Here is an 86,927-nt window from a genome sequence, read left to right as displayed (position 1 = left end):
GCACGGTGCGCGGCATTCTCGAGCAGTTCGGCTGGGAGACCGAAGACATGGGGAAGGCCGAAGCGGCGCGCGCCATCGAGCCGCTCTGCATCCTCTGGTGCATCCCCGGCTTCCTGAGGAACGACTGGACGCACGCCTTCAAGCTATTGCATCAGCGGTAGGAGTCTTCTTGAGGGCTCTCGAAAATCATCGAGCCGTCGTCAGGGACGTCGAGTAGAATACCAGCAGCAATCACCGTCACCAAACGCCAAAAGGACGCGGACGTTCGTCGTGAGAAACCCGAAAATGCCCCTGCCTGCGCGGGTCTCGCCCGCGCGCGACAGTTTGTCGAATGAATTCCCCCGCCCGAAGGACAAACTCCTCGAGGTCATCCAGAACGAGGCCCGCCTCGAGGCGTTGCGGCGCACCTCGCTCCTCGATTCTCCGCCCGAGGAGGCTTTCGACCGCCTGACGCGCCTGGCAACCGCCGTGCTCCGAGTGCCGGTGGCGATCGTTTCGCTGGTGGACAGCGATCGGCAGTTCTTCAAGAGTCAGTGCGGCATGTCCGAGCCTCTCGCGTCTTTACGACAAACTCCCTTGACGCACTCATTCTGCAAGCACGCCGTGGCGTTGCGCGAACCCCTCATCGTGCCGGACGCCCGGCTGGATCCAAATTTCGTTCATAACCCCGCCATCTCCGAGCTCGGGCTGATTGCCTACGCGGGGATCCCGCTGATCAGCCCTGAAGGGCATGCCCTTGGGTCGTTTTGCGTCCTGGACGGACAGCCTCACGACTGGACGGAGGAGGACATCGGAATTCTCCGGGTCCTCGCGACTTCCACGATTTCCGAGATCGAGCTGAGGCGCCAGTCCGGGGAGCTTCGATCCCTGACCGCGAATCTACAGGGGCTCGTTGAATCCCGAACTCGTGAGCTGCGAGACTCCGAGGAGCGCCTGCGTGTGCTGCTCGAAGTCAACAACGCCATCGTCACTTGTCTCGACAGAGAATCCCTGTTCTCCGCGACTGCGACGTCGCTCAGGAGGGCGATCCCGTTCGACCGCGCTGCGCTCGTCCTCCACGATCCCCTCAAGGACGTCTTCAAGGTGCTGGGCGTGGTGGGCCCCGAGCCCTCGCCTCCCATCATTCCGGTTGGGACCGAGTGGCCCCGGCAGCAGAGCCGCGCGGGCTGGATCCTCGATCATCGCGAGCCCATCGTCACGACGGACCTGCAGGATGCGCCCCCATTCGTCGAGCACGGTCCGCTGCTTAAGGAGGGGATCCGCTCCGCGGTCTCGGTCCCCCTGGCGAGCAAGAGGAGGATTCTCGGAACGCTCAACGTGGGGAGCCGCGTGCCCGGTCGGTACGGCCAGCCGGAGGCCTCGCTGCTCGCAGCGATTGGCGAGCAGGTGGCGCTCGCCATCGAAAACTTGCTGGCTTACGAGGAGATCGCCGCCCTCAAGGCGCGCCTCGAGGAGGAGAATCTTTACCTCCAGGAGGAGGTTCGGGCGGAGGCCGCGTTCGGCGATGTGGTCGGCGAGTCTCCGGCCATCCTCGGGGCGCTCGCGAAGGTACGCAAGGTGGCCCGGACCGATTCCACGGTTCTGGTCACCGGCGAGACGGGCACTGGAAAGGAGCTGATCGTCCGCGCCATTCATGCTCTGAGCCGGCGAAAGGACAAGATCCTGGTGAAGGTGAATTGCGCCGCCCTCCCGGGCGGGGTGATCGAAAGCGAGATCTTCGGCCACGAGAAGGGAGCGTTCACCGGCGCGCTCACGCGCAAGATAGGCCGATTCGAGCTTGCCAACGGGGGCACGCTTTTCCTCGATGAGATCGGCGATCTTCCGCTGGAGCTGCAGGCGAAGCTCCTGCGCGTATTGCAAGAGGGCGAGTTCGAGCGGGTCGGCGGGGCGCAGACGCTGAAGGTCGATGTGCGGCTGATCGCGGCCACGAATCGCGACCTCCAGCAGGCCGTGAGCGACGAGCGCTTCCGGGCGGACCTCTACTATCGCCTCAACGTATTTCCGATCGTCATCCCGCCCCTGAGGGAACGGCCGAAGGACATTCCTCACCTGGCCCGGCATTTCGCCATGCTCTGCGCTTCGAAGATGGGGAAGCGCGTTGGGAGACTGAGCGCGGACGTGTTGGACCGGATGAGCGCCTACGCCTGGCCCGGGAATGTGCGCGAGCTTCAAAACGTCATCGAGCGGGCGGTCATCCTCTCGCCCAAGGGCCGTTTCGAGCTCGGGGACATCGCGGCGGCGCCGCCCGGCCGGAACCCAGAGCAGAAGCTGCGGAGCCTCGAGGATGTCGAGCGTCAGCACATCGTCGCAGTTCTCGAGGAGACCCGTTGGCGGATCAGCGGTGAGCGCGGCGCCGCCAAGATCCTCGGCCTCAAGCGAACGACCCTCGAAGCCCGCATGAAGAAGCTCGGCATTCTCCGCCGTCCCTGATCGAGGCCACGCCTCAGGGAGCGGCTCGCAAACCGCCGCCCCGCGCACCTCGAGCGTTGCCATCCCTTCGGCATTCTCCCAACAGGTCGACATTCAATCCCGGCCCCGCTTCACCAGGATCGCAGGCCGTCCGGGCTCCCAAATCGATTCCACGCAGCGTCTTGCGTTCCCCGCGGGAGCAGTGTGGAGAGCCTGGCACGGGGCGTGCGATAGGAGGTGTCGCTGTCGAGGAGAGAAGGAGGTCGCCGTGGTATTGCGAATCAGCCAGATCGAGGGATCGGACTCCGGGACGATTTTGCGTCTCGAGGGGCGCGTCGTCGCGGAAGTGGCCACCGTGCTGGAGCAGGAATGCTCCGAACTTCTCGGAGGCTGGGACGAGGTGATGCTTGATCTGGCCGGCGTCACCTTCGTCGACCTCGCGGGTGTCGAAGTGTTCCGGCGACTCAGCCGAGCAGGGGCCGAGATCCTCTGTCCTTCTGGGGCCGTCGCGAGCGTGCTCGAGGGAGCAGGCGTCCCCGTCACGCTGGAGGCGGACAGGGTGGACGATGGCCGCCTTTAGAGTCACCGACCTGCCGGACGGAGACGACCGGTTCGTGGTTCCGTCCGCGACCCATCGCTCATGGGTGTACGTCCGGGGAGTCGACGACGCCACCGAGCTGACTGGCGCGTCGATGGATAGGGCTCCCGGCGCGCCCATGAGCGATCTTCACCTCACTGGTCAGGAAGCCGCCCTGTTGTGTCTCGGTAGTCATGCCCAGGCGCCCTACCCCCCAACGTTCTTAAGGAGGACACAATGAAGAAACTTGCCCTGTTCGCACTGACCACGCTCATTCTGTCGTGGCCGGCCGTCAGTTCGGCCGCTCCGGTCGTCTTCGAGTCATCCGGGGCGACGCCCGCCGATATCCAGGTCGTGGTGGATGACTTCCGGGCCTTTCTGGGCCCCCTTAACCCCAACGTGGCCGGCTCCTTCCCCAGTGGCCGCCGGGAAATCAACTGGGATGGCGTGCCGGACGCTTTCTCGGCCCCGAACAATCTCCCCGCCAACTTTTTCAATGCCAATTCCCCGCGGGGCGCCGTGTTCTTCACTCCCGGCGCGGGCTTTCAGGTGAGCGCCGACAGCGCCAACCCGACCAACACGCCGATTCTCTTTGGCAATCTCCACCCCGCCTTCCCGCTGCTGTTCAGTACCTTCAGCCCGCAGCGGCTCTTCACCGCCTTGGACAGCAATACGACGGAGACGCTCTTCTTCGTGCCCGGCAGCGCCACCGGCGCGACCGTCGCCGGGTTTGGCTCGGTATTCACCGACGTCAATCGCCGCGATGGAACGAAGATCGAATTCTTCGACGCCAATGGCGTACTGCTCTTCAGCCGAAATGTTCTGCCAGGACCCGCGAGTCGCCGGAGCCTTTCGTTTCTGGGAGTAGGATTTGACGCCGGCGAGCGTGTCTTTCTGGTACGGATTACCAGCGGGAATCGTATTCCGAAAACGCCCGCTCGAGACGTGGCCGTGATGGATGACTTCATTTACGCCGAACCCCAGGCATTGCCCTAGACCCGGGACCATCCGTCGTATAGAAGGATCCAAGGGAGGCCCGCCATGCGGCTCACTGGATCCAGTAAGACCCTTGCCGCCGCGGTCGGGTGCGCGTTCGCCCTGGCCGCGGCGGCCACATGCATCGACGCCTCCTACTGGGCCGGGACGTCGGTCGGCAAGACTCCTCCGAACGACCTCGGGGCGCGAACGTATCAGGGACGGCAGGAGGGGCCTCTGGAGGCGGGCACCCCAGCCTGTCCCTGAGTCTCATCCGGCCGGCGCCCCGTCCTTCCCATTTTCAGACGCGGCTGTTCGACTTCGGACACTTTCCCGCGCGATCCGACCTCTGTCTCGATGAGATCCTCGGCACAAACTCTCTGATCGGTGCGCCGGAGCCGTTGGCACGATTCGTGAACGGTGTGTCGACCGTGGAAGCGATCCAGAACGCATACCCCGGCCGGATCGGGTCAGACAAGGAGGGCCACCGCATGAGACTGACAGACGAAGTCGCAAGGGAAGTCCAGGTGGAGCGCGATCCGGCGGGCTCTTCCGTTGAGCTGAAGATTGCCGCGACGGCGGGGCACGACCCTCATATCATCTATCTGAGTCGCGAGGAGGCGCGTCGACTCGCCGCGCTCATCCTGTTCCAGGCGGAGCGGCTGGACCGGTCCCGGGACGATCGGCGCCTGATTCACGCCGCCCTTGAACGTCGGACCGCCTAGGACATCGCGAGGGCGACCTCAGACCTTGCGCGCTTCGGGAAAGCGCGGCAGGCCGTCGTCCGGAACCGGCTCCCAGGGCGCGGCGTAGGCGACGTACTGACGGTACGACGGCCGGATGCCCGGATCGGCGTCGAACGTCCCCAGGCGAACGCTGATCACCTCCGGGTCCTTCTGGCTCTGGCTCCAGACGGCGCCACCGCAATTCGAGCAGAAAACCTTCGCGAAGCCGTCCGGCGGGCGCCAGGCCTTGATCAGCTCCTGCCCCGAGAGTATCCGCAGCGATCCGGGGGCGATGCGCGCCGAGGCTGCTGCCGCAGTGCCTGTGCGCCGCTGGCAGCGGGTGCAGTGGCAGTAGCCGGCCATCACGAGCGGCTGGGCGATCTCGTAGCGGACGCTGCCGCACAGGCAGCCCCCGGTCAGCGGAAGCTTGGGCATGGTCCTGGTCTCCTCTCGAGCGTTTGACCTGAACGCGGCTTACAGTTGGATCATTCCTCCGTCGACCACCAGCTCCGTCCCTACCACGAACGAGGACTCGCTGGAAGCCAGGTAGAGGACCGCGGCGGCGATCTCGTCCGGCTGGCCGAAGCGCTTCAGAGGAACCCGCTCACTGATTTGATGCTTGAGCTGCCGGGTCTGGTCCTCCGGCAATCCCATGCGTTCGAAGATCGGAGTCGTCACCGGTCCCGGGCTGACGACGTTGACGCGCACGCCGCGCGGCAGCAGGTCGGCCGAGAGCGTCTTCGCCAGGTTGACCACCGCCGCCTTGGATGCCCCGTAGACGGTAGAGCCCGGCATCCCCAGGTGCGCGTTGATCGAGGCGTTCAGGACGACCGCGGAGCCGCGCGTCATCAAGGGGACCGCCTTCTGGACGGTGAAGAACGCCCCCTTGAGGTTGGTCGCCATCGTCTCGTCGAAGAACGCTTCGGTCACCTCCTCGAACGGGACGAACTTTCCGATGCCGGCGTTGACGAACAGGGCGTCGATCCGGCCGAATCGCTCCTTGATCCGGTCCATTGCGGTGGCGATCTCCGGGATGCGAAAGGCATCGGCCTTGATCACCAGGACGTCCGCCCCGAGCTCCTCCTGGGCCGTCTTCAATGTGGCGTCGTTTCGTCCCGTGATCGCCACCCTGGCCCCCTCGTGGAGGAACGCTCGCGCCGTGGCGAGCCCGATGCCACTGTTCCCGCCTGTGACCACCGCGACCCTGTCCTTGAATCTCTCGCTCATCGAAGTCTCCTTATGGTTGTGGCCTTAGCGGCCGCGGAGGCTGACAGTTTCAAGCCGCGTGCCAGTCCTGTGGCAGGAGTCGATTCATCGCGGAACACGCTGAGCGTGCTTTGTTTCCCGCGCGCCGCGCCGGGACGCACGGCCATGGCGCTGCTGCATGAAATCGAACACCTGCGCAATAGCAATCAACGTCGTCCGGGCAGCAAGTCTATCTCCTCGTGACGGTGAGGACCGTGGTGGCCGTGCTCGTGGCGATGCCGTCGGTGGCCGTCAGGCGGAACGTGTAGGTCCCGGCTTTACCCACCGTCGCCGTGAAGGTCTTCTCGTTGCCGGCGGTGAACATGAGCCCGGGATTGGTCGGGCCGCTCACCAGGTTCCACTGCAGGATCAGCCCGTCGCCATCGGGGTCGGCGGGCGGCGTCTGGGTCCCCGGGAAGCAGTCGGCCGAGCCGCAGTCCAGCGTGAACTGCTGGTTCTGCACCACCGGAGCGTGCGGCGTGATCGTGCGTCCCGGCGCGCTGCGCCGCCAGCGCGAAGTAGGACAGGTGCGTGAAATGGTCCCACGGGACCATGGCGGCCGCATCGGTCCATCCCCGCCAGCTCACGGGGTATGCGAGTATTTTTTTCGCGAATCCCTTCCACTCGATCGCGCCCGCGGGCGCGGCGCACAGCAGAGCCAGCGTGATCGAAGCCAGCCGAGCCCCGTGTCGCTTCATGAGGTCTCCTTTCCTGCGGGAGGGCCTGTCGCCTCCGGTTGCCTGGAGGATGCCGGGTTCTGCGGCAGGAAGGTGGCGGCCAGCCCGTGGACCATGGTGCAGCGTCGCGCGGCATCGGTTCTCGGAAGGATCGGTGTCGGCTTCGGGACTATGGAACAGGGCGGCGTGAAGGACAACTCCGTCAGGGGCGCGCGTCCACGGCGTCCTCGGGGGCGAACCGGTAGCCGACCCCTTCCAGCGCCTCCACGGCCGAGCGGTAGCGTCCGAACTGCGGCATCAGGTAGGCCCCCACGACGTCGTCTTTCACCCCCTCGATCATCTCGCGGGCGATGAGGACTCCCTCGCGCCGTCCCGCCTCGGGCGTCGAGGTCCTGGCCATTCGCGTGCGGATTGGCGCGGGGATCTGCATTCCGGGGACTTCGTTGTGCAGGAACTCGGCGTTGCGCGCGCTGGCCAGCGGGCAGATGCCGACGAGGATCGGCAGGCCGAGCGTGCGCGTGTCGGCCAGGAACCGCCGCAGGACCTCGGGGTCGTACACCGGCTGGGTCATGACGAACTCGGCGCCGGCGCGCTTCTTCTCCTCCAGGCGCCGCAGCTCGCGGTCGTAGTCGTGCGCGGCCGGCTCGGCGCCGCAGGCGAGAAGAAAAGACGTCCGCCCCTGCATCGGCTTGCCGGACGGGTCGATGCCGTAGTTGAGCAGGTCGGCCAGCCGCAGGAGGCCTACCGAGTCCAGGTCGAACACGGCGGTGGCGGTCGGGAAGTCTCCCATCTTCGGCGGATCGCCGGTGATGATGACCAGGTTGCGGATGCCGAGCACCCAGGTCCCGATGAGATCGGAGTGCAGCCCGAGCAGGTTCCGGTCGCGGCAGCAGACGTGCAGGATGACGTCGATCCCGGCCTTCTCCTGGATCTGGACTCCCAGCGCCAGGTTGCTCATCCGGGCCACGGCGCGCGGCCCGTCGGCGGTGTTGACGACGTCGGCGCCGGCCCGCTTGAGCATCGCCGCGGCCGCGAGCGCCCGGGCGGGATCGAGCCCCGGATCGGGATTGACCTCGACCGAGACGACGAACGACTCGGGCCCCGAGACCGGGAGGCGCGGCCCGGCGGGGTCGATGCGCTCGCGGAAGACGCGCCCCAGCTTCGCCCCGAGAGGGGACTTCATGTCCATGGGCACCGGCGGCTGCCGGCTCACCTCCGGCATCCTGACGGCCGCCTTCGCCTCCTCGATCTTCACCCGGCCACCCGACAGCATGGCGGCGGCGTCGACCACCCGGCGGATGTGTTCCGGGCCCGTCCCGCAGCAGCCGCCGACGAGCGCCAGGCCGCTCTGGAAGAGCCGCCGCGCGTAGACGCCGAAGTACTCGGGCGTCGTCATGTAGATGGTCCTCTCGTCGAGCCGCCGGGGGCGGCCGGCGTTCGGCTGGGCGCTGACGGGGCGGCCGTGCCCGAGCATCTCGCGGGCCACCTCGAACACGAAGGCGGGGCCCTCGGCGCAGTTGACCCCCAGGACGTCCGCGCCGCGGTCGTTCAGGAAGTCGGCGATGAGGGCCGGCGAGAGGCCGTCGATCGCCGGCCGGTCCTCGCTGAACGACATCTGCGCCACGATCGGCCCCTGGTACAGCGCGCGCGCCGCCTGGAGCGCGGACTCCATCTCGGCGGCGCTGATGAACGTCTCCAGGACGAGGAGGTCGATCCCCTCCTCGAGAAGCGCTTCGATCTGCTCCTTGAAGATCGAGGCGAGGGCCTCGCGCCTCTCGTCGTTGAGCCCGCCGGTCATCCGCCCGGTTGGGCCCACCGACCCGGCGACGTACGCCCGCCCCTCCGCCGCCTGCCGGGCGAGGCGCACGCCCGCCCTGTTGATGTCGCGCAGGCGATCCTGGGCGCCGTAGCGGCTGAGGAGCTCGCGGTTGGCGCCGAAGGTGTTCGCCTCGACGATCTGCGCCCCCGCCGCCACGTAGTCCCGATGGATGTCGAGCACCAGGTCGGGGCGCGCCAGGTTGGCCTCGTCGAACGACCGCGTGATGAAGTAGCCGCGCTCGTACAGCTGCGTCCCCATCGCGCCGTCGAACACCAAAGGACCTCGCTTCAGCGCTTCGAGGAAGGGCGTGTCTGGAAGAGGCATCTCGACCCCGCGCCGCGGCAGGGAGCGCTCCGTGGAGGGAACTGGAGCCGACGGCCGGGGTTGAACCGGCGACCTACTGATTACGAATCAGTTGCTCTACCACTGAGCTACGTCGGCGCCCGATGGACGTTCCGGCGAAGAGCGGGTAGTTTAAGCGGGCCCCGTCCGTGATGCAAGTCACGACTTGACACCGAGCGGCACGGACGGGGGGCCCCCGCCATCCATTGTCACCCTCCAATCCCGGCGCGCGCTTGCGCTTTGCGGCTTCTTCCCTAAGTTATGCAGGGGGTTAAGGACCCGGAGGGGGAGGGGGCGCGGTCCTGGCATCCGCTTTGCCCTCCTTTCCTGGTGTCGGAGGACGATCCCATGCAAGGCGGACGAGGGGTTCCGGGAGACGGGCGGGGCGGGTTCACGCTCATCGAGCTGCTGGTGGTGGTCGCGGTGATCGGGATCATCTCGGCGATCGCCCTGCCGAACCTGCTGAACTCTCTCGACAAGGCCAAGCAGAAAAAGACCATGTCCGATGTCCGATCGATCGGAGTCGCCATCGAAGCCTACGCCACGGACACGGCCAAGTACCCCATGGCCACCGGAAGCTGGGCGGTCCTCAAACCGCACATCGATCCCTACTTCATCAAGGCCCCGCCGGACAAGGACGGCTGGGACAACACCTGGGACGCCGGCACGACCGCGACCGGGGACAACTACACCGTGGCGAGCAACGGGAAAGACGGCGTCGCCGGTGTGCGTCCGGGGGGCATGACCCAGAACTTCAACTGCGACATCGTGTTCTCCCAGGGCCTGTTCTACCAGTGGCCCGAAGGGACCCAGTCCTAGACTCCTGATAGACTCCGGTCTCAGCCGGCTCGCGCCGGGGGAGGCCACCTGCCCGCCGCATCGCGCACTCTGACAGCGAGGCATCGTGTGGAGACGCGGGTGGAGGGGTCGCGTTTCATCGCCACCGCCTTCCCCGCGAGCGACGAGGCCTCGGCCCGCGCCGGGATCGAGGCGGTCCGCGAGGAGCTCCCGGACGCGACGCACCACTGCTGGGCCTTCGTCCTCCAGGGGACGGGAGCGGAGCCGCTGGCGCGTTCTCACGACGCCGGCGAGCCGGCCGGCACGGGGTGGGCCGCCGATCGGGCAGGCGATCCGACGCGCCGGGCTCATGGACACCGTGGTCGTCGTCACGCGCTATTTCGGAGGCACACTGCTCGGCAAGGGAGGGCTGGCGCGCGCCTACCGCGGCGCCGCGTCCCTGGCGCTGGCCTCGGCGCCGTCGGGAACGGCGGTGCGGCTCCGTCGTGTGCGGCTGAGCGTGCCCCACGCCCTCGACGGCCAGGCGCGCCACCTGGTGGCGCGCCGCGGAGGCCGGGTCGAGGCGGCCGCCTACGACGATCCGCTCCGGGCCGTTCTCGAGGTGGCCGTGCCCGCGGACGCTCTCGACCGCCTGCGGGAGGATCTGTCGGCTTTGGCGAAAGGGGACCTCGAGGTGGCCGCCCTCGTTTGATCCGGCCCCTGCCGACTGTTATCATCGCGGCCACCTGGAGGATCTCCGTGCCCAGCTTCAAGGACCAGCGGCCGACGGCGGGACACGGCGACGACGCCGAGGACACGACCCTGATCGACAGGGACGTCACGCTGATCGGCGAAATCGTCTCGGACGAGAACATCAGGCTGCGCGGGCGCGTCGAGGGGAACGTCCTGACGTCCGGCTCGGTCGTCATCGAGCCGCAGGGCTCGGTGCGCGGCGACATCACCGCCGAGAACCTCATCGTCGAGGGCTCGATCGAGGGAAAGGTCGTGGTGGCGCGCAAGTTCGAGCTCCGCCCGACCGGTCGCATGCGCGGCGACATCCGCGCCTCGATCGTGGCGATCGCCGAGGAGTCGTTCCTGCAGGGGAAGGTCCTCGCCACCGAGAAGATTTCCACCAACGTCAAGAAGCGCCGGCTCGAGAGGCCGTGACCGGCAGGCAGGCCGGCAACGCCCGGCTGATCGTTTTTCTGATCCTGGCCGGCGGGCTGTCCGTCCTGCTGGTCCTCTACACCCTCGGCCATCGCAAGCCCGGGATCCCCGCCGACGCCGATCATCTCCGCAGCCTGGATCCGCCGGCCTGCCTGGAGTGCCACGGGCCGGCCGGAAAAAACCCGCGCGGCAAGAACCACCCTCTCAACGATCGGTGCTTCGACTGCCACGAGCGAGTCTAGGGGAGCGCGGCGAGAGCGCCCGCGCCACCAGGTCCACTCCGATGATCGGGGCCGCCAGGAGGAGGCGCCGCTTCAGCGACCGGTAGGGTTGCCGGCCGGCGATCACGTCCGAAAGGACCCGCGCCATCGCGCGGCTGCTCCCGCCGAGGAACACCAGGGTCTCGAGGAACCGGGCGTCGAAGAAGCGCCCGGCATGCCGCGCGGCGAGGGCGAGCTCGGGAGCGAAGCGTCGCGACCAGGTCGAGGCGTAGCGCTCCGGTCGTCGTTCGATGAGCGCATCCGCGAGGAGGTCCCCCGACACCATGGCGTAGTAGATCCCCTCGCGCGTCAGGGGGTCCACGAACCGCCCCGCGTCCCCCACGACCGCCCAGCCGTCGCCGCACGCGGGCGCGCCGTCGCCGCGTCCGGGAGCGCCCGGGATGAGGGCGGAGTAGCGCTCCGAACGCTGCAGGATCCCTGCCGGGTAGCGCGATGCCAGGAAGCCATCCATCAGGCTCCTGAGCTCCGCGGCGGGGAGCGAGCCCAGCGGAGCGCAGATGCCCGCCGACGCATGGCCGGGACGCGGAAACACCCAGAGATACCCCTCGAGGCCGGCGTAGAACTTGAGGGTGATGAATTCCTCGGAGATCTGCGGCAGGTAATACCCGATCCCCTGGGCCACGTTGTCCTGGTGCGCACCGGGCGAGAGTTTCCGGCGCGCGCTGCCCGCCGCTCCGTCGGCCGCCACCAGAAAGTCGAACGGGCCGTGGGCGTCGGCCGGCCGGTCCCCGGCCCGGGTCGCTTCAGCGCCCCGCGCCAGGGCGCGCACCGTCCACGTGTCTCCCTCCCGGTCGAACGACAGGGCGCGCGCCCGAATCCAGCGCGCCCCCGCGGCGACCGCCCGATCCAGCATGAACGCATGCAGGTCGGCACGGCTGAACATGTACAGGGGATCGAGCAGGGGAAAGCGCGCCTCCCGTCCCGAAGGAGCCACGATGAGGCATTCATGGACTTCCTTCCCGGGAAGGCGGGCATCGAGCAGGTAGGGATAGCGCTCGATGCCGCGCGCGGGGATTCCCCCGCCGCAGGCCTTCTCGAAATGAGAGCGCGGCTCGAACAGGCTCGTCGCGCACCCGGCCTCCGCCAGCCGCTGCGCGCAGCGGGCCCCGCCCGGGCCGCCGCCGATCACCGCAACCCGAAGATCGCCCGTGCCTCTCATCCCCGCGGCCCTCTCCTCGCGCGTGATGATAGCGGACCTGGTCCCGCGCGGGGTCGTCCGACCCGCGTTGTGGGGCCCAGGCCCTTCCGTTTATAGTGACGCCGTGGCCTACGTCCTGGGACGCATCCTCGAGGTCGCCGCGATGCTGACGCTGGGCGTCGCGCTTCTGGTGTACGGGTTCGGGGAACAGAACATGAACGCCGAGCTCGGCTGGCTTCTCGCCGGCAGCGTGCTGTTCCTGATCGGCTATGCCCTCGAGCGCCGTTCCGGAAAGGGGGCGTGAATGGCGCGCCCGGCGCCCCCGCGCGGAGCGCCGCAGGCGGCCGGCGAAGACCGGACCGTCCGCATCCTCCTGGTGGACGACGTCCTGCCGTTCATCGAGCTGCAGAAAAACTACCTCAAGAGGACCACCTGCCGCATCCTGACGGCGCGCACCGGCGCCCAGGCCCTCAAGGTCTGCCGCCTGGATCGGCCGGACCTGATCTTCCTCGACGAGGCGATGCCCGGCATGGACGGCATCGAGGCCTGCCGCCACCTCAAGGCCGACCCCCTGGTCGGCGGCGTTCCGGTCGTCATCGTGTCCGGCGAGGGACGGCGGGAAGAATGCCGGCAGGCCGGGTGCGACGGGGTGCTGATCAAGCCGTTCGACGCGCCGGCCTTCCTCGAGATGGTGCGGCGCTTCGTGCCGCTCCTGGAGCGGAACGAGGGGCGCATCCCGGTCAGCTGCCGGGTCGAGTTCTCGGCGCCGTCGGGCAGCTATACGGCCTACACGAGGGACGTGAGCCTGCACGGGCTGTTCCTCAAGAGCCCGCGTCCCTTCGCGATCGGGGTCCGCCTGCATCTGACCCTGCACCTGCCGATGCGGCCGGCATCCGGCGGGCCGCGGATCACGACGAGCCTGAACCTCGAGGGGGAGGTGCGGCGGGTGGTCCGAGCGGTCCCGGGCGAGCGCCTGCTCCCCGGGGTGGGCGTGCGCTTCCTGGACATGCGTCCCGAGGCCCTCGACTGCATCGAGAGATTTATCGCCTCGCGGCGGTAAACCCCGGGAGGGTCCCGGCCGTTGGATCCGATGTGGAGGGGGGGTGTGGAGCAGGATGACTTCGCCCTCATGGACGACGTCAAGAACGATCGGGAGGGCGCATTCGAGACGCTCGTCCGGCGCTATCAGAGGCGGCTCTACCGCCTGGCGTACGGATATCTCAGGAACCATGAAGACTCGCTCGACGCTGTGCAGGAGGCGCTGGTGAAGATTTACGTCGCCCGGGCCGCCTTTCGGCCGACCGCCCACCCCTTCACGTGGGCGGCCCGCATCCTGGCGAACCACTGCATCGATCTGTTGAGGCACAGGCGAAGCCGCCCGACGGAGTCCCTCGATGCGGCGCCGGGGGACGCGGACGATCGCGCGCCCCGGGATCTCGTCTCCAGGGACGAGCCGCAGGAGGCCCGCCAGGAGAGGCGCGAGCTGGGGCGGGCGCTGAAACGGGCGATTTTCAGCCTTCCGACGAACCAGAGGGAGATCTTCATGCTGAGGCACTTCGGGGAGATGCGGCTGGAGGAGATCGCCACGGCGCGAGGCTGCGCGCTCGGAACGGTGAAATCGTCCCTGCACCGCGCCGCGGCGGCCATCCGCGACTATCTCGGGACGTGCGATCCCCCCATCAAGTACCCGGCCCGGGAAGGGGAGGTCCGGTGATGGCGCCGTTCGGTTGCGGATGGGCCCGGCGGGCGATGCCTCTCAGGTACTACGCGGCCCTGACGGCCGAGGACGGGGAGGCTCTCCTGAGGCACCTGTCCTCCTGCGCGCCGTGCGCCTCGCAGTGGGAGACCCTGCGGCGGGCCCTCAACGCGGCCGACCCGGAGACGGTCTTCCCGATGGAGGCGGAGGTCGACTGGGATCGTCTCGCCCGCGCGACCGTGGCGCGGGCCCGGGCCGCGGCGGCGGCCGGAATCGAAGGACCGTCCGCCGCCCCCCTGCCCGGTGCCCCCCGAAGGCCCATCGCCACCCTGGTGCCGGCCGCGGCGCGCTGGGCGGTCCTGGCGGCCGCCGCCATGGTCGCAGCCCTCCTGGTCTACGGCTGGCCGGGCCGTCGCGAGCCGGGCTCGGCGCGCGTTCCGTCCCCCTCGGAGACCGGCGGCTCGCCCTCGGCCGAGTCGGTGCGCGAATCGGCCGCGATGATCGAGACCCGCCTGGCTCGGCGGGGAGCGACCCGCTACCTGACCGACAGCCGGGTGCTCCTGCTCAACCTCGTGCAGGCCCCGGCGCGCTGCCGCAGGGCGGACGGGGAATTCGACATCAGCTTCGAGAAGGAGAAATCGCGCGAGCTCCTGAGACGCAAGAACCTGCACGAGGGGAACCTCGATTCCCTGCGTGACCGCCGGCTGGCGGACCTCGTCGGGCAGCTCGAGTCGCTCCTCATCCAGGTGGCGTCCCTCCAGGACTGCGCCTCGGCGCGGCAGCTCCACGACCTGCGGGAGCAGATCGAGAAGCGCCAGATCCTGCTGCGGATCGACCTCCTCACACGCGAGATCCAGGAGAAGACCCATGTGGTCTGAACCCCGGCCCGCCCGCTCCGGCGGCCGCCTCTCCGCCTGCGCCCGGATGGCCGCCTCGGCCGTGCTGTGCGCCCTGGCGTCCGCCCCGATCGGGACCGCCACGACGGAGGAGGATCTGTTCCGCCAGGTCAAGGTGGACGTCTTCGATCAGGACTGGCCGGCCGTCCTGCGCGGGTGCGACGCGATCCTGAAGCAGCATCCCTCAGGACCCCAGGCCTCCCGGGCGTCCTTCTACCGCGCGCGCGCGCTGACCCGCATCCCGGGGCGCGAAGCGGAGGGACTCGAGGCGTTTCGCAGGTTCGTGGCCGGCTTCCCCCAGGACAAGGTGATGGTGGAAGAGGCGTGGGGGTCGATCTTCTCGACAGCCTGCCACCCGCGCGCGGGCACCCGGTCCGTCTGCAGCGCCGCCCTGCGGGAGGGGCTCGCCGATCCCTCGACCTACGTGTCGACGCTGGCTGCCATCAGGGCCGCCGACACCGGCGACGAGGCGCTGCGTCCCCGGGCGCTGGCCTGCCTGAAAAAGGCCTACGCCAGCCAGACCGAGCCGGAGATCCGGAACGAGATCCTGATCGCCATCCTGAAGATCGACCCGAAGCAGGTGCCCCAGGTCGCACCGCCCGGTCCCGCGGCGTCGCCGGCGCCGATCCGGAGCAAGTCGTCGGTCGCCAAGGAGCCCTCGCTCGTCCGGATGACCGTCTACAACAAGATCGAGAAGCGATACGACCTCAAGGTCAACCTGCCGGTGGCCTTCGCCCGCATGCTGGTCGAGGCCCTGGACGAAGGGGACCTGGAGGACGTCAGCCGGGAGGCCCGGCAGAAAGGGATCGATCTCGATGACATTTTCCAGGCCATCGAGAAGGCCGGGGCGGGGAAGCTCCTGGAAGTGGACAGCGAGGAGAGCCACATCGAGATCTGGATCGAGTAGGGGGCCCGCGGCTACTTCGTCCCGGACGGCTTTCGGGACTGCTTGCGACAGTCCGATTCCACCTTCTTGATCAGCTCCAGGATCGTGCCGCGCCGGGTGGCGTCGGTCTCCAGATCCCGGGCCGCCTCGAGGGGCTCCCGCGCTTCGCAGGGCCGCCCGAGGGCGTGCAGGGTGTTGGCGATTCGCAGGCGCACCTCGACGCTCTTGTCATCGATGCCGGCGGCGGCCTGGTAGTATCGCAGGGCTTCCTCATGCAGCCCGTTCAGGAAGAAGCTGTCACCCAGCCTGATGTGCATCCCGGGGTATTTCGGGTTCTTCATGCCGCAGACGCGGAAGGCTTCGATCGCCGAGTCCAGCTGCTTGCGACGCAGGAAAATCTCTCCCATCCGGAAGTAGGTCTCCGCCGCCCCGGGATCGACCTGGATCACCTCGCGGTAGTTGTCCAGCGCGTCGTCCAGCCGGCCCCGGGAGGTGTTCAGCCTCGCCGAGGCCAGGAGGATCTCGGGGTTGCGAGGCCAGATCCGGAGGGCGGCGCGGTAGTCGGCGTCGGCCTGGTCCCAGAGCCCCTGCGTCTCGCGCGCCGCGCCGCGTCCCAGGAAGGCCGAGACGAAGTACGGTGATCGCTTCAGGGTCTCATCGAACTCGCGGACCGCGGAGTCGTAAAACCTGAGTCGAAGATAGGCGCTGGCGGCGAGGGCACGCGGCAGGTGTTCGGGGGAGCGGCGGCAGGCACTCTGACCGAACGCATGGAGCGCGGCCTCGTACTGTCCCGAGTAGTACGCGCCCTGCCCGGTGAGGGCCTGGGCGGACGCGCGGCTCCGATCCACCACAAGCCAGCCGAGCCCGAGGGCGAAGATCCCCCAGACGATCGCGATGGCGCTTGCGACGGGACGGCCGAGGGGGCCGACGAGACGAGGGGGACGTCCCCGCGGCATGAGACGCGCTTCCCCGCCCGGCGCGACGGCCATCTGAAGACCCGCGACCTGCGTCAGGCCGGCCGCAATCCAGAAGATCAGGGACGGCGCCGGCTCCTGGAACGGCGCGCCGAAAAATGCCATCACGGCCATGGAGCCGATGAGCGCGAACGATGCGGAGGCGATGCCGTCCCACGGCGGCTCGGCCCGCAGTCCCGCGCGCAGCGACTGCAGAAGGAGCAGCGCGACCAGAAGCGCGAAGGCGAGCCCTCCCAGGAGGCCGGTCTCGGACGCGATTTCCAGGAACGAATTCCCCGCATGGACCGCCTGATGGCTGAGAGTGAAGGGGGAGTGGGCGACGGCCGTCCAGGCGACCTCCAGGAAGGCATGGCGCCAGTTTCCCGCCCCGACCCCGAGCGGATGCTTCTGGATGAGGGCCAGGGTGCCGGAAACGGACGCGGGCCGGTCGGCGAACGGATCACCGGTCGTCGGCGTGAGCAGCGATACGCCATCGAGAGGCTCGATCGGCTTTCCGGACGGCTGCAGGATGGTGAGGCGCGACAGGGCGATCCCGAGCAGGACCACGATGATCGCGATCAGGAAGGATCGCAGGCTTTCCCCCGCCGGGTCCGGGGCCAGATCGGACCAGCGGCCGCCGCGCCCTGCGGCCCGCGCGATCCGCGCCAGGACCACGAGACCCAGAGCCGCCCCTCCCACAATCCAGCCTTCCGGCCGGCCTACGAACACCAGGGCCGTCGCGACCACGCCGAGCAGCGCGCCGCACGCGAGCCGCCACGCGCCCGACGACAGCGCCGCGGCCCCCACCCCCACCGGCAGAGCCAGGATCAGGAACTGGGCGGTCAGTCCGGGATCGCCGAGCGTGGCGCCGCCGCGATTGGGCGGCAGGAGGACGGACAGCCAGCCGCTCCCGGCTCCGGCGACGGCGATCTGCGTCAGAGAGGCGAGGCCGACCAGCGCCCCGGACGCCAGGAACGCGCTGAAGATGAGGCGAGCGCTCTCCGGCTGGCGCACGAACCGGACGGTTGCCGCGAAGAGACCAGCGCCGACCAGGATGTCGAGGAAGCCCCAGAGCGCCAGGCCACGATTCAGGGCGGTCGCGCAGGTGAACAGGGCACAGCCGGTGAACAGGAGCGTGAGCAGGATCGCGGGGGACGATACGCGGGCGTGTTCCGGCCCCGGCCGACCGACCAGGGCGAGGCCCGAAAGGAGGACCGCCGCCGCCACCATGACGGCGCGCTTGGGAAACGCGAAGGGATCCGCCAGGCTGGACCCGAAGGCGAGCGGCACCAGGAACGACACCGCGGCCAGGATTCCTACGGCCGTCCGGTCTGCCGTGATGGTGATGGGGCCCTGCGCCATGCGGGAGATCCACCGGGGGTCGAAACGAAAGCCGCGCCGGACGCGGACATCCCGGGACAGGCGCGCGCAAAACGCGGCATCCTAGCACACGCCAGGACGATCATCAACCGCGCGCGGTTGACCCTGGTCGCGGGGCGCGGCTATGATCATCATTCCAGCGAAAGGACGGCCGTGATCTCCGCCATCATCTACCGAACCTGGAGCGATCTCGAAGCGCAGCTGATCAAGGGAATCCTCGAAGAATACGGGATTCCCGTCAGCCTGGCGACCGACATCAGCCATACGCTCTACCCGTTCACCGTGAACGGCCTGGGTGAGACGCGCATCCTGGTCCCGCGGGAGGCCGAGGACGAGGCGCAGGACATCCTGGCGGGCCATCGCTCGCGCACCGGTCGCATCGATGCCTGAGAACGTGGAGGCCCTCGCCCCGACCCGCATCGACCTGGCGGGCGGCACCATCGACCTGTGGCCGCTGTACCTTCTCCACGACGATCCCGTCACGGTCAATGCCGCGATCGATCAATTCGCCCGCGCCCGCGTCGAGACGACACGCGGCCCCGGGATCGACCTGGTCTCGGTGGATCGCGGCCGCCAGACGCGATTCGATTCCGTGGCGCGCCTGCTGGACTCCGTGCGCCAGGCCCCCGCGGAGCTGGAGTTTCCGATGCGCCTTGCGGCCCACTTCCTGCGCGGGGCGGCCGGGGGCGACGGGATCTCCTGCCGGATCACCACCGACTGCCAGGCGCCCGCAGGCTCCGGTCTGGGGGGCTCCTCCACTCTCGGCATCGCGCTCTCCACGGCGCTCGATCGGTACACCCGCCGCGGTCTCGATCCGGCCGGCCGGCTGGCCCTCACGCGGATGATCGAGACGCAGGTCCTGCGCATCCCGACGGGAGAGCAGGACTACCACCCGGCATTGCACGGCGGAGTTCTCGCCCTGCACTACACGGTCGAGGGGACACGGGTGGAGGCGCTCGGGGTCGACCTCGAGGAGTTGCGGCAGAGGACCGTCCTGGTGTTCACCGGCGTGTCCCGCTCCTCCGGCCTGTCGAACTGGGACATGCTGAAGCGGCACCTCGACGGCGACTCCCGGGTGCACCGGGCGCTGGAGCGGATCCTGGAGGCGACCCGCCACATGCGGCGAGCCCTGCTCGCCCGGGACTGGGATGCCGCGGCGGAGGCGCTCGGCGAGGAATGGACGGCGCGCCGGGAGATGTCCCCCCTGGTGACCACCGACGCCATCGACCGGATGATCCGGGTGGCGGTAGGGGAAGGGGCGATCGCCGGCAAGGTGTGCGGGGCCGGCGGGGGCGGCTGTGTCGTCCTGTGGGTCAAGCGGGGACGGCGCGAAGCGGTGATCCAGAGGGTGGCCCGGGACGGAGCGCGGGTGATCGACTTCCATTACTCCCGGGAAGGGGTCCGGGTCACGGAATCGTAAAACAGCATTTCTCCTTGCCACGGTGCCGAAGTCGTCGTAGACTTCTGATGCACTTGGAGTTGCCCACAAAAGGGGTCCGACTCGATGCGTACGGTCCGGATCAATCCCATTCTTCTCGCAGCGGCCTTGGCGTTCAGCCTTGCGTCGCCCCTGTGCGCCGACCAGGTCGTCTATTTCATCAATGGCAAGGCGATCATGGTCAAGAGCGTCGAGAAGGGGGACAAGTTCACCGTTCTCGAGATGGACGGCGGGGGGAAGATGGGAGTGCCCACCGACCAAATCGCGCGGATCGAGGAGTACGTCCTCTCGACGCCGGCCGCGCCACCGGTCGTGCCGCAGGCCGCGCCGCCGGTGGCGCTGCAGGCTTCGCCGGCCCCGGCGCCGGCGGCTGTCCCGGCACCCGCCGCAGCGCAGCCCTTCATCACGAGCGATGGGCGTATCAACGGCATGCCCGCCAACCAGCCCCTCGCGGCGCCCACGGTGCCCGGGCCCGGGATGGGGGGTCGGCCGACCGAGGCGCCAGGCAAGGGAATGGCCGGCCTCCAACCCCTCAATCTCCCGGGAGGGGCGGTACCACCTCCGGGCTTCCAGCGCCCGGTTCCGCCCGCGAACGCCGGACCGGCAATGGGGGGTACCGCCGCGTTCAGGGGGAACAACGCGGCACGGCCGAACCTCAATCCAGCGGGTCGCCGGTTCGCCGGCCGTCCCGGCATGCAGGGGCGGGGGACAGGACGACCGCCCGACGTGAACCGCTACATGCCACCGACTACAGCAGCGCCGGCCCAGAATCAGCCACCGGGGCAGGGGCAGCAGCCGGCCCATCCCCAGGCTCCGCCTCCGAATCCCTCTCCGCCTGCGGAGGAGGATCCACCGGCCGCTACGGAGCCGGAGACCGAGTCGCCACCGCCGGCCGACCCCGAGAATGAAACGTCAGAGCCGGAAACGCCCCCGCCGGCCCAGGGCGAAACACCGGAAGACTCCGGCGGCGGCGCGAGCTAGAACCTCCACAAGCAGGGCCACTCCTCCCCTCCTGGTCATCGGCCTGACAGGTCCCAACGCTTCGGGCAAGGGGGAGGTGGCGAAGTTCCTCGCCGCCCGCGGATTCGCGGTGCAGTCCCTCTCCGATGTGGTGCGCGACGAGGCCACCCGCCGCGGCCTCGATCACAGCCGCGACTCGCTCATCCGGGTCGGCGTCGAGCTCCGGATCGAGGGGGGCCCGGGGGCGCTGGCGCGTCGGATCCTGCCCCGCCTGCGGCGGCGGGCCGCGGTCGATTCGATTCGCAACCCGGGGGAAGTGGAGGTCCTTCGGACGCTGCCGCGATTCGTGCTCCTCGGCATCGATGCCCCCCAAGCCCTCAGGTTCCAGCGTTCCATCCTGCGCGGGCGCCTCGGCGACGGCGCCACCCTCGAGGAGTTCGCCCGAAAGGAGAGCCGCGAGAATTCGACGACCGAGGCGGGCCAGCAGCTCCTGGCGACGCTCGCCCTGGCCGACCGGGTGATCAACAACGACGGGACGATCGAGGACCTGCACGAGAGGACGCGCCGGGCTCTCGCGGGCGTCCTCGATGCGGATCCCCGCTCGGGACGGAAGCATCGCCGGTGACCGGGGCAGGGGTGGTCCGTCAGATCGTCCCGAACGTCCTGTGGCGCTCCGGCCTCACCGCGGGCCCGGGTCTCTAGAAGAGGCTCTCCCGCGGCCGGCGGCGCCGGAAGGCGGCGATGAGCAGGGCGCCCGACACGAACCCGCCGATGTGCGCCAGGACCGCCACGCCGCCGGATGACAGCGGCCCGATGTCCAGGACCTGGAGCAGGAACCAGAAGCCGAGCAAGATGACCGCGGGAAGGGGCACGACGCGGATGAAGAACACCAGGAAGACCAGGGTCATCACGCGTGCGGACGGGAACAGGACCAGGTAGGCCCCCAGGATTCCCGAGACGGCGCCGCTCGCCCCGATCATCGGCACCTCCGAGAGAGGGGAGGCCGCGACCTGCGTGAACGAGGCGATGAGGCCGCACGCCAGATAGAAGAGGATGAAGCGGCCGTGTCCCATCACGTCCTCCACGTTGTTCCCGAAAATCCACAGGTAGAGCATGTTGAAGGCCGCATGAGCAATGCTGCCGTGCAGGAACATGGCGGTGAACAGCGACCGGCCGCCTTGCAGGAGCGGCTCCGCTTCCAGGGGCAGGTGGGTCAGCGAGTACGGCGTGACTCCCATCGTCCGGACGAGAGACTTGTACCCCTCGGGGGGCAGCGTCATCTCCCAGATGAAGACGGCCACGTTCAGCAGGATCAGGGAGACCGTCACGAACGGGGTGATGCGGGTGGGATTGTCGTCCTTGAGCGGGATCACCGCGGCGCTCCGTCGGGGGCGGCACTATAGCACGGCATCCGGACGGCGTTCTTGACCCCCTCGCCGCCGGGGTCTATGATGAGCGCCCATGTTGCTGAGCAGCCAGCGACTTCCCTGGATTCCCTAACGACCTTCCCGGAGCGGAGAGCGCCATGGCCGAGGCGTTGAGCGACAAGATGCAGGTTCCGGCGATCCACGGAGGGCCGGTCGAGGACTCCCGTGCAGGGGTCGAGCCCCGGCCCGGCACCTCGGCGATCCTGAGTCTCATCAAGTCGCCGGAGGATCTGAAGCGCCTCTCGGGCCGCGAGCTCGAGCAGCTGGCTTCGGAGCTGCGGCAGTATGTCGTCGACGTGGTGTCCAAGACCGGGGGGCACCTCGCTCCCAGTCTCGGGGCGGTCGAGCTGACGGTGGCGCTGCACTACTGCTTCGACGCGCCGCGCGACAAGATCGTCTGGGACGTCGGGCACCAGGCGTACGGGCACAAGGTGCTCACCGGCCGGCGGGACCGGCTGCCCACCATCCGGCAATACCAGGGGCTCTCGGGATTCGTCAGCCCGGCGGAATCGGCCTACGACGCCTTCGGCGTGGCGCATGCCAGCACGTCGATCGCCGCCGCCATGGGGATGGCCGTCGCCCGCGACCAGGTGGGAGAGGACTACCAGGTGATCACCGTGACCGGGGACGGCGCGATGACCGGAGGGCTGGCGTACGAGGGGCTCAACAACGCCGGCCATTCGGGGCGCGACATCCTGGTGATCCTGAACGACAACGAAATGTCGATCTCCCCGAACGTCGGGGCGATCTCCAAGTACCTGACGAGCATCACCTCGAGCAAGTACTACAACCGCCTCAAGGAGGAGGTGCGGGACATCCTGAAGAAGGTGCCCCTCGGCGTGCCGGCCGGGGAGCTGGCCAGGAGGATGGAGCGATCCCTCAAGGAGGTGGTCGTCCCGGGCGGGCTGTTCCAGGCGCTGGGCTTCCAGTACTACGGGCCGATCGACGGGCACAATCTCCCGGAGCTGATCGCGGTTCTGACCAACCTCAAGGCGGTCAAGGGTCCCCGCCTCCTGCACGTGATCACCAAGAAGGGGAAGGGGCTGCCGTACGCCGAGGCCAACTCGTGCGTCTATCACGGTGTCACGGCGTTCGACCCGGCCTCGGGGGCCCTGGCGGCCGCGGGCAAGGCGGCGGCGCCGGACTATTGCAAGGTGTTCGGGGAGGCGATGTCCCGACTGGCTTCGGAGAACGACAAGATCGTGGCCATCACGGCGGCGATGGCCGACGGAACCGGGCTGGTGAAGTTCATGGAGAAGCACCCGTCGAAGTTCTTCGACGTCGGCATCGCCGAGGCCTACGGAGTGACCTTCTCCGCCGGCCTGGCGATCTCCGGGCTGCGCCCGGTGGCGGCGATCTACTCGACCTTTCTGCAGCGGGCCTACGACCAGATCATCCACGACGTGGGTGTGCAATGCCTCCCCGTGACCTTCTGCCTGGACCGGGCCGGCCTGGTGGGGGCGGACGGTCCGACGCACCATGGCGTGTTCGATCTGTCGTACCTGCGCGCCGTGCCGAACTTCGTCATCGCGGCGCCCCGGCACGGGGACGAGCTGTGCGACCTCCTGAAAACGGCGGTCGACCAGGAGGTCTACCCGTTCGCCATCCGCTATCCCAAGCGCAGCAGCCGCACGTTCACGCCGGACCGGCCGTTCCGCACGATTCCGATCGGCACCTGGGAGATGCTGCACGAGGGCCGGGACGCCAGCCTCCTGGCCGTCGGCTCGATGGTCGAGGCCGCGGAACAGGCGCGCGCCCTCCTGCTGCCGGAGGGGCTCGATGTGGCGGTCGTCAACTGCCGGTTCGTGAAGCCTCTCGACGGCGACATGCTGCGCGAGCTCGCCGGCCGCTGCCCGGTCCTGATCACCATCGAGGAGAACACCCTGCGCGGAGGGTTCGGGGACGCCGTGCACGAGTTCTTCTCCGAGAGCGGCCTGGCCGTGGGCGCCCTGCACCACATCGGTCTCCCGGACCGGTTCGTGACCCACGGCTCCATGGCGCAGCTGCTCGACGAGGTGGGCCTGTCGCCCGCGGCGCTCGCCGCCCGGGTGCGTGCCTTCGTGAAGGGACGGGCGTGAGCGCCGCCATCCGGATCGAGGCGAAGAAGGGAGATCTCGCGGGCCTGGCGGCCGACGTCGCCATCGTCTGCAAGTTCAAGGGAGACCCGGAGCTGCCGGGGCCGGTCGACCGGACCCTGGCCCAGCGGCTGGTGGAAATCGCCAAGGGAGACCGGTTCGAGGGGCGCGCCGGCCGGCATCTCCTGTGGCACGCCTCCCCGGCGGACGGCCTCAAGAGCAGGCGGTACCTCCTGCTCGGCCTCGGTGATCGCGGCGAGCTGACTCTCGAGCGATTGCGCCGCTACCTGGGAGATGCCCTGGTCGAGTGCGACCGGCTGGGTGCGACGAGCGTGGCCCTGCCGTTTCTGCAGGCGGGCGCCTCGCAGTTCCCGGTCCGGGAGGCGGCCGTGGCCCTCGCCGAGGCCGTGCTTCTCGGCACCTATCGCTTCGATCGCCATCGTTCCGAGCCGCGTGCCGGCCGCAAGCATCTGCGGGAGGTCGTGGTGGCCGTCGGGGACGCGTCCCCGCGGGACGTCGCCGACGGGATCAGCCTGGGCGAGACCACCGCCGGCGCCACCAACTTCGCGCGCGACCTGGTCAACGAGCCGGCCGGGGAGCTGCCGCCGGAGCGCATGGTCGAGATCGCCCGGCAGGTGGCCGAGGAGGAGAAGATCGGCATCAAGGTGTTCGAGCCGGACGAGCTCCGCCGCATGGGCATGGGGGGGATCCTCGGTGTCGGCCAGGGGTCGAGGCATCCGCCCCGCCTGATCCAGCTCGAGTACCACCCGGAGGAGCGCCCGGTGCGCAAGGTCGCTCTGATCGGCAAGGGGCTCACCTTCGACTCGGGCGGGCTGTCGCTCAAGACGTCGGAGGGGATGGAGACGATGAAGTGCGACATGGCCGGCTCCGCCGCCGTCCTGGCGACACTGAAGACCCTTCCCGGCCTGGCGCCGCGAACCGAGGTCGTCGGACTCATGGGGATGGCGGAGAACATGCCGGGCGGCGGCGCCATCCGTCCCGGCGACATCCTGCGCATCATGAACGGCAAGACGGTGGAGGTGCGCAACACCGACGCCGAGGGCCGGCTGGTCCTGGCCGATGCGCTGTCGTACGCCTCGACCCTCAAGGATCTGGACCAAGCGATCGACCTGGCGACCCTGACCGGGGCCTGCGTGGTGGCGCTGGGGCCGATGGCGGCAGGCGTGTTCGGCAACGATCGCGAGATGGTGGACGACATCCTGGCCGCCGCGGGCAGGGCCGGCGAGGCGATGTGGCCGCTTCCCCTGTATCGAGAGTACGCCGAGCACATCCGGAGCGACATCGCCGACATCAAGAACACGGGGATCCGCTACGGCGGCGCCATCACGGCGGCCCTCTTCCTGAGCGAGTTCGTGCGCAGCGGTTTGCGCTGGGCGCACCTGGACATCGCGGGACCGGCCTTCGGCGACAAGGACTACTCGTACATGAAGAAGGGCGGGTCGGGCGCGGGCGTGCGCACTCTCATCCGCTACCTCATGGACCTCGCGGCCTGAGGCCGCTCGCCGCCGGGTCGATGGGGGGAGAATGGGGCACAGGGAGCATCGCCGCGCGGGTCCCGTGTCGGTCGCCTGCGCGGTGGTCACGGTCAGCGATACGCGGGACGAGACGACGGATCGGAGCGGGGCCTTCATCCTCCGGGCGCTGCGCAGGGCGGGCCATCCGGTCCTCGACTACCGCATCCTCAAGGACGATCCACCGCGCATCGTGAGGCACCTCCGGGCGCTGGCGGCCCGCCGGAGAGCGCGCGCCGTCCTGCTGAGCGGCGGGACCGGCATCGCCCCCCGCGATCGCACCTACGAAGCGGTGTCCGGGCTCCTGGAGAAGCGCCTCGACGGCTTCGGCGAGATCTTCCGTAGCTTGAGCTTCCGGGAGATGGGGCCGGCGGCGATGCTCAGCCGGGCGGTGGCGGGGACCTACCGCGGCATGGTGATCTTCTCCATGCCCGGATCCGAGAGCGCCGTGCGCCTGGCGATGGCGCGGATGATCCTGCCGGAGCTGGGACACGCGGCGGGGCTCGTCGCGCCCCGGAGGCGCGGGAAGGTGAAGAATGGATCGCGAAGGGCCCGCGCACGCTGAGGAGGGTCCGCAGGACGCCCCGCCCGGCCCCGACCCGGCGGCCGTCGGGGACGACCTGCGGCGGCGCGTCGAGGGCGAAGTCCTGTTCGATTCGCTGCATCGCACCCTGTACAGCACGGCCGCCTGCATCTACCAGGTGATGCCTCTCGGCGCCGTCGTGCCGCGCCACGAGGGGGACGTTCTGGCGGTCCTGGAGTACGCGCGGCGCCATCGCATCCCGATCACCGCGCGCGGCGGCGGATCGGGACTGGCCGGCCAGACGCTCGGGCGCGGCATCGTCCTCGATTTCTCGAAGCACTTCCAGAGAGTGACCGATATCGACGCCGCCCTCGGCACCGCGCGGGTGCAGCCCGGGGTGATCCAGGCCCAGCTCAACCGTGTCCTTCGCCGCCACGGCATGCAGTTCGCCCCCGATCCCTCGTCGGCGCCGTGGTGCACCATCGGGGGCATGCTGGCGAACAACGCCGGCGGGTCGCACACCATCAAGCACGGCGCGACGCGCGACAACGTCGCGTCGCTGCGCCTGGCCCTGGCCGACGGCACCGTGCTCGACACGGAGCCGCTGCCGCGCCCCGGGCAGGGGACCTGGAAGCCGGGGCCCCAGGCCCGCCTGGCCTCGGGCCTCGACGAGATCGTCACGCGCCATCGCGACGTGATCGAAACGCGCAGTCCGAAGACGCGCCGCAACGCGTCCGGGTACGCCCTGCGCGAGGCAGTCAATGGCCGCATCGATCTGGGGCAGGTCCTGGTCGGGTCGGAAGGGACGCTCGGGCTGATCCTCGACGCCACCCTGCGCATCGTCCCCCTGCCCAGGGCCAAGGCGACCGCCCTCGTCCTGTTCGACGATCTCGAGAAGTCGGGCGCCGCGGTGGTGGAGATCCTGAAGTTCGCTCCGTCGGCGGTCGAGCTCCTCGACGGCACGTTCGTGCAGGTGATCCGGGAGGCCGATCCGAAGACCGGCGCCACGCTCCCCGGCGGGACCGAGGCGATCCTGATCGTGGAGCTCGACGGCGAGGACCCGAAGGAGGTTCAGGATCGCCTGCTCCGGCTCGCGGACCTCCTGGCCGGACGGATGGGCCTGGCGACCGAGGTGCGGCGCAGCGCCCGCCCCGAGGACACGGCACGCATCTGGGCGGTGCGCAAGGCGGCCTCGCCCATCCTCTCACGTCGCGAGGGGACCCGCCGCAACACGCGCTTCATCGAGGACGCCGCCGTCCATCCGGGGCAGATGGCGGAGTTCGTGAGGCGGATGCGCGCCCTGCTGAGCAAGTACGACCTGCAGGCGGCGATCTTCGGGCACGCGGGAGACTGCAACCTGCACTGCAATCCCATGCTGAACCAGAAGGACCCGCGCGACGTGGCGCTGATGGAGACGATCGCCCTGGAGTTCACCGACCTGGTGATGGAGATGGGGGGCTCGCTGTCCGGGGAGCACGGTGACGGGCGGCTGCGGACCCCGTACCTGCGCCGGGCCTACGGGCCGCTGGTGGACGTGTACGCGGAGGTGAAGCGCCTGTTCGATCCGCAGGGGATCCTGAACCCGGGAATCATCGTGCACGATGGGACGTACGGACTGACGGACGACCTGAGGTACGGGGAGGCCTACCGGCGCGTCCCGACCGCCTCCATCATCGACGACCCCGCCTGGGGCCGGGAGATCGAGAAGTGCCACGGCTGCGGCGCCTGCCGGCATTACTGCCCGGTGGCGGTGGAGACGGGGGACGAGGCGGCGACGGCACGGGCCAAGGCGAACCTCCTGAGGGCGGTGATCTCCGGCCACCTCGAACCGGGCGCGATCGCGACCGACGAGTTCAAGTCGATCATGGATCTGTGCGTCAATTGCCAGCTCTGCCATTCCGAGTGCCCGACGGCGATCGACATCCCGGGCATGGCGGTGATGGCCAAGGAGATCTACGTCCGGTCGCAGGGGAAGAACCTCACCGAGCGGATGCTCACCAATCCCGGGCCGATGCTCCGCTTCGGGACGATGCTGGCGCCCCTGGCGAACGCCGCCCTGCGCATCCCCCCTCTGCGCCGGCTGATGTCCGCCGCCACCGGGCTCGCGGCCGCCCGGGACATGGAGCCCTTTTCCGGCGAGCCCCTGAAGCCGCGCATGCCGGCGGTCGATCCCGCGGGCCGCAAGGTGGCCTACTTCCACGGCTGCTTCGGCGGCTATCAGGACGTCGAGGGGGAGGGGCGGGCGGCCGTCGATCTCCTGGAGGCGCTCGGCTGCACCGTGGCGATCCCCCCCCAGGAGTGCTGCGGCATCGCGGCGATCACCTACGGCCACCTCGACGACGTGCGCGCCTCCGCGGAACGGAACGTGGCGGTCCTGCTCGACCTGGCCCGGCGCGGCTACGACGTGCTCTACAGCGCGCCGTCCTGCGGGCTGGCCCTGGTCGAGGACTACCCCCGCCTGCTTGCCACGCCGCAGTCGGACGTCCTGGCACGGCACATCAGGGACATCCACGATTACGTCCTCGAGATTCTCGAGGCCGAGCCGGAGCGGCGCGCCCGGCTCCGCCCGGTGCCGATCCGTCTCACGTATCACAACCCCTGTCATTTTCAATCCAGGGGCATGGGGGACGCGGTCGTGCGCCTGCTGCGGCTGGTGCCGGGGGTCGACGTCGTGCCGATCGGAGAGGACCACTGCTGCGGCATCGCCGGCACGTTCGGCATGAAAGAGAAGAACTTCCATCAGTCGATGCGCATGGGCCGGCCGCTGTTCGACAGCATCGAGTCCACCGGGGTCGGCGTCGTCGCCACCGGCTGCGGCACCTGCAAGATCCAGATCGAGCAGGGATCGCGGCTGCCGGTCGTCCATCCGATCCGGATCGTGCGCGATTCCCTTCTCGGCGGCGCCCTGCCGCCGCGGGTCGCCGCGGCCGCCTCCCGCGCCTGTGTCTCGCCGGGTGTCCCATCCGGCCCTCCCCGGGATGAGTCGTCCACCTGCCCGGAGTAGGTTGATCGGGCATCCGGGGATGGCATATTCTCCCTGCAACGGACGTTTCGAACCCATAAGGACCCCGATCATGCAGGCTCGACCGCGCCGTGAGAGACGGCTCCTCGCGCTCCTGGTCATTTTCCTGCTCGTCCCGCACCCGATGCCTCGGGGCGCCGGACGGCCGAATTCTGACCCGGCCCGCGACCCGGAGTTGCCCGCTACGGCCACTCCCGAACAGATCGCGGAGGTGATCCGGGCGGGGCGCTATGCCGAGGCGGAGAGCCGTGCGCGTCGGCTGGTGGCCGAATGCGAGACCGCGCAGGCGCCGGACGCTCTGCGGGTGGCCGTGGCGCTCGATCTCCTGGTGGAGGCGCTCTGGAGAGGCGGCAAGGCGCAGGAGCCGGAGACGCTGCAGTCCGCGGAACGGTCCCTCGAGATCCGAGAGAACGCCCTGGGTCCGGATCACCAGGACGTGGCGAAGAGCGTGATGAACCTGGGTATCGTCTTCAAGGAGCGGGGGGATCGTTCCCGGGCCAGACCCCTTTACGAACGGGCCCTGGCGATTCGCGAGCGGGCCCTGGGCGCGGATCATATCGAGGTTGCGGACAGCCTCCAGGGCCTGGCCGGCCTCCTGATGAGGATGGGCGAGTACGATCCGGCGCGCCCGCTCTACGAACGCGCGCTCGCGATTCGCGAGAAGGCGCTCGGTCCGGACCACAGCGATGTCGCGAGCACCTTGAACAGTCTCGCGCTGTTGATGTGGAACACGGGGGAATACGCGGAGGCGCGGCCGCTCTTCGAGCGGGCGCTGACGATCAAGTCGCGGGTTCTCGGTCCCGAACACCCCGACGTGGGCAGGGGCATGAACAACCTTGCGCTCCTGCTCTGGAACACGGGGGAGTACGAAGGCGCCAGGCTGCTGTACGAGCGAGCGCTGGCGATCCTCGAGAAGGCGCTCGGCCCCGAGCACCCCGACGTGGCCTCGAACATGAACTATCTCGCGCTCCTGCTGCGCGACACGAACCATGTGCCGGAAGCACGACGCTACTTCGAGCGCGCGGGAGCGATTCTGGAAAAAAAGCTCGGAGACCACCCTCGCGTGGCGGAGAACCTGCACAACCGAGCGGCCCTGCTGCGTGACACCGGTGATCATGCGGGCGCGCGCCGGCTGTTCGAGCGCTCGCTCGCGATTCTCGAGAAGGCCGACGGGCCGGAGCATCCGGACGTCGCCAAGGGGCTGAACGGCTATGCCCTGCTCCTCCGGGCGACCGGCGATCACCAGGGGGCCCGACGGCTCCTGGAGCGTGCCCTGGCGATCCGGGAAAATGCGCTCGGTCCCGATCATCCGGCCGTGGCCGAGACCCTGCTCGACCTCGCGACGGAGCTCGCGGAGGGGGGGGACTCGGGACGGGCCCTGGATCTGGCCTTGCGGGCGGAGGCGATCAGCAGGGAGCACCTGCGCCACACTTTCCGTACGTTCTCGGAACGGCAGGCCCTCGGCTACGCCGCGGTCAGGACGTCGGGGCTCGGCCTGGCCCTGTCCCTGGCGATGCGGGGGGTCGATCCCGGTCGGCGTGGGCGGGCCTGGGACGCTCTCGTCCGCTCGCGCGCCCTGGTCCTCGATGAAATGGCCGCCCGGCAGCGCTCGGTCCACGTCGCCGGCGACGCTGAAGCGGCCCGGCTCGCCGGGGACCTCGATGCCGCCCGGAGAAGGCTCGCCGCCCTGGTGGTCCGTGGCCCGGGCGCGGAGCCACCGGCCCGGTACCGCAGCCTTCTCGACCGGAGACGCGCCGACCGGGAGAAGGCCGAGCTCGCCCTGGCGGTGAGGAGCGCCGACTTCAGGAACGAACAGGAGAGGGCACGCGTGGGGCTCGACGACGTGCGGGCGGCCCTGCCGAGGGGCAGCGCGCTCCTCGCCTACGCCTCCTTCAATCCACCGGAAACATCCGCCGGCCCCTCGGGCTCTGCGAGAAAGACCACGTCCGCGGGCGGATCCTACCTGGCGCTGGTCCTGTCGTCCCACGCGAAGGAGCCGGTCCTCGTGCCGCTCGGGCCGCGAGAAGACATCGATTCCCTGGTCGCCCGCTGGAAGGACGAGATCGGGTCGGAGCCGCCCGTCGTCCTGGCAGCGCGCCGGAGCGCCGAAGCCGCCTATCGCCGGGCGGGCCAGGCGCTGCGCCGGAGAATTTGGGATCCGGTCGCCGGCCATCTCAAGGACGCCCGGCAGGTTTTCATCGTCCCCGACGGCGTCCTCAACCTGGTGAGCCTGTCGACCCTCCCCGTGGGGGAGAGCACCCTGCTCGAGCGTGGCCCGGAGATGCACTACCTCTCCGCCGAAAGAGACCTGGCCCGCGCCACCGGAGAGACGGCGACGAGGGGCAAGGGGCTCCTGGTCGTCGGCGGTCCGGACTTCGAATCGGGTGAGGGCCTCCTTGGGGACGCGGGCCGGACGAGGAGCGGCGACGTCCTCCAGGTCGAGTGCCCCACCTTCGGGTCGATGAGGTTTGCCCCGTTGCCCGGCGCGCGCCTCGAAGCCGACGCAGTGGCGACCCTCTGGAGGCGGAAGAATCCGGACGGGGAGCAAGGTGCCGGCGAGGTTCTGGAGCTCACGGGCGTGCAGGCCGCGGAGGGCGCCTTCAGGCATTCGGCCTCCGGGCGCCGCATCGTCCATCTGGCGACGCACGGTTTCTTTCTCGACGATCGCTGTCCTTCGGCCCTGGCCCGGGCGGGCCCGATCCGGATGGAGTCGGGCGAGGCTCTTCCCCCCGTCACCGGAGACAGTCCTCTCCTGCTGGCGGGGCTGGCGCTGGCCGGGGCCAATCTGAGGACCTCCGCGGATGACGGTGACGGTGGCGAGGATGGCATCCTGACCGCGGAGGAAATCGCCTCTCTGGATCTGTGGGGCGTGGAGTGGTTCGTCCTTTCCGCCTGCCAGACCGGGCTGGGCAGGATCCAGTCCGGAGAGGGAGTGCTGGGCCTGCGGCGGGCGGTCCAGATCGCGGGGGCGCGAACGCTGATCCTCAGCCTCTGGAGGGTGAACGACCTCGCGGCGCTCGCCTGGATGAAGGAGCTCTATCAAGCGCGCCTCTCCGGCCTGTCGACGAGCGCAGCGGTCCGAGAGGCCAGTCTCGCATCGCTCGCATCGAGACGGCGCGCCGGCGAAAGCACCCATCCGTACTACTGGGGGGCCTTCGTCGCGACCGGCGACTGGCGATGAGGCTCCCGGATCGTCGAGATCAGCAGCCATCCGGTTTCTTGACTTGGCCGCGCCGCTGGCCTATATTCGCGGGCTCATCCCGCCACGGACTACGCGGACTCATTGACGCGCGGACGTCCCGCTGTGCCCCCGGAGAGAGCGTTCATGGCGACCTACAGGGCCACGAAGCTTCAGATCGACGCGACGGCATTCGTCGCCCCGGGCGCCGCCCTGGTGGGTGAGGTGACGGTTGGCCGGGACGCCTCGATCTGGTTCCAGGCCACGCTGCGCGGGGACATGGAGCCGATCACCATCGGCGCCGAGAGCAACGTCCAGGACGCCTGCGTGGTGCACGTCGACCGAGGGCGGCCGACGGTCATCGGGGACCGGGTGACCCTGGGCCACGGCGCCATCGTGCACGCCTCGATCGTCGAGGACGACGTGCTGGTCGCGATGAAGGCGGTCATCCTGAGCGGCTGCCACATCGGCAGGAACTGCCTCGTGGGGGCCGGCGCGGTCGTCCCGGAGGAGACCCGCGTCCCGGAAGGATCGCTCGTGCTCGGCGTGCCGGGACGGGTCGTCCGGGCCTTGCGCGCCGAGGAAATCGATCGGATCCACCGGAACGCGCGCGCCTACGTCGACCTGTCGCGGGCCTACCGCGACGGGGTGATCCGGGTGCCCCGGGAGGGCGGGGCATGACCGAAAGAGACCGTGCGCTGATCGCCGACGCGGCCCGGCGGCTGAAACCGCTGGTCGATCGGGCCCGGAGCGCGGCGCTCACGACGCACATCACTCCGGACGGCGACGGAATCGGCGCCGAGATCTGCCTGGCGCGTTATCTCAAAGCCCGAGGGATCGAGGCGCGGATCATCAACACCGATCCGCTCGCTGCGAAATACCGCTTCCTCGATCCGGACGGGACCGTCGAGGTTTTCGACGCCGCGAAACACGACGCCTTCCTGCGGGGAGCCGATCTCATCGTCATGCTCGACAACTCCGCCGTCTCGCGCCTGGGACCCCTCGAGCCGGCCGTTCGCGCATCGAGCGCCACCACGGTCTGCATCGACCACCACAACGTCGTCGAGCCGTTCTGGAAGGTGAACGTCATCGATTCGGATGCCTGCGCCACGGGGGAGCTGGTGTTCCAGATCATCAAGATGCTGGGGGGGGAGGTGGATCCGATCGGGGCGCAGGCCGCCTACACCTCCCTGGTGACGGACACGGGCTATTTCCGCTTCTCCAAGACGTCGCCGCGCTGCCACGAGGCGGCCGCAGAAATGCTGGCCGCCGGCGTGAGCCCGCCCGCCGTCTACGCCGAGGTGTACGAGCGAAACACGCCGGCCCTTCTGCGACTGGCTGGCGTGGCACTCGCCGACCTCCGGCAGGAAGAGGGGGGCCGGATGGCCTGGATCACGCTGACGCGCGAGCAGGTGGCGCACTGCCAGGCGCAGCTCGAGGACACGTCCGATATCGTCAACGACCTCCTGACGATCGACGGCACGCGCCTGGCGGTGCTGTTCAAGGAGATCGACGGCGGCCGGGTCAAGCTGTCGTTTCGCAGCAAGGGTCCTCTCGACGTCAATCGGCTCGCCTCCCGCTTCGGAGGCGGCGGACACACCAATGCGTCGGGGGCGATCGTCCCCGGCACGCTGGAGGAGACGATCCACCTGATTCTTCCCGCCTGCCGGGACCTGCTCCAGCAGCCGGCGTGAGCCCCGCCGACCCTCCGTCCGCCCCGTCCGAACCCTCCCGGACGGCCCTTCCTCCCCTCGTCCTGCCATGTCGTTCCGGGCCGCGCAATCTCGTCATCGTCTTCTCCGTCGGTTTGCTCACGGCCGGGACCGCCCTCCTGGCGCGTGGCCTGGAGCGGCCTGAATCGGCGCCGCATGCAGCCTGGCAGGGCGCGCTCGTTCTCCTGGCGGGGGCCGCCTGTGCCGGCCTGGCGGGCCGGTACGGCCTCGCGCGCCTGGTTCTCGACGAGAGCGCCTTCCGGCTCCAGGGGTTTTTGGTGGACCGAACGGTGCGCTGGGCCGACATCAGGGACTGGAGACAGTTCCCGCCCCTCGGTGGCCCGGCTGCGGGCGTTCTCGTGGTCTACGGAGCGGCGCACCACCGCCTGTTCGTGCCGCTTGTCTACGAGGAGAGCCAGGCGCTGCCGATCGGCCTCGCTCAGCGCGGCTTCCCGCGATACTAGGACCGCCTCCCGGGACAGGCGCTCCGGCGCGGCGCCGTCACGGCTCGGGTAGAATGCCCGGCACCATCCCGTCGATGCATAAGGGGAGAGGAGGATCCGTGGGAGGAACCATGACCAGATGGATCGTGATCGGGCTCGCGCTCGCCCTGTCGGGCGCCGCGACCGGAATCGGGGCCGACGAGCCGGCCAAACCCGACCGGTGGACCGACGCCGCCGAGTTCAGCTTCGTCGCCACGGCCGGCAACTCCGAGACCTCCACGCTGGGCTTCAAGAACACCCTGGCGCGGGCCTGGGAGAAGTCCTCCTTCGAGCTCAAAGCCGGGGCGGTCCGCGGCGAGACCACCAAGACGACCCGGGCGGTGCAACTCGGCCCGGTGATCGAGGAGACGTCCACGACCGAGCTCACGGCCGAGAATTATTTCTTCAACGGCCGCTGCGACCGCAAGATCACCGAGCGATTCTTCTGGTACGCGGGGGGCGGATGGGAGAGGAACCGCTTCGCCGGCGTCGACAACCGGTACTCCGGGGTCGGGGGCGTGGGGAACATCTGGAAGGACGAGGACCGCGTGAAGTTCCGGACCGACTACGCCCTGTCGTACACCAAGCAGGAGAACACGGTCGACGTCGCGGGCGCCGACGACTCGTTCCTCGGGGCGCGGGTCTCCTCGAAGTTCCTCCACAAGCTCGGCGCAGTCACGACCTACGGCAACGACCTGGTGATCGACGAGAACCTGGACGAGACCTCCGATTTCCGCGCCGACATGACCAACTGGGTCACGGTGAGCATGAGCACGCGCCTGGCCCTGAAGGTGAGCCTGCAGTGGCTGTACGACAACGAGCCGTCCTTCGGGAGCGTCGACGATCCGCTCGATCTCCTGCCCCCGGCCGGTACGACCGCCGCCGTCCAGCTGGACGACCTGGACACCGTCTTCACGGCATCGCTCGTGGCCAATTTCTAGGGGCCGGCCCAACACCCGGACAGGCCGCCAGAGCGGGATCGATCCGGCTTCAGGGGAGACTGTCGAGCGGGGGGAATCCCAGGACCGACATGAAGATGTCGTTGAAGTCCTCGCGTCCCGAAAGCTCGATGTACTCGACGCGCGCCGGCATCGCCTCGGCGGCCTCCCGCTCGCGGTAGGACAGCAGGGCGATCTTGGCCCCCTCGCCCGCGGCGTTGCCGACGGCGCGGATGCGCGCCAGCGGCACGGCCGGCACCAGACCGATGATGCGCGCGGCGTCGGGGTGGATGTACGAGCCGAAGGCCCCGGCGAGCAAGACTTCTTGAAGCTCCTCGGGCGCCACCCCCATCTCCTTCATCAGGACCCGGATCCCGGAGGCGATCGACCCCTTGGCGAACTGGAGCTGACGCACGTCCTTCTGGGAGAACAGGATGCGCTTGCCGCCGGTCTCTTCCTCCGTGGCCAGGACGAAGGCGCGCACCCCGTCCACGGTGACCAGGCGGGAGGCGAGCGACTGGGGAACCTGCCCCTGCAGCTCCTCGGCGGAGCGCATGCGGCCGGTCGCGTCCATCAGGCCCCGCTTGTAGAGCTGCGCCACGGCGTCGATGAGCCCCGATCCGCACAGGCCGACCGGCGGCGCGTCCTGGATGGTCTGCAGGACGACGGAGTCCTCGGTGACCTGCACCCCCTCGATCGCCCCGGTCGTGGCGCGCATGCCGCACGAGATCTCGGCCCCCTCGAACGCCGGGCCGGCGGGGGCGGCGGTGGACAGGGTGCGCGGCTCGGATCCCAGGGCGATCTCGCCGTTGGTGCCGACGTCGACGAACAGGCGCAGCTTGTTGCCGCGCGGCAGGGCCGTGGCGAGGAGGCCGGCGACGATGTCTCCGCCGACGTAGGAGCCGATCGCCGGGAACAGGAAGACGCGGCCCTCCGGATGAACCGTGATGCCGAGATCGGCGGCGCGGAGATTCAGGCCGTGCGACACCGCCGGGGCGAACGGCGTCACGGAGATCGGCTCGGGATCGATCCCCAGGAGCAGGTGCATCATCGTCAGGTTCCCGGCGACGGTGATCTCGTAGATGCGGTCGAGCGGCACCCCCGACTCGGCGGTCAGCCGCTCGACGATCCCGTTCATGGTGAACGCGGCGAAGTGCTGCATCTCCTGCAGTCCTTCCTTCTTCCCCATGGTGTGGGAGATGCGCGAGAGCACGTCGCCGCCGTGGATCGCCTGGGCGTTCAGGTTGGACGTGACCCCGCGCGCCTCGCCGTTGTTCAGGTCCATGAGCGTCCCGACGATGGTGGTGGTGCCCAGATCGAAGGCGATGCCGAAGCAGGCGCCCGTGGTGTCGCCCGGCTCGACGGCGAGCAGGGACTCGCCGCACACGACGGCCGTCACGTCGAACTCGGAGTCGCGCAGGGCCTTCGGCAGCGTGCGCACCACCGGAAGCTCGGCGTTCATGGCGAACCCCTCCTGGCGCAGGGCCTCCTTGAGGCGCTGCAGGTCGGAGCGCTGATCGTGCAGCGTCGGCTCGGCGAGCATCAGGTGCACTTTGTGGACGTTCGGATCGAGCAGGACCTGCCGGCCGACCCCGAACATGGCGGTCTTCGGTGTGCTCAGGAGACGCGGCACCTGGACCACCATCTCGTCCCGCACCTCCGACTGGCAGGAGAGCCGCCAGCCGCCGGCCAGGTCCTCCTTGGCCAGGTGCTGCAGGTCGGCGGGCGTGACGGGCGCGGTCCCCTGGATCACCTGCACGCGGCACTTGCCGCAGGTCCCGCGGCCGCCGCAGGTGCTCTCGATCGGCTGGCCGGTCCACGCGGCGGCGTGGAACAGCGTCGTTCCGGCCGGCACGCGCGTCGAGGTCTCCTTGGGCAGGAAGGTGACCTTGACCTTCTCGGCTTTCACGGCAGTCAGGGGCTCCATCGGTCTGCCTTCAGGCCGTGGGAGCGGAGGAGGCGGCCGGTGCGGCCTGGGGAGTCGCCGGCCGGGCCGCGGCCCTCGCGGCGGAGACCCTGCGGAAGTGGGCGTTCCATTTCTTCCCGAAGGGGTCGCTGCCGAGCATCAGGTCGCCGGCCAGGATCATCTTGTAGATCTCCGGCTCCAGCGCGTTGGTGATCGAGGCGGTCAGGCCGACCTGCATGCCGAGCAGGATGAAGCTGGCGGTCAGCGGGGGCCGGTCGGGGAGCCCGAAGCCGACGTTCCCCGCGCCGACCGACATGTTCACTCCGAGGCCGTCGCGGATGAGGCGCATGGTCTCGAACGTGATGCGCCCGAACTGGTGGTTGGCGCCGATCGGCATGCAGAGGGGATCGATGATCACGTCCTCCTTCGGGATGCCATGGTCGGCGGCGCGCTCCACGATCTTCCGGGCAATGTTGAAGCGCTCCTGCGGGTCGTTGCTGATTCCGGTGTCGTCGTTGGCGATGCCGATGACCGCGGCGCCGTACTTCTTCACCAGGGGCAGGAGACGCTCGAGCACCTCGTCCTCGCCGGTCACGGAATTCACCAGCGCCTTGCCCCTGTACACCGGAAGGGCCGCCTCCAGGGCCTCGGGCGTCGACGAGTCGATGGAGATCGGGACGTCCGTCACCTCCATCATCGCCAGGACCGCCCCCTTGAGCATGCTCGGTTCGTCGGCGCCGGGGATCCCCGCGTTCACGTCGAGCATGGTCGCGCCGGCTTCCACCTGGGCCAGGGCGTCGCTCTTCACCCGGGTGAAGTCGAAGCGCCGCAGCTCCTCGGCCAGCTTCTTGCGGTTGGTCGGGTTGATCCGCTCCCCGATGACCACGAAGGGGTCCTCGGGGCTGATGACCACGGTCTTCGTGGCGGACGAGACGATGGTCTTCATGCTCGATGCTCCCGCGGACGGTCGAGGGGGGAATCCTCCACGCCCGGGCCCCTGCGGTCCGTCCCGGCGTCCCGGCCGGCGCGGGCTGCGACCGTGGCCGCCAGGGCGAGGCGCGCCGGCTCGAGGCGCGCGCGGGCGGCGATTTCGGCCACGGCCTCTTCCCAGTGGATCGGCATCAGATGGATCCCCGCCAGTCCCTTGATCTCCCGGACCTGCTCCACGATCTCGACGGCGATCGCGAGCCCCTCCTCCTCGGCGCGGCTGCGTCCGGGTCCCGCCTGATCCATGCGCCGGATGACCGCGTCGGTCACCTCCATGCCGGGAACGCGCTCCTGCATGTAGCGCGCCGAACGCGCCGAGCGCAGCGGCGCCACGCCGGCGAGAATCGACACCCGGCGGTCCAGGCCAAGGTCGCGCACGCGCTGCATGAAGGCGGCGAAGCGCGCGACATTGTAGGTGATCTGGGTCTGGAGGAACCGCGCCCCCGCCTCGACCTTCTTCTGGACGCGCAACGGCCGGAAATCGTAGGGCGGCGCGAAGGGATTCTCGGTGGCTCCCGGGAGAAGCTCGGGGGCGGGCCGGATCTCGCGGCCGCTCAGGTACCGCCCGCGGCGCAGCGTCCCCACCAGGCCGAGCAGCTGCAGCGAGTCCAGGTCGAACACCGGCTTGGCCCCCGGGTGATCCCCGTGGATCGTGTGATCGCCGGTCAGGCAGAGGACGTTCCGGACGCCGAGCGCCGCCGCCCCCAGGAGGTCGCTCTGCAGCGCCATCCGGTTCCGGTCGCGGCAGGTGACGTGCACGATCGGGTCGATCCCCTCGCGCACCAGGATCGCGGCGGCCGCCAGGGCCGACATGTGGACGATGCCGGCCGTGTTGTCGGGCAGGTTCACGGCGTCCACGTGGTCGCGCACCAGGCGCGCCCGGCGCAGGAGGTCCTGCGGGTCGGCGCTGTCGCCGCTCGCGATCTCGCAGGTCAGGAGCGGCAGGCCGGATCGGAGGGCGTCCTCGAATCGCGGGAACGGACCCTGAGGGCTCACCGGGCCTCCTTCCCGTTGCGGCCGATCATCAGGCCGACCCAGGCCGAGCTCCCCTTGAGGCTCCAGTCGAGTGCCGGCTGGATGCGCAGGATGGCGCCGCGCCATGGCATCCAGCGCGAGCGACGCTCGGCCTTCAGCCAGACGCACATCATTCCGGGATCGACCTCGCAGTGCCCGTTCATGCGCACGCCGCCGCACGGACCGTTTCGCAGCGTCTTCGGGCAACCCATCGGGCAGGTCATACCGGTCTCGTGCAGGATGCACTGCCCGCACATCTTGCAGCCGAATGCGAGCTTCTTGCTGGCGGCTTCGAGCGGCAGGACGGCCAGCTCGAGGGAGCGCGTCACGCGCGGGTGCCCGCGAAAGAAACGGCGCACGGGCTCCAGGCTGAACGACACCGGAAACGGCATGCAGGGTCCTTTCCAGTCGGTCCCCGGGGCGGAACGGCTCCCGGGGAGATCCAGGGCGACTTAGTCCGCCGCAGCCCGGGCCGCGCCCACCGAGGACGCGGACGGCTCGCCGAGGGCGGAGACGGGCGCTGCGGCCTCGGCCTGCGGCGCGGGGCGCGAGCGCTTCCTGGCCATCAGCTCCTTCGCCACGCGCACCGCCTCGGTGGCATTCTCGCCGTAGCCGTCGGCGCCGATGTCCCTCGACCACTGCAGGCTGGTCGGGGCGCCGCCGACCATGACGATGTACTGGTCGCGGATCCCCTCCTTCTGCAGCAGCTTGATGATCTTTCCCTGGTTCGGAGCGGTGGTGGTCAGGAGGGCCGACATGGCGACGATGTCCGGCTTCCGCTCCTTGATCTCGTTGACGAAGCGGTCGATCTTGACGTTGACCCCGAGGTCCACCACCGTGAACCCGTTCGCGGACATCATGGTGCAGACGATCCGCTTGCCGATGTCGTGGATGTCCCCCTGCACGGTGCAGGCCAGCACGCTTCCCTGGCTCTCGCGCGCCACGGAGCTCTTGGCGAGCTCCGGCTCCAGGATGGCGAGGGCGGCCTTCATCGCCTCGGCGCTCATCACGAGCTCGGGAAGGAAGAGCTCTCCGGCGCCGAAACGGTCGCCGACGACGCGGATGCCCTTCACGAATCCATTGTCGATCGACTCGAGCGGGGCGATGCCCAGCTCCAGGGACTGGCGGGCCAGGGCGGCCGAGATCTCCGCCTCACCGGTGATCACGCTGTCCGCCATCTTCTGGTACAGGTCGTCGTGGCTCAAGGCAACCCTCCTTCGGATACGCGAATTTCAGACGATGGCGCGCGGCGCCAGGAACTTGGACTGCGCCGCCCGCAGCGAAGCCGGTCCGTGATAGCCGAGCCGGGCCGAGATCTTGGAGCAGGAATCCAGCCCGATGCGGATGAGGCCCGGCAGCTTGTCCGGGGTCAGCCGTGTGTCGGGTCCCGAAATGCTGACGGCGGCGATGGCGTCGCCGTTGCGGCTCCGGATCGGCAGGCCGATGGCGATCAGGTGATCCTCGAGCTCGCCGTAGGACACGGCATATCCCTGCTCGCGGATCTTGATCAGGTCGCGCGACAGCACCTTGGAGTCGGTGATCGTGCGCGGCGTGAACTTCTTGAGCGCGCGCACCAGGATCTGGCGCTGCTTCTCCGGCGGCTGGAACGCCAGAAGGACCTTGCCGGTCGAGGTGGCGTGGGCCGCCCAGGGCATGCCGATCGCCCCGGCGGCGGCCACCACGTGCTTGCCGGCGATCTCCTCGATGGTGACGACGTTGCTGCCGCTCAGGACCTCGAGGTCCACGGTCTCGCCGGTGCGGTCGGCCATGTCGCGCAGGAAGGGGAGGGCGACACGGTGCACGTCGGTGTGCCGCAGGACCTGCTCGCCCAGGACGATCAGCTCGGGGCCGAGCCTGTACTTGCCGTTCTCCGGGCTCTTGCCGATGAGCCCCTCTCCCTCGAAGGCCGAGAGGAGACGGTAGACCGTGCTCTTGTGGAGGTTGACCTTGCGGCTGACCTCGGTAACGCCCATCTCGGGCGCGTCATCGCTGAACGCTTTGAGCACCGCGATGGCGCGGCGCACCGCCTGGTTCCCCGTCACGACCCCTTCGCCCCGGTCGCTCCTCTTCTTGTTGATCCCCTGTGCCGTCACATCCTGAGCCATGTGGACCTTTCCTTTCTTCATGGACTGCGTCCTGTCCCTGCCGCGACCCCTTTATGCCGTCCTCGCATTGCGGAGGGCAGGACACTTCAGCCAGATTCTCCGTCGAAGACCTCCACCCGCGCAACCCCTATTTTGCCGATGATGACGTTACGGCAATGACTTGCGACGATCGATGGGCCCTTGAAGCCGTAACAGCAACGGGTGCCGGTCCGATGGGTCGAATGGTGCAGAAGCATAAGAAACCGACCACGCGCAACCCCAGCCCATCTCAGGTCGTTCCGTCTCTTGTTCCTCATATTAAAACTCATTAGCACAATGCGCACCAAAAGTACCACCCCGTACGCCGCGAGTCAACTGAAAAGAAAGGGAGCGGCGGACCGTATAATCGGGCCCGAAGAGACCTGGAGTCTGTCCGAGTGTTGCGCCGGGCCGCGCGCATGGGGGTATTGGGGTGTCCATCGGAGTCCTGCTCGGTGGCTGTGGCCATTACGACGGGACGGACGTGCACGAGGCGGTGTTCCTCCTCCTGGCTCTCGAGGCCGCGGGGGAAAGGCCGGTCCTGATCGCCCCCGATCGGCCCCAGGAGCGCACCGTCGAGCACCTGGGGGGTGACGAGGTGCAGGAGGTGCGAAACGTGCTGCGCGAATCGGCGCGGCTGGCGCGGCGGGCGATCCGGCCTCTTTCCGAGGCGCATCCCGAGGAGCTGGAGGCCTTGATCATCCCGGGCGGCTACGGACCCGTGGTCAATTTCTCCACGGGGTTCGCACGACTCGGAGAGCGGCGCGCCCTCGTTCCCGAAATCGCCGCATTCCTGCGCCACTTCATCGAAGCACGCAAGCCGATCGGCTGCATCAGCCTCGGGGAGATACCCGTGCGGGCGGTCCTGGAGGATCCCATCGACGTCCCGGCCCCCACCGGGGACCCCGCGGCTCTCGCCATCGACCGGGAGAGGGGGATCGTCCACACCCCGGGCTTCACGGCCTTCTCGCGCCTGGCCGACGTCAAGGCGGGCGTCGAGGCGATGGTGGCCGAGGTGCTGCGGCGGGTGCAGGACCGGCGACGGGCCGCCGCCAAGTCCGGGGCGGGAGGCGCATGATCGTTGCGGTGCTGTTGTTCGCCCGCTACCGCGAGGCGGCCGGCGCGGCCTCGATCGAGATCGAGATCGGGGCGGGGGCGACTCTCGCGGACGTGTGGGAGCGCGTCCGCGCCCGCGTCCCCGCGCTGCGGGACGAGGGGCGCCCGTTGTTCTCCTGCGATCGCGCGTACGCGCGTCCGGACCGTCCCGTGAGCGGGAGCGAGGAGATCGCGGTTTTCCCGCCTGTGAGCGGCGGATGAGCGCGGAGCGTCGCACGATGCCCGGGCTCTACCGCATCGTCCGGGAGCCGCTGGATCTGGACGAGGCGATCCGCGCCGTCTCGGGCCCCGATCGCGGCGCCATCGCCACCTTCATCGGCACCACCCGGGATCACCACGGCGGCCGGACCGTCCTGTCCCTCGAATACGACGCCTACGTCCCGATGGCGGAAGAGGTCATGCGCGCGATTGGCGAAGAGGTCGCGTCGCTCTTCGGGACGCCGCACGTGGCCATCGTGCACCGCATCGGCCGCATCCGGATCGGCGAGCCCAGCGTGATCATCGCCGTGGCGGCGGCGCACCGCCGCGAGGCCCTGGCCGGCTGTGCGCATGCCATCGAGCGCCTCAAGGAGGTCGTGCCGATCTGGAAGAAGGAGCATTACGAGGACGCGTCCAGGTGGATCGAAGGGACCTAGGAGCCGGACCGGGTGCAGGGCCGGGTTGCTGCGGCTTTCGGGCGGGTGCTATACTTTCCGAGGTTTTGGTCACTGCTAGAGTAACGGTCCTCTCACCCGGCGCCTGACGCCGGGCTCTCGGGCCCGGCCGGCAGGGGGGGGAGCGGGGTGGCACAGAGCGCATTCCTCTCAAGGCTCCGCGACGGCGACGTCCGCCGCGGCGACCGGCACCCTCAGACGGGCCGGCCGTCCGACTATGTCCTGCTCATGGCCCCCAGGGCGAGCGCGCTCCGCCCGCACGGTCCGGCCCCGCACCCCACTGGCACACGCATCTCCCTGAGACTCGAACGCAAGGCCCCTTTCCGAAATGCCTTCCCGCGCCCCCCGCATCGCCGATTCGGGGGCGCGATGGATCTCGGATTCCACGCCACAGCCGGGAGAGGATCCTGCCGCGCCGCCGGTTCACCGGCCGCGCAGGAGACACGGCATGCAAACGATGTTCCACGATCTGCTCCTGCCGGGAGTCCTGTTCCTGGTCGGAGTGTCTCTTGGATGGCTCAGCCGGATCGTCCTCGGACGCACGCGCATCGAGCAGGTCCGGGGAGAGAGCCGGGACATTCTCAACCAATCCCTCAAGGAAGCCGAGCATCACAAGCGCCAGGCCCTGCTGCAGGCCCGCGAGGAGTGGCTCAAGACCAAGGCCAGGCTCGATCAGGAGCTGCAGAACAGGGCGCTTGAAAGCGATCGTCGTGAGCAGGCCCTGGAGCAGCGTGAGTCCGGCCTGAGAGAGAAGGACGCGCGCGTGCGCTCCCGCGAGAGGGCGCTCGAGCAGCGCGAACGCGAGACGCAGGAGGTCCACACCGAGGCGCGGCGGGAGCGCGATCGGTCCCGGCGCCTGGCCGCGGAGCTGGGTGACCAGCTCAGCCGGGTGTCCGGTCTCACCACGGAAGACGCCAAGCAGATGCTCCTCGAATCCCTGAGGCAGGAGGTCCGCGTCGAGTCCGCCCGGATGATTCGCGAGGCGCGCGACGAGGCGCAGAAGAAGGCCGAGACCGAGGCCTGCAAGATCGTCTCCCTGGCGATCGAACGGACCGCCTCGGAATGGACGGCGGAGCGCAGCGTGACCGCGTTCCAGCTCCCCAGCGAGAAGCTGAAGGGGCGCATCATCGGGCACGAGGGCAAGAACATCCGCGCCTTCGAGAAGGCGACCGGTGTGCAGCTGCTCATCGACGAGCAGCCGGACACCGTCGTCCTCTCGTGCTTCAATCCCATCAAGCGGGAGATTGCGCGGTTGACCCTCGATCGGCTGGTGAGGGACGGCAACATCCATCCCCGCCGGATCGAGGATCTGGTTCAGAAGAACCAGCGCCGGGTCGAAGAGCTGATGCTGCGCGCCGGACAGGAGGCGCTGAAGGAGCTCGGGATCACCGGCGTCCATCCCGAGCTGGTCCGCATCCTCGGTCGCCTGCGGTACCGCACCTCCTACGGCCAGAACGTGTTGATGCACTCGATCGAGGTCGCCAAGCTCACCGCGATCATGGCCTCGGAGCTCCGGCTGGACGGGGCCCTTGCCAAACGGGCCGGGCTGTTCCACGACATCGGCAAGGCGATCGACTTCGAGCGGGAGGGAACGCATCCCGAGATTGGGGTCGAGGTCGCGACGCGCTACAATGAGCACCCTGTGGTGATCAACGCCATCGGCACGCACCACGAGGATGCCGACGTGGCCAATCCGATCTCCGTCCTGGTCTCGGCCGCCGACGCCATTTCGGGGTCGCGCCCGGGGGCGCGGCGCAAGAACGTGGTCGACTACGTGCGCCGGATCGAGCAGCTGGAAGGGCTGGCGAACGAGATGGAGGGCGTGGAGCAGTCCTACGCCATCCAGGCGGGCCGGGAGATCCGCGTGATCGCGCGGGCCGAAAAGGTGAGCGACGACCAGCTGGCGGTGCTGGCCTCCGATCTGGCGAGGAAGATCCAGGCCCAGATGGAGTACCCGGGGCGGATCAAGGTGACGGTCATCCGCGAGATGCGGGCCACCGCCACGGCCCATTGAGAGAGGAGCGACGGCCATGACGCAGATGGACCAGGCCAAGCGCGGCACGATCACCGAGGAGATGCGCTACGTCGCCGCCGTCGAGGGCGTCGAGCCGGAGGACCTGCGCCGGCGCATCGCGGCGGGCGTCGCCATCATCCCGAAAAACATCCACCACGACTACAATCCGATCGGGGTGGGGCAGGGGCTGGCGACGAAGGTCAACGCCAACATCGGAACCTCCGGTCACCACCAGCAGCTGCACGAGGAGCTCGACAAGCTCCGGATGGCGGTCCAGTGCGGCGCCGAGATGGTCATGGACCTGTCGACCGGCGACGAGCTGGACCGGGTGCGCCGTGAGATCCTCAGGCGCTGCCCGGTGATCCTCGGGACCGTGCCGATCTACCAGGCGGTCGCCGATCGCGGGTCGGTCCACGATCTGACGGCGGACGGACTCTTCGAGGTGATCGAGAAGCACGCCGCGGACGGAATCGACTTCGTGACCGTGCACTGCGGCGTCACCCGCGAAGCCGTGCGGCGTCTCGACGCCGACGGCCGCATCGCCGGGATCGTGTCGCGCGGCGGATCGATGCTGGCCTCCTGGATGGCGCGGACCGGGGAAGAGAACCCGTTGTTCACCCAGTACGATCGCCTGCTCGACATCGCCTTCGAGCACGACCTGACCCTGTCGCTGGGGGACGGCATCCGCCCCGGCGCCACCGGGGACGCGACCGACGCGGCACAGATCCAGGAGCTTCTGACCCTCGGGGAGCTGACGCGCCGGGCGCACGAGCGCTCGGTCCAGGTGATGATCGAGGGGCCCGGTCACGTCCCGATCGACCAGATCCAGTCGAACGTGCTGCTTCAAAAGCGCGTGTGCCGGGGGGCGCCGTTCTACGTGCTGGGCCCCCTGACCAGCGACATCGGGGCGGGGTACGATCACATCACCGGGGCGATCGGCGGCGCGGTCGCGTCGGCCGCGGGCGCCGACGTGCTCTGCTACCTGACCCCGGCGGAACACCTGAGGCTGCCGACCGTCGAGGACGTGCGCGACGGCGTCATCGCGACCAAGATCGCGGCGCATTCGGGCGACCTGGCCAAGGGGGTGTTCGGGGCCAGAAGCCGCGACGACCAGATGTCGGTCTACCGCAAGCGCCTGGACTGGGAAGGGCAATACCGCCTGTCGCTCGATCCGGAGAAGGCCCGCGAGCTGCGTCTCATGAGCGAGGACTACGACAAGGCGGTGTGCTCGATGTGCGGCACGCTCTGCTCGATGGCCCTCGAGAACACCCGATCCCGGCTGGGCGAGCTCCTGACGGCGCCCGAGGACGACGCGGCGCACCGCCACGTGCGGGTCGGCTCGGCGGCGTTCCGGCGCACGGCGGGGAACGCATGACGCCGTTCCAGGAGCGCTGCATCACGAGGAGCGGGCTGGGCGGCATCCTGGAAAAGGTCCTGGCGGGCCAGCGCCTGTCGGGGGACGATGGGATGACCCTCTACGCGCATCCGGACCTCCTGGCGGTCGGCGCGCTCGCCAACGAGGTGCGGGAAAAACGGCACGGACGCGCGGCGTACTACATCATCAACCAGCACATCAACCACACGAACGTCTGCGTGGCCGGCTGCAAATTCTGCGCCTTCTACCGCACGGCCCGACAGAGCGACGCCTACGTGCTGTCGACCGAAGACGTCGAGAGGCGGATGCGCGAGCACATCGACAAGCCGATCCGGGAGATCCACATGGTCGGGGGGGTGAATCCCGATCTGCCGCTGGACTACTTCGAGGACGTGATCCGGACCATGAAGCGGGTGCGCCCCGACGTGCACGTCAAGGCGTTCACGATGGTGGAGATCGCGGCCATGGCCGAGAATTTCGCCATGACGCCGGAGGACGTGATGCGCCGGCTGAAGGACGCCGGTCTGGGCTCGATTCCCGGGGGCGGGGCGGAGATCCTCACCGACCATGCGCACCAGGTCCTGTTCAAGGGGAAGATCGACCATCGCGCCTGGATGGACATCGCCAAGACAGCCCATCGGCTCGGGCTGAGAACCAACGCCACCATGATGTACGGACATGTCGAGACCCTCGAGGAGCGCCTGGAGCACATGCAGCTCCTGCGCGAAGCCCAGGACGAGACGGGCGGCTTCATGGCGTTCATTCCGCTCGCCTTTCACCCCGAGAACACGCGCCTGTCGCACCTGCCCCGGCCCTCCGCCGCCGACGAGCTGCGCAACGTCGCGGTGGGCCGGCTGATGCTCGACAATTTCTCCCATGTCAAGGCGTACTGGATCATGATGACCCCTCGCGTGGCGCAGGCGGCGCTGCATTTCGGCGCGGACGATCTCGACGGGACGGTCGTGACCGAGGAGATCTACCACCGTGCGGGCTCCACCTCCCCGCAGATGATCAGCGTGCCCCAGATGGTCGCTCTCATCGAGGAGGCGGGACGGATTCCCGTGGAGCGAGATTCGCTCTACAATCGCGTGGATGCGGCGGGATTCCCTCCCTCCGGACCGCGCGCCCCGTCACCCCTCCCCGTGCGACCGGCCGCGTCCCGGGCGACCGCCCCGCGGGCCTGACGGCGGGCCCGAAAATCGGGACGACCGGCGCGAAGGATGGGTGTGATCCCTTGTGGGTTCATCTGAACGGTCGTCTCGTGGCGGACAGCGAGGCACGGGTCTCGGTGTTCGATCGCAGCTTTCTTTACGGCGACGGCGTGTTCGAATCGTTGCGTGCCGTGGGGGGCGGCGTCTTCCGCCTCGACCGTCACCTGCAGCGACTGCGACGCTCCGCGGACGGGATCGGCCTCGATCTACCGGTCGCGCTTTCCGGTCTGGCGGCGGCCGTGGGCGACCTGCTGGAAGCGAATCGTCTGCGGGATGCGCGCATCCGGGTGACCGTGACGCGAGGCGCCGGCCGCCCCGGCGAGTACGTCGAGGCGGACGGTCCCGCGACCGTGGTGATCTCGTCGTCGGGCTTCGGCGGGCTCGACCCGGCGCTGCATCGCGAGGGGGTGACGGCCGCCATTCCGTCCCGGCGTCAGATTCCCCCCGAAGCGCTCGACCCGCAGATCAAGTCGACCTCGCGCCTGGGCTCCGTCCTGGCGCGGCGTGAAGCGCGCAATCGGGGAGCCTTCGAGGCGATTCTTCTCGACGGTCTGGGGAACCTCACGGAAGGGACCGTGAGCAACGTGTTTCTGGTGGAGGGGGGGCGGCTCCGGACCCCTCCGGCTCCGTCGGGCGGGCTGCCGGGAATCACCCGGGAAGCGGTGATCGAGATCGCGCGAGCCGCCTCGATCGAGGTCACCGAAGAGCCTCTTCCGTCCCGCCGGCTCTTCGCCGCGGACGAGGTGTTTCTCACCAACACGTCCTGGGAGGTGCTGCCGGTGGTCCGGGTGGAAGGCCGGCCGGTCGGAGGCGGAATCCCCGGCGCCGTGGCGCGCGATCTCCTCGAGCGCTACCGGGACGTGCTGCGGCGCGAATGCGCCACCGCGGCGGCCGCCGCGGGCGGGACGGCCCGATCATGACCGGAGCGCTCCTCCCGGTGTCCCCCCCGCCGCGGGCGGTCGTGGAGTTCCTGCCGCGCTTCATCGACCCCGTGGAGGCGCTCCTGCGTGTCCGCCGGCGCAGGAACCCGGTCCTGCTCCTGAGCGGCCTCGAGGACCATCCCGAATCACACCACTCGATCCTGGCGTGGGATCCCCTCCTCGTCGCCACGCTGCGGGGCGGCGAAGCGACACTGGCCCGGGTCCTGGACGGTGAGGAGCGGATCGATCGGCGCGCCGTGAGCGATCCGTTCGATTTCCTGCGCGCGCTCGCCCCGGCGGGGGCGTTGCAGCGAGCCGCACCGGGAGTGCCTTTCGCGGGCGGCGCGATCGGCTACCTCGGCTACGGTCTGAGGCGCGCCGTGGAGCGCCTGCCGTGCGCGCCCCCCGATCCCCTTGGCCAGCCGGATGCATGGTTTGGGCTCTACGATCGCGCCCTGGTCTTCGATCATCGGGAACGACGCGTCGTCCTGGTCGCCACGGGCCTCGGGGCCGCCGGCGAGCGCGAACGGGAAGCGCGCGCCGCGTCCGGCCTCGAGGAGATGCGACGCGTCATGTCGGGCCCGGCCCCGGTCGGAGAGCCCGGGCGCGCCCACGCCCCGGAGCGCGCGCCGGGGTCCCGGGGAGGCGGGGAGGGTGCCCGCCGAAACGCCCGTCTGAAGACGGACAGAAAGGCCTACCTCGCGACCGTCGCCCGGGCGCTCGAGTACATCGGTGCGGGCGATCTGTACCAGGTCAATCTGTCGCATCGCATCGAGTGCCCCTTCGATGGCGACCCCGCCGACCTGTTCGCCGATCTGGCCCGATGCAATCCGGCCCCCTTCTCCGCCTACCTGGACGCGGGTCCTTTCCAGGTGGTGTCGGCCTCGCCGGAGCGTTTCGTGGCGCTCCAGGGAAGCCGCGTCCGGAGCAGCCCGATCAAGGGCACGCGTCCCCGTGGCCTCACGCCGGAACAGGATGCGCGCCTGTCCCGCGAGCTGTCGCTGAGCGCCAAGGACCGCGCCGAAAACGTGATGATTGCCGATCTGGTCCGGAACGATCTGGGTCGGGTCTGCGAGACGGGGAGCGTGCGCGTCGAGAAGCTGTGCGCCCTGGAATCGTTCGCCACCGTGCACCACCTGGTCTCGTCCGTCTCCGGGGGCCTGCGACCGGACGCGGATCGCGTCGATGTCCTGAAGGCGCTCTTTCCGGGAGGATCCATGACCGGCGCCCCCAAGGTGCGCGCGATGGAGATCATCGACGAGCTGGAGGGGGAGGAGCGGGGGATCTACTCGGGCGGCATCGGCTATCTGTCGCTCGACGGAGGCATGGACTTCAACATTGTCATAAGAACCCTGGTGTGTGCAGCGGGCCGGGCGCACCTGCGAGTCGGGGGGGCCGTGGTGGCCGATTCCCAGCCGGAAACAGAGTATCGGGAGACGCTCGACAAGGCCAAGGCGCTGCTCGATGCGCTGGGGGCCCGCCTCGTCAATGGCTGACACCGCCGGGCGGCGGCGCGGCGGGGAATCTAGAAGCTGAAGTTGAGCATGACGGTGGCCCAGCCCTGTCCGTCGCGGGGCATTCCGGAGGACAGCACCGCGCGCCCGCGCGACCCGAGCGGACAGTCGAGAGAGAGGCGGATCGGCTCGTTGCGCACCGGAATCTCCAGCCGCCCGGAGAGACGGGACGCTTCGGCGCGCATCAGGAGGGCGGGGTGCGCGTCGAGACGCATCCCGATTCCACCACGCCATCCCCCATCGGCCGCTCCCGGAACGGAGGGGGACATGCCCGCTTGCGTGCTTTCCGGGCTGGCGGGCGGACGGGAGCGCGTGCCTCGGGATGAGAGGCTCCCGAGCAGGTCGATGGTCCGGCCAAGGCCGAGCGAGGTCCTGGCCAGACGCTCGAGCTCCACGTCCAAGGCCCGGCGAACGGATCGGGTCACGATGCGCGACGCCTCGTGGCTCCGCCGCTTGAGAGCGTCCGAATCCAGGTCCTCGAAGACCCTGTCGGGGACCGCCGTCACGTCCGACATGTTCTGGCGTCGATACCGCAGCGCCTCCCGCTGCATTCGCGCCATGAGCCGCCCCGAAAATCCCAATGCAGTGAACTCGCCGGGCTCCCGGTGCTTGTCCATGGACGACAGGGTGAAATCGGACGACTGGATCAGCGTCCGTCCCGCCTCGAGGCGCGAGATCGCCGGGATGGGAAGAGTGAACGACGTCGGGAGAATGTGTGCGGGAGCCGTGAAGGTGGCGGTCGCCGGGGCCATCCCCGAACGATCGCCCGTGACGTCGATGGGCTCCGGCAGGCTCGACGCGGACGCCCGGCCGGAGAAGGCGAGCACCCACCCCGCCATGACGAGGGCCGAAGCCCGTCCCAGGCGGCTCAGGCGCCGTCCCGAGTGATCGGGTCCATCCTGGAAATGGCGCATGCCGAAAACTACGACCATCCGGCTGGAAGTCAAGGCCTACAAGGGTTTCAGTGGACCTCTGGGTGCGGACTACAGTCCGCGCCGGGACCATCCGGGCGGCCGTCAGCCCGCCGACAGACAGCCGGAAGCCGGTGCTATAATCCGCCGGCTCCGCCAGGGGGAAGGCCGGTCGTCCTCCGTTCAGTCTCCCAGAGAGGGCGTGTGACCAGCACGGCGTTCCTTCTGTTCCTGTCGTCCTGCAGCACCGCCATCATCCACGCCCTCATTCCGGACCACTGGCTTCCTTTCGTTCTCATGGCGCGCGCGCAGGGCTGGAGCGAGCGGCGGGCCGCCACGCTGACAGGTCTCGCGGGGGTCCTGCACGTCCTGGTGACCGTCGTGGCAGGGGGTCTGACAATTTTTGTCGGATCCGCGTCCGTCCAGAGGCTGGCGGAGTGGACCGGGCACTCCCTGGGCTTCGTGGGAGGTCTCCTGCTGGCGGTGTTCGGGCTGGCGTACGGCGTCTTTCGCCACTTCAGGGAGGCGCGGGTCCATGCGACGGCCGGCCCGAGTCGGGAGAAGACGGAGGCGGCCGGCGGGCACATCCACGTGCACGGCCACCTGCTGGAGCGTTGGTTTCACGGCGCCCTGACGGCCGGGGCGCTCGTCCTGGTCATCGGCATCAGCCCGTGCGCGCTCCTGGTGCCGATCCTGTTCGCCGCCTCGGCGGCCGGCACGGGGGCCGTCCTGGCGGCGGCGCTGGGGTTCGCGCTGTGCACCATCGCGACCATGGTCGGGGTGACGATCGTCGCCATGCGCGGCATGCGTCGGATCGAGCTGCCCTTCTTCACCCGGTACGGCGACCTGATCAGCGGCGCCCTGGTCGGCGCCGTCGGGTTCCTCCTCATGCTTCATGAGTCCTGATCGCTTGCGATCGCGAGGACGATTCTGGTATAAATCGCAACGGTCGTCCCGGCCGCGCCTGATCGCGGGACACCTCGATACGGGTGAGCGAGGGTCATGCTCCTGACGATCCGCGAGGCCTCCCAGCTGGTCGGCAGAACGCCCGCCACCATCCGCCGGTACATCCGCTCCGGTCGCCTGAAAGCCGACAAGGAACTCGGAAAATTCGGAGAGGAGTACAAGATCCGGCGGGAGGATCTGCTGTCTTTGGGATTGGCCGCGCAGTCGGATCTCCCCGTGCGGACGGCCTCGTCCGTCCAGGCCGCCCTGGTGTCGGAGCCGAAGGAGGCCGTGGTCCCCGTGTCCCTGTTCAACGACCTGCTCATGAAGCACGAGCAGATCCTGGTCCAGTACGGGATGATCCGGGCCGGAGGCCAGAAGCTCTTCGAGTACAAGGCCGCCGCGGAGAGCCGGGAGGAAGACCTGCGCCGCGCCGAGGAGCGCTACCAGGCGCTGCGCTCGCGCGCCGTCCGCGAGATCCAGTTCCTGCGCAAGCACATGCGGGAGGCGGAGATCGAAGTGGAGGAGCGCAACATCGAGATCACGCTCCTGCAGGAAAAGATCAAGAGGCTGGAACTGGCCGCGGCGCACGCGGCCACCGTCGACACGTTCGATCGCAGCCTGGTGGAGATTCGCCAGAAGGAGCGCGAGATCGCGCAGATGGAGGCGGAAGGCCCGAAGGCCCAGACGCCGTACGACCCCGCTCCCGAGTGGGTGAAGACGTACACGCCTCCGGACGGTGACCAGGATCACTGAGAGGAACGCGATCGGCCCCGCCGGGTCCTCGGTCGGGTTCCCGGGAGCCGGCGCGGTTCGCGGACAGGCTCCTAGGTTCGGCGCCGGCCCGAGGCGGAGCGCCGGGGCCGTGTGCTCTGTCCGAGTCGGGGGTCGCGGCCGGTGGCAGCCTGACGGCCGCGTCGCGCAGGAGGCGCCGGACCCGCCACCCCTCCCCCTGCGGCCGGCGAGCGGGAGCCCGCAGTCGCGGCGCCGCTCTTGGCGCGAGGCTCCGATTGCCGGCACGCTTCGACAATAGTCTGAATGACCTTGGACTTGAGCACGACGTCCTCCGCGGCGTCGGGCCGCGCTTCTGCGAATATAGGGACGCCGTCGCCGCGATCAAGACGAGGAGCCGCGGATACGGAAATGAAACACGCGCCGGCCACGATCGGGACCGGACGCGTTCGCCACACCGATCCGGAGAACCAGAACATGAAGCGCGTGCTGCCGCTGAGCCTGTTGGCCCTGACGCTGTTCGGTCTCGAGGCTGCCGCCACCGGCGGAGAGACGGCCGACCTCGTGCTGCTCGATCTCCCGAAGGGAAGCTGGCTCGCGACCGTGCGCGGAGACGCCAGCGTGACGGTTCTGGAGGAGAAGGAAGGCTGGCGGCGCGTGAGGCTGGAGGGTTGGATGATGGCCGTGCCCGGATCGGCGGAGGGAAGAGGCGCGTCGCAGGGATCCGCCTCCGCGCCGGCAGCGACCGGCGGCGCGCGGATCGTCGGCGTGCTGGGGCCCGACATCCGGACAGGAGGCGCGCCCGGAGCGGGACTGCTGGTGCTCCTGGCCCGGGAGAGCCCCGCGCTCGATGCCGAGCACCGAAAGGGCGGCGAGGAATGCGGCGACAGCGTGAAGGAGGCGGATCGGCGGATCGAGGTCCTCAACGAGGATCTGCGGAGAGCGCTCAATTCGTCGAACAATTTCAGGGACGCCACCACCCGGAATGACGCGGTCCAGCGACGGCTGAAGGACGCCGAGGCGGAACGACGGAGAGTGGTCGAGGAGTGCCGCGGTCGGGCCGAGGCGATCTTCCAGAAGCACGCCGTGTCCCGCGCCATTTCCGACGGGAACGGGAGCTTCGCTTTTGAGGATGTGGCGCCCGGACGCTACCGGGTCGTCGCCTTCGACGCATCGGAGGCGAGACCGCGCTCCTGGTCGCTTGGATGCGCCATCGAGGGCGGGGGCTCGAGGGTTCTGGACCCGTCGGCGGACCGGACTGCCGTCGACGCGGACTGGGGAATTCGCTGATCCAGTTCCCTAGACCCGGAGCTCCACGATCGTGACGCCGGGGCCCCCCTCGTTGGACGGAGCGCTGGCGAAGGTCTCGACGTGCGGATGGCGGGCCAGGAGATCGGCGACCGCCCGCTTCAAGCGTCCCGATCCGACGCCGTGGACGATGCGGATCGGAGTCAGTCCTTCCAGGTAGACGTCGTCGAGGTATTTGTCCACGAGGGCGAGTCCCTCGTCCACGGTGAGACCCAGGATTCGGATCTCGGCCTGCGCGTCCGCACCGGGCTTCCGTGCCAGCGTGACCCCGGCCGGCAGGCGGGACGCACGATCGGCCGGGTCGCTCTTGGGAGACTCCGGCCGGCAATCGGCAAGGGCCACCGTCGTCCGCATTCCGCGCACCACGACGACGGCCCGGTCGCCGCGCACCGCCTCCAGCGTGCCGCGCAGCCCCAGGCCCTCGACGAGAACCGGCGTGCCGGGAGCCAGGGTCGTCGCCGGCCTCGAAGGCGGCATGACGCGGCCGGTCGCCTGACGGATCAGGGTGCGCGCCCTGGCCCGCAGAGCGGCGGACGCCTTCAGCTCCTGGCGCCTGAGGACCGCCGCGAGCTTCCGGTCCTTGATGGCCGTCAGATACGTCTCCCCCTCCTGCCGCATGGCCTTGAGCGCCGTCTCGATTTCGGCGGCCACCGCGTCGCGGCGGGTCGCCTCCCTGGAGGCCATCTCGGCGGTCATCTGCGCCCGCTCCCGGTCGAGCCGCTGCCTCTCCTCCCGCGCCTCCGCCAGTCGGCTCTCCAGCTCCTGGGCCATCGCCTGCAGCCGGGTGAGGTAACCTGAAATCCTCTCGCCCGCATGACCGCGTCGGGCGCGCGCCTCCCTGAGAATCGCGTCCGGAAGGCCGAGCCGCGCGGCGACCTCCAGGCCGCCGCTGCGGCCTGGAATGCCGGGGATCAGGCGGTAGGTCGGGGTGGAGCTCGACTCGTCGAAGTGCATGGCGGCATTGGCGCATCCCGCGGTGGTGGCGGCGTACGCCTTGAGGGCTTCCAGGTGTGTGGTGGCGATCACCAGGGCGCCCTGATCGCGCAGATAGTCCACGATGGCGGTCGCCAGGGCGACGCCGTCCTCGGGATCGGTCCCGGTGCCGACCTCGTCCAGAAGGACCAGCGCAGGAGAGGCCAGCTGGTCCGCGATCCCGGCGATATTCGTCATGCGGGCCGAGAAGGTGCTCAGCCGATCCGGGATCGACTGGCGATCACCGATGTCGATGAAGACGCCGCGGAAGATCGGCAGGAGGGCGCTGTCCGCCGGCACGGATATCCCCGACTGAAACATCAGAGCGAGGAGGCCGGCGGTCTTCAGGGCGACCGTCTTGCCGCCGGTGTTGGGGCCGCTGATCACCAGGACCCGCGTCCCTGCGGGAATCGCGAGGTCGAGCGGCATGATGGGGAGTCCCTGCGATCGGAGCGACAGCTCGAGGAGGGGGTGGCGGGCGCCCTCGAGGCGCATGTCGCCCGAGGGGGACGGCGCCGCCGGCCGGGCGCGGAACTTCCGCGCCAATCGCGCCTTCGCGGACAGGACGTCGAGCGTGCCGATCCCGGCGCTCAGATTGCGCATCTCCGGGAGGCGCCCGCGCAGGAGGTCGCTGTACTCCTGCAGGAGTCGCTGGACCTCGGCCGCCTCCCGATCGCGCAGGGTCACGATCTCGTTGTTCAGCTCGACCGTTTCGATCGGTTCGATGAAGACCGTCGCGCCGCTTCCGGACACGCCGTGGACGATGCCCGCCAGCGTCGCCTGGGATTCGGCGCGGATCGGGATGACGTGCCGGTCGCTCCGGATCGAGATGAATGTGTCCTGGAGGGCGCGCGCAACCTCCGGCCTGCCGACGATGGCGTCGAGGGCCGCCTTCAGGCGCTCGTTGCGCCTGCGGATCTCCTGGCGCACCGCCCGCAGCTCGTCGCTCGCCCCGTCCTCGATCTCGCCCGTCGCCGCGACCTTGCCGTCCAGGAACCGGACGAGGTTCCCCAGGTCCGGCAGATCTCGGGCGATTTCCAGGAGCACCGGATACTCGGCCCGGGCCTCCGTCAGGGCGGACTTGAGGCTTCGGCCGGCCTTCATGAGGGTGACCAGGTCGAAGACCTCGAGCGGGCCAAGAACCGACCCCTCGATCTCGAGCCTGGACAGCATCGGCGTCGGATCCGGCACCACCCCGAAGGGGAGCGCCCCCCGGCTCTCCGAGTAGCCTGCCATGGCGGCTGCCAGCCGGTTCTCGCGTTCGACGGTTGCGGGATCGTAGGAGGGCTTGAGCGCCAGGGCGAGAGCGGTCCCCGGCGGCGTGGCGGTCTCCCGGGCCAAGAGCCCCAGGACCTGGTCGAACTCCAGGGCCAACAGGACGTTCTCGATCAACCCTCTCACCAGATTTAGTACTTCTCTCTTGACAGGCCCCTATATCTTGGGTAGAGTCCCGGTATACAGGTTGGAGCAATCAGGGGAAATCGCGATACCTGCTGGAGAGATTGTGAGATTCCCGGAACTGCCCGCCTTCCAGAAGTTGACCACGTACCGGAGCCTTTTCCACGAACTTCCCCACACCATCGCTGGGGGCGCGAGCTCCCAGTTCTGCGTTTGTCAACCTCGGTAGCCGAAGCACGGGCAGTTCCGGGAAATGCAACATGACCGCCGCGCCGGCGATGCGTAGACCGGCGCGCCGCCTCGAAGTATAATTCCGGCCTTCATGAACGCCCGCGACCAACGGAATGTAGCACACAAGCGCCGCCCGCACCGCGGAGATCTGGCCTCCGCGGCGCTGCTCTTGGCCGTCCTCGCCGGAGCCCCTGCGGCACCGCCGGAGGCGGGCGCGGCCATCACCGGATCGTCGCCGCAACCCCCGGAGACCATGGTTCCGCCCACGGCCACGCCGCCCGAGATTCGCGCTCCGGGTCTGCCGCCCATGCCGGCTCCGGGCAAGGGGAGGCTGGCACTCCATATCGACGGCAACCGTCGCTGGTGCACCTTTCCCGACGATCGTCTGGTCCGGCCGGAAGCGAAGGAAGGCGTGGTGGACAAGCAGAACGGGATCTTTACCTTCGGATACAAGTTCACCATCGCGGCGGTCAGGAGGGGAGACGCCGACACCGTGGTGATGCTCTTCGAGTCCCCCGTGTACCGCACGGCGTCCTGGCGCCCGGCTTCCAAAGTCGGCAATTACCGCAAGCCGGCGCCCCGGGCTCCGATGATCATTTCCGAGGGGGAGCGGCTGCCGCGGCCGAAGCAGATCCCGCAGGCACCCGATACCCTGGTGCCGTTCTGGGAGCCGCAGAACCGGTGCGTGGGGTTCCCCGAGCGGATGGATTTCGATCTCGACCCGGGAACCTACGACATCTATGCGGCATTCGATCTCGTGAAAGGGGACGGGTCCTGGGTCCACCGTACCACCGGGTACCTGACCGACATCCCCGTCGAGGCGGCGCGCCGCACGCGTCTCGACGGGCTCGTCAACATGGGTCGGGGATCCGACCGGCAGTTGGAGATCAGGAGCTTCACTCTGGAGCCCGGCCCGGACCTCCCGGGGCCAGCCGGTTCTTGACGGGCCGCTGGTCGTCCCTCCTCGCCGGTCCGCTGCTTGCCCTCCTGTTGTACATCCCGACGCTCGGGCACGATTTCGTGTTCGACGATCGCGGCGTGATCGAAGCCAACCCCCTCATGCACGACATCCGCGACCTGCCCAGGCTGTTCGTGACACCGTACTGGAACGCGCCGCTGCACTCCCGGCTGCTCTACAGGCCCCTGACCAGCGCCTCGTTCGCTCTCGACCGCGCGATCTCCGGAATGCGGCCGGCCTGGTTTCATGCGGTCAACGTGGCGCTGCACGCCCTCGCCACGCTTCTCGTCGCCGGGCTGGCGCTCGAGCTTCTGCCGGGCCGGCCGGCGGCGGCCGCAGTCGCAGGCGCGCTCTTCGCGGTCCATCCCGTGCACGTGGAAGCGGTGGCGGGTATCGTCGGCCGCGCCGAAATCCTGGCCGCGATCGGCGTCCTCTCGGCCATCGCGTGCCATCGCCGCGCGCTTCTGGCCCGCCCGGAGCGGGCCACTCTGTGGGTCGCGGCGGCATGGGTTTCGGCCCTGGGCGGCGTCCTGGCCAAGGAATCGGCCATCGTCACGCCGCTTCTGGTCCTTCTGGCCGAACGGACGATGCCCGGAGTGCAGGCCGCCTCGCGCGCCCGGCGCCTCGTGCTGCACGCGGGGTACGGCATGGTCGCGCTCGGCTACCTCGGGATCCGTGCGGCGGTCCTGGGGACGATCGGACCCGGCCAGCCGATCCCATTCGTCGACAACCCGGCCGCCGCAGCGGGGGCCGTCGCGGGCCGTCTGACGGGGCTGGGAACGCTCGCGCGCTATGCCCGCCTGCTCCTCTGGCCCGACCGGCTGTCCGCCGATTATTCCTACGATCAGATCCCGGTCATCCGGAGCCTTTTCGATCCCCTGGCGATCCTGGGGCTCCTCATCCTGGTGGCGGTCGTGGTGGGAGGCGCACGGCTGGTGCGCCGGGCCCCCGCGTGCGCCTTCGCGCTGCTGTTCACGGCGGCGACCGCCTGCCTGACCACGAACGTGGTCCTGTTCATCGGCACCCTCCTGGCGGAGCGCCTGATGTACCTGCCGAGCGTCGGCCTGTGCCTCCTGGCCGGCTGGGCCGTCGGACGGTCGACGGGTCCGCGGGCGCGGTGGATCCTGGGCGGCGCCGCGGCGCTCGCCGTCCTCCTCCTCGCGGGGCGCTCGTGGGCGCGCATTCCGGAGTGGAAGGATGATTTCTCCCTCTACAGCAGCGCGGCGCGCGTCTCCCCTCGATCCGCGCGCATCCGTTACAACCTGGGCAACGGTCACCTGAAGGCCGGTCGGTACGCCGAAGCCGAGATGAACTATCGGGAGGCGCTCCGGATCTACCCGGAGTTCCAGGATGCCCGCGTCAATCTGGGGATGGCGCTCTTGCAGCTGCACCGGGCGCAGGACGGCCTGGCGCTCCTCGAGGCGGCCGTGCGCCTCGATCCCCAAAGCGCCGATCTCGCCGTGAACGTCGGCACGGCGTACCAGGCCCTCGGAGATGAGGCACGGGCGGAGGCGGCGTTCCGCCGCGCCCTGGAGCTCGACCCGCGATCCGCGCGAGCCTGGAACAACCTGGGATCCATCGAGCTGCGACGCGGAAACGCGGAGGAGGCGGCGGAGGTGATCGCGCGAGCGGTCGCGATCGATCCGCACATGGCCGTCTTTCGGGTCAACCTCGCGGACGCGCTCAACGCCGCGGCGCGCACGAGCGAGGCGGCGGAGCAGTTCCGGGAGGCCTACCGGATCGATCCGGACCTGCCCGAAGCCCATCGCGGCCTCGGAGAGGTGGCCCTGAGCCGGGGCGACCTCGAGACCGCCGAGCGCGAATTCCGGCTGGCGGCCGGGGCGCGGGTGCCCTCGGCGCGGGCCGCCAATTTCCTGGGATATGTGCTGACCCGCACGGAACGCTACTCCGAGGCGGTGGTCCAGTACGAGAAGGCGATTGCCATTCAGCCGGACCTGGCCGATGCCCATGCGAGCCTCGGCCTGCTGTACGCCGCGCGCGCCGGCGATCGGGCCAGGGCGATCGAGCACCTCCGGACGTCGCTCCGCCTGGATCCCGCCCAGGCCCGGGCGGAGGATCTGCGCGCGCTACTGGACAGGCTGGAGAAGCGACAAGGGGGAGTGAGCGGTCCTGGAGCCCGGCCCAATACCCGGACAGGCTCCTAAGAGCGGCCCGGCGTCCGCTTGACCGTGTCGGGCCGGGTCGTCGACGGCGGGGGTGAGCTCTTCTCGGCGGCGAGCTCCTCGAGGATCACCTTCTTGAAGCCCTCGAACGATCGGTCCTGAACCCGCTTTCCATTGATGAACATGCTGGGTGTCCCGAGGACGCGGGCGGCCGCTCCATCGGCCAGGTCCTTCTGGACCTGCGCCTCGTGCCGGCCGGACTGCATCGCCTTCTCGAACTCCGCCTGGTTCAGTCCGACCTCTTTCGCCCACTTCTTGATGTTCTCCTCGTTGATGGCGCTGAAGTTCTGGAACATCTTGTCGTGGAGCGGCCAGAATTTTCCCTGGGCATTCGCCGCCATCGAGGCCACGGCGGCCTGCCGGGCATATTGATGGATGTTGAGCGGGAACTGCTTGAAGACCAGCTTGACCTCTTTGGGGAACGCCTTCAGGACCTGCTCCAGGGTGGACTGGACCCCGGCGCAGAAGGGACACTGGAAGTCGGAGAACTCCACGATCACCACGCGGGCCTCCTTCGGCCCGCGCACCGGGCTGCCGTCGATGTCGATATTGTAGGCGACGCCCGCATCGTCGGGCAGCTTGACCTCCACGAAGGTGCCCGCCTTGGCCTTCAGGACCGTGACCACCTCGGCCTCCGGCTTCCCCTCGCGCAGGGAGTCGATGATCGTCCGGGAGAAGATGAGGCTCCGGCGGCAGGACGAATCGCGGTCCCGGCAGGTGGCGATGGTCATCTTGCATCCGCAGTTGCAGTCATTCTCGTTCATCACCTTGAGGGCGATCTTCTTCTGAGCGTCCGACAGACCCGTCCAGTCGACCTCTTTCAGTCTCGAGAGATCGGTGATCGGCGGATGGGTCTCGGCGCGTCCGGCCGACGGCACGGCGAGAGCCACGACCAGAAGCGTCGGCAACATGATGAGGCGCGGGGCGTTCATAGCGGGTCTGATTCTACGCGGGGATCATGAAAAGTCAAGGAATCGGGGCGCCCGGGGGGCGTCCGACTTGCCGATGCTCCGGGGAACACTATATTTGCGCCCCAGCGGAGCAATCCGGAGGGGAGGACCTTGGCCCTGCGATCCTGGGTGGAACCGATCGAGCACACCAGCCCGAAGACCGTTCGCCTGGCCCTGCGCTGGATGCTCATCCTGGCCACCGCCCTGATCCTCTCACCACCGGGCGGCATCCGCCTGACGGTGTTCGATCTCGGCCTCGTCCTGGCGTTCGTCGCCAGCAACGTGGCTCTCACGGCGCTTCCCGAGCGGGTGTTCCTCTCGCGCAACCTCGAGTACGTCGTGGTGGTCGCGGACACCTTCCTCGTCTCGCTGGCGTTGTTCCGCGCCGGGCTCGAGGGCGGCGACCTGCCGCTGGCCTTCTTCCTCAACCTCCTGCTCGCGGCGCTGGGGACCGACCTCCTGCGCATCGTGGCGGGCGCCACGGTCGTGTCGGGGTTCTATCTGTATCTAATGAAACGCCGCGGCGTCGAGGGGGTCGATCTCTCCGCCCTCCTGATGCGCATCCCGTTCCTGTACACCGCCGCCCTGTACTACGGCCACCTGGTCCACCAGGGGCGGAAGGACCAGGCGAGAACCGGTCTGATCGAGCGCGAACGCATCGAGCTCAAAACGTTTCACGAGATCACGGCCGCGACCACCTCCACCCTGGAGCTGCGCGAGGTCTTCTACCTGATCGTGCAGCGCATCGCGCAGCTGGTGGGCGCCAGGCGCTGCTCCGTGCTGACGGTGGATGCGAAGACGGGCACCTGTTCCGTGCTCGCGAGCAGCGACAATCCCGGGGTCTGCGGCCTCGTGATCGACCTCGACAAGTACCCCGAGGTGCGCAGGGCGATCGACACCCGCGAGACGGTGGTGATCAACGACATCGCGGCCGAGCCGCTCATGCAGCCGATGAAGGACACCCTGGACAAGCTGGGATACCAGTCCATCCTGGTCCTGCCCATCCTGTACCAGGACTTCCTCCTGGGGATGCTGTTCCTGCGGGCGGCGCGCGTCGAGAGGCGCTTCACGCGCGAGGAGATCACCGCCTGCCAGGTCGTGGCCAACGCGTCCGCCAGCGCCATCAAGAACGCCCTGCTCTACGAGCAGCTGCGCCACGACGCGCACGCGCGGCAGCAGGAAGCGGAGAAGCTGCAGAAGATCCTCGACCAGTTCCCGGACCTCATCTACACGACCGACCGCGAGGGGCGGTTTACCGAGTTCAGCCGTGGGGGGGAGACGATGCTCGGGCTCTCGCGCGGCCAGGTGATCGGCTCGAGCTGCCTGGACCTCTACCCGGATCCCGAGGCGCGCGACCGCATCAGGAACCTGCTCGAAGGGGCGCGGCCCCTCGCGGGCGTGGAGACCACGGTGCGCGGCCGGGAGGGCGGCCTGCGCGACGTGCTGGTGGCCGCCTCGCCCCTGAAGGACGCGGCCGGGGCGCCCTGCGGGACGGTCGGCATCATCAAGGACATCACCGACCTGAAATCGGCGAGACGGTCCCTTCAGGTCACCGAGAAGCTGTCCGCCATGGGGGAGCTGGTCAGCGGCGTGGCGCATGAGCTGAACAATCCCCTGACCGGCGTCCTGGGCTACGCGCAGCTCCTCATGGGGGGGGCCACGGACGCCAGGCAGCGCAAATCGGTGGAGCGGATCTTCGAGTCGGCCCTTCGCTGCCAGAAGATCGTCCAGAACCTCCTGGCGTTCGCCCGGCGGTATCCCTCGGAGAAGCGCTACCTGGGGCTCAACGGCATCATCGAGAAGACCCTCGATCTGAAGGCCTACCAGCTGCGGGTCAACAACCTGAAGGTGGTGAAGAGCCTGGATCCGCTCATCCCCAAGACGATGCTCGATTTCAACCAGATGCAGCAGGTCCTGCTGAACCTGATCACCAACGCCGAGCACGCCATCGCGTCCAACCGGGGCCAGGGGACCCTGAGCCTGTCCACTGCGGCGCGGGACGGCATGATCCGCCTGGAGGTGCGCGACGACGGGCCGGGGATGCCGCCCGAGGTCCTGGCCAGGATCTTCGATCCGTTCTTCACGACCAAGGAGGTCGGCGAGGGGGCGGGTCTGGGACTGTCGGTCTCGTACGGGATCGTCAAGGATCACGGGGGGCGGATCTGGGCCGAGAGCCGCGCGGGCGAGGGGACGAGCATCATGATCGAGGTGCCGGTCGTCGCCGACGCCGCCTCCGAGGCGACGCCGGGGGCGGGGCAGGGACCGGCGCTCGCCGGCCGGACTCTGAGCATCCTGGCCGTGGATGACGAGGCGGTCATTCTCGACCTGATCGTGGACGCGTTCGGCCGGGACGGCCGACACACGATCGACACCGCCGGGAGCGCGCGCGAGGCGATTCAGAAGCTCGAGCGCCGCACCTACGACATCCTCCTCCTCGATCTCAAGATGCCCGAAATGGACGGCCAGCAGCTGTTCGAGGAGATCCGGCGGCGCTGGCCCGACATGGGTCGCCGGGTGGTCTTCGCCTCGGGGGACACGCTCCATCCGGCCACGCGGCATTTCCTGGATCATTCCGGCTGTCCCTGCGTGGACAAGCCGTTCAAGCTCGAGCACCTGGCGAACACGATTGCCACCCTCGCCGGGGGCGCCGCGCCGCATCCCCGCTCGGCAGCGGGCGGCTGACGCGGAGCGCATCCGCGCCCTCTCCTCACGGCTTCCCGGCCGCCGCTCGAGGCGCATGCTATACTTTCGCCCCATCCATCTTCGAGGAGAGGCACGCATGGACCCGGCCGCACGCCCCCTGTTCCGGACCGCGATCCTGGGAGCGGTGCTGCTCCTGGGACTGGGTCCCGGTGCCGCGACGCGCGCCTCCTGGCAGGAGCCTCCCGCCGGAATCGCCCCTCCCGAACCTGACGCGACACCGGAACCGCCGGCCCCTGAAGCCCCGGAGTCGCAGCTTTCGCCCGAAAACCAGTCGCCTTACCTGACGCGGACCTACAAGATGCGGCCGGCCAAGCTCTGGAAAGGTCTCCTGGAAGCTCTCGAGGCGGAGGGCTTCCCTCCCGAGGAGACCAGCCAGGACACCCGCACGGTGAAGTCGTCCTTCGTTGATTTCAGCCAGGAGAAGTATCCCGCGGCGGTCGCCGAGCCCCCCATGCGTCTGGGGAGGAGCTACCACATCCTCCAGATGACCAAGGTCAAGCAGGGGAAGGTCTCCCTGGAGGGCGTGGTCTCCTCGTCCCGCAATGGCACCGAGTTGCGGGTGCGGGCGCGGATCCTCGTCATGGGACTCGACCGGGTTCGGCGAGTGAGAATGCTGGTGGATCGCCGCTCCACCGGTGTGATCGAAGCGGATTTCATCCACCGGCTCGAAGAACGCCTGGGAATCGAGCACCTCTGATCGGACCGCCATGCCGGCCGCCTCGCCGTTCCGTGCCCTGTGCTACGCCCCCCACCTCCGGGCCTCGATGGATCGCCTGGTGGCGCCGCCATACGACGTGCTGTCGGACGAGCAGCGCAGGAGCCTGGCCGACGGCCACCCCCGCAACGTGGTGCACCTCGACCTGCCGCGCCCGTCCGGGGAGGTGGATCCGTATGAGTCCGCGGCGGTGCTCCTCCAGCGCTGGGTCGAGGACGGCACCCTGGCGCGTGACGCCCGGCCCGCGTTCTATGCCTGCGAGCAACTCTATCGCGATCCGTCCGGCCGGGAGGCCGCGCGCCGCGGCTTCTTTGCGCGACTGACGCTCGAGCCCTTCGAATCAGGCTCGGTCATCCCGCACGAGCGGACGCTCGACCGCCCGCGGGCCGATCGCCAGCGGCTCCTGGCCGCCACCCGGACCCATCTCAGCGCCGTCTTCCTCCTGCATCCGGATCCGGGGGCCGAGGTGGCGCGTCTCCTGCGCGGGGCGCTCGAGGGGGATCGAGGGGTGGAAGCGCGGGACCTCGAAGGGACCCGGAGCCGCGTCGTCCGCGTGGAGGACGCCGAGCGGAAGGCCTTCCTGGCGGACCGCCTGCGTGGCCAGTGGTGCCTGATCGCCGACGGCCACCATCGATACGAGTCCGCCCTGGCCTACCGCGACGAGCGGCGGGCGCGCGGTTTTCGAGATGCGGAGCACGTCCTGGTGTTTCTCTGCAGCCTGGAGGACCCGGGCCTCGCGATCTTTCCGATTCATCGCCTGGTGCGCTCCCTGCCCGGCTTCGATCCCGCCCGCTTCGCGGAACGGATGGCGGGACTGTTCCGGCTCCTCCCGGCCGCGGATCCGGAGTCCCTCCTCCAGTTGATGACCTCGAGGCGCGACCGGCCGGGAGTGTTCGGGCTGGCGCTCGAGGGAGGACGCCTGGTTTTGGCCGAGTGGAGGGAAGGGGAGGGACTGACCCTGCCGGAGATGGCGCAAACCCCCGCGCCGCTTCGGAATCTCGATGTGGTCCTTCTGCACCGCCTGGTCCTGGAACATCTCCTGAAGATCACCCACGAGGCCGAGGCCGGGCAGGACCATCTCGACTACGTGAAGGACCGGCGCGAGGTCTTCGACCGCGTGGCCGAAGGCCGGGCGCAGATCGGCGTGCTCATGAACCCGACGCGCCTGGAGCAGGTGATGGCTGTCACCCGGGGGGGCTACCGGTTGCCGCAGAAGTCGACCTATTTCTACCCGAAGGTTCTCACCGGGCTGGTATTCGATCCCCTCGACTGATCAGGTGCGACCCGGTCCAAGGGGCCAGGGGCTCAGGGCGCGCAGGCGAGACACCACGCCCTCGAGCGCCGCCGCGGCAAGCTCGGGATCCTCCTCCCTGTTCAGCTCGCCTGCGGAGAAGGTGATCGCCCCGCGTGCCGTCACCGGGTCGATGCCCATCGCCTGAAGGACATGGGACGGCTTGCGCGCCCCGGTGGTGCAGGCCGAGCCGCTCGCCGCTTCGATTCCCGCCGCGTCGAGGGCGAGCAGGACGGCCTCCGCCTCGGCTCCCAGGATGCAGAAGCTGACGTGACCCGGTAGCCTGCGATCGGAGTGACCGGTCCACACCAGGCCGTCGAGGCGCTCCGCGACCGCCCCCCGCAGCCGCGCGGCCAGTTCCCGGGCGCGCGCGTCGCGGCGGTCCATCCCCCTCGCCGCCAGTCGCGCCGCCGCGCCGAATCCGACCGCGGCCGCGAGAGGCTCGGTTCCGGCCCTCAGTCCCCCTTCCTGAGTCCCCCCTTCGATGAGCGGCAGGAGCCGCAGCCCCTTCCGCACCCGGAGGGCGGCGATCCCCTGCGGCCCGTACAGCAGGTGCGACGTCAGGGTCACCAGATCCGGGCCGTCGGCCGTTTCGCGCCAGGCGGGCGTTCCCGCCGTCAGGGTGGCGTCGCAGTGGAACGGGACGCCATGCGAACGGGCGATACGGCACAACTCCGCCAACGGCTGGATCGTGCCGATTTCTCCGCTCGCGTGCGCCACGCTCACCAGGATCGTGTCGTCCCGCAGCGCCCGCGCCAGGTCGTCCGGGTCGACCCGGCCAAGCCGATCCACGGGAAGGAGCGTCACCCGGAAGCCCTGTCTCTCGAGAGTGCGCAGCGGGTGGAGCGTGGCGATGTGCTCCGTCTGAAGGGCGATCAGGTGACCGCCCCTGCGCCCCGAGGCTGCGGCCATCCCCTTCAGCGCCAGGTTGTTCGACTCGGTTGCCGAGGAGGTGAACAGGATCTCCTCGGCGGGAACGGCGAGAAGCCCAGCCACCTCGGCGCGCGCCTCATCGATCGCCTGGCGCGAAGTCGGGCCGCGGGCATGGAGGCTCGACGCCACTCCGAATCGGGCCCCGAAAAAAGGGAGCATCGCCTCGAGAACCTCGGGGGCGACGGGGGTGGTGGAGATGTGATCGAAATAGATTCGTTCCGGCATGCTCTAGGCCTCAGTCCCGAGGGGCCTGCGTCCCGGGCCTGACCCGGCAATTCCGGAGCCGGAGAAGCGTATGCCGCAGCCGCTCCGATCCCCGAATCAGGTTCTCCGTCAGGAGCGACAGCCGATCGAGCGACGCCATGAGGCGCCGGCCGTCGTCCCGGAGGGCCGCCTGCCTTCCCCTGCATTCCGCCAGGAGAGTCTCGACCGAAACGATGCTTCGGCTCACAGCGGGTGGCCTGGGAACGCGGGCCGGGAAGTTGAGGATTTTCATCGGCTTCTTGGAGTCCATGGGGTGCACAGAGTTTACGGCGAAAGGCTCCCGAGTCAAGGACCAGGGGTGCAAAGACCATTTGTACTTGACTTTAGGTAGGACGCGCCGTACTTAGGGTGAGATTTGGCGCCCGGCCGACTCTCAATGCCAGCATCCTAGGGCCTTCGTGGAGGGGGCTGCTTGATGCGCAGGACACCGCGAACCGCGCTCGTGGCGATCCCCTTCGTCTGCCTGCTCGCCGCCCTGCTGTTTCAGTCGGCGCGACTCGAGACGCCCGCCGTTTCGCCAGCGGGTTCCCCCCGGCACCCCACCGTCGAGCCGGGATTGCCACTTCGAATCGATCTCGCGGTGCGCGACGATCGTCCGGGCTCCGGCGACCCGGCACGCGTCGAGGCGGTGATCGACGCCGCCGACGACCTGCGCGAGGTCTCCCTCGAATGGGTTTTTCCGGAGGGGGTGCGGCAGGACGCCGTCGAGGATTCTTCGCCTGCCGCCATGCGCCTGCGGTCCGGGGAGCGGAGGGTGCTGAACGTGCCCGTGAGGGCCACCCGGGAGGCGGACCTCCCCATCCGGCTCAGGGCATCTTTCCAGGTGGCGGACGGTCGGTGGTTCCGCACCGAGCAGGGAGTGCTGTGGCGCCGGGGACCGAAAACGCCGGAGGGACGGCACCACGCCGGCGCCTTTGAGGTGAACGGGGTCCCGGTGTCGGAGCCTCTTCCATGAGGCGACTCTTCCTGGCGTTCCTCGTAGTCGCCGCCGCCATCGTCCCCGCTCTCGCCGATTACAACGTGAGCGGCCGGTTCGTCTACGTCGACCGCGAGTTCGACGCCAACGGCTTCACGGGGGTCGAGCCCCAGAAGCCGATCCGGTTCGCCTCCGTCCAGGTCCTGGAGGGGACCAAGATCGTCGGGAGCGGGGTCACCGACGCCACGGGCAACTTCGTCCTGGGGGTCGTGGCCTCGCAGACCAAGGACATCTACGTCCGCGTCCTGGCCCGCCGCCAGACGACCACCAACGTGCCGATCGACATCCGTTCCGGGAACCAGTCGGGGGACATCTGGTCGGTCCGGACGCAACTGTTCACCGCCCACCCGCCGAACCAGGACCTGTTCATCGGGACCCTCGCGGCCACGCCGGGAGCGGGGGGCGAGCCGTTCAATCTCTATGACTCCGTCCTCGTCGGAAGCGAATACCTCGCTTCGATGCGGGGCGCCGGATCGTACCCGCTCCTCATCGTGGTGTTCAATGCGGCGAACCCCAATCTCTCGAGCTTCAATCCCTCGAACGACACGATCACCCAGGCGCGCAACGCGGGATACGACGACACGGTGGTCATGCACGAGATGGGGCATTATGCCCAGTACAATTTTTCGGCTTCCGACAGCCCGGCTCTCGAGCACCACCTGAGCGACTGCAACCAGAACCTCATGCTGGCGTTTGACGAGGGGAACGCGACCTTCTTCGGCCTGTCGGCGCGGCGCTTCGCCAACCTGCCCCATGCCTCGACGTACGTCCGCACCACGGGACTGCCCGGGCCAGGCAACCTCCAGTTCTACTTCGACGCCGAGACGCAGATCCCGTTCATCTGCCGCGGCGCCTCCAGCGAGACGACGGTGTACGCCGCGCTCTGGGACATCGGCGACGGCCCGGCGACCCCCGACGAGACGCCCGGAACGGAGGAGCCCTGGGACCTCCTGCAGGGACTCGACGCCGAGTACTGGCGGGCCATGACGATCCGGCTGCCCGCGACCACCAACATCAGCCTGGAAGACTTCTGGGACAGCTGGTTCTACCCCACGGTGAACAATGGCCGGTTCGCCGAGATGAAGGCGGCCTTCCGTGAGCTCGGGGTCGAGTATTTCGTCGACGCGTTCGAAATGAACGACTCCGTGGCCGAGGCGCGTCTTCTCGTCCCCAGCACCGCCGCCCAGCACGCCACCTTCTTCGCCGATCGGAACGGCGATCTTCTGGGCGAGGCGGACACCGACGTGTTCGCCTTCGATGCCGTGGGCGGGACCAGCTATACCATCGAGACGCTCAGCCTCCTGGGGGACGCCAACACGGCGCTGACGCTCCTGGCCAGCAACGGCAGCACCGTGCTGGCCAGCAACGACGACCGGAGCGCGACCGACGCGTCCTCGCTGATCGTCTACACGCCGCCGTCCACCGGACGTCTGTACGTCCGGGCGGTCCATTCCCCGGACTTCGGCATCTACGGGTCGTACGATCTGCGGATCGCCGCCAGCACCGGCGGCATCGACAGCGACGGCGACGGATACTCCACCGACACCGACTGCAACGACAACGATCCGCTGGTCCATCCCGGGGCGACGGAGCGCTGCAACGGCTTCGATGACAACTGCGACACCCGGGTGGACGAGGGCTTCGACCGCGACGGGGACGGCTTCACCACCTGCAACGGCGACTGCAACGATGGCAACGCCCAGATCCATCCCGGCGTCCCGGAGATCTGCAACAGCGCCGACGACAACTGCAACGGGGTGGTCGACGAAGGCTTCGACGCCGACGGCGACAGCTACAGCTCCTGTGGCGGCGATTGCAACGACTCCAATCCGCTCATCAATCCGGGGCGGACCGAGATCTGCAACGGCATCGACGACAACTGCAACATGACCGTCGACGACGGGTTCGACGCCGACGGCGACCTCTTCACCACCTGCAACGGGGACTGCAACGACGCCAACCCCCTGATCAATCCGGGGCAGGCGGAGGCGTGCAACGGCGTGGACGACAATTGCAGCCTGGGGGTCGACGAAGGGTTTCCGGACACCGACCTCGATGGCGTGAAGGACTGCTTCGACCCGGATGACGACAATGACGGGGTGTTGGATGGCGCCGACTGCGCGCCCGTCCTCTATTCCGTCGCCAGCGTGCCCGGAGAGGCGCTCAACCTGGTCGTGAGCGGCTCTCCGGACAGCAACCTCCTGATCTGGACGCCGGTCGCCCAGGCCAACGTCTTCAACGTCTATCGCGGGCAGGTCCCGATCACCGGCTGGGGCTTCCAGAGCGCCTGCCTCATGTCGGAGGCGGCGAACCTCCAGCTGTCGGAGACGCAGTCGCCGCCACGCGGGACCTTCTATTACTACCTCCAGGCCGCCAAGAACGTCTGCGGGGAGGGAACGCTCGGCACCGGCACAGGCGGGATCGTCCGGCCGATCGCCGTGCCCTGCCAGGCCCAGAACCGTGACACCGACGGCGATCTCGTGCTCGACATGACCGACAACTGCCCGCTCGTTTCGAACGCCTCCCAGGCCGACCAGGACCGCGACGGACGGGGGGAGGCTTGCGACAACTGCCTGGCCACGTACAATCCCAGCCAGAGCGACGGGGATGGCAACGGGCTGGGCGATGCCTGCCAGGACCACGACGGCGACGGTTTCTTCGCCGACGTCGACTGCGATGACAACATCGCGGCCGTCCACCCGGGAGTCACGGAGATCTGCAACGCCAGGGACGATGACTGCGACGGCACGATCGACGAAGGGTTCGGCACCGGCGTCTTCTGCAGCGCAGGCATCGGCGGCTGCTTCCGCGCCGGAACCATCGTCTGCGCGTCTCCCAGCACCACCACCTGCAGCGTCGTGGCGGGTTCGCCGACGACCGAGTTCTGCAACGGCGTGGACGACGACTGCGACGGCAGCGTGGACGAGGGGTTCGACCAGGACAACGACACCTACACGACCTGCGCCGGGGACTGCAACGACTCCGTGGCCGCCATCCATCCGAACGCCGTCGAGGTGTTCAACGGGGTCGACGACGACTGCAACAACATCATCGACGACGTCGTCGAACAGGTCACGATCACCCTGGCGACCTACAGGATCTCGAACAGCACGCTGACCGTGGAGGCGAGGACCAACTATCCCCTGGGGTCGGTCACCCTTTCGGTCCAGGGCTACGGGGTCATGACCTGGGTCCCCGCGGCCAGCGTCTACCGGCTGACGGTCGCTCCGACCACGAATCCCGGCACCGTCACCGTCAACTCGACCGCAGGCGGAAGCGCCACGTCCGCAATCACTCCAATCTAGAGCGAGCCAGGACCCCGGGTCGCTTCGATCCGCCCCCTGCCAGGCCGCCACGCCAGAGCCCGAGGATCCGGTTGAGCGGATGACTGCGCGCCAGAAACTGCACCACCGGCCGTCGCCGAATCCCGAGTCGCCTGATCTCCCTTTTCAAGTGCGGGTGGTCCGGACTCAACCGCAAGCCCGAGACGAAGGTCCCGAAGGCCAGCCCCCGGTCTCCCGCCCGGAGGTAGACCCGGCCCAGGTTCAGGCGAATCTCCGGGTCGTAGAACTCCGCGCGCGCCGCGGCCTCGCAGACCGCCATCGCTTCCTGAAGACGATCCGACGACATCGCCAGGCACCACCCGTAATACGAGAGGTACTTCATCGGCACCGCCGATTCCTCGTGCCGGCGCGCTAGATGCACGGAGGCCTCGAAATACGCGAGCGCCTCGAGAAAAGCGCCGCGCCTTGCGGCGTCCTGGCCCTTGAGGAAGGCATTCTGGGACGCGGAACGACGCATGCGACCTCCCGGTGTACGGAAAAATATAGGGCCGGGGAAGCGAACTTCAAGGCCGGGATCGGAATCCCGTCCGGGGGAGAGGGGCCATCACAATAACGTCAGTCTGCGCCTGGGTGATCAGGCCTGGTCCATGGACTTGATCGCCGCCTCATTGAGCAGGACGTCGCCACGCTCCCGCAGGCGTTTGACCAGCGCGCGGTACAGGCGGTCCTGGCGCTGGCGCAGGAGACCGTCGCTGATGGAGTCACGCTGCGAGTTGAACTCGTCCTTGTGGTCCCGGCGCTCCGTCACGCTGAGCACGACGATCCCGGCGGATGTGGAGACCGGATCACCCAGCGTCCCGGGTGCGAGGCCGGCAATCTGCTTCTCGATGGCGGCATCCGGTGGGACGCCCGGAAGGCTGGAGCCGCGTGTCACGTCGGCCTGTTTCTTGATCTCGGTCTTCAGGGCGCGGGCCGCCGCCTGCAGGCCGCCCGCAGAGCCGACGATGCGGGCGACATTCTGACGCGCGCGCTCCTCCTGGAAATCCTTGAGGATCTGCGCGCGCGACTCCTGGAATGGCCTGGGAGACGACGGCAGGGTTCCGGTGACCTGGACCACGATCTGGCCCGTCGGCAGGGGGATCGGATCGCTCACCTGGCCGGGCGCCAGCTTGAGCATGCGTTCGACGACGGCCTGGGAGGCCATCAGGCCCGGCAGGGAGTCGCCCTCCCGGACCTCGCCGGTCTGCTGGACCGTGAGTCGCTGCGATTTGGCCACCTCCTCCAGGTTGCCTCCCGCGGCGGCGCGCGCGAATTCGGCGCTGCGCTTCTGCACTTCCGAGCGGGCGCGATCAAGCTGAATCTCCTGCCGGAGCGTATCGCGGACCTCCTCGAGGGGCGTGGTGTGCGGCGGGCGGCTGCCCGTGACCTTGATGATATGGAATCCGAAGGGCGACCGCACCAGGTCGCTGAGGCCCCCTTCCGGAAGGGTGAAGGCCGCGTCCTCGAAATCCTTGACCATCTGGCCGCGGCCGAAACACTTGAGGTCGCCGCCGACCTGCGCCGTCGAATCCTCGGAGAACTTGCGCGCCAGCTCGGCGAAATCACCGCCCGACCGGGCGCGCTTTAGGACGTCGCGCGCCTTGTTCTCGGCCTTGGCCACGACGTCGGCGGCGGCGCCGCTTGGCACCTTGAAGAGGATGTGCGAGGCGCAACGCTGCTCGCCGGTGTTGAAACGGGTGGCCTTGAATCGCTCGTAGGCGTCCGTCACGTCCTGATCGGAGACGTTCTGGGATGAGGCGACCTCCGATGCGCCGAAGAGAACGAAGATCCCCGTGCGGCCCTCTCCCTGGGCGTACCGGTCGAGGTGCCCGTCGTAGTACGACTTCAATTCGGATTCGCCGGGGGATGACGCCACTCCCGCCTTGGCCGGATCGACGAGGATGTACTCGACATTCGCCTTCTCGTTCCGCTTCCGGAACTCGTCCTGGATCTCCGCATCGCTGACGGTGACGCCGTCTTCGATCATGCGGCGGAACTTGTCGATCACCAGGCCCCGGCGCACCTGGTCCTCGTAATCGGAGACGCTCATCCGGTTGCCACGGAACAGATTGTGATAGCGCTCCTTGCCGATGAACTGGCCGCCCTCCTGGAAGTTCGGATCGCGCATGATGGCATCGACGACTTCGCGGGCGGTCACCGTGATCCCCTGGCGCAGGGCCTCCTGGTAGATCAGCTCCTGCTCGACGAGGGTGTTGATCGCCTGCTGTCCAATCCGGATCAGGGACCTCTGCTGGGCGTACTGCTCCCCGAGGATCGACTGGTACGTGCTGTCGAGGCGCCGGGCATACGACTGCAGGGTGGCCACGGGGATCGACACGCCATTGACCCTGGCGGCCCATTCCGCCTCGGGGCGCGATCGCGACGTGCCGCCGCCCCAGGTGGCGAAAGCCCACCAGATGAACATAAAAATGATGATGACGAGAAGCCACTTGAGGTAGCGGAACGAGTCGCGCATCTGCTTCAGCATCGGTACTCTTCCTCGGGTGTCTACAGGGCCTATGGTCGCCTTGGAGAGCCACCAGTCTAACGGCGGAGGGGAGGGGCCCGCAAGTGGATCTCTTGCGTAATGCCCCGCCACTCCTATATTTGAGTCGGTATCCTGGAGCGATCGGCGCGGGGCCACGACCCCTGTGGCCCTAAGCCGTGTCTGCTCAGTGGGTTGAGAGAAAAGCCTGAGTCTCGCGCCCCGTGTGGGCCCGGAGACCTCAGGGTCTTGAGGACACCTTCATGGGGCAGGCCAGCCACAAACCACCGATCCTCCTCGATTGGGCGACCATCTCGTATCGCAGCATCATGAGGGGCGTCGTGTACCTGGTCCTGCTGCTCGCGATGGGCGGCGTGTTCTTCTACCTGCGCGCCGCACGACGAGCCACTCCCGAGGAGCTGGCGCTGCAGGACATCAACCGGGCCGAGCGCATGTACCGGGAGGCTTCGGCAGGCGCCGATCCATCCTTCGCGCGGGTCATCGAGAGCGCCGGCAAGATCCTGGACTCGGCCCGGCTGCTTTACGAGCGCAAGGACTTCGTCGAAGCCCGCGCGGCGGCCCAGCAATCGCAATCCTTCTCGCAGAAAATCCTTGAAGGTTCTGCCGGCGAGAGCTTCACCGCGAAGATCTACAAGTACGAGGGCGACGTCAAAATCAAGCGCTCGAGACAATTCGTCTGGGACGACGTCAGCGGGAACACCGCCCTCAAGGTCGGAGACCAGATCAAGACCGCGAGCAACGGGTCGGCCCAGATCATCTACTTCGACGGGACGATCACGACGATCAACCCCGGCTCCCTGCTGGAGATTCGGGAGCTGTTCGAGGACCCCACGACCAAAGTGCGCAAGGTCCGCGAGAAGCTGAACTGGGGCGGCGTCTCGGCCACGATGCCCGGGGCGAACGTGGCCGGCTCCTTCCACGAGGTGGCCACCGAGTCCGCGACGGCGAGGGCCGTGGACAAATCGCAATTCCAGGTGGCCTACGACGCCGGGACCCGGAGCACCCGCACGGAGGTGCAGAGCGGCTCGGCGGAGGTGCAGACGGCCGGCAAGACGATGACCCTGAAGCCTCTCGAGCGGATGGAAGTCACCGCGGAGCAGGTGGTGAGCCGCGTGCGACTCCTGCCGCCGCCGGCCCTTCTCGATCCGACCGACCAGCGGGTCTTCCTGCACGACGATCCTCCGGCGGAGTCCACCACGCTGCGCTGGGCCAAGGTCGCGGGGGGCGAACGGTACCGCCTGCAGATCGCGCGCACCGCGCTGTTCGGCGAGCTGCTGCTCGACAAGTCCGACATCCACTCGACCAGCGTCCAGATCCCCGGCCTGCAGGAGGGCAACTACTACTGGAAGGTCTCGGTCATCGACGCCGCGCGCGTGGAGAGCCACTTCTCCGAGATCCGGAAATTCAAGGTCGCCAGCTCTCGCGAGCAGCGCCTGGACGACAGCACTCCGCCCCCTCTCGATGTCGTCGATTTCCTGCCTTCCGGCCACCTGGTCATCATCAACGGCCGGACCGAGCCGGGCGCCGTCCTTCTCGTGGACGGCCAGAAGGTGGATGTTTATGACGACGGGGCCTTCACGGCCGTCGTGCGGATGAAGAGGGACGGCCCCAACGAGGTCCAGATCGTGGCCCAGGACGGGGCGGGAAATACGACGCGGCTGAGGCGCAGCGTTTACGTGGAGTCCTACTAGAGGGACTCGCCATGCGCCCTGAATCGAAAATCCTCGTAGTCCTCCTGGACGGCACGCAGGGCGGTCGGTCGGCCTGGCGATCGCGCGGCGACTCCGAGCGCTTCACGGTGACGCGCTTCGGCCGGCTGAAGGAGAAGGCCCTGAAGTCTCATGGCATCGACGCGGTGCTGTATCAGGTGGACGAGACCGGTGAGTCCGCGGCTCGCCTCCGGGAGATCAAACGGCTCGCCCGCGGCGCTCCTCTCCTGCCGTTCCGACTCCAGAGCACGCAGGGTCGTCGTCCCGCCCGAGGCCGGGCCAGGCCGAGACCGGAGGGCGAGGCTCCCGCGATTCCCATCACCCTGCCGGTCGATCCGGCCCTCGTCGAGGTCCTGATCGATCGCGAACGTCAGCTCGCCGACCTGCGGCAGCGCGTCCGCCGGGAGAGCCTCCGGTCGCGGGACGCGGAGGCACGCATGCAGGCCCACGCCGCCATCGTGCGCCTCACGAGCAACGAGCTCGATCCCCAGCGCATCATGGACGTGGCGATGGAGCGGGTGCGGGAGTTTCTCGCGCTGCGTGCCTGGATGTTCCTGATGTCCGACCCGGAGCAGGGTCTCCTCACGGTGGAGCGGACATTCGGAGAGGGGATGGGCGCGCTCAAGGGGAGACGCTACGGGATGGGTGAAGGCGTGGCCGGGCGCGCGGCGCAGAGACGCCAGCCGGTGCTCCTGGACGATGCGGGCACCTCCGCATTCGGCCCGGCGGATCCATCGAAGCCCGTGCCCGCACGGTCGGTCGTCGCCGTGCCGCTCCTGAGCCGGGGGCGGCTGATCGGGGTGGTTGCGGCGGTCGACCGCGTGCGGGCGGGCCATTTCACGAACCACGACGCCCGCCTGCTGGCGACCCTGCTCGAGCCCGCGGGCGTGGCGATCGACAACGCCCTGCTCCTGCGGAAATCGGAAGAACTGTCCATCACGGACGACCTGACCAAGCTCTACAACTCCCGTTTCCTCAACTCGACGCTGAGGCGCGAGGTTGAGCGCAGCAAGCGTTACCGCACGCCGGTGTCCCTGATCTTCCTCGATCTGGACGGCTTCAAGAACGTGAACGATCAGCACGGCCACCTCTGGGGAAGCCGCACGCTCGTCGAAGTGGGGAAGGTCATCGCCCAGACGGTGCGCGAGATCGATATCGTGGCTCGCTTCGGCGGCGACGAGTTCACCGTGATCCTGCCGCAGACGGGACCGGAGGGCGCGGCCATCATCGCGGAACGCATCCGGCAGCGGATTGAAGAAACGCCGTTTCTGGCGTCCCACGGAATGGACGTGCGCATCAGCGCCAGCCTGGGAATCGCCTCGTTTCCCGACCACGGTCAAAGCAGGGACGACCTGCTGGCGCGCGCCGACCATGCGATGTACGTGGTCAAAGGACGAGGCAAGAACGGGGTGGCGCTTGCCGAAGCGGAGAGTCCGCGACCGGAAATCGTGGAAAGCGCGCGATGAATCGTCAGAAATTACCGTAACTTCGCTCGTCGCAAGGAGTTGCGTCAAAAAGTCAACGATTTGACTTTGGCGGAGCAGGGCCATAATATTAGCCGCGCCCGTAAGGGCTTGTCGCACGGTCTGTTACACGATCCCGCGATTGTAGGCCGGGACGGAAAACCTAAGGAGGCGCTGGTGGGAGCGACGATGGCCTGGAGTCCACGGTCGGTGCTCAGTCTGTTCTCGAACGATCTCGCCATCGACCTGGGAACAGCCACCACGCTGGTCTACGCCAAGGGCAAGGGGATCGTCCTGTGCGAGCCCTCGATCATCGCCGTCAACCAGCGCACCGGCAAGGTGGAGGCCGTCGGCAAGGAAGCGAAGGAGATGCTCGGCCGCACGCCGGCCAACATCATCGCCATCCGGCCGATGAAGGACGGTGTCATCGCGGATTTCGAGCACACCGAGAAGATGCTCGACTACTTCATCAAGAAGGCGCACAACCGCAGCCTCGGCGTGCGCCCCCGCATCGTGATCTGCGTGCCGTCGGACATCACCCAGGTCGAGAAGCGGGCCGTGAAGGACAGCGCCTACCGTGCCAAGGCCTCCGAGGTCTACCTGGTGGAAGAGGCGATGGCCGCCGCGATCGGCGCCGGCCTCCCCGTGACCGAGCCGACGGGCAACATGATCGTGGACATCGGCGGCGGGACGACGGACGTGGCGGTCATCTCGATGGCCGGAATCGTCTACTCCCGTTCGGTGCGCATCGCGGGCAACCGGATGGACGAGGACATCATCCAGTACATCAAGCGCAAGTACAACCTGCTGGTCGGCGAGCGTACGGCGGAGGAGATCAAGATCAACATCGGCTCCGCCTTCCCCCTGGATGAGGAGCTGACCATGGAGATCAAGGGGCGCGACCTGGTCGAGGGGATCCCCAAGACCCTGGTCATCTCCGACGAGGAGATCCGCGAGGCCCTCTCGGAAACGGTGTCCAACATCATCGAGGCGGTGCGGGTGGCTCTCGAGCAGACGCCGCCCGAGCTCTCCGCGGACATCGTGGACAAGGGGATCGTCCTCACCGGTGGCGGCTCGCAGCTGAAGAACCTGGACAAGCGTCTCCGCGAGGAGACCGGCCTCCCCGTCTCGATGGCGGACGACCCGCAGGCCTCGGTCGTCCTGGGGACGGGGAAGATGCTGGATGATTTCAACCTCCTGCGCAAGATCGCGATCGACTGATCGGCCTTTCGCAGGCCCGTCCTCCCGGATCGAGCGGGGAGGCTGAGTCGATGGCCCATCTCCTCACCGAGCGCAAGCCGTACCTTTTGCTTCTCATCCTGCTGACCTTCAACCTCGGGCTGATGTCCTCGCGCATCAAGAACGCCTCCGAGCACTCGCTCCTCGGGGAGGGAATCCTGAGTTTCGGGTCGCCCTTCCTCAAGGCGGCGGGGGCGATCGGGCAGGGCGTCTCCGGCACCTGGAACGCCTACGTCGGGCTCCGGGGCGTGGAACAGGAAAACCGGCGCCTGCGCGAGCAGCTGGATGCCCTGGTCCTGCAGTCGCACGAGGCGGCGGAGGCGCGGCAGGAGCTGGAGCGCCTGCGCACGCTGCTCGACCTGCGCGCCGGCGTTCCCTTCGAGAGCGTGCCGGCCCGGGTGATCGCTCGCGGCGTGGACGGCGGCGCGCGCGTGGTCACGCTCGACCGGGGAGCAGGCGCGGGAGTGCGCATCAACCAGCCGGTGATCACCCCGCGCGGAGTCGTCGGTCGGATCATCGATGCGGCGGGAGGGGCCAGCAAGGTGCAGACCATCCTCGATCCGAACGCGGGCGTCGCCGGCCTCATCCAGAGGACGCGGGTCCAGGGCATGATCGTGGGAGACGGGGATCGCGGCTGCCGCATGGAGTACGTGAGCGAGCTGGCAAACGTCGAGGTCGGGGACGTGGTGGTCACATCGGGGCTCGATCAGATCTATCCGAAGGGGTATACGCTCGGGGTGATCGCGGCGATCGGCGAGGGGGAGGGTCTCACCAAGATCATCGAGATCCGACCCGAGGTCGACTTCCGCCGCCTGGAGGAGGTCCTGGTGCTCCTGAAGCCGATCGGACCGCCTGAGAAGAGCGGGCCATGAGGACGATCCGCGGCCTGCTGGCCCTGGGGACTGCGGCTCTGGCGCAGGCCCTGGTGTCCCGCTACGTTCCAGTCGCCGCCGGCTACTGCGACCTGTTCACCATCGTGGTCGTCTACTACGGCTTGACCTGCCCGCCCTCGGCGGCGATGGCGATGGGCACCGGCGCGGGGCTGGTGGAGGACTCGCTCATCGGCTCCATCCTCGGGATGAACGGGTTCAAGAAGACGCTGATCGGCTATCTGGTCGGCACGATCGGCTCCCTGTTCATGCTGAACCAGGCGATCCCGAGATTCGGTATCCTGTTTGCGGCGACCGTGTTCGATCCCCTGGCCGAATGGGGCCTCTCGATGGCGATGGGCCGCAGTTTCGTGTTCCCCGGACCGCTGCCCATCCTGCAGCTGGGGCTTGGCAACGGCGTGTTCGGCCTGCTGTTTTTCTGGGTGGCCGCAAGGCTCCCCTGAGGACCATGGGCTTCGAGCAGGACTACAAGGGATTCCAGGACTACTACGAGGCGCGGCGTCTCAATGTCCGCATCCTCATCATCCAGGCCCTGTTCGGGGCGGTGCTGGTGGTCTACCTGCTGGCGTTCTGGTACCTGCAGGTCGTCAAGACGGACCATTACAGGAGGCTGTCCGACAGCAATCGGCTGCGCCGTGTCACCATCATGCCGCTGCGCGGAGTCATCAAGGATGCCGAGAACCGCGTCCTGGCGAACAGCCGGATCGCATTCAACATCCGGCTCGACCGGGAAAAGGTGCCGGACATGCGGGCCTTCTTCCCCAAGCTGGCCGGGATCCTCGGAATTCCGGAGGCCACGCTCCACGAGCGCCTGGCGAAGTATCGCGGTCGTCCCGCGTTCGAGCCGGTCATCCTGAAGGAGGATGTCGATCTGGCCGAGGCGGCCTACATCGAGTCCCGGCGCCTGGAGCTGCCGATGCTGTCGGTCGAGGTGGAGTCGCGACGCAACTACCTGTACGGCCCGCTTGCGGCGCACGCGCTGGGGTATGTCGGCGAGGTGAGCGAGGACCAGATCAAAACCGATCCGTCCGGGGAATACGACCTGGGAGAAATCGTCGGCAAGGCCGGCGTGGAGAAGCAGTACGACGCCGGACTGAAAGGCGTGAAGGGGTGGAAGCAGGTGGTGGTGAACAGCCTCGGGCGCGAAATCCAGGAGATCGAGGAGGGGCGCAAGTCGAACCCCGGACGGGCCCTCAGGCTGAGCATCGACCTCGACCTGCAGCGCGCGCTGGAGGATGCCTACGCGGACGAAGCCGGCTCCGCGGTGTTCCTCGATCCCCATTCGGGTGCGGTCCTGGCCATGATTTCCCGTCCGGCATTCGATTCCAACGTGTTCTCGCGCCGTTTCTCGCAGGACACCTGGGACGGCCTGGTGCGCGACCCGCGGCACCCGCTGCAGAATCGCGTGTCGCTCTCGAAATTCGCCCCCGGGTCGGTCTTCAAGATCGTCATGTCGATCGCCGCCCTCGAGGAGGGCGTTGCGACACCGGCGCGCACCGACCACTGCACCGGCTCGTGGCGCTTCGGCGACAAGACCTACCAGTGCTGGGCGATCCGCAAGGGAGGGCACGGCTACCTCAGGATGCGGGAGGCGATCATCCAATCGTGCAACGTCTACTTCTACCGTCTCGGCAACGAGATGGGGATCGAGCGCATCTCCAGATGGGCGCATCGCCTCGGATTCGGGGAACCGACCGGCATCGACCTGCCGTACGAGGAGTCCGGAACCGTCCCCGACCCCGATTGGAAACGGCGGGCCATCCCGCGCGACCCGGTCTGGCACCCGGGAGAAACGATCTCGGTGTCGATCGGCCAGGGGGCCCTCGAGGTGACGCCGATTCAGATGGCGGTGTTCGCGGCGGCGATCGGCAACGGCGGGACGCTCTATCGCCCCCACCTGGTCCTGTCGCGCGAGGTGCGGGAAGGGGTGGAGGAGGACGAACGCCAGGACTACGTGGTCCGCCGGGTGGATCTGAAACCGAAGACGCTCGAGGTCATCAAGGACGCCATGTGGGGTGTGGTGAACGACGAGGGCACGGGGGGGCGGGCCCGGATCGCCGGGCGAGACATCTGCGCCAAGACCGGGACGGCCCAGGTGTTCAAGGCGTCGCGCGATGTCGACGCCGACAAGCTCCCGAAGGAGAAGCGGGACCACGCCTGGTTCGTCGGGTTCGCGCCCCGGGACGACCCGAAAATCGCCTGGGCGGTGTTCGTGCAGAACGGCGGGCATGGCGGGACGACGGCGGCGCCGATCGCCCGCGCCGTCCTGGAGCGCTTCTTCGGGAAGCAGGATGTGCGTCTGGGGGTGCAGCAGCTTGCCAGCGTGGCGGTATCTCAATAATTTCGACTGGATCCTGCTCCTGGCGATCCTGGCCGCCTGCTCGGTCGGGCTGGCGGTCATCTACTCCGCGACCACCGGGACACCCAGCAGCGGAGCCTTCCATCGCCAGTTGATCTGGCTGGGACTGGGCCTTCTGCTGATGGCCCTCGCCCTGCTCATCGACTACCACACTCTGGCGGAATTCTCCTACGTGTTCTACGGCCTCGGGCTCCTCCTCCTGGCCCTGACCCTGGTGTACGGCCGGGTCGTGAACGCGAGCAAGTCGTGGCTGGGCGTCGGCGGAATGCAGTTCCAGCCATCGGAGCTGGCGAAGGTCGCCACCATCCTGATGCTCGCGGCGTACATGGGACGCGAGCGAGTGCGCGGCCTTGGAGTGCTCCATTTCTCGGCGATCTGCGCTTTGGTCGGGCTGCCGGTTCTCCTGATCATGAAGCAGCCGGACCTCGGCACCGCGGTCACCTTCGCCCCGTTGTTCGCCGGCGTGGTGTTCGTCGGCGGGATCAGGGTGCGGACTCTCCTGATCCTCGGCATCATCGCCACCCTGGCCCTGCCCCTGGCATGGGGACACCTGAAGCCGTATCAGAAGGAGCGGGTCAAGACCTTCCTCGAGCCGACCCGCGATCCGAAGGGATCCGGCTACCAGCTGATCCAGTCGCTCATCGCGGTCGGGTCGGGCGGCTTGATGGGGAAGGGTTTCCTCTCGGGAACGCAGGGTCAGCTGCAATTCCTGCCGGAGCAGCACACCGACTTCGTCTTCGCCGTCCTGGCCGAGGAGCGAGGCTTCGTCGGGGCGTTCCTGGCCCTGGGCCTGTACTTCGCGATCATCTATCGCTGCCTTGCCACGGCCCGCGCCGCCCGCGATCGTCTCGGCGTGTTCCTGGCGATCGGGGTGGTGTGCGTCTTCGCCGGCCAGGCGCTGCTGAACATCGGCGTCGTCGTCGGTCTCCTGCCCACCACCGGCGTGCCGCTGCCTCTGATGAGCTACGGCGGCTCATCGCTCGCCAGCACCCTCCTGGGAATGGGACTGGTGCTGAACGTCTGGATGAGACGTCTGGTCAACTGAGAACCCGGCGCCATAGTCGGACAGGCTCCTGGGGGCCCCATGCGTCGCGAAATCCTGATCGAGGGGATCACTCCGGAAACCCGCATCGCCGTGCTCGAGGACGACCACCTGGCGGAGCTCCACGTCGAACGGTCCTCGGCCCGCGGCGTCGCCGGAAACATCTACAAGGGCCGCGTGAGCAATGTCCTCCCGGGCATGCAGGCGGCGTTCGTCGACATCGGCATCGACCGCGACGCGTTTCTGTACGTCGAGGACGCCGGGAGCCGGGTCGACCCAGACAGGCTCGAGGAGGGGGATCCAGGGGAGGAGGAGCCGGCGGGGATCCCCTCGAGCGGGACCCCCCCTCCGCCGCGCATCGAGGACCTGCTCGCGCCCGGACAGGAGATCGTCGTTCAGGTCAGGAAGGACCCGGTGGCGGACAAAGGGGCCAGGCTGACCTCGCACCTGTCGCTGCCCGGCCGGTTCCTGGTCTACCTGCCGGGAATACCCCACATCGGCGTGTCCCGCAGGATCGAGGACGTGGCCGAGCGCGAGCGACTCAAGGACGCGGCGCGCGACCTGGCCCGGGACCTGGGATTGCCCGGCGGTTTCATCGTCCGCACGGCGGGAGAGGGGAGAGACGCTTCGGATTTTCCGGCCGACGCGCGCTACCTGGCCCAGGCGTGGGAGGAGATCCGGCGCCGGACGGGATCCCTGGCGACGCCGGCTCTCCTGCACGAGGAAGCCGGAATGGTGATCAAGGTGCTCCGGGACCTCCTGAATCGTGACGTCGTCCAGGTCGTATGGGACGGCGAGGCGACAGGCCGTGAGGCGGAGGCGTTCGTGTCCCGGATCGAGCCGGACCTGATGCCGCGCATCCGCCGGCACACGGGACCGCGGCCCCTGTTCGAGGAGCGCGGGCTGCAACGGGAAATCGAGCGCTCCCTCCGGCCGCGCGTCTGGTTGCGATCGGGGGGATCGATCGTGATCAACCCGACCGAGGCCCTGGTGGCCGTGGACGTGAACACGGGCAAATTCGTAGGCAAGAACCGGCTCGAGGAGACGATTCTCAGGACCAATCTGGAGGCGGCGACGGAAATTGTCCGCCAGATCCGCCTGCGTGACCTGGGCGGAATCATCGTCATCGATTTCATCGACATGGCGGAGCAGGCGAGCAAGGACGAGGTCGTCAGGGTGCTCGAGGCCGAGATGCAGAAGGACCGGGCGAAGTCGCGCATGCTGCAGATCAGCGAATTCGGCCTGGTGGAAATCACCCGGCAGCGCACCCGTCGAAACCTGGAACGGGTGCTGTGCAGGCCGTGCCCCGCGTGCTCCGGATCGGGCCGCTTGAAATCACCGGAGACCATCCTCTGGGAGATCCTGAGGGAGATCCGGACTCTGGGCCCGATGGCGTCGGGCGCCCGGGTCACCGCACGGGTCCACCCGGAGGTGGCCGCCCGGCTGGCGGAACAGGGGGAGGGGCTGCTGCGCGGCGCGGCCACGTCCGCCCCCTGGCCGCCGCTCCAGTTCCTGCCGGACCCCACCCTCGGCCACGAGGAGTTCGCGCTGACGGTTCAGGACGCTCCCTGAGTCCGACCGGGGGCCCGCGAGGCCGGCCCCCTCGCCGACCCTCCAGGAGCCTGACGGTCCAGACGGACAGGCTTCCGGTCTCCTAAGCCCGGGCGGCCGCCGGACCGGCCGCCGGCAGGATCAGCTCGATGGTGGTGCCCTGGCCGGGCGTGCTGTCGATCCGGATGGAGCCGCCATGCTCGGCGACGATCCTCTGCACGATGGCCATCCCCAGCCCGGTTCCGTGGGCCTTGCCGTGGGTGAAGAACGGCTCGAATACCCGCCGGCGGACCTCCTCGGACATGCCGCACCCGCCATCCCGGACGCTCAGGTGACAGGAACCGTTGGCTCGGCCGCAGCGGATTTCCAGGAGCCCGCCGCTGCGCATCGCCTCCAGGGAGTTGGTCACCAGGTTGTGGAGCACGCGCAGGATGCGCGCCGCATCGACCGAGGCGCGTGCATCTTCGTCGAGGATCAACGCCAGGCTGATGTTGCTGCGCTGCAGGAGAGGCTGGAGCGGCTGGATGGTCTGGCGCACCAGGTCGGCGAGCGGCACAGGGAGCCGCTGCAGCGGCGGCGCTTCGCGCGAGAACTGCAGAAGATCTCCGGTGATTCCGGCCAGCCGGTCGGCCTCCGCCATGATCGTGGCGAGGTGGGGGCGCGAGGGATCCCCCTCCGGCGCGCGCTCGCGCAGCAGCTCGGCCAGGCCGCGGATCGAGGAGAGAGGGCTCCGTAGATCGTGGACGACGGCACGCGCCATCTGGCCGATGGCGAGCACGCGCTCGGCGCGAACCCGCTCCTCGACCAGATGGCTGTTCTGGATCGCCACCGCCGCCAGCCCGGCGAGGGCTTCCAGGAGGTGCAGATCGGGCTGGTGGTGCGGCAGGCGTTTCCTGCTGTCCAGATAGACCACGCCGATGACGTCCTGGCGGATCGCCAGAGGCAGGCACAGGATGGCCTGCAGCCGGAGACGGACGATGCTGTCGGTCGAGAGCTGCCCCCGATCGCCCGAGGCGACGTCACGGTAGACGGGTCGCCCGGTCGCCGCCACCTCCTCCACGACGGACAGGCTGACCTCGGCGCGGTCGGCTTCCTCGGAACTCCGGCGCCACTGGACGAGTTGCTCCCCCTCCTTCAGGAACAGGTAGCCGCGCTCCGCGCCGGAGAACCGGACCGCGCCGTCGAGCACCCTGTAGAGCACGTCCTCCACCGCGAGGGACGACGTGATGGTCCGGGCGACCTCCATGAGGGTGACCAGGCGGTCCTCCCGATCCTCGGCCCGAGCCCCCAGGATCAGGAAGCGCAGGGTGTAGGGGGAGCCGGGAGCGAGGTCGATGCGCATGCCGTGCGTCAGCGCGATGCCGCCTTCGGGCACGGGGCTTCCATCGACCCGGAGCTGTCCCGTGCCGGACGGATGCGGCACGAGGTGATGCTCGCCGCCGAACTGGACGATCTGCGCATGGATGGGCGCGATGCCCGGCGCCGGGAGCGGGAGGGTGGCGGAGCGATCGGATCCGATGGAGAACGGCGTGCGGTCGACCGCGACGACCCTGGTCAATCCATCGGAGCCGCGGATCTCGAGGCGTGCCATCTGGCGAGGCAAGGCTGTCCCTCCGCAGTGCCACTGCACGCCAATATGGTGTCGGGGAGAGCCGGAGGCAAACCGCACGGGCGCCGGGTGGCCCGGCCGCCGGGAGCCGCGCGAAACGGAGGGGTCCAGGTCCGCTCAGGACTTGACGCGGGTCTCCTGCCGGACCTTGAACTTCGCGTCCAGCTCCTTGAGCGTGTCGACGATTCCGCCGTACTCGAGCTCCTCATAGCCGACCATGGCCGGTCCGAAGAACCCCTGCTCGCGAATCTCGATCGCCTTGCGCGAGGCGTTGTCCCGGACCCTGTCCCAGAAGGGATGGTCGAAGGCGTCGGCCGGCTCGGCGAACCGGCCGTCCTTCATCGAGAACGCGACGCACGACACGATCGGCGGCCCGTCGAAGAAGGAGATGGGCGAGTTGATCGTCACCGGCATCAGCGGGCCGTGGTGGCTTCCGCGGCTGAAGCCGGAGACGTAGTGTGCCAGCCGGAACGGCGCCAGCATCTCGCCCGTGGCCGGGAACTGGCTCTGGACCCGGACCAGCATCACCGGGTCGTCCTTCCCGGAGTACTTGCCCGAGATGTTGTGAAGACGGGACGTGGAGACGACGGCCGCCACCTCGCCCGTCGAGCGCGTGCGGATCGACTCGACCACGAATCGGTGATTGTCGCGCAGCAGCGCCGCGACGTCGTAGATGTTCTCGGGCGTGTCGAGCTCGACGACCCGGTCTCCCTCGGTGTGGTTCACGTCCATGATCGTGAAACGGAACCCCTTCTTGATCTTCGGGCTCAGGATCAGGCCCGGGGCGAACATCGGGTCACAGAAGGCCAGGTAAAGCGGCAGATTGTAGGCGCCGGGCTCGGTCTTGTCGGCCATGAAGAGCAGGAACGGTTCGGCCTCCCTCTCGACGAACTCCATCTCGGCCGACGCCGGGCCGAGGCCGCGCACGTTCCCGGAGAAGGCGTCCTTGAGCAAATCCTGGCCGGCGCCGTAGAGTCCCTCCTGCTTCGCGACCTCCGTGGCGGCCTTGAAGGCGTCCCAGCACAGCTTGTGGACCTTGGGGCTGTCGACTCCCTGGGTGTGGGTCGACAGGATGGAAATGTCGTCGCCGGTGTGGCAGACGAAGGAGTCCACCAGGAGACCCTTGCCTTCGGAAGCGATGACTTCACGCACGCGCCGGATCATCGTCTGGCTGGGTTTGATGTGACCACCGATGCTGCCGACATCGGCCTTGATGATGGACAGCGTGATCTTCATGAGAGCCGGCCTCCTGACGGGAAAGTTTCCGAGAAGTTGTGATCGAAAGCAGCGTAGCACACAGCGCCTCGGCGAGTCCATGGGGAGAAGGGGGAAAGGCGCCCCGGCAGCTGCCTGGCCGGTGGAGGTCGCGGTCCGGCTCCCGTCCGTCAGCCGGCGCGGCGCCGGCCGGCCGCGGGAGCCGTTCTCCGGCCCCGGCGTGCCAGCCGCGACCGGCGCCTCAGTGTGGCGTCACGCTGGCGCCGCTTCTCCTCGGGAGTGCGGAAGGCAAGCCCGGGGACGGGAGTCGGACGGCCGGTCGCGTCGAGCGCGACCATGGTCACGAATGCGCTGCAGCAATGCGCCTGCAGGCCCGAGAGGGGGTCCTCGGAAAGGACCTTCACTCCGACCTCCATCGACGTGTGGAAGGCCGCGTTGACGGAGGCGTAGAGCTTGAGAATGTGGCCGAGCTTCACGGGGGCCCGGAA

General features: G+C 68.7%; 77 protein-coding genes and 1 tRNA gene. 54 read left to right on the top strand and 24 right to left on the bottom strand.

The window, feature by feature from the left end:
• The 6 genes from VGV60_10650 to VGV60_10625 all read left to right on the top strand — a co-directional run.
• A partial coding sequence (locus VGV60_10650) for a DNA-binding protein (protein ID HEV8701717.1) occupies positions 1-161 on the top strand: 161 nt, incomplete at its 5' end.
• Between the two features lie 109 nt (positions 162-270).
• On the top strand, positions 271-2,430 hold the full coding sequence (locus tag VGV60_10645) for a sigma 54-interacting transcriptional regulator (protein ID HEV8701716.1): 2,160 nt from the start codon (positions 271-273) through the stop codon (positions 2,428-2,430).
• A gap of 247 nt (positions 2,431-2,677) precedes the next feature.
• The gene (locus tag VGV60_10640) at positions 2,678-2,989 is read left to right on the top strand and encodes an STAS domain-containing protein (GenBank protein HEV8701715.1); all 312 of its coding nucleotides are present in this window, start codon (positions 2,678-2,680) and stop codon (positions 2,987-2,989) included.
• Between the two features lie 234 nt (positions 2,990-3,223).
• The gene (locus VGV60_10635; protein HEV8701714.1) at positions 3,224-3,982 is read left to right on the top strand and encodes a hypothetical protein; all 759 of its coding nucleotides are present in this window, start codon (positions 3,224-3,226) and stop codon (positions 3,980-3,982) included.
• A gap of 45 nt (positions 3,983-4,027) precedes the next feature.
• A complete protein-coding gene (locus VGV60_10630; protein HEV8701713.1) occupies positions 4,028-4,228 on the top strand; it encodes a hypothetical protein in 201 nt (66 codons plus the stop codon).
• A gap of 224 nt (positions 4,229-4,452) precedes the next feature.
• Positions 4,453-4,686, top strand: a complete 234-nt coding sequence (locus VGV60_10625) for a hypothetical protein (protein HEV8701712.1) — start codon at positions 4,453-4,455, stop codon at positions 4,684-4,686.
• A gap of 18 nt (positions 4,687-4,704) precedes the next feature.
• Here VGV60_10625 and VGV60_10620 read toward each other — a convergent pair whose 3' ends face one another.
• The 5 genes from VGV60_10620 to VGV60_10600 all read right to left on the bottom strand — a co-directional run bounded on the left by VGV60_10620 (position 4,705) and on the right by VGV60_10600 (position 8,868).
• Positions 4,705-5,121, bottom strand: coding sequence for a GFA family protein (locus VGV60_10620; GenBank protein ID HEV8701711.1), 417 nt, complete (start codon positions 5,119-5,121; stop codon positions 4,705-4,707).
• 39 nt (positions 5,122-5,160) lie between these two features.
• Positions 5,161-5,913, bottom strand: coding sequence for an SDR family oxidoreductase (locus VGV60_10615; protein HEV8701710.1), 753 nt, complete (start codon positions 5,911-5,913; stop codon positions 5,161-5,163).
• A 208-nt stretch (positions 5,914-6,121) separates the two neighbouring features.
• Entirely contained in the window at positions 6,122-6,496 is a 375-nt protein-coding gene (locus tag VGV60_10610; protein HEV8701709.1) for an Ig-like domain-containing protein, read from the bottom strand.
• Positions 6,497-6,810: 314 nt separating this feature from the next.
• Positions 6,811-8,751, bottom strand: coding sequence for a bifunctional homocysteine S-methyltransferase/methylenetetrahydrofolate reductase (locus VGV60_10605; GenBank protein HEV8701708.1), 1,941 nt, complete (start codon positions 8,749-8,751; stop codon positions 6,811-6,813).
• A gap of 42 nt (positions 8,752-8,793) precedes the next feature.
• Positions 8,794-8,868 (bottom strand) — tRNA-Thr (locus VGV60_10600).
• Positions 8,869-9,117: 249 nt separating this feature from the next.
• Here VGV60_10600 and VGV60_10595 point away from each other — a divergent pair.
• The 4 genes from VGV60_10595 (at position 9,118) to VGV60_10580 (ending at position 10,955) form a co-directional block, all read left to right on the top strand.
• The gene (locus VGV60_10595; protein HEV8701707.1) at positions 9,118-9,588 is read left to right on the top strand and encodes a type II secretion system protein GspG; all 471 of its coding nucleotides are present in this window, start codon (positions 9,118-9,120) and stop codon (positions 9,586-9,588) included.
• A 328-nt stretch (positions 9,589-9,916) separates the two neighbouring features.
• Positions 9,917-10,258: a YigZ family protein gene (locus VGV60_10590; GenBank protein ID HEV8701706.1), complete on the top strand. Its 342-nt coding sequence runs from the start codon at positions 9,917-9,919 to the stop codon at positions 10,256-10,258.
• Between the two features lie 47 nt (positions 10,259-10,305).
• Positions 10,306-10,713: a polymer-forming cytoskeletal protein gene (locus VGV60_10585; protein HEV8701705.1), complete on the top strand. Its 408-nt coding sequence runs from the start codon at positions 10,306-10,308 to the stop codon at positions 10,711-10,713.
• Positions 10,710-10,955, top strand: coding sequence for a hypothetical protein (locus tag VGV60_10580; protein ID HEV8701704.1), 246 nt, complete (start codon positions 10,710-10,712; stop codon positions 10,953-10,955). Before VGV60_10585 ends, VGV60_10580 begins: the two co-directional genes overlap by 4 nt.
• Here the strand turns inward: VGV60_10580 and VGV60_10575 are convergent.
• On the bottom strand, positions 10,918-12,153 hold the full coding sequence (locus VGV60_10575; protein HEV8701703.1) for an NAD(P)/FAD-dependent oxidoreductase: 1,236 nt from the start codon (positions 12,151-12,153) through the stop codon (positions 10,918-10,920). The genes VGV60_10580 and VGV60_10575 overlap by 38 nt on opposite strands.
• Before the next feature lie 103 nt (positions 12,154-12,256).
• Here VGV60_10575 and VGV60_10570 point away from each other — a divergent pair, with 103 nt between their 5' ends.
• Genes VGV60_10570 through VGV60_10550 form a run of 5 tightly spaced genes read left to right on the top strand, consistent with a single transcriptional unit; the run spans position 12,257 to position 15,631 of the window.
• Positions 12,257-12,436, top strand: coding sequence for a hypothetical protein (locus tag VGV60_10570; GenBank protein HEV8701702.1), 180 nt, complete (start codon positions 12,257-12,259; stop codon positions 12,434-12,436).
• Positions 12,437-13,192, top strand: a complete 756-nt coding sequence (locus tag VGV60_10565; GenBank protein HEV8701701.1) for a response regulator — start codon at positions 12,437-12,439, stop codon at positions 13,190-13,192.
• Positions 13,193-13,237: 45 nt separating this feature from the next.
• Positions 13,238-13,846 carry an RNA polymerase sigma factor gene (locus VGV60_10560; GenBank protein HEV8701700.1) on the top strand — a complete coding sequence of 203 codons (609 nt, stop codon included), beginning with the start codon at positions 13,238-13,240 and terminating at the stop codon, positions 13,844-13,846.
• A complete protein-coding gene (locus VGV60_10555) occupies positions 13,846-14,706 on the top strand; it encodes a hypothetical protein (GenBank protein ID HEV8701699.1) in 861 nt (286 codons plus the stop codon). The genes VGV60_10560 and VGV60_10555 overlap by 1 nt, the downstream gene beginning before the upstream one ends.
• Complete coding sequence (locus VGV60_10550; protein ID HEV8701698.1) at positions 14,696-15,631, top strand: hypothetical protein; 936 nt, start codon at positions 14,696-14,698, stop codon at positions 15,629-15,631. Before VGV60_10555 ends, VGV60_10550 begins: the two co-directional genes overlap by 11 nt.
• A gap of 11 nt (positions 15,632-15,642) precedes the next feature.
• On the opposite strand, the gene VGV60_10545 is transcribed toward VGV60_10550, so the two are convergent.
• Positions 15,643-17,925 (bottom strand): tetratricopeptide repeat protein, encoded by a 2,283-nt coding sequence (locus VGV60_10545; protein HEV8701697.1) that lies wholly within the window; start codon positions 17,923-17,925, stop codon positions 15,643-15,645.
• A 171-nt stretch (positions 17,926-18,096) separates the two neighbouring features.
• On the opposite strand from VGV60_10545, the gene VGV60_10540 reads away from it, so the two are divergent.
• The 4 genes from VGV60_10540 (at position 18,097) to VGV60_10525 (ending at position 20,966) form a co-directional block, all read left to right on the top strand.
• Entirely contained in the window at positions 18,097-18,333 is a 237-nt protein-coding gene (locus VGV60_10540; GenBank protein HEV8701696.1) for a DUF2007 domain-containing protein, read from the top strand.
• Positions 18,326-19,363, top strand: coding sequence for a hypothetical protein (locus tag VGV60_10535; protein HEV8701695.1), 1,038 nt, complete (start codon positions 18,326-18,328; stop codon positions 19,361-19,363). Before VGV60_10540 ends, VGV60_10535 begins: the two co-directional genes overlap by 8 nt.
• 84 nt (positions 19,364-19,447) lie before the next feature.
• Positions 19,448-20,362: a hypothetical protein gene (locus VGV60_10530; GenBank protein ID HEV8701694.1), complete on the top strand. Its 915-nt coding sequence runs from the start codon at positions 19,448-19,450 to the stop codon at positions 20,360-20,362.
• Positions 20,286-20,966 carry an AAA family ATPase gene (locus tag VGV60_10525; protein ID HEV8701693.1) on the top strand — a complete coding sequence of 227 codons (681 nt, stop codon included), beginning with the start codon at positions 20,286-20,288 and terminating at the stop codon, positions 20,964-20,966. Before VGV60_10530 ends, VGV60_10525 begins: the two co-directional genes overlap by 77 nt.
• 73 nt (positions 20,967-21,039) lie before the next feature.
• Here VGV60_10525 and VGV60_10520 read toward each other — a convergent pair whose 3' ends face one another.
• A complete protein-coding gene (locus tag VGV60_10520) occupies positions 21,040-21,714 on the bottom strand; it encodes a rhomboid family intramembrane serine protease (protein HEV8701692.1) in 675 nt (224 codons plus the stop codon).
• 152 nt (positions 21,715-21,866) lie between these two features.
• Between VGV60_10520 and dxs the strand changes: the two genes are divergently transcribed.
• The 9 genes from dxs to VGV60_10475 all read left to right on the top strand — a co-directional run bounded on the left by dxs (position 21,867) and on the right by VGV60_10475 (position 35,233).
• Positions 21,867-23,846, top strand: a complete 1,980-nt coding sequence (dxs, locus tag VGV60_10515; GenBank protein HEV8701691.1) for a 1-deoxy-D-xylulose-5-phosphate synthase — start codon at positions 21,867-21,869, stop codon at positions 23,844-23,846.
• Positions 23,843-25,357 (top strand): leucyl aminopeptidase, encoded by a 1,515-nt coding sequence (locus tag VGV60_10510; GenBank protein HEV8701690.1) that lies wholly within the window; start codon positions 23,843-23,845, stop codon positions 25,355-25,357. The genes dxs and VGV60_10510 overlap by 4 nt, the downstream gene beginning before the upstream one ends.
• 31 nt (positions 25,358-25,388) lie before the next feature.
• Positions 25,389-25,940 carry a molybdenum cofactor biosynthesis protein B gene (locus VGV60_10505; GenBank protein HEV8701689.1) on the top strand — a complete coding sequence of 184 codons (552 nt, stop codon included), beginning with the start codon at positions 25,389-25,391 and terminating at the stop codon, positions 25,938-25,940.
• Entirely contained in the window at positions 25,912-28,902 is a 2,991-nt protein-coding gene (locus tag VGV60_10500; GenBank protein ID HEV8701688.1) for an anaerobic glycerol-3-phosphate dehydrogenase subunit C, read from the top strand. Before VGV60_10505 ends, VGV60_10500 begins: the two co-directional genes overlap by 29 nt.
• A 70-nt stretch (positions 28,903-28,972) precedes the next feature.
• On the top strand, positions 28,973-32,101 hold the full coding sequence (locus VGV60_10495; protein HEV8701687.1) for a CHAT domain-containing tetratricopeptide repeat protein: 3,129 nt from the start codon (positions 28,973-28,975) through the stop codon (positions 32,099-32,101).
• A 144-nt stretch (positions 32,102-32,245) separates the two neighbouring features.
• Positions 32,246-32,779: a gamma carbonic anhydrase family protein gene (locus VGV60_10490; GenBank protein HEV8701686.1), complete on the top strand. Its 534-nt coding sequence runs from the start codon at positions 32,246-32,248 to the stop codon at positions 32,777-32,779.
• Positions 32,776-33,792: a bifunctional oligoribonuclease/PAP phosphatase NrnA gene (locus VGV60_10485; GenBank protein HEV8701685.1), complete on the top strand. Its 1,017-nt coding sequence runs from the start codon at positions 32,776-32,778 to the stop codon at positions 33,790-33,792. Before VGV60_10490 ends, VGV60_10485 begins: the two co-directional genes overlap by 4 nt.
• Positions 33,789-34,274 carry a hypothetical protein gene (locus tag VGV60_10480; GenBank protein HEV8701684.1) on the top strand — a complete coding sequence of 162 codons (486 nt, stop codon included), beginning with the start codon at positions 33,789-33,791 and terminating at the stop codon, positions 34,272-34,274. The genes VGV60_10485 and VGV60_10480 overlap by 4 nt, the downstream gene beginning before the upstream one ends.
• 110 nt (positions 34,275-34,384) lie before the next feature.
• Positions 34,385-35,233 carry a DUF481 domain-containing protein gene (locus tag VGV60_10475; GenBank protein ID HEV8701683.1) on the top strand — a complete coding sequence of 283 codons (849 nt, stop codon included), beginning with the start codon at positions 34,385-34,387 and terminating at the stop codon, positions 35,231-35,233.
• A gap of 49 nt (positions 35,234-35,282) precedes the next feature.
• Here VGV60_10475 and VGV60_10470 read toward each other — a convergent pair whose 3' ends face one another.
• From VGV60_10470 to VGV60_10445, 6 genes are read right to left on the bottom strand one after another with little or no spacing between them, the layout of a single operon-like run.
• Positions 35,283-37,157 carry an ASKHA domain-containing protein gene (locus VGV60_10470; protein ID HEV8701682.1) on the bottom strand — a complete coding sequence of 625 codons (1,875 nt, stop codon included), beginning with the start codon at positions 37,155-37,157 and terminating at the stop codon, positions 35,283-35,285.
• Between the two features lie 10 nt (positions 37,158-37,167).
• Positions 37,168-38,082, bottom strand: coding sequence for a dihydropteroate synthase (locus VGV60_10465; protein HEV8701681.1), 915 nt, complete (start codon positions 38,080-38,082; stop codon positions 37,168-37,170).
• Complete coding sequence (locus VGV60_10460) at positions 38,079-39,119, bottom strand: methylenetetrahydrofolate reductase (GenBank protein HEV8701680.1); 1,041 nt, start codon at positions 39,117-39,119, stop codon at positions 38,079-38,081. Before VGV60_10460 ends, VGV60_10465 begins: the two co-directional genes overlap by 4 nt.
• Positions 39,116-39,529, bottom strand: coding sequence for a methylenetetrahydrofolate reductase C-terminal domain-containing protein (locus VGV60_10455; GenBank protein HEV8701679.1), 414 nt, complete (start codon positions 39,527-39,529; stop codon positions 39,116-39,118). Before VGV60_10455 ends, VGV60_10460 begins: the two co-directional genes overlap by 4 nt.
• Before the next feature lie 60 nt (positions 39,530-39,589).
• Complete coding sequence (locus VGV60_10450; GenBank protein ID HEV8701678.1) at positions 39,590-40,342, bottom strand: corrinoid protein; 753 nt, start codon at positions 40,340-40,342, stop codon at positions 39,590-39,592.
• A 27-nt stretch (positions 40,343-40,369) separates the two neighbouring features.
• A complete protein-coding gene (locus VGV60_10445; GenBank protein ID HEV8701677.1) occupies positions 40,370-41,263 on the bottom strand; it encodes an IclR family transcriptional regulator in 894 nt (297 codons plus the stop codon).
• A 430-nt stretch (positions 41,264-41,693) separates the two neighbouring features.
• Between VGV60_10445 and VGV60_10440 the strand changes: the two genes are divergently transcribed.
• The 8 genes from VGV60_10440 (at position 41,694) to pabB (ending at position 50,045) form a co-directional block, all read left to right on the top strand.
• A complete protein-coding gene (locus tag VGV60_10440; protein HEV8701676.1) occupies positions 41,694-42,338 on the top strand; it encodes an isoprenoid biosynthesis protein ElbB in 645 nt (214 codons plus the stop codon).
• Positions 42,335-42,577, top strand: a complete 243-nt coding sequence (locus VGV60_10435) for a MoaD/ThiS family protein (GenBank protein ID HEV8701675.1) — start codon at positions 42,335-42,337, stop codon at positions 42,575-42,577. The genes VGV60_10440 and VGV60_10435 overlap by 4 nt, the downstream gene beginning before the upstream one ends.
• Positions 42,574-43,011 (top strand): molybdenum cofactor biosynthesis protein MoaE, encoded by a 438-nt coding sequence (locus tag VGV60_10430; protein ID HEV8701674.1) that lies wholly within the window; start codon positions 42,574-42,576, stop codon positions 43,009-43,011. The genes VGV60_10435 and VGV60_10430 overlap by 4 nt, the downstream gene beginning before the upstream one ends.
• Positions 43,012-43,477: 466 nt before the next feature.
• On the top strand, positions 43,478-45,043 hold the full coding sequence (rny, locus tag VGV60_10425) for a ribonuclease Y (GenBank protein HEV8701673.1): 1,566 nt from the start codon (positions 43,478-43,480) through the stop codon (positions 45,041-45,043).
• A gap of 16 nt (positions 45,044-45,059) precedes the next feature.
• The gene (gene thiC / locus VGV60_10420; GenBank protein ID HEV8701672.1) at positions 45,060-46,418 is read left to right on the top strand and encodes a phosphomethylpyrimidine synthase ThiC; all 1,359 of its coding nucleotides are present in this window, start codon (positions 45,060-45,062) and stop codon (positions 46,416-46,418) included.
• A complete protein-coding gene (gene mqnE, locus VGV60_10415) occupies positions 46,415-47,602 on the top strand; it encodes an aminofutalosine synthase MqnE (GenBank protein ID HEV8701671.1) in 1,188 nt (395 codons plus the stop codon). The genes thiC and mqnE overlap by 4 nt, the downstream gene beginning before the upstream one ends.
• A 50-nt stretch (positions 47,603-47,652) precedes the next feature.
• A complete protein-coding gene (locus tag VGV60_10410) occupies positions 47,653-48,549 on the top strand; it encodes an aminotransferase class IV (protein ID HEV8701670.1) in 897 nt (298 codons plus the stop codon).
• Positions 48,546-50,045 carry an aminodeoxychorismate synthase component I gene (gene pabB / locus VGV60_10405; GenBank protein HEV8701669.1) on the top strand — a complete coding sequence of 500 codons (1,500 nt, stop codon included), beginning with the start codon at positions 48,546-48,548 and terminating at the stop codon, positions 50,043-50,045. Before VGV60_10410 ends, pabB begins: the two co-directional genes overlap by 4 nt.
• 29 nt (positions 50,046-50,074) lie before the next feature.
• Here the strand turns inward: pabB and VGV60_10400 are convergent, their stop codons facing one another.
• On the bottom strand, positions 50,075-50,977 hold the full coding sequence (locus VGV60_10400; GenBank protein ID HEV8701668.1) for a hypothetical protein: 903 nt from the start codon (positions 50,975-50,977) through the stop codon (positions 50,075-50,077).
• Positions 50,978-51,178: 201 nt separating this feature from the next.
• On the opposite strand from VGV60_10400, the gene VGV60_10395 reads away from it, so the two are divergent.
• From VGV60_10395 to VGV60_10385, 3 genes are all read left to right on the top strand, one after another.
• Positions 51,179-51,880 (top strand): hypothetical protein, encoded by a 702-nt coding sequence (locus VGV60_10395; protein HEV8701667.1) that lies wholly within the window; start codon positions 51,179-51,181, stop codon positions 51,878-51,880.
• A gap of 96 nt (positions 51,881-51,976) precedes the next feature.
• A complete protein-coding gene (locus VGV60_10390; GenBank protein HEV8701666.1) occupies positions 51,977-52,675 on the top strand; it encodes a helix-turn-helix domain-containing protein in 699 nt (232 codons plus the stop codon).
• Between the two features lie 387 nt (positions 52,676-53,062).
• Positions 53,063-53,941, top strand: a complete 879-nt coding sequence (locus tag VGV60_10385; GenBank protein ID HEV8701665.1) for a hypothetical protein — start codon at positions 53,063-53,065, stop codon at positions 53,939-53,941.
• A gap of 9 nt (positions 53,942-53,950) precedes the next feature.
• Here VGV60_10385 and VGV60_10380 read toward each other — a convergent pair whose 3' ends face one another.
• Positions 53,951-56,332, bottom strand: a complete 2,382-nt coding sequence (locus VGV60_10380; GenBank protein ID HEV8701664.1) for an endonuclease MutS2 — start codon at positions 56,330-56,332, stop codon at positions 53,951-53,953.
• Between the two features lie 481 nt (positions 56,333-56,813).
• Between VGV60_10380 and VGV60_10375 the strand changes: the two genes are divergently transcribed.
• Both VGV60_10375 and VGV60_10370 read left to right on the top strand, forming a co-directional pair.
• Positions 56,814-57,503 (top strand): hypothetical protein, encoded by a 690-nt coding sequence (locus tag VGV60_10375; GenBank protein HEV8701663.1) that lies wholly within the window; start codon positions 56,814-56,816, stop codon positions 57,501-57,503.
• Entirely contained in the window at positions 57,500-59,683 is a 2,184-nt protein-coding gene (locus VGV60_10370; GenBank protein HEV8701662.1) for a tetratricopeptide repeat protein, read from the top strand. Before VGV60_10375 ends, VGV60_10370 begins: the two co-directional genes overlap by 4 nt.
• On the opposite strand, the gene VGV60_10365 is transcribed toward VGV60_10370, so the two are convergent.
• The gene (locus VGV60_10365) at positions 59,680-60,633 is read right to left on the bottom strand and encodes a thioredoxin domain-containing protein (protein HEV8701661.1); all 954 of its coding nucleotides are present in this window, start codon (positions 60,631-60,633) and stop codon (positions 59,680-59,682) included. The two genes, VGV60_10370 and VGV60_10365, sit on opposite strands and share 4 nt — an antisense overlap.
• Positions 60,634-60,762: 129 nt before the next feature.
• Between VGV60_10365 and VGV60_10360 the strand changes: the two genes are divergently transcribed.
• The 3 genes from VGV60_10360 (at position 60,763) to VGV60_10350 (ending at position 65,342) form a co-directional block, all read left to right on the top strand.
• Complete coding sequence (locus tag VGV60_10360) at positions 60,763-63,333, top strand: ATP-binding protein (GenBank protein HEV8701660.1); 2,571 nt, start codon at positions 60,763-60,765, stop codon at positions 63,331-63,333.
• Positions 63,334-63,430: 97 nt separating this feature from the next.
• Entirely contained in the window at positions 63,431-64,051 is a 621-nt protein-coding gene (locus VGV60_10355) for a hypothetical protein (protein HEV8701659.1), read from the top strand.
• A gap of 10 nt (positions 64,052-64,061) precedes the next feature.
• Positions 64,062-65,342 carry a DUF1015 domain-containing protein gene (locus tag VGV60_10350; protein ID HEV8701658.1) on the top strand — a complete coding sequence of 427 codons (1,281 nt, stop codon included), beginning with the start codon at positions 64,062-64,064 and terminating at the stop codon, positions 65,340-65,342.
• Here VGV60_10350 and VGV60_10345 read toward each other — a convergent pair whose 3' ends face one another.
• Positions 65,343-66,518, bottom strand: a complete 1,176-nt coding sequence (locus VGV60_10345; GenBank protein ID HEV8701657.1) for a cysteine desulfurase family protein — start codon at positions 66,516-66,518, stop codon at positions 65,343-65,345.
• Between the two features lie 10 nt (positions 66,519-66,528).
• On the bottom strand, positions 66,529-66,789 hold the full coding sequence (locus VGV60_10340) for a hypothetical protein (GenBank protein HEV8701656.1): 261 nt from the start codon (positions 66,787-66,789) through the stop codon (positions 66,529-66,531).
• A 183-nt stretch (positions 66,790-66,972) separates the two neighbouring features.
• Between VGV60_10340 and VGV60_10335 the strand changes: the two genes are divergently transcribed.
• Both VGV60_10335 and VGV60_10330 read left to right on the top strand, forming a co-directional pair.
• A complete protein-coding gene (locus VGV60_10335; GenBank protein ID HEV8701655.1) occupies positions 66,973-67,512 on the top strand; it encodes a hypothetical protein in 540 nt (179 codons plus the stop codon).
• Complete coding sequence (locus tag VGV60_10330) at positions 67,509-70,838, top strand: MopE-related protein (protein ID HEV8701654.1); 3,330 nt, start codon at positions 67,509-67,511, stop codon at positions 70,836-70,838. The genes VGV60_10335 and VGV60_10330 overlap by 4 nt, the downstream gene beginning before the upstream one ends.
• Here VGV60_10330 and VGV60_10325 read toward each other — a convergent pair.
• The gene (locus VGV60_10325; GenBank protein ID HEV8701653.1) at positions 70,825-71,334 is read right to left on the bottom strand and encodes a hypothetical protein; all 510 of its coding nucleotides are present in this window, start codon (positions 71,332-71,334) and stop codon (positions 70,825-70,827) included. The genes VGV60_10330 and VGV60_10325 overlap by 14 nt on opposite strands.
• Positions 71,335-71,451: 117 nt before the next feature.
• On the bottom strand, positions 71,452-73,344 hold the full coding sequence (locus tag VGV60_10320; protein ID HEV8701652.1) for a peptidyl-prolyl cis-trans isomerase: 1,893 nt from the start codon (positions 73,342-73,344) through the stop codon (positions 71,452-71,454).
• A 260-nt stretch (positions 73,345-73,604) separates the two neighbouring features.
• Between VGV60_10320 and VGV60_10315 the strand changes: the two genes are divergently transcribed.
• From VGV60_10315 to VGV60_10280, 8 genes are all read left to right on the top strand, one after another.
• On the top strand, positions 73,605-75,053 hold the full coding sequence (locus VGV60_10315; GenBank protein HEV8701651.1) for a FecR domain-containing protein: 1,449 nt from the start codon (positions 73,605-73,607) through the stop codon (positions 75,051-75,053).
• 11 nt (positions 75,054-75,064) lie between these two features.
• Positions 75,065-76,537 (top strand): sensor domain-containing diguanylate cyclase, encoded by a 1,473-nt coding sequence (locus VGV60_10310; GenBank protein HEV8701650.1) that lies wholly within the window; start codon positions 75,065-75,067, stop codon positions 76,535-76,537.
• 186 nt (positions 76,538-76,723) lie between these two features.
• On the top strand, positions 76,724-77,755 hold the full coding sequence (locus VGV60_10305) for a rod shape-determining protein (GenBank protein ID HEV8701649.1): 1,032 nt from the start codon (positions 76,724-76,726) through the stop codon (positions 77,753-77,755).
• A gap of 50 nt (positions 77,756-77,805) precedes the next feature.
• Positions 77,806-78,645 (top strand): rod shape-determining protein MreC, encoded by an 840-nt coding sequence (gene mreC / locus VGV60_10300; protein HEV8701648.1) that lies wholly within the window; start codon positions 77,806-77,808, stop codon positions 78,643-78,645.
• Positions 78,642-79,106, top strand: coding sequence for a rod shape-determining protein MreD (gene mreD, locus VGV60_10295; GenBank protein ID HEV8701647.1), 465 nt, complete (start codon positions 78,642-78,644; stop codon positions 79,104-79,106). The genes mreC and mreD overlap by 4 nt, the downstream gene beginning before the upstream one ends.
• A 5-nt stretch (positions 79,107-79,111) precedes the next feature.
• Entirely contained in the window at positions 79,112-81,004 is a 1,893-nt protein-coding gene (gene mrdA, locus VGV60_10290) for a penicillin-binding protein 2 (GenBank protein ID HEV8701646.1), read from the top strand.
• Positions 80,979-82,067, top strand: a complete 1,089-nt coding sequence (rodA, locus tag VGV60_10285; GenBank protein ID HEV8701645.1) for a rod shape-determining protein RodA — start codon at positions 80,979-80,981, stop codon at positions 82,065-82,067. Before mrdA ends, rodA begins: the two co-directional genes overlap by 26 nt.
• A 39-nt stretch (positions 82,068-82,106) precedes the next feature.
• On the top strand, positions 82,107-83,636 hold the full coding sequence (locus VGV60_10280; protein HEV8701644.1) for an Rne/Rng family ribonuclease: 1,530 nt from the start codon (positions 82,107-82,109) through the stop codon (positions 83,634-83,636).
• An 82-nt stretch (positions 83,637-83,718) separates the two neighbouring features.
• Here the strand turns inward: VGV60_10280 and VGV60_10275 are convergent, their stop codons facing one another.
• From VGV60_10275 to VGV60_10265, 3 genes are all read right to left on the bottom strand, one after another.
• A complete protein-coding gene (locus tag VGV60_10275; GenBank protein HEV8701643.1) occupies positions 83,719-85,218 on the bottom strand; it encodes an ATP-binding protein in 1,500 nt (499 codons plus the stop codon).
• A 123-nt stretch (positions 85,219-85,341) separates the two neighbouring features.
• Positions 85,342-86,460: a fructose-1,6-bisphosphate aldolase/phosphatase gene (fbp, locus tag VGV60_10270; GenBank protein HEV8701642.1), complete on the bottom strand. Its 1,119-nt coding sequence runs from the start codon at positions 86,458-86,460 to the stop codon at positions 85,342-85,344.
• Positions 86,461-86,609: 149 nt separating this feature from the next.
• On the bottom strand, positions 86,610-86,927 hold a 318-nt coding region (locus VGV60_10265), incomplete at its 5' end, for an acyl-CoA thioesterase (GenBank protein ID HEV8701641.1).

The organism is Candidatus Polarisedimenticolia bacterium (assembly GCA_036001465.1).
In the GTDB taxonomy this organism is placed as follows: Bacteria; Acidobacteriota; Polarisedimenticolia; order Gp22-AA2; family Gp22-AA2; genus Gp22-AA3.
This window is presented reverse-complemented; position numbering and strand designations above follow the sequence as displayed.

Excerpts from the sequence above, each read along its gene's own strand:
- VGV60_10635 (HEV8701714.1), top strand. The coding sequence starts at position 3,224 with ATGAAGAAACTTGCCCTGTTCGCACTGACCACGCTCATTCTGTCGTGG.
- VGV60_10630 (HEV8701713.1), top strand. The coding sequence starts at position 4,028 with ATGCGGCTCACTGGATCCAGTAAGACCCTTGCCGCCGCGGTCGGGTGC.
- VGV60_10625 (HEV8701712.1), top strand. The coding sequence starts at position 4,453 with ATGAGACTGACAGACGAAGTCGCAAGGGAAGTCCAGGTGGAGCGCGAT.
- VGV60_10620 (HEV8701711.1), bottom strand. The coding sequence starts at position 5,121 with ATGCCCAAGCTTCCGCTGACCGGGGGCTGCCTGTGCGGCAGCGTCCGC.
- VGV60_10615 (HEV8701710.1), bottom strand. The coding sequence starts at position 5,913 with ATGAGCGAGAGATTCAAGGACAGGGTCGCGGTGGTCACAGGCGGGAAC.
- VGV60_10610 (HEV8701709.1), bottom strand. The coding sequence starts at position 6,496 with ATGCGGCCGCCATGGTCCCGTGGGACCATTTCACGCACCTGTCCTACT.
- VGV60_10605 (HEV8701708.1), bottom strand. The coding sequence starts at position 8,751 with ATGCCTCTTCCAGACACGCCCTTCCTCGAAGCGCTGAAGCGAGGTCCT.
- VGV60_10595 (HEV8701707.1), top strand. The coding sequence starts at position 9,118 with ATGCAAGGCGGACGAGGGGTTCCGGGAGACGGGCGGGGCGGGTTCACG.
- VGV60_10590 (HEV8701706.1), top strand. The coding sequence starts at position 9,917 with ATGGACACCGTGGTCGTCGTCACGCGCTATTTCGGAGGCACACTGCTC.
- VGV60_10575 (HEV8701703.1), bottom strand. The coding sequence starts at position 12,153 with ATGAGAGGCACGGGCGATCTTCGGGTTGCGGTGATCGGCGGCGGCCCG.
- VGV60_10565 (HEV8701701.1), top strand. The coding sequence starts at position 12,437 with ATGGCGCGCCCGGCGCCCCCGCGCGGAGCGCCGCAGGCGGCCGGCGAA.
- VGV60_10555 (HEV8701699.1), top strand. The coding sequence starts at position 13,846 with ATGGCGCCGTTCGGTTGCGGATGGGCCCGGCGGGCGATGCCTCTCAGG.
- VGV60_10550 (HEV8701698.1), top strand. The coding sequence starts at position 14,696 with ATGTGGTCTGAACCCCGGCCCGCCCGCTCCGGCGGCCGCCTCTCCGCC.
- VGV60_10545 (HEV8701697.1), bottom strand. The coding sequence starts at position 17,925 with ATGGCGCAGGGCCCCATCACCATCACGGCAGACCGGACGGCCGTAGGA.
- VGV60_10535 (HEV8701695.1), top strand. The coding sequence starts at position 18,326 with ATGCCTGAGAACGTGGAGGCCCTCGCCCCGACCCGCATCGACCTGGCG.
- VGV60_10530 (HEV8701694.1), top strand. The coding sequence starts at position 19,448 with ATGCGTACGGTCCGGATCAATCCCATTCTTCTCGCAGCGGCCTTGGCG.
- VGV60_10525 (HEV8701693.1), top strand. The coding sequence starts at position 20,286 with ATGAAACGTCAGAGCCGGAAACGCCCCCGCCGGCCCAGGGCGAAACAC.
- dxs (HEV8701691.1), top strand. The coding sequence starts at position 21,867 with ATGGCCGAGGCGTTGAGCGACAAGATGCAGGTTCCGGCGATCCACGGA.
- VGV60_10505 (HEV8701689.1), top strand. The coding sequence starts at position 25,389 with ATGGGGCACAGGGAGCATCGCCGCGCGGGTCCCGTGTCGGTCGCCTGC.
- VGV60_10500 (HEV8701688.1), top strand. The coding sequence starts at position 25,912 with ATGGATCGCGAAGGGCCCGCGCACGCTGAGGAGGGTCCGCAGGACGCC.
- VGV60_10495 (HEV8701687.1), top strand. The coding sequence starts at position 28,973 with ATGCAGGCTCGACCGCGCCGTGAGAGACGGCTCCTCGCGCTCCTGGTC.
- VGV60_10490 (HEV8701686.1), top strand. The coding sequence starts at position 32,246 with ATGGCGACCTACAGGGCCACGAAGCTTCAGATCGACGCGACGGCATTC.
- VGV60_10485 (HEV8701685.1), top strand. The coding sequence starts at position 32,776 with ATGACCGAAAGAGACCGTGCGCTGATCGCCGACGCGGCCCGGCGGCTG.
- VGV60_10475 (HEV8701683.1), top strand. The coding sequence starts at position 34,385 with ATGACCAGATGGATCGTGATCGGGCTCGCGCTCGCCCTGTCGGGCGCC.
- VGV60_10470 (HEV8701682.1), bottom strand. The coding sequence starts at position 37,157 with ATGGAGCCCCTGACTGCCGTGAAAGCCGAGAAGGTCAAGGTCACCTTC.
- VGV60_10465 (HEV8701681.1), bottom strand. The coding sequence starts at position 38,082 with ATGAAGACCATCGTCTCGTCCGCCACGAAGACCGTGGTCATCAGCCCC.
- VGV60_10455 (HEV8701679.1), bottom strand. The coding sequence starts at position 39,529 with ATGCCGTTTCCGGTGTCGTTCAGCCTGGAGCCCGTGCGCCGTTTCTTT.
- VGV60_10445 (HEV8701677.1), bottom strand. The coding sequence starts at position 41,263 with ATGAAGAAAGGAAAGGTCCACATGGCTCAGGATGTGACGGCACAGGGG.
- VGV60_10435 (HEV8701675.1), top strand. The coding sequence starts at position 42,335 with ATGATCGTTGCGGTGCTGTTGTTCGCCCGCTACCGCGAGGCGGCCGGC.
- VGV60_10430 (HEV8701674.1), top strand. The coding sequence starts at position 42,574 with ATGAGCGCGGAGCGTCGCACGATGCCCGGGCTCTACCGCATCGTCCGG.
- rny (HEV8701673.1), top strand. The coding sequence starts at position 43,478 with ATGCAAACGATGTTCCACGATCTGCTCCTGCCGGGAGTCCTGTTCCTG.
- thiC (HEV8701672.1), top strand. The coding sequence starts at position 45,060 with ATGACGCAGATGGACCAGGCCAAGCGCGGCACGATCACCGAGGAGATG.
- mqnE (HEV8701671.1), top strand. The coding sequence starts at position 46,415 with ATGACGCCGTTCCAGGAGCGCTGCATCACGAGGAGCGGGCTGGGCGGC.
- pabB (HEV8701669.1), top strand. The coding sequence starts at position 48,546 with ATGACCGGAGCGCTCCTCCCGGTGTCCCCCCCGCCGCGGGCGGTCGTG.
- VGV60_10400 (HEV8701668.1), bottom strand. The coding sequence starts at position 50,977 with ATGCGCCATTTCCAGGATGGACCCGATCACTCGGGACGGCGCCTGAGC.
- VGV60_10390 (HEV8701666.1), top strand. The coding sequence starts at position 51,977 with ATGCTCCTGACGATCCGCGAGGCCTCCCAGCTGGTCGGCAGAACGCCC.
- VGV60_10385 (HEV8701665.1), top strand. The coding sequence starts at position 53,063 with ATGAAACACGCGCCGGCCACGATCGGGACCGGACGCGTTCGCCACACC.
- VGV60_10375 (HEV8701663.1), top strand. The coding sequence starts at position 56,814 with ATGGTTCCGCCCACGGCCACGCCGCCCGAGATTCGCGCTCCGGGTCTG.
- VGV60_10365 (HEV8701661.1), bottom strand. The coding sequence starts at position 60,633 with ATGAACGCCCCGCGCCTCATCATGTTGCCGACGCTTCTGGTCGTGGCT.
- VGV60_10355 (HEV8701659.1), top strand. The coding sequence starts at position 63,431 with ATGGACCCGGCCGCACGCCCCCTGTTCCGGACCGCGATCCTGGGAGCG.
- VGV60_10350 (HEV8701658.1), top strand. The coding sequence starts at position 64,062 with ATGCCGGCCGCCTCGCCGTTCCGTGCCCTGTGCTACGCCCCCCACCTC.
- VGV60_10345 (HEV8701657.1), bottom strand. The coding sequence starts at position 66,518 with ATGCCGGAACGAATCTATTTCGATCACATCTCCACCACCCCCGTCGCC.
- VGV60_10340 (HEV8701656.1), bottom strand. The coding sequence starts at position 66,789 with ATGAAAATCCTCAACTTCCCGGCCCGCGTTCCCAGGCCACCCGCTGTG.
- VGV60_10335 (HEV8701655.1), top strand. The coding sequence starts at position 66,973 with ATGCGCAGGACACCGCGAACCGCGCTCGTGGCGATCCCCTTCGTCTGC.
- VGV60_10330 (HEV8701654.1), top strand. The coding sequence starts at position 67,509 with ATGAGGCGACTCTTCCTGGCGTTCCTCGTAGTCGCCGCCGCCATCGTC.
- VGV60_10325 (HEV8701653.1), bottom strand. The coding sequence starts at position 71,334 with ATGCGTCGTTCCGCGTCCCAGAATGCCTTCCTCAAGGGCCAGGACGCC.
- VGV60_10320 (HEV8701652.1), bottom strand. The coding sequence starts at position 73,344 with ATGCTGAAGCAGATGCGCGACTCGTTCCGCTACCTCAAGTGGCTTCTC.
- VGV60_10315 (HEV8701651.1), top strand. The coding sequence starts at position 73,605 with ATGGGGCAGGCCAGCCACAAACCACCGATCCTCCTCGATTGGGCGACC.
- VGV60_10310 (HEV8701650.1), top strand. The coding sequence starts at position 75,065 with ATGCGCCCTGAATCGAAAATCCTCGTAGTCCTCCTGGACGGCACGCAG.
- VGV60_10305 (HEV8701649.1), top strand. The coding sequence starts at position 76,724 with ATGGCCTGGAGTCCACGGTCGGTGCTCAGTCTGTTCTCGAACGATCTC.
- mreC (HEV8701648.1), top strand. The coding sequence starts at position 77,806 with ATGGCCCATCTCCTCACCGAGCGCAAGCCGTACCTTTTGCTTCTCATC.
- mreD (HEV8701647.1), top strand. The coding sequence starts at position 78,642 with ATGAGGACGATCCGCGGCCTGCTGGCCCTGGGGACTGCGGCTCTGGCG.
- mrdA (HEV8701646.1), top strand. The coding sequence starts at position 79,112 with ATGGGCTTCGAGCAGGACTACAAGGGATTCCAGGACTACTACGAGGCG.
- VGV60_10280 (HEV8701644.1), top strand. The coding sequence starts at position 82,107 with ATGCGTCGCGAAATCCTGATCGAGGGGATCACTCCGGAAACCCGCATC.
- fbp (HEV8701642.1), bottom strand. The coding sequence starts at position 86,460 with ATGAAGATCACGCTGTCCATCATCAAGGCCGATGTCGGCAGCATCGGT.